The organism is Lentzea nigeriaca, assembly GCF_016907955.1.
Taxonomy (GTDB): Bacteria; Actinomycetota; Actinomycetes; order Mycobacteriales; family Pseudonocardiaceae; genus Lentzea; species Lentzea nigeriaca.
Map to the genome: position 1 here is coordinate 1380653 of NZ_JAFBCX010000001.1, position 113243 is coordinate 1493895.

General features: G+C 69.0%; 103 protein-coding genes, 1 tRNA gene and 1 pseudogene (2 of these 105 running past the window's edge). 60 read left to right on the forward strand and 45 right to left on the reverse strand.

The window, feature by feature from the left end; genetic code table 11:
* A protein-coding gene (locus JOD27_RS05590; RefSeq protein ID WP_204760967.1) for an FxsA family protein crosses the window boundary here: on the forward strand, positions 1–229 show its 3' portion. 230 nt of this gene lie to the left of the window's left edge; 229 of the gene's 459 nt are visible here — the last part of the coding sequence; its start codon lies beyond the left edge, outside the window; the stop codon is at positions 227–229.
* Complete coding sequence (locus tag JOD27_RS46435; protein ID WP_204760968.1) at positions 226–786, forward strand: GNAT family N-acetyltransferase; 561 nt, start codon at positions 226–228, stop codon at positions 784–786. The genes JOD27_RS05590 and JOD27_RS46435 overlap by 4 nt, the downstream gene beginning before the upstream one ends.
* Here JOD27_RS46435 and JOD27_RS05600 read toward each other — a convergent pair.
* Together JOD27_RS05600 and JOD27_RS05605 are read right to left on the reverse strand one after the other, a co-directional pair.
* The gene (locus JOD27_RS05600) at positions 783–1964 is read right to left on the reverse strand and encodes a WD40 repeat domain-containing protein (protein ID WP_204760969.1); all 1182 of its coding nucleotides are present in this window, start codon (positions 1962–1964) and stop codon (positions 783–785) included. The genes JOD27_RS46435 and JOD27_RS05600 overlap by 4 nt on opposite strands.
* Before the next feature lie 97 nt (positions 1965–2061).
* Entirely contained in the window at positions 2062–2457 is a 396-nt protein-coding gene (locus tag JOD27_RS05605; protein WP_204760970.1) for an SsgA family sporulation/cell division regulator, read from the reverse strand.
* Between the two features lie 101 nt (positions 2458–2558).
* On the opposite strand from JOD27_RS05605, the gene JOD27_RS05610 reads away from it, so the two are divergent.
* The 13 genes from JOD27_RS05610 to JOD27_RS05670 all read left to right on the forward strand — a co-directional run bounded on the left by JOD27_RS05610 (position 2559) and on the right by JOD27_RS05670 (position 18470).
* The gene (locus JOD27_RS05610) at positions 2559–3518 is read left to right on the forward strand and encodes a TIGR03885 family FMN-dependent LLM class oxidoreductase (RefSeq protein ID WP_204760971.1); all 960 of its coding nucleotides are present in this window, start codon (positions 2559–2561) and stop codon (positions 3516–3518) included.
* On the forward strand, positions 3515–5011 hold the full coding sequence (locus tag JOD27_RS05615) for an alpha-amylase family protein (RefSeq protein ID WP_204760972.1): 1497 nt from the start codon (positions 3515–3517) through the stop codon (positions 5009–5011). Before JOD27_RS05610 ends, JOD27_RS05615 begins: the two co-directional genes overlap by 4 nt.
* A 41-nt stretch (positions 5012–5052) precedes the next feature.
* On the forward strand, positions 5053–8553 hold the full coding sequence (locus JOD27_RS05620) for a P-loop NTPase fold protein (protein WP_204760973.1): 3501 nt from the start codon (positions 5053–5055) through the stop codon (positions 8551–8553).
* 70 nt (positions 8554–8623) lie between these two features.
* Positions 8624–9634, forward strand: a complete 1011-nt coding sequence (gene kdd / locus JOD27_RS05625) for an L-erythro-3,5-diaminohexanoate dehydrogenase (RefSeq protein ID WP_307829910.1) — start codon at positions 8624–8626, stop codon at positions 9632–9634.
* The gene (locus tag JOD27_RS05630) at positions 9627–11174 is read left to right on the forward strand and encodes an amidohydrolase (RefSeq protein ID WP_204761189.1); all 1548 of its coding nucleotides are present in this window, start codon (positions 9627–9629) and stop codon (positions 11172–11174) included. Before kdd ends, JOD27_RS05630 begins: the two co-directional genes overlap by 8 nt.
* A gap of 3 nt (positions 11175–11177) precedes the next feature.
* Entirely contained in the window at positions 11178–12746 is a 1569-nt protein-coding gene (gene kamD, locus JOD27_RS05635) for a lysine 5,6-aminomutase subunit alpha (RefSeq protein ID WP_204760974.1), read from the forward strand.
* On the forward strand, positions 12743–13495 hold the full coding sequence (kamE, locus tag JOD27_RS05640; RefSeq protein WP_204760975.1) for a lysine 5,6-aminomutase subunit beta: 753 nt from the start codon (positions 12743–12745) through the stop codon (positions 13493–13495). The genes kamD and kamE overlap by 4 nt, the downstream gene beginning before the upstream one ends.
* The gene (gene kal, locus JOD27_RS05645; protein WP_109641409.1) at positions 13492–13890 is read left to right on the forward strand and encodes a 3-aminobutyryl-CoA ammonia lyase; all 399 of its coding nucleotides are present in this window, start codon (positions 13492–13494) and stop codon (positions 13888–13890) included. The genes kamE and kal overlap by 4 nt, the downstream gene beginning before the upstream one ends.
* A gap of 58 nt (positions 13891–13948) precedes the next feature.
* Positions 13949–15358: a DUF4331 domain-containing protein gene (locus JOD27_RS05650; protein ID WP_204760976.1), complete on the forward strand. Its 1410-nt coding sequence runs from the start codon at positions 13949–13951 to the stop codon at positions 15356–15358.
* Between the two features lie 15 nt (positions 15359–15373).
* A complete protein-coding gene (locus JOD27_RS05655) occupies positions 15374–16405 on the forward strand; it encodes a tetratricopeptide repeat protein (RefSeq protein WP_204760977.1) in 1032 nt (343 codons plus the stop codon).
* Positions 16402–17718 carry a nickel/cobalt transporter gene (locus JOD27_RS05660; protein WP_239566333.1) on the forward strand — a complete coding sequence of 439 codons (1317 nt, stop codon included), beginning with the start codon at positions 16402–16404 and terminating at the stop codon, positions 17716–17718. The genes JOD27_RS05655 and JOD27_RS05660 overlap by 4 nt, the downstream gene beginning before the upstream one ends.
* A 17-nt stretch (positions 17719–17735) precedes the next feature.
* Entirely contained in the window at positions 17736–18041 is a 306-nt protein-coding gene (locus JOD27_RS05665) for a hypothetical protein (protein WP_204760978.1), read from the forward strand.
* 75 nt (positions 18042–18116) lie between these two features.
* Positions 18117–18470, forward strand: a complete 354-nt coding sequence (locus JOD27_RS05670; RefSeq protein WP_204760979.1) for a GntR family transcriptional regulator — start codon at positions 18117–18119, stop codon at positions 18468–18470.
* On the opposite strand, the gene JOD27_RS05675 is transcribed toward JOD27_RS05670, so the two are convergent.
* Positions 18456–19448, reverse strand: coding sequence for a methyltransferase (locus tag JOD27_RS05675; protein ID WP_204760980.1), 993 nt, complete (start codon positions 19446–19448; stop codon positions 18456–18458). The two genes, JOD27_RS05670 and JOD27_RS05675, sit on opposite strands and share 15 nt — an antisense overlap.
* Positions 19449–19567: 119 nt before the next feature.
* Here JOD27_RS05675 and JOD27_RS45840 point away from each other — a divergent pair, with 119 nt between their 5' ends.
* Positions 19568–20677, forward strand: coding sequence for a LuxR C-terminal-related transcriptional regulator (locus JOD27_RS45840; protein ID WP_204760981.1), 1110 nt, complete (start codon positions 19568–19570; stop codon positions 20675–20677).
* A 1-nt stretch (position 20678) separates the two neighbouring features.
* Here JOD27_RS45840 and JOD27_RS05685 read toward each other — a convergent pair whose 3' ends face one another.
* Positions 20679–21344 (reverse strand): GyrI-like domain-containing protein, encoded by a 666-nt coding sequence (locus JOD27_RS05685; RefSeq protein ID WP_204760982.1) that lies wholly within the window; start codon positions 21342–21344, stop codon positions 20679–20681.
* Between the two features lie 345 nt (positions 21345–21689).
* Here JOD27_RS05685 and JOD27_RS05690 point away from each other — a divergent pair, with 345 nt between their 5' ends.
* The 6 genes from JOD27_RS05690 (at position 21690) to rho (ending at position 33505) form a co-directional block, all read left to right on the forward strand.
* Complete coding sequence (locus JOD27_RS05690) at positions 21690–22856, forward strand: acyl-CoA dehydrogenase family protein (RefSeq protein ID WP_204760983.1); 1167 nt, start codon at positions 21690–21692, stop codon at positions 22854–22856.
* On the forward strand, positions 22853–24907 hold the full coding sequence (locus JOD27_RS05695; RefSeq protein ID WP_204760984.1) for an acetate--CoA ligase family protein: 2055 nt from the start codon (positions 22853–22855) through the stop codon (positions 24905–24907). The genes JOD27_RS05690 and JOD27_RS05695 overlap by 4 nt, the downstream gene beginning before the upstream one ends.
* A complete protein-coding gene (locus tag JOD27_RS05700) occupies positions 24904–26505 on the forward strand; it encodes a 5-guanidino-2-oxopentanoate decarboxylase (protein WP_204760985.1) in 1602 nt (533 codons plus the stop codon). The genes JOD27_RS05695 and JOD27_RS05700 overlap by 4 nt, the downstream gene beginning before the upstream one ends.
* A 50-nt stretch (positions 26506–26555) precedes the next feature.
* Positions 26556–31658: an NACHT domain-containing protein gene (locus tag JOD27_RS05705; RefSeq protein ID WP_204760986.1), complete on the forward strand. Its 5103-nt coding sequence runs from the start codon at positions 26556–26558 to the stop codon at positions 31656–31658.
* 10 nt (positions 31659–31668) lie between these two features.
* Complete coding sequence (locus JOD27_RS05710; RefSeq protein ID WP_204760987.1) at positions 31669–32232, forward strand: DUF4360 domain-containing protein; 564 nt, start codon at positions 31669–31671, stop codon at positions 32230–32232.
* A gap of 247 nt (positions 32233–32479) precedes the next feature.
* Entirely contained in the window at positions 32480–33505 is a 1026-nt protein-coding gene (gene rho, locus JOD27_RS05715; protein ID WP_307829914.1) for a transcription termination factor Rho, read from the forward strand.
* Here rho and JOD27_RS05720 read toward each other — a convergent pair.
* Positions 33486–34982, reverse strand: a complete 1497-nt coding sequence (locus JOD27_RS05720; protein ID WP_204760989.1) for an APC family permease — start codon at positions 34980–34982, stop codon at positions 33486–33488. The two genes, rho and JOD27_RS05720, sit on opposite strands and share 20 nt — an antisense overlap.
* 92 nt (positions 34983–35074) lie before the next feature.
* Here JOD27_RS05720 and JOD27_RS05725 point away from each other — a divergent pair, with 92 nt between their 5' ends.
* A complete protein-coding gene (locus tag JOD27_RS05725) occupies positions 35075–36205 on the forward strand; it encodes a Glu/Leu/Phe/Val dehydrogenase dimerization domain-containing protein (RefSeq protein WP_239566335.1) in 1131 nt (376 codons plus the stop codon).
* A 12-nt stretch (positions 36206–36217) separates the two neighbouring features.
* Here the strand turns inward: JOD27_RS05725 and JOD27_RS46440 are convergent, their stop codons facing one another.
* The 3 genes from JOD27_RS46440 to JOD27_RS05740 form a co-directional block, all read right to left on the reverse strand.
* Positions 36218–40174, reverse strand: coding sequence for a non-ribosomal peptide synthetase (locus JOD27_RS46440; protein ID WP_204760991.1), 3957 nt, complete (start codon positions 40172–40174; stop codon positions 36218–36220).
* Positions 40171–40659 carry an SET domain-containing protein-lysine N-methyltransferase gene (locus JOD27_RS05735; protein WP_204760992.1) on the reverse strand — a complete coding sequence of 163 codons (489 nt, stop codon included), beginning with the start codon at positions 40657–40659 and terminating at the stop codon, positions 40171–40173. Before JOD27_RS05735 ends, JOD27_RS46440 begins: the two co-directional genes overlap by 4 nt.
* 126 nt (positions 40660–40785) lie before the next feature.
* Positions 40786–42288, reverse strand: a complete 1503-nt coding sequence (locus tag JOD27_RS05740) for a helix-turn-helix domain-containing protein (protein WP_204760993.1) — start codon at positions 42286–42288, stop codon at positions 40786–40788.
* Positions 42289–42554: 266 nt separating this feature from the next.
* On the opposite strand from JOD27_RS05740, the gene JOD27_RS05745 reads away from it, so the two are divergent.
* Positions 42555–43157, forward strand: a complete 603-nt coding sequence (locus tag JOD27_RS05745) for a DUF1062 domain-containing protein (RefSeq protein WP_204760994.1) — start codon at positions 42555–42557, stop codon at positions 43155–43157.
* Here the strand turns inward: JOD27_RS05745 and JOD27_RS05750 are convergent.
* The 5 genes from JOD27_RS05750 to JOD27_RS05770 all read right to left on the reverse strand — a co-directional run bounded on the left by JOD27_RS05750 (position 43100) and on the right by JOD27_RS05770 (position 49523).
* Entirely contained in the window at positions 43100–43657 is a 558-nt protein-coding gene (locus tag JOD27_RS05750; RefSeq protein ID WP_204760995.1) for an EF-hand domain-containing protein, read from the reverse strand. The two genes, JOD27_RS05745 and JOD27_RS05750, sit on opposite strands and share 58 nt — an antisense overlap.
* Positions 43658–43674: 17 nt before the next feature.
* On the reverse strand, positions 43675–46071 hold the full coding sequence (locus tag JOD27_RS05755; RefSeq protein ID WP_204760996.1) for an ATP-binding cassette domain-containing protein: 2397 nt from the start codon (positions 46069–46071) through the stop codon (positions 43675–43677).
* Positions 46072–46124: 53 nt separating this feature from the next.
* Positions 46125–46841, reverse strand: a complete 717-nt coding sequence (locus tag JOD27_RS05760; RefSeq protein ID WP_307829915.1) for a GNAT family N-acetyltransferase — start codon at positions 46839–46841, stop codon at positions 46125–46127.
* A gap of 1 nt (position 46842) precedes the next feature.
* Positions 46843–47397 carry an EF-hand domain-containing protein gene (locus JOD27_RS05765; RefSeq protein WP_204760998.1) on the reverse strand — a complete coding sequence of 185 codons (555 nt, stop codon included), beginning with the start codon at positions 47395–47397 and terminating at the stop codon, positions 46843–46845.
* Between the two features lie 74 nt (positions 47398–47471).
* Positions 47472–49523, reverse strand: coding sequence for a COG1361 family protein (locus JOD27_RS05770; RefSeq protein ID WP_204760999.1), 2052 nt, complete (start codon positions 49521–49523; stop codon positions 47472–47474).
* A 263-nt stretch (positions 49524–49786) separates the two neighbouring features.
* Between JOD27_RS05770 and JOD27_RS05775 the strand changes: the two genes are divergently transcribed.
* The 3 genes from JOD27_RS05775 (at position 49787) to JOD27_RS05785 (ending at position 52126) form a co-directional block, all read left to right on the forward strand.
* Positions 49787–50566, forward strand: coding sequence for a bestrophin-like domain (locus JOD27_RS05775; protein WP_204761000.1), 780 nt, complete (start codon positions 49787–49789; stop codon positions 50564–50566).
* Between the two features lie 581 nt (positions 50567–51147).
* A complete protein-coding gene (locus tag JOD27_RS05780) occupies positions 51148–51945 on the forward strand; it encodes a helix-turn-helix domain-containing protein (RefSeq protein ID WP_204761001.1) in 798 nt (265 codons plus the stop codon).
* Between the two features lie 13 nt (positions 51946–51958).
* Positions 51959–52126, forward strand: coding sequence for a DUF397 domain-containing protein (locus tag JOD27_RS05785; protein WP_204761002.1), 168 nt, complete (start codon positions 51959–51961; stop codon positions 52124–52126).
* On the opposite strand, the gene JOD27_RS05790 is transcribed toward JOD27_RS05785, so the two are convergent.
* The gene (locus tag JOD27_RS05790) at positions 52104–52298 is read right to left on the reverse strand and encodes a PspC domain-containing protein (RefSeq protein WP_204761003.1); all 195 of its coding nucleotides are present in this window, start codon (positions 52296–52298) and stop codon (positions 52104–52106) included. The genes JOD27_RS05785 and JOD27_RS05790 overlap by 23 nt on opposite strands.
* A gap of 128 nt (positions 52299–52426) precedes the next feature.
* Here JOD27_RS05790 and JOD27_RS05795 point away from each other — a divergent pair, with 128 nt between their 5' ends.
* A complete protein-coding gene (locus tag JOD27_RS05795; RefSeq protein WP_204761004.1) occupies positions 52427–52687 on the forward strand; it encodes a hypothetical protein in 261 nt (86 codons plus the stop codon).
* Here JOD27_RS05795 and JOD27_RS05800 read toward each other — a convergent pair.
* Together JOD27_RS05800 and JOD27_RS05805 are read right to left on the reverse strand one after the other, a co-directional pair.
* Positions 52591–53196, reverse strand: a complete 606-nt coding sequence (locus tag JOD27_RS05800; RefSeq protein WP_204761005.1) for a TetR/AcrR family transcriptional regulator — start codon at positions 53194–53196, stop codon at positions 52591–52593. The two genes, JOD27_RS05795 and JOD27_RS05800, sit on opposite strands and share 97 nt — an antisense overlap.
* Before the next feature lie 27 nt (positions 53197–53223).
* On the reverse strand, positions 53224–54606 hold the full coding sequence (locus JOD27_RS05805) for a class I adenylate-forming enzyme family protein (RefSeq protein WP_204761006.1): 1383 nt from the start codon (positions 54604–54606) through the stop codon (positions 53224–53226).
* A gap of 36 nt (positions 54607–54642) precedes the next feature.
* Between JOD27_RS05805 and lnt the strand changes: the two genes are divergently transcribed.
* From lnt to JOD27_RS05835, 6 genes are read left to right on the forward strand one after another with little or no spacing between them, the layout of a single operon-like run.
* Positions 54643–56190, forward strand: coding sequence for an apolipoprotein N-acyltransferase (gene lnt, locus JOD27_RS05810; RefSeq protein ID WP_204761007.1), 1548 nt, complete (start codon positions 54643–54645; stop codon positions 56188–56190).
* Entirely contained in the window at positions 56174–56941 is a 768-nt protein-coding gene (locus JOD27_RS05815; protein WP_204761008.1) for a polyprenol monophosphomannose synthase, read from the forward strand. Before lnt ends, JOD27_RS05815 begins: the two co-directional genes overlap by 17 nt.
* A gap of 60 nt (positions 56942–57001) precedes the next feature.
* Complete coding sequence (locus tag JOD27_RS05820; protein ID WP_307829917.1) at positions 57002–57988, forward strand: aldo/keto reductase; 987 nt, start codon at positions 57002–57004, stop codon at positions 57986–57988.
* Between the two features lie 27 nt (positions 57989–58015).
* Positions 58016–58822: a MerR family transcriptional regulator gene (locus tag JOD27_RS05825; protein WP_204761010.1), complete on the forward strand. Its 807-nt coding sequence runs from the start codon at positions 58016–58018 to the stop codon at positions 58820–58822.
* A 9-nt stretch (positions 58823–58831) separates the two neighbouring features.
* Positions 58832–59128 carry a hypothetical protein gene (locus JOD27_RS05830; protein ID WP_204761011.1) on the forward strand — a complete coding sequence of 99 codons (297 nt, stop codon included), beginning with the start codon at positions 58832–58834 and terminating at the stop codon, positions 59126–59128.
* Positions 59125–59601, forward strand: coding sequence for a TspO/MBR family protein (locus JOD27_RS05835; RefSeq protein ID WP_204761012.1), 477 nt, complete (start codon positions 59125–59127; stop codon positions 59599–59601). Before JOD27_RS05830 ends, JOD27_RS05835 begins: the two co-directional genes overlap by 4 nt.
* Before the next feature lie 88 nt (positions 59602–59689).
* Here JOD27_RS05835 and JOD27_RS05840 read toward each other — a convergent pair whose 3' ends face one another.
* Together JOD27_RS05840 and JOD27_RS46445 are read right to left on the reverse strand one after the other, a co-directional pair.
* Entirely contained in the window at positions 59690–59974 is a 285-nt protein-coding gene (locus JOD27_RS05840) for a hypothetical protein (RefSeq protein ID WP_204761013.1), read from the reverse strand.
* A 51-nt stretch (positions 59975–60025) separates the two neighbouring features.
* Positions 60026–62596, reverse strand: coding sequence for an ATP-binding protein (locus JOD27_RS46445; protein WP_204761014.1), 2571 nt, complete (start codon positions 62594–62596; stop codon positions 60026–60028).
* A 123-nt stretch (positions 62597–62719) separates the two neighbouring features.
* Between JOD27_RS46445 and JOD27_RS05850 the strand changes: the two genes are divergently transcribed.
* The 3 genes from JOD27_RS05850 (at position 62720) to JOD27_RS05860 (ending at position 69482) form a co-directional block, all read left to right on the forward strand.
* Positions 62720–62802: transfer RNA gene (locus JOD27_RS05850), tRNA-Tyr, on the forward strand.
* An 82-nt stretch (positions 62803–62884) separates the two neighbouring features.
* Complete coding sequence (locus JOD27_RS05855) at positions 62885–63376, forward strand: Gmad2 immunoglobulin-like domain-containing protein (protein ID WP_204761015.1); 492 nt, start codon at positions 62885–62887, stop codon at positions 63374–63376.
* 640 nt (positions 63377–64016) lie between these two features.
* Entirely contained in the window at positions 64017–69482 is a 5466-nt protein-coding gene (locus tag JOD27_RS05860) for an ATP-binding protein (RefSeq protein ID WP_204761016.1), read from the forward strand.
* Positions 69483–69544: 62 nt separating this feature from the next.
* Here the strand turns inward: JOD27_RS05860 and JOD27_RS05865 are convergent, their stop codons facing one another.
* The 5 genes from JOD27_RS05865 to JOD27_RS05885 all read right to left on the reverse strand — a co-directional run bounded on the left by JOD27_RS05865 (position 69545) and on the right by JOD27_RS05885 (position 74625).
* Positions 69545–69841, reverse strand: a complete 297-nt coding sequence (locus JOD27_RS05865) for a YiaA/YiaB family inner membrane protein (protein ID WP_204761017.1) — start codon at positions 69839–69841, stop codon at positions 69545–69547.
* Positions 69842–69885: 44 nt separating this feature from the next.
* Positions 69886–70758 carry a 5'-nucleotidase gene (locus JOD27_RS05870; RefSeq protein WP_204761018.1) on the reverse strand — a complete coding sequence of 291 codons (873 nt, stop codon included), beginning with the start codon at positions 70756–70758 and terminating at the stop codon, positions 69886–69888.
* Positions 70759–70805: 47 nt separating this feature from the next.
* Positions 70806–72134, reverse strand: coding sequence for a glycosyl hydrolase family 18 protein (locus tag JOD27_RS05875; RefSeq protein ID WP_204761019.1), 1329 nt, complete (start codon positions 72132–72134; stop codon positions 70806–70808).
* Between the two features lie 114 nt (positions 72135–72248).
* A complete protein-coding gene (locus JOD27_RS05880; protein ID WP_204761020.1) occupies positions 72249–72986 on the reverse strand; it encodes an SDR family NAD(P)-dependent oxidoreductase in 738 nt (245 codons plus the stop codon).
* A gap of 4 nt (positions 72987–72990) precedes the next feature.
* A complete protein-coding gene (locus JOD27_RS05885) occupies positions 72991–74625 on the reverse strand; it encodes a serine/threonine-protein kinase (protein WP_307829918.1) in 1635 nt (544 codons plus the stop codon).
* A gap of 92 nt (positions 74626–74717) precedes the next feature.
* On the opposite strand from JOD27_RS05885, the gene JOD27_RS05890 reads away from it, so the two are divergent.
* The gene (locus tag JOD27_RS05890; protein WP_204761022.1) at positions 74718–75368 is read left to right on the forward strand and encodes a Clp protease N-terminal domain-containing protein; all 651 of its coding nucleotides are present in this window, start codon (positions 74718–74720) and stop codon (positions 75366–75368) included.
* On the opposite strand, the gene JOD27_RS05895 is transcribed toward JOD27_RS05890, so the two are convergent.
* A complete protein-coding gene (locus JOD27_RS05895) occupies positions 75322–76290 on the reverse strand; it encodes a helix-turn-helix transcriptional regulator (protein WP_204761023.1) in 969 nt (322 codons plus the stop codon). The two genes, JOD27_RS05890 and JOD27_RS05895, sit on opposite strands and share 47 nt — an antisense overlap.
* Positions 76291–76383: 93 nt before the next feature.
* On the opposite strand from JOD27_RS05895, the gene JOD27_RS05900 reads away from it, so the two are divergent.
* Both JOD27_RS05900 and JOD27_RS05905 read left to right on the forward strand, forming a co-directional pair.
* Positions 76384–76809, forward strand: a complete 426-nt coding sequence (locus tag JOD27_RS05900) for a VOC family protein (RefSeq protein WP_204761024.1) — start codon at positions 76384–76386, stop codon at positions 76807–76809.
* A gap of 18 nt (positions 76810–76827) precedes the next feature.
* Positions 76828–77334: a hypothetical protein gene (locus JOD27_RS05905; protein ID WP_204761025.1), complete on the forward strand. Its 507-nt coding sequence runs from the start codon at positions 76828–76830 to the stop codon at positions 77332–77334.
* Here the strand turns inward: JOD27_RS05905 and JOD27_RS05910 are convergent.
* Complete coding sequence (locus JOD27_RS05910; RefSeq protein WP_204761026.1) at positions 77300–78631, reverse strand: FAD-dependent oxidoreductase; 1332 nt, start codon at positions 78629–78631, stop codon at positions 77300–77302. The genes JOD27_RS05905 and JOD27_RS05910 overlap by 35 nt on opposite strands.
* Before the next feature lie 24 nt (positions 78632–78655).
* Positions 78656–79669 carry a helix-turn-helix transcriptional regulator gene (locus JOD27_RS05915; RefSeq protein ID WP_204761027.1) on the reverse strand — a complete coding sequence of 338 codons (1014 nt, stop codon included), beginning with the start codon at positions 79667–79669 and terminating at the stop codon, positions 78656–78658.
* Positions 79670–79757: 88 nt separating this feature from the next.
* On the opposite strand from JOD27_RS05915, the gene JOD27_RS05920 reads away from it, so the two are divergent.
* From JOD27_RS05920 to JOD27_RS05930, 3 genes are all read left to right on the forward strand, one after another.
* Positions 79758–80147: a cupin domain-containing protein gene (locus JOD27_RS05920; protein WP_204761028.1), complete on the forward strand. Its 390-nt coding sequence runs from the start codon at positions 79758–79760 to the stop codon at positions 80145–80147.
* Complete coding sequence (locus tag JOD27_RS05925; RefSeq protein ID WP_204761029.1) at positions 80144–80533, forward strand: DUF1304 family protein; 390 nt, start codon at positions 80144–80146, stop codon at positions 80531–80533. Before JOD27_RS05920 ends, JOD27_RS05925 begins: the two co-directional genes overlap by 4 nt.
* 88 nt (positions 80534–80621) lie before the next feature.
* Positions 80622–80999, forward strand: a complete 378-nt coding sequence (locus JOD27_RS05930) for a protein-tyrosine phosphatase family protein (RefSeq protein ID WP_307829920.1) — start codon at positions 80622–80624, stop codon at positions 80997–80999.
* 109 nt (positions 81000–81108) lie between these two features.
* On the opposite strand, the gene JOD27_RS05935 is transcribed toward JOD27_RS05930, so the two are convergent.
* A complete protein-coding gene (locus JOD27_RS05935; protein ID WP_204761030.1) occupies positions 81109–81777 on the reverse strand; it encodes an MOSC domain-containing protein in 669 nt (222 codons plus the stop codon).
* Between the two features lie 10 nt (positions 81778–81787).
* A complete protein-coding gene (locus JOD27_RS05940; protein WP_204761031.1) occupies positions 81788–82177 on the reverse strand; it encodes a MerR family transcriptional regulator in 390 nt (129 codons plus the stop codon).
* A gap of 61 nt (positions 82178–82238) precedes the next feature.
* Between JOD27_RS05940 and JOD27_RS05945 the strand changes: the two genes are divergently transcribed.
* A complete protein-coding gene (locus JOD27_RS05945) occupies positions 82239–83261 on the forward strand; it encodes an aldo/keto reductase (protein WP_204761193.1) in 1023 nt (340 codons plus the stop codon).
* Here JOD27_RS05945 and JOD27_RS05950 read toward each other — a convergent pair whose 3' ends face one another.
* From JOD27_RS05950 to JOD27_RS05960, 3 genes are read right to left on the reverse strand one after another with little or no spacing between them, the layout of a single operon-like run.
* On the reverse strand, positions 83262–84383 hold the full coding sequence (locus tag JOD27_RS05950) for a hypothetical protein (protein WP_307829921.1): 1122 nt from the start codon (positions 84381–84383) through the stop codon (positions 83262–83264).
* Positions 84380–85894: an alkaline phosphatase D family protein gene (locus tag JOD27_RS05955; RefSeq protein ID WP_204761032.1), complete on the reverse strand. Its 1515-nt coding sequence runs from the start codon at positions 85892–85894 to the stop codon at positions 84380–84382. Before JOD27_RS05955 ends, JOD27_RS05950 begins: the two co-directional genes overlap by 4 nt.
* An 11-nt stretch (positions 85895–85905) precedes the next feature.
* The gene (locus tag JOD27_RS05960; protein ID WP_204761033.1) at positions 85906–86424 is read right to left on the reverse strand and encodes an NAD(P)-binding protein; all 519 of its coding nucleotides are present in this window, start codon (positions 86422–86424) and stop codon (positions 85906–85908) included.
* 69 nt (positions 86425–86493) lie between these two features.
* On the opposite strand from JOD27_RS05960, the gene JOD27_RS05965 reads away from it, so the two are divergent.
* Positions 86494–86976, forward strand: coding sequence for a GbsR/MarR family transcriptional regulator (locus JOD27_RS05965; RefSeq protein WP_307829922.1), 483 nt, complete (start codon positions 86494–86496; stop codon positions 86974–86976).
* Here JOD27_RS05965 and JOD27_RS05970 read toward each other — a convergent pair.
* Positions 86933–87463 (reverse strand): TetR/AcrR family transcriptional regulator, encoded by a 531-nt coding sequence (locus JOD27_RS05970; protein ID WP_204761034.1) that lies wholly within the window; start codon positions 87461–87463, stop codon positions 86933–86935. The two genes, JOD27_RS05965 and JOD27_RS05970, sit on opposite strands and share 44 nt — an antisense overlap.
* Before the next feature lie 111 nt (positions 87464–87574).
* On the opposite strand from JOD27_RS05970, the gene JOD27_RS05975 reads away from it, so the two are divergent.
* Both JOD27_RS05975 and JOD27_RS05980 read left to right on the forward strand, forming a co-directional pair.
* The gene (locus JOD27_RS05975) at positions 87575–88525 is read left to right on the forward strand and encodes an SDR family NAD(P)-dependent oxidoreductase (RefSeq protein WP_204761035.1); all 951 of its coding nucleotides are present in this window, start codon (positions 87575–87577) and stop codon (positions 88523–88525) included.
* Positions 88522–89451, forward strand: coding sequence for an SDR family NAD(P)-dependent oxidoreductase (locus JOD27_RS05980; RefSeq protein ID WP_204761036.1), 930 nt, complete (start codon positions 88522–88524; stop codon positions 89449–89451). The genes JOD27_RS05975 and JOD27_RS05980 overlap by 4 nt, the downstream gene beginning before the upstream one ends.
* A gap of 499 nt (positions 89452–89950) precedes the next feature.
* On the opposite strand, the gene JOD27_RS05985 is transcribed toward JOD27_RS05980, so the two are convergent.
* On the reverse strand, positions 89951–90289 hold the full coding sequence (locus JOD27_RS05985) for an effector-associated constant component EACC1 (RefSeq protein ID WP_204761037.1): 339 nt from the start codon (positions 90287–90289) through the stop codon (positions 89951–89953).
* Positions 90290–90416: 127 nt separating this feature from the next.
* Between JOD27_RS05985 and JOD27_RS05990 the strand changes: the two genes are divergently transcribed.
* Complete coding sequence (locus tag JOD27_RS05990) at positions 90417–91451, forward strand: chitinase (RefSeq protein WP_204761038.1); 1035 nt, start codon at positions 90417–90419, stop codon at positions 91449–91451.
* Here JOD27_RS05990 and JOD27_RS05995 read toward each other — a convergent pair.
* The gene (locus tag JOD27_RS05995; protein WP_204761039.1) at positions 91448–91831 is read right to left on the reverse strand and encodes an SgcJ/EcaC family oxidoreductase; all 384 of its coding nucleotides are present in this window, start codon (positions 91829–91831) and stop codon (positions 91448–91450) included. The genes JOD27_RS05990 and JOD27_RS05995 overlap by 4 nt on opposite strands.
* Before the next feature lie 148 nt (positions 91832–91979).
* On the opposite strand from JOD27_RS05995, the gene JOD27_RS06000 reads away from it, so the two are divergent.
* Positions 91980–92957, forward strand: a complete 978-nt coding sequence (locus JOD27_RS06000) for a pentapeptide repeat-containing protein (protein WP_204761040.1) — start codon at positions 91980–91982, stop codon at positions 92955–92957.
* A gap of 19 nt (positions 92958–92976) precedes the next feature.
* Here JOD27_RS06000 and JOD27_RS06005 read toward each other — a convergent pair whose 3' ends face one another.
* Positions 92977–94248: an alpha/beta hydrolase family protein gene (locus JOD27_RS06005; protein ID WP_204761041.1), complete on the reverse strand. Its 1272-nt coding sequence runs from the start codon at positions 94246–94248 to the stop codon at positions 92977–92979.
* 97 nt (positions 94249–94345) lie between these two features.
* On the opposite strand from JOD27_RS06005, the gene JOD27_RS06010 reads away from it, so the two are divergent.
* Positions 94346–94921, forward strand: a complete 576-nt coding sequence (locus JOD27_RS06010; RefSeq protein WP_204761042.1) for an acetoacetate decarboxylase family protein — start codon at positions 94346–94348, stop codon at positions 94919–94921.
* On the opposite strand, the gene JOD27_RS06015 is transcribed toward JOD27_RS06010, so the two are convergent.
* The 3 genes from JOD27_RS06015 to adh are packed head-to-tail and all read right to left on the reverse strand — an operon-like array spanning position 94905 to position 97657.
* Positions 94905–95774 carry a DUF2199 domain-containing protein gene (locus JOD27_RS06015; protein ID WP_204761043.1) on the reverse strand — a complete coding sequence of 290 codons (870 nt, stop codon included), beginning with the start codon at positions 95772–95774 and terminating at the stop codon, positions 94905–94907. The two genes, JOD27_RS06010 and JOD27_RS06015, sit on opposite strands and share 17 nt — an antisense overlap.
* A gap of 9 nt (positions 95775–95783) precedes the next feature.
* A complete protein-coding gene (locus tag JOD27_RS06020) occupies positions 95784–96134 on the reverse strand; it encodes a DUF779 domain-containing protein (RefSeq protein WP_204761044.1) in 351 nt (116 codons plus the stop codon).
* Complete coding sequence (gene adh / locus JOD27_RS06025) at positions 96134–97657, reverse strand: aldehyde dehydrogenase (protein WP_204761045.1); 1524 nt, start codon at positions 97655–97657, stop codon at positions 96134–96136. The genes JOD27_RS06020 and adh overlap by 1 nt, the downstream gene beginning before the upstream one ends.
* A gap of 118 nt (positions 97658–97775) precedes the next feature.
* Between adh and JOD27_RS06030 the strand changes: the two genes are divergently transcribed.
* From JOD27_RS06030 to JOD27_RS06055, 6 genes are all read left to right on the forward strand, one after another.
* On the forward strand, positions 97776–98909 hold the full coding sequence (locus tag JOD27_RS06030) for a GAF domain-containing protein (RefSeq protein ID WP_307829923.1): 1134 nt from the start codon (positions 97776–97778) through the stop codon (positions 98907–98909).
* 23 nt (positions 98910–98932) lie between these two features.
* The gene (locus tag JOD27_RS06035) at positions 98933–99682 is read left to right on the forward strand and encodes a hypothetical protein (RefSeq protein ID WP_204761047.1); all 750 of its coding nucleotides are present in this window, start codon (positions 98933–98935) and stop codon (positions 99680–99682) included.
* Between the two features lie 28 nt (positions 99683–99710).
* A complete protein-coding gene (locus tag JOD27_RS06040; protein WP_204761048.1) occupies positions 99711–100574 on the forward strand; it encodes a PfkB family carbohydrate kinase in 864 nt (287 codons plus the stop codon).
* A 44-nt stretch (positions 100575–100618) separates the two neighbouring features.
* Positions 100619–101353, forward strand: coding sequence for a DUF4397 domain-containing protein (locus JOD27_RS06045; RefSeq protein WP_204761049.1), 735 nt, complete (start codon positions 100619–100621; stop codon positions 101351–101353).
* On the forward strand, positions 101353–101877 hold the full coding sequence (locus tag JOD27_RS06050; RefSeq protein ID WP_239566336.1) for a class F sortase: 525 nt from the start codon (positions 101353–101355) through the stop codon (positions 101875–101877). The genes JOD27_RS06045 and JOD27_RS06050 overlap by 1 nt, the downstream gene beginning before the upstream one ends.
* A 102-nt stretch (positions 101878–101979) precedes the next feature.
* On the forward strand, positions 101980–103542 hold the full coding sequence (locus JOD27_RS06055; RefSeq protein WP_204761050.1) for a hypothetical protein: 1563 nt from the start codon (positions 101980–101982) through the stop codon (positions 103540–103542).
* 21 nt (positions 103543–103563) lie between these two features.
* On the opposite strand, the pseudogene JOD27_RS44585 reads toward JOD27_RS06055, so the two are convergent.
* The 4 genes and pseudogenes from JOD27_RS44585 to JOD27_RS06070 form a co-directional block, all read right to left on the reverse strand.
* Positions 103564–103791, reverse strand: a pseudogene (locus JOD27_RS44585) (IS982 family transposase); the annotation flags it as partial.
* 265 nt (positions 103792–104056) lie between these two features.
* On the reverse strand, positions 104057–105760 hold the full coding sequence (locus tag JOD27_RS06060; protein ID WP_204761051.1) for a dihydroxy-acid dehydratase: 1704 nt from the start codon (positions 105758–105760) through the stop codon (positions 104057–104059).
* A gap of 8 nt (positions 105761–105768) precedes the next feature.
* Positions 105769–106170 carry a YybH family protein gene (locus JOD27_RS06065; protein WP_204761052.1) on the reverse strand — a complete coding sequence of 134 codons (402 nt, stop codon included), beginning with the start codon at positions 106168–106170 and terminating at the stop codon, positions 105769–105771.
* Positions 106171–106295: 125 nt separating this feature from the next.
* A complete protein-coding gene (locus tag JOD27_RS06070) occupies positions 106296–106475 on the reverse strand; it encodes a Rieske (2Fe-2S) protein (RefSeq protein WP_204761053.1) in 180 nt (59 codons plus the stop codon).
* Positions 106476–106641: 166 nt separating this feature from the next.
* Here JOD27_RS06070 and JOD27_RS06075 point away from each other — a divergent pair, with 166 nt between their 5' ends.
* Positions 106642–106959, forward strand: a complete 318-nt coding sequence (locus tag JOD27_RS06075; RefSeq protein WP_307829924.1) for a DUF6292 family protein — start codon at positions 106642–106644, stop codon at positions 106957–106959.
* Here JOD27_RS06075 and JOD27_RS06080 read toward each other — a convergent pair.
* The gene (locus JOD27_RS06080) at positions 106956–109115 is read right to left on the reverse strand and encodes an MMPL family transporter (protein WP_204761054.1); all 2160 of its coding nucleotides are present in this window, start codon (positions 109113–109115) and stop codon (positions 106956–106958) included. The genes JOD27_RS06075 and JOD27_RS06080 overlap by 4 nt on opposite strands.
* Positions 109116–109120: 5 nt before the next feature.
* A complete protein-coding gene (locus JOD27_RS06085; RefSeq protein ID WP_204761055.1) occupies positions 109121–109672 on the reverse strand; it encodes a TetR/AcrR family transcriptional regulator in 552 nt (183 codons plus the stop codon).
* A gap of 86 nt (positions 109673–109758) precedes the next feature.
* On the opposite strand from JOD27_RS06085, the gene JOD27_RS06090 reads away from it, so the two are divergent.
* Both JOD27_RS06090 and JOD27_RS06095 read left to right on the forward strand, forming a co-directional pair.
* Positions 109759–110346: a hypothetical protein gene (locus tag JOD27_RS06090; protein ID WP_204761056.1), complete on the forward strand. Its 588-nt coding sequence runs from the start codon at positions 109759–109761 to the stop codon at positions 110344–110346.
* A gap of 199 nt (positions 110347–110545) precedes the next feature.
* Positions 110546–110836, forward strand: a complete 291-nt coding sequence (locus tag JOD27_RS06095; protein ID WP_204761057.1) for a DUF1905 domain-containing protein — start codon at positions 110546–110548, stop codon at positions 110834–110836.
* Here the strand turns inward: JOD27_RS06095 and JOD27_RS06100 are convergent.
* Positions 110833–111966, reverse strand: coding sequence for an endonuclease/exonuclease/phosphatase family protein (locus JOD27_RS06100; protein ID WP_204761058.1), 1134 nt, complete (start codon positions 111964–111966; stop codon positions 110833–110835). The two genes, JOD27_RS06095 and JOD27_RS06100, sit on opposite strands and share 4 nt — an antisense overlap.
* A 190-nt stretch (positions 111967–112156) precedes the next feature.
* Between JOD27_RS06100 and JOD27_RS06105 the strand changes: the two genes are divergently transcribed.
* A protein-coding gene (locus JOD27_RS06105; protein WP_204761059.1) for an AfsR/SARP family transcriptional regulator crosses the window boundary here: on the forward strand, positions 112157–113243 show its 5' end (the start). The gene runs 1538 nt beyond the window's last position; 1087 of the gene's 2625 nt are visible here — the first part of the coding sequence; it begins with the start codon at positions 112157–112159; its stop codon lies beyond the right edge, outside the window.

Below are 113243 nucleotides of genomic sequence, written 5' to 3' on the forward strand. Positions count from 1 at the left end.
GGCGGCCGGTGCGTTGATCATGGTGCCGGGCTTCATCAGCGACGTGGCGGCGTTGTTCCTGCTGTTCCCGCCCACGCGCAGGCTCGTGAGCCGCCGGATCGCGCGCAAGGCCGAGGCGGCCGCGCTCAAGTTCGAGCACGAACGGCGCTTCGGGCCCGGTCAGGTCGTCGAGGGCGAAGTCGTCGACGTCGAGCCGGTGGTGATCACGGATCGGCGCGAGCTGACGTGATCCGCGCGTACCGGCCCGCTGACCTGGACGCGCTCTACGACATCTGCCTCGACACCGGCAACGGTGGCCTGGGCGCGCGGCACCTGTTCGACGACCCGCGCCTGCTCGGGCACGCCTACGTCGGTCCCTACGTGGCGTTCGAGCCCGACCTGGCGTTCGTCGTGGAAAACGACGAAGGTGTCTGCGGGTATGCGATCGCGGCCGCCGACAGCGTGGCGTTCGAAGAGCGCTGCGACCGCGACTGGTGGCCTGACCTGCGTGTTCGTTACCCGCTGACGGCGAACGCCAACCGGGTCGTGCAGAACATCCACCACCCGGCGCGCGTCGATCCGGTCCTGACGCTCGACTATCCGGCGCACATGCACGCCAACCTCCTGCCACGGGCGAAGGGCAAGGGGGTGGGCGGCAAGCTAGTTCGCGCCGTGCTCGAACGCCTTGAGAAGGGCGTTCATGTGCACGTGCGGCATCACAACACACACGCGATCGGCTTCTGGGAGCACCTCGGGTTCCGCGTGATCGACTCGGCCGACAAGCTCGTCCTGGGACTGCGCCTCTAACCCTGCTGCTTGCGGAACAGCCGGACCACGTTGTCCGCGCCGCCGGTGGCCAGCAGGCCGTCCGGCCCGGTGGCGATCGTGAACACCGATTCCGGCGCCCTGGGCAGCTCGGCGACGTGCTTGCCGTCCGGCACGCTCCACACCGAGGCACCGCCCTTGCCCGTGCTCATCACCAGGTGCTTGCCGTCGTGGGTGAACGCGGTCGCGTCGCCACCCGCCGGCGCGTCCTGCAAGGTGATGTCCTTGCCGTCCTTGAGATCACGCAGCCGAGTCGGCACCTTGCGCTTGTCGGCGCCGATGACACCTCCGCTCACCACGAGGTAGGTGCCGCCACGGGACGCGTCGAGGTCGCACGACGAGTGCTCGGTGGTGACGATCGTGTCGCCGTAGCTCTTGGCCTTGGCGTCGTACCGGCGGATCTCCTTGCCGGTGCTGACCGCGAGCATGGTGTTGTCGAGGAAGACGGCGCCGCACACGTCCTTGAGCGTGGCGACGGTCTTGCGGCTCCCGGCGTCGCGGATGTGCAGGACCTCGTCGCTGGACCAGATCGCGATGTACTCGCCGTCCGCGGAGTAGGACAACGCCTCGACCCAGTCGTCCGCTCCGGTGAACGTGTTCTTCACCGTCCAGGTGTCGGTGTCGACCGTGCGCATCTTGGTGTCCCAGCCGCCCACGGCGAGCCGGGAGCCGTCCGGGCTGAACGCGACGGCCTCGACGACGTCCTTGTCGACCTGGAACTCCTTGACCAGATCCCCCGACCGCGCGTCCCACACATGCACCTCGCCGCGGTAGTCACCGGCCGCGATCAGCTTCCCGTTGGGGGAGATCGACAAGCTCATGATCCTGCTGTCAGAGCCGGTCAGCACCGCTTGCTGCACCCACTCGACCCCCTTGGTGGCCGGCGGCGGCGCCTCTTCCGCGGTGACCGCGACGATCAACGGTGGAACTCCACCGACCACCAGCAGCGCCCCGCTCAGCAGGGCAACCCGCTTGGGTGACCGCCTGGGACCGCGCTCGGGATTGCCCCACGCCCACACGGCGAACCCCAGCGATCCCACCGCGGCCAGTGCGCCGACCACACTCGCGATCTTGTCGGCGGCGTCCAGCCCGGTCGCGAGCAGCCAGCTGACCGCGGTGCTCACCACCGCGACCACCACCAGGACACCGATGAACCGCATGCCGCCTCCCCTCCGACCTGATCTCGGAGGGTGGTGGAGAGTGGTTACGGCACACGGGATCTATCACCCGATGGCACTAGCTGGAGACCCGCGCGGGTCAGGCGAGCAGGTCCTTCAGCAGCAGCTCGAAGTCGACGACCTCCTGCCCGGCGGGCACGGCGGCGTAGGTCGAGTCGAGGAACCGGCTCAGCTCGTCGGCCGACAGGTGGAACACCGCGTGCGAGTCCTCGGTGAACAGCTCCAGCACCAGCACGTCCCCGTGGCCGGGCCGCAGCCGCACGTCCCCGATCCCCGCGGGCGACAGCAACCCGTCGGACAGCAGCTCACGGCCGACGACCCAGGTCGACTCCTGGTCTCGGGCCTGAAACCGCAGCGTGACGGCGTGCGGATCGTCTGAGCGATATTGAAGGTCGACGTTCATCGACTCGACAGTGCCGTCCGGCCGAATGAACTCAACGACGGTGACGGTCCCGATGCGCGTCTCGTTGAACATCGCCGTTCCTCCTCCGCTCCGAGGGTGCTGCCATCCACACGGATGCCGTTCGGGATCGGTTCAACGCATTCTCGAACTGCTCGCTGGGTACCTGAAGGCGCATGACCGTCTACGGCATCCACGCGTCGCACGAGCAGATCCACCCCACCGGCCTGCTCACCGCCGTGCGCAGGGCCGAGGAAGCCGGCTTCGCCGCCGCGATGAGCTCCGACCACTTCTCACCGTGGAGTTCGCGCCAGGGCCATTCCGGGTTCGCCTGGTCCTGGCTCGGTGCCGCGCTGCAGGCGACGACCCTGCCGTTCGGCGTGGTCACCGCCCCTGGTCAGCGCTACCACCCGGCGATCACCGCCCAGGCCATCGGCACTCTCGCGGCGATGTTCCCCGGCCGCTTCTGGGTCGCGCTCGGCACCGGTGAGGCCAGCAACGAGCACATCACCGGTGACGGCTGGCCGCGCAAGGACGTCCGCAACGCCCGGCTGCGCGAGTGCGTCGACGTGATCCGGGCGCTGCTCAACGGCGACGAGGTCAGTCACGACGGCCTGGTCCGCGTCGACCGCGCGAAACTCTGGACGCTCCCGACGCAGACACCGCTGCTGATCGGCGCCGCGGTGAGCCCGCAGACCGCCCGCTGGTGCGCAGAATGGGCAGACGGACTGATCACCGTCAACGCCCCGCCAGACCGGCTCCGCGAGGTGGCCGACGCCTACCGGGACGCGGGCGGCCGGGGCGAGCTGCACCTCCAGGTGCACCTGAGCTGGGCACCGGACGAGGACACCGCGCTCAAGATCGCGCACGAACAGTGGCGCACCAACGTGTTCCGTCCGCCGGTCTGCTGGGACCTCGAACTCGCCGAACACTTCGACGTCGTCGCCGAGCACGTCACGCCGGGGCAGGTCGCCGAGGTCGTCGACGTGTCGGCCGACCTCAAGTGGCACGTCGAGAAGCTGCACACCTACGCCTCACTTGGCTTCGAGCAGATCTACCTGCACCACGTGGGCCAGGACCTGATCCCGTTCGTCGACGCGTTCGGCGAGCACGTGCTGCCGGAGGTGACGAGATGATCCGCACGTCCGACGTCTGGTGGAAGAACGCCGTTCTGTACTGCCTCGACGTGGAAACGTTCTCCGACAAGGGTTTCCGCGGCTGCACCGAACGCATCGACCACCTCCACGCCATGGGCGTGACCTGCATCTGGCTGATGCCCTTCTACCCGACCCCCGAACGCGACGACGGCTACGACATCACCGACTTCTACTCGGTGGATCCGCGGCTGGGCTCGCTGGGCGACTTCGTGGAGTTCGTCCGCTCCGCCCGCGACCGGGGCATGCGGGTGATCGCCGACCTCGTCGTCAACCACACCTCCGACCAGCACCCGTGGTTCCACGACCCGGCGAAGCGCGACTGGTACGTCTGGGCCGACGAACCGCAGACCGACGGCCCGCAGGGGATCACCTTCCCGGACAAGGAGAACAGCCTCTGGCAGTACTCCGAGGAGGTCGGCAGGTACTACCTGCACCGCTTCTACAAGCACCAGCCCGACCTCAACGTCTCGAACCCCGAGGTGCGCGACGAGATCGCCCGGATCATGGGCTTCTGGATGGAGCTCGGCCTGAGCGGCTTCCGCGTCGACGCCGTCCCGTTCCTGCTGGAGCACAACGACGCCACGGACGCCATGTCGCTGCCCAACCCCCACGACTACCTGGCCGACCTGCGCGCGTTCCTGACCCGCCGCAACGGCGAGGCCGTGCTGCTCGGCGAGGTCAACCTGCCCTACAAGGACGCCATGGCCTACTTCGGTCACGGCGTGGGCGACGAGCTGACGATGTGCTTCGACTTCGTCGGCATGCAGGCGATGTACCTCGCGCTGGCCCGCCAGTCCGCCGGCCCGCTGATGAAGGCGCTGCAGGAACGCCCACAACCACCACGCGACGGCCATTGGGCGACGTTCGTGCGCAACCACGACGAGCTGACGCTCGACAAACTGCCGGAAGACGAACGTCAGGAGGTCTTCGACGCCTTCGGCCCGTCACCGGAGCAGCAGCTCTACGGCCGCGGCCTGCGCCTTCGCCTGCCGACGATGCTCGCCGACGACTACCGCCGCATCCGCATGGTCTACAGCCTGCTCTTCACCCTGCCCGGCACCCCCGTCCTGTTCTACGGCGAGGAGATCGGCCTGAACGAGGACCTCTCGCAGGAGGGCAGGCTCGCGGTGCGCGTTCCGATGGACTGGGAGGCGGTTGATCGGCAACGTCACGCGCCGGACTCGCTGCTGGGCTGGATGCGCCTGCTGATCGAGCGCTACCGCGAGTGCCCCGAACTGGCGTGGGGCGACTGCCAGGTGCTCGACGTCGGCGACCCGTGCGTTCTCGCCCATCGCGCGGACTGCGACGGCGGCACGGTCATCGCCGTGCACAACTTCGCCGGCCGCGCGGTCCCGATCGAACTCCAGGTGGACGGCTCGCTGACCGATGTCCTGACCGGTGACGGCTGCGACGTGAAGCTGGAGCTGGGCCCGTACGACTGCCGGTGGTTCCGACTGGTTTCCGAGCGATGACGTAGCGAATTCGCGGGCGTGTGCGACTAACGAGCATGCCGGTGCCCGACACGCCCACCTCGGACGACGAACTCGGCTTCGACCGGTTCGCCATCCCGCTGGCCAGGACCATCGCCGCCACCGACCGCTCCACCACGCCGTGGACCATCGGCGTCTACGGCGAGTGGGGCAGCGGCAAGACCACGTTCCTGAAGCTGGTCGAGAAGGCACTGGAACCGTCGGGTGTGCGGCCCATCTGGTTCAACGCCTGGAAGTACGCCCGCGACGACAACCTGTGGGCCGCCCTGATCGAGAAGATCGTGCGCGACGCCCGCAGATCGGTTCGCTGGTACCGGGTTCCTGACGTGCGCCTGCGGATCTGGCTGCGGTCGATCGACTTCGGCGCGGGCTTGTGGGAGCTCTTCCGCAAGCTCCTCGCCGTCGGCTTCAAGATCGCGATGCTCACGGTGCTGATCCTGATGGCGATCAGTCTGGTCCCGGTTGCCGGCAACCCGGTGACCGGATGGCTGGCCGACAGCTCGCTGCTCGCCGAGCCCTGGTCTCGCGCGCTGGTCGGGGTGATCGCCGCGCTCGGCACGAAACCGGAGGCACTGCTGAAGCTGTTCGACGTGAAGCTCGGTGCCGACCTCGGTGCGTTCCGCCGCCGCCAGCTACACCGTTCGCAGACGGCGCTGCTCGACGACTTCACCGCCGAGTTCCAGGGCGTGCTGGCCGTCGTCTACCGGAAGAAGCCCCTCGTCGTGATCATCGACGACCTCGACCGCTGCCTGCCGGAGCAGACGCTGCAGATCATCGAGACCGTCAAGCTCTTTCTCGACGAACCCGGCTGCGTCTTCCTGCTTGCGGTGGACAGGGACGTCATCGAGCACGCGATCCGGGTCAAGTACAAGGACCTGCCCTCGGTGGGCGAACTCGGGGAGACGTTCTTCGAGAAGATCGTCCAGCTGCCGTACTCGCTGCCACCGCCCGCAGATGGACGCGTCGAGTCGTACATCCGCAGCATTTCGTCGGACCCCGACGTGCTGTCCTGCCTGCCGATCCTGCGAGGCACGCCGCCCTACAACCCCAGACGGATCAAACGGAGTGTGCAGGCGTTCACGCTGTTGAAGGAACTGTTCGCGGCGGACCAGGAGCCCGTACCGCCGGTGCTCGCCAAGCTCGTCGTGCTCCAGGCTCAGTTCCGGCAGGTCTACCGGGCCGCGGTGAACGATCACTCACTGCTGGCTCGGCTGGAACAGGCATACCGGCAGCCGGACGGGAATGTCGACGGCGCGCTGAGCGCCCAGATCGATAGGTTCTCCACCTTGTATCCGGGCCTGGCATCGCTCTTCAACGTCCGGTTGGGCGATCGGGACACCTTCTCAGCGGTGGCTGTCGAGACCTACCTGTCGATCGTCGACACCGTGACCGCGACCGACGAACCGAGTCCACCGGTCCAGCGCACTGCCTTGGTCATCTGCATGCGCCGGGACTGGGACTGGGGCGAGCAAATCGCGAACGTGGTGCGCAGCACGGGACGACACGTCGTCGTGACCACCCCTGGGTACAACAGGGACGCGAGCTATGAACTCTCGATCATCGTGTGGTCCACCGCATCCGCCGAGGCGCTGTCCGCTGAGCGCGTTGTGACGGCAGCCACCATGAGCGGGGAACCGTTGGTAGTGGTGAAGGTGGACGGAGGCGAGCCGCCAGCGGAACTGGCCCGGCGTGGCTACCTGGACGTGGCAGGTCTGACGCCGACCGAAATGCGGGACGCGGTGCTGTCGCGCATTCCTTACGTGCCGCTCGGTTGGGGAGAATCTGGACCTCAGACGATCACCAATCTTCCGATGGTCCCAGGCGGCCTCGTACCGCGCGACGAGTTGCTCAACGGAGTTACAGCACCGATCACGGCGCTTGTCGGCATGCCGGGCAGCGGCAAGACCACGCTCGCACTGCAGTACGCCAGAAGCCGTCTTGCCGACTTCCGTGTCGTGTGGCTCATCCGAGCCGCTACCCGCCACGAGGACATCGCAGCGCTCGCCAAGCGACTCTCCGTCACCCCGGATCGCGCGATCGGCCAGCTCGCGTTGACGGGCCGGTACCTGCTGATCTATGACGGCTTCGGTGCCAACGCCATTGCGGCCATTCGGCACCCGGCCGACAACGGCATGATCATCGTCACTTCCCGCGACAGGGTTTGGGACGTCCACGCCGCGATGGTCGAGGTCGGGCCGTTCTCCAGAGCGGAATCGGTGGCGTTCCTCGGCGTGCCGGAAGCGGACGTACTCGCAGAGGCGCTCGGCGACCTGCCGTTGGCGCTCGCATGCGCCAAGGAGGACCTGTTCGGTTCTGGCCGGTCAGTCGACGACTACCTGCGCGCGCTCGCCGAGCAGGGGACCGCCGTCGTGCGGTACGACAACCTTTCGCTGTCGGCAGCCCTGTCAGACGCGTTCGAGCGCCTGGCAGAGATCGGCAGCAGATCACTCGCGGTTCTGCAGGCGATGGCGATGCTGGGTTCACCGCCGATTCCGCGCGAACTGGTCATGAGCATGGTTCGTGGCAAGGAGATGGAGTTCGATCGAGCTGTCACCGGTCTGGTGCGCATGTCACTGGTCGAGCTCGTGTCCGGTGACTTCGACGTGAATCCGGTGGTGCGGAGGTTCGCGCTGGAGTCACCGGAGGCGTTGAGGTACCTCAAGCCGGTGAATGAGCTGCCGGTGTCCGTGGACCAGCAACAGCTCGAACGCCTGCAGCCTCATTGGGAGGCGCTGGTCGCGCACGCACCTCCAGCGGTGGCTGCGGAACTGCTGCTCAGAATTGGACACGGCTGGCTCGCCGCGGGCTCCTGGGTGAAGGCGCGGGTGTGCGCCGAGAAGGCGCTGGAACTGGACCGGGACAACGCGGAGGTGGGCGAGTTGCGCGCCCTGGCGACTGGCTTCACGGTCCTGTTGCTGGGCTACCCGAGCGACGAGATGACCGCCTTCGCGAAGGTTCTGCGGGCGGGCTTCGGCAAAGAGCCTTTCGAGGTGGTCGGCGCGGATCCGATCAAGTACTTGATTACTTCGGTCATTCCGGTGGATTGCGTTGTGGCGATCGATGACGGAGCGCCGACGATGATGGTGAAGGAACATGCCTCTGTTGCGAGGTCGATAGGTGTACGGCACGCCGTGGCAGCAGGTCTCCACGAGGTGCCGTCGTTGGGTCTCCTGGCTGATGACTTCCCCAATGCGCCGACCGTTCGCGTGGATTCCGGCGAAAAGGTTCTCGAGCTGGCCGACCTCATCCAGCAACAGGTACGCGAGCCGTGGATCGAGGATGATCCAACTGAGTGCACGCAGTTTCGCGCGGTGCTCATGGCGTGCGAAGGCCAGACTCTTCAGTCCGTGAACATCAGCTTCGGGTTCTGGAAGGGAAGTGCGTCGGTGCTGGGCATGTTCACAGGGACTAGCAGCGGTACGACCATCGTGCTGTTCGAGGTGAGCAAACCTGTGTCGATCATGGCGGGCTCCAGGTTCGGTAGCACGCTCGGACGCGGGGTGGTGACCCGGATCGTCAAGTGATGCTTGCGGGATCTTAGCGGTTCACGTGAAGATATTGTCGAGACAGCGTCGTCGACCGAAGGATTTTCAGGTGAGCGCGTACGGACTGCACCGCGTCCTCGAGCCCGCGGGTGTGCTGCCCCAGCAGGCGTGGCGGCTGGACGCGGACCCCGTCCCCGCGGCCGACGAGGTGATCGTCGCCGTCGAGCGGCTCAACCTGGACGCGGCGTCGTTCCGGCAGCTCAGGGAGCAGCACGGCAGCGGCGCGGCGGTCCGGCAGGCGGTGCTCGACATCGTGGCCGAGCGCGGCAAGATGCAGAACCCGGTCACCGGCTCGGGCGGCATGCTGCTCGGCACGGTGCTCGAGGTCGGGCCGGAGTCGCCGCTGGGCCTCAAGGCGGGCGACCGGATCGCCACGCTGGTCAGCCTCACGCTCACGCCGTTGAAGATCAACGACGGCCTGCAGGACTGGGACGGCGAGGACGAGCAGGTGCCGTGCAGGGGGACAGCGGTGCTGTTCGGGCGGTCCATCGCGGCCGTGTTGCCCGATGACATGTCCAACGAGCTGGCGCTGTCCGTCCTCGACGTGTGTGGTGCACCGGCGCTCACCGACCGGGTCGTGCGGAGGCACCCCGGTGGATCCGTGCTGGTGCTCGGTGGTGGCGGCAAGTCCGGTTCGCTCTCTCTTGCGGCCGCGCGTCAGGCCGGTGCGTCGCGTCTGGTCGCGCTCGTGCCGACCGAGAAGGAAGCCGACCAGGTGCGCAAGTCGGGGTTGGCGGACGAGGTCGTGATCGCCGACGCGCGCAACCCGGTGGCCGTTGCCGAGGCGGTCGGCAAGCAGGTCGATGTCACGGTCGTGTGTGTGGACGTGCCGGGGTGCGAGCACGGTGCCATCCTCGCGACCGGGGACGGCGGCACCGTGATCTTCTTCTCGATGGCGACCTCGTTCAGTGCCGCCGCTTTGGGAGCGGAGGGTCTGGCGGCCGACGTGGAGATGCTGGTCGGCAACGGCTATGTGCCCGGTCACGCCGCGTTCGCGTTGGACCTGGTCCGGACCCAGCCGGGTGTGCGGGCGCTGTTCGAGCAACGGCAGACTGCGTGACGTGAGTACGCAACTTTTGGTCGGCGGCCGCATCTACGCACCGGATGCGACGGCCATGGCCGTCACGGACGGCGTCGTCGTGTGGATCGGACAGGACTCGGTGGGCCGTGCGCTGCACCCCGACGCCGAGGTCATCGAGCTGCACGGTGCCTTCGTCGCGCCCGCGTTCGTCGACGCCCATGTGCACGCCACGAGTGCCGGCCTGCTGCTGACCGGCCTCGACCTGACCCGCACGTCCTCTGTGGAGGAACTGCTCCAGCAGGTCCGCGACGCCGAGGGCCCGCTCGTGTGGGGGCACGGGTGGGACGAGACGCGCTGGCAGGAGAACCGCCCGCCCACGCGCCAGGAGATCGACGACGCCGCCGCGGGCAAGACGGTCTACCTGTCGCGCATCGACGTGCACTCGGCCCTCGTCTCGTCGGATCTGATCACCGACGAGGCCCGCACGGCCGACGGCTTCTCGGTCGACGGTCCTCTCTCGCGTGCCTCCCACCACCACGTGCGCGCCACGGCCAAAGCCGCCATCACGCCCGAACAACGTCAAGCTGCGCAACGAGCGTTCCTGCGCCACGCCGCGTCGATGGGCATCGCGTCGGTGCACGAGTGCGCGGGCCCGGACATCTCCGGCGAGGACGACCTTCGCGAGCTCCTCGCCCATACCGAGGGCCCTGAGGTCGTGGCCTACTGGGGTGCCCACGACCTGCCGTCGGTGCAGGTCCGCGGCCTGGCGGGTGACCACTTCGTCGACGGCGCTCTCGGCTCCCGCACCGCCGCGCTGACCGAGCCCTACGCCGACGCCGACACGTCCGGCGCGCTCTACCTGGACGGTCAGCAGATCGCCGACCACCTGATCAAGTGCACCGAACTGGGCGTGCAGGCGGGCTTCCACGTGATCGGCGACGCCGCCATGGCCGCCGTGATCGAGGGCTTCGAGATCGCCGAGAAGGCGCTCGGCACGCCCGCTCTCGCGAGTGCCCGGCACCGCCTCGAACACGTCGAGATGGTCACCGCCGAGCAGGCCCGGAAACTGGCCGGGTGGGGTGTCATCGCCTCGGTGCAGCCTCTCTTCGACGCGGAGTGGGGCGGTCCCACCGGGATGTACGCCCAGCGCCTCGGGGCGGAGCGCGGAGTGGGGCTCAACCCCTTTTCCCGCCTGGCCGCCGCGGGTGTCGTGCTGGCGTTCGGCTCCGACACCCCGGTGACCGCCATCGACCCCTGGGCTGCCGTGCGCGCCGCGGTGCACCACCGCACCGAGGGCTTCGGCGTTTCGCCTCGCGCTGCCTTCACCGCCCACACGCGCGGTGGGTGGCGTGCCGCGGGCGTGGACGACGGGCTGACCGGCACGTTGCAGCCCGGCGCGCCCGCGACCTACGCGGTGTGGGAGACCGGCGACCTCGTCGTCGCGGGCTCCGACTCGCGGGTACAGCGCTGGTCGCTCGACCCGCGTTCCGGTGTGCCCGGACTGCCTGATCTCACCGGTCCCGCGCCCGTCTGCGTGCGGACCGTGCTGAACGGCCGGACTATCTACGAGAGGAAGTGACTCATGGCGTTGCTCGACCTCGACCCCAAGGTCGTCGCCACCGCGCGCGCACTCGCGGCGCGGGCGGCCGAACCGGTGGTGTCCATCGCGAAGGCGCACACCACCGTTGCCGTCGAGCGCGCCACACTTCGCCTGGCCGGCATCACCGGCGCGGACTCCACCCACCGCGCCGGTGACGTGCCGTGGGTCAACCGCGTGATCGACACGGTCCGCGAGCAGTGCGGGCTCGAGCACGGCGTGGTGCTCCCGGCGTTCCACGCGCTCCGCGAGAACAACCTCGGCACCCTCACCGAACTCGCGGAAGCCACCGCGGCGGGCCAGATCCAGTTCAAGATCCCGGCCGGCAAAGAGCTGACCGCCGCGAAGAAGGCGGCCACGTCCGCCGTCGCCAAGGGCATCAGGACCGTCGACCGCAACCGGGCCCAGCGGGACAAGCTGATCACCAAGCTCGGCGACCCCGCCCAGCGCCCGTGGATCTACCTGATCGTCGCGACGGGCGACATCGACGAAGACGTTGTGCAGGCCCAGAACGCGGCGCGCGCAGGTGCAGACATCATCGCCGTGATCCGCTCGACCGGGCAGTCGCTCCTCGACTACGTGCCGGAAGGCGCCACGCACCACGGGTTCGCGGGCACCTACGCCACGCAGGAGAACTTCCGGATCATGCGGGCCGCGCTCGACGACGTGTCGAAGGAGGTCGGCCGGTACGTGCGGCTGACCAACTACGCCTCCGGCCTGTGCATGCCGGAAATCGCTGTCCTGGCCGGACTCCAGCGGCTCGACATGATGTTGAACGACTCGATGTACGGCATCCTGTTCCGCGACATCAACCCGATCCGCACGTTCGTCGACCAGCGCTTCTCCCGCCAGGTCCACGCCCGCGCGGGCATCATCATCAACACCGGCGAGGACAACTACCTCACCACCGCGGACGCGGTCGAGGCCGCGCACACGGTCACGGTGAGCCAGCTCCTCAACGAGCACTTCGCCCACGAGGCGGGACTGCCCGACCACCTGCTGGGCCTCGGCCACGCCTTCGAGATCAACCCGAAGGTGCCCGACTCGTTCCGCCTCGAACTCGCCCACGCGCTGCTCGCGCGCGAGCTCTTCCCCGACGCGCCGCTGAAGTGGATGCCGCCGACCAAGCACATGACCGGCGACGTCTTCAACGGCTACCTGCTGGACGGTTTCTTCAACCTCGCTGGTGTCCTGACAGGACAGTCCATTCTGCTCGTGGGCATGATGACGGAAGCCGTCGTGACGCCGTTCCTGTCCGACCGCGACCTCGCCTTGCAGAACGTCCGGTACGTGCTCAACGCGGCGGGCAGCCTCGCGGAGGACTTCCGTCCCGCACCGGACGGCCTCATCGTCAAGCGCGCGCACCAGGTGCTCGGCGAGGCCGTGGATCTCCTCGAGCGCATCGTGGACGACGGCCTGCTCAACGCGATCGCGGACGGCACGTTCGGCCTGATGAAGCGCCCCGCCGACCAGGGCAAGGGCGCGGACGGCGTCGTCGAGAAGGCCGACGGCTACTTCAACCCCGCGAGCGAGATGCTGGAGGCCGCGCGATGAGCGATCCCAAGAGGTACGTGCGGCCGTACGGTGACACCACCGGCGACGGCATGATCCAGACGTCGTTCACGCTGCCGATTCCCTTCGGCCCGAAGGCGGACGGCGCCGCGCAGCAGCTCGCGAACAAGATGGGCATGGACCCCGCGATGGTGGTTCACTCGCACCCGATCGGCGACGACTTCACGTTCTTCGTCGTCTACGGCTCGGTGAAGCACCTCGTGGACCTCGACGAGGTCAAGGTCGTCGAGCGCGAGTACCCGCTGCTGACCCCGGCCGAGGTCAACACCACGCTCAAGAAGGTGTTGCGGCGCAAGCTGGTCGTGGTCGGCGGCTGCATCGGCACGGACGCGCACACCGTCGGCATCGACGCGATCCTCAACATCAAGGGCTTCGCGGGCGAGAAGGGCCTGGAGTACTACCGTGAGCTGAAGGTCGTGAACCTCGGCGCGCAGGTGAGCGTGCCCGAGCTTGTTCGCCGCGCCCGCACCGAAAAAGCCGACGCCGTGCTGATCTCCCAGGTCGTCACCCAGCGGGACGCGCACATCCTGAACACGCAGGAGATGTCCGCGGCGTTCCGCGAGGCGATGGGGGACAAGCGCCCGCTGCTCGTGGCCGGCGGCCCGCGGTTCGATCCGCTGATGGCTGCGGAGCTGGGCGTGGATCGAGTGTTCTCCCGGGGCACCACTCCGGGTGAGGTCGCGAGCTACCTGGTGCACGCGATGCAGGAGAAGAAGGGGGTCGCCGCGTGAGCGGGGCTTTGGTCGAAGGCTTTTCGGTGACGCACCGGCGTTACGTTCCGCACTCGCACGCGCACTACGGCGGCAACCTCGTCGACGGCGCGTACGGGCTCGGCATGTTCGGTGACGTCGCCACCGAACTGCTCATCCACACGGACTCCGACGAGGGGTTGTTCGCGGGATACAGCTCCGTCGAGTTCGCGGCGCCGATCCAGGCCGGTGACGTCATCGAGGCCACGGCAACGTTGGTGCGCATCGGAAAGCGGTCGCGTGAGATCGAGTTCGAGGCGCGCGTGGTGTGCCGTTCGGCGCCCGATCGCGGGCCTTCGGCGGCGGACGTGCTCGCTGAGCCGATCGTCGTAACGCGCGCTCGCGGCACGGTCGTCGCTCCGAAATCCGCAGAATAAGTTCGAACCGGCAGGCGTCCTGCTTCCGAATCCCCGGCCGTGGGAAGGGAGCAGGACAATGCCAACTAGCAACAAGAAGCGATTACGGCGCGGTGCGATCGCCGCGGCCGTGGCCGCGGCAGCCGCTGCGATACCGGCGGCGGAGGCCTCCAGCCACCGCGAGGCACCACTGATCGCGGCGGACCCGGCGGTGGACAACACCGACGTCTACGCCTTCACCAGTCCCGACAAGCCCGACACCGTCACGCTCATCGCGAACTGGTTCGGGTTGCAGGAACCCAACGGTGGCCCCAACTTCTACCCGTGGGCCACGGATGCTCGTTACGACATCAACATCGACGCCGACGGCGACGCGGTGCCGGACAAGACGTTCCGGTTCACGTTCACCACCGACGACCGGCGCGGCAAGAACACCTTCCTCTACAACAACGGACCCGTCACCTCGATCAACGACGAGAACCTGTTGTTCCGGCAGAACTACGACCTGGAGCTCATCGAGCCGGGCAAGACCACCCAGCTGGTGAAGGGCGGACGGGCGGCGCCGTCCAACACCGGACCCGCGTCGTTCCCGAACTTCGCGGCGATCCGCGACCAGGCGACCGTGAAGATCCCGGGCGGGGGCCAGGTCTACACCGGACCGTCGGAGGACTCGTTCTTCCTGGATCTGCGGGTGTTCGACCTGCTCTACGGCGGAAACCTGAAGGAGGTCAACCAGGACACCCTGATGGGCTACAACGTCAACACCATCGCCCTTCAGGTGCCCAAGACGATGCTGGCGCTCAAGGGCGACCCGCAACGCAACCCCGTGATCGGCGTGTGGAGCGACACCGAGCGCCGCACGCTGAAGCTCGACCCCGGCAAGGCGACCCCGCAGGGACCGTTCGTGCAGGTGTCGCGGCTGGGCAACCCGCTGGTGAACGAGGTCGTGTCGTCGGCGGCCATCAAGGACGCGTTCAACGGGCTCGAACCCGTCGGTGACGCGAAGGTCCAGGCGTTGCTGGACCGGGTGAACGACCCGGAGCTGGCACGGCTGATCCAGGCGATCTACGGCATTCCGGCGCCGAAGACGCCACGGGCCGACCTGGTGGAGATCTTCCTGACCGGGATCACCACGAAGGCGGGCGGCCCGATCAAGGCCGATCTCAACTCGCAGCTGAACAACGCCGACGTGGACCCGAAGAAGTTCGCGCCTTCGGAGATGTTGCGGCTCAACATGTCCACGCCGGTCTCGAAGAACCCGCACCGGCTCGGCGTCCTCGGCGGTGACCTCCAGGGGTTCCCGAACGGCCGCAGGCTCGCCGACGACGTGGTGGACATCGAGATCCAGGCCGTCGTGGGCGCGGCGCAGACCGGCAAGCTCGTGCCGGCGCTCGCCAAGGGCGACCGGGTGAACGCCAACGACGTTCGCTTCGGTGACAAGTTCCCGTACGTCGGACTGCCGAGCAACCGGGCGGTCAACTCCAACTGAGTGAGGGTGCCTGACATGTGGAAACCCATTCCGCTGCTGGCAGCCGTGCTCGCCGTTGCCGCCTGCGCCTCCCCGCAGGCGGCAACACCCGCCGCCACGCAGACCTCTTCCTTGCAGCACAACGCCGAATCCTTGCAGGCCAAGCTCCGCCGAACCCCGCAGGACGCCGCCGCCTGGGCCCAGCTCGGTGCCACGCACGTCGAGCTCGCCCGCGTCACGTTCGACCCCCAGCACTACTCGCGTGCCGAACGCGCGCTGACCGAGTCGTTGCGCCTCAAGCCGGAGGGCAACGGTGAGGCGTTCATCGGCCGTGGCGCGCTGGCCAATGCGCGACACGACTTCGCTTCGGCACGCGACTGGGGGCAGCGCGCCGTGGTGGCACTTCCGGACTCCGCTCAGGCTCAGGGCGTTCTGGTCGACGCGCTGACGCAGCTCGGCGACGACGCCGGTGCTTCCGTTGCGCTGCAACGCATGCTGGACCTCCGGCCGGGCGTCGCCTCCTTCACCCGCGCCGCCTACCACTTCGAGCTGCACGGTCGTCTCGACGAGGCGCGTGGGGCGTTGGAACGGGCGCTGGAGTCCGCTTCTTCGCCGGAGGAGGCCGAGTTCTGCCGCTTCCACCTGGACGAGCTGAAGGGACGGACCGACGCGGAGGCGCTGGAGACCTACCGCGGACTTGTGGCGAAGGCGCCGTCGCCGGAGTACCTGGTGAAGTACGGCAGAGCTCTCGACAAGGCGGGCAAGCCGGAGGAAGCGAGGGCGCAGTACGACTTCGCGCTCCGGCAGCTGCGTGCTCTCGGCGGGGACGATCTCACGGCCGCGTTGATCGCCGCCGATCACGGTGACCCGGCGGAGGCGTTGGGGTTCGCCGAGAAGGAGTGGGCGAAGCGGCAGAGCGTCTTCACGGCGGACGCGATGGCGTGGGCTCTGCACGTCAACAAGCGGTTCGCGGAAGCGCTGCCGTACTCGGACAGGGCGGTCGCGCTCGGGTGGCGGGACCCGGAGGTCCTGCGGCACCGTGCGGCGATTCTGGGGAGTCTGCGATGAGGCTGTTCTTGTTGGTGTTGTTCGGGATGCTGCTGATGGGCGGAGTCGCGCAGGCACACCCGTTGAGCAACCTCAGCGTGAACCACTACGACGGCCTGCGGGTGTTTCCCGACCGGATCGAGCTGCGGTCCGTTGTGGACAGTGCGGAGATCCCCACCCTGCAGGACCGCGACTTCGTCGACGCGCGCAAGCGGTGCGCGGAGCGCGCGAAGTCGCTGGACGCCATGGCCGGCGAACGGAAGCTCCAGTTCGAGGTGCGCGACGCCGACGTCGTGCGCCCGCCGGGCGAGGCCGGTCTGCCGACCATGCGTCTGACGTGCGAATACACGGCTGTCCTGCCGGTGAGTGGCGAGGTCGAGGTGGCGTTCAGCGACTCCTACCTCGGCGGGAAACCGGGCTGGCGCGAGATCACCGTCGTCGGGGTCGACGTCGCGGTGTCGGGTGCGCCGGCGGAGTCGATCACGGACGAACTGCGGACGTACCCGCAGGACCTGCTGTCGTCGCCGCTGGACGTGCGGGCGGTGCGGTTCGTCGCAGAACCAGGTGAGGGAACCCTTGTCGCCGCGCCCGGAGCGTTGGGAGAGGCCACGAAGGCGGCCGTCGGCCTGGTGGGTGATCTCACCCCGGTGGTCGGGATCGGTGCGGTCCTGCTGTCTCTGGTGCTGGGCGCGTCACATGCCGCGCTGCCCGGCCACGGCAAGACCGTGATGGCCGCCTATCTGGCGGGTTCGAGGGGAACCCGCCGCGACGCACTCCTCGTGGGCGCCACGGTCACCATCACCCACACGGCGGGGGTCTTGGTGCTGGGGTTGCTGCTCAGCGTGTCCAGCGTGATCGCCGGCGAGTCGGTTCTGCGCTGGCTCGGCGTGGCGAGCGGTCTGCTGGTCGCGGTGATCGGAGGGGTGCTGCTCCGCTCGGCGGTGCGGTCCCGTGGTCGTGAGCGTGCCCAGAAAGGACACGTACACGACCACGGGCATGGTCACGGACACGGCCATGGTCATGGGCACCGCCGGGCGGGGCTCGTCGGGATGGGAGTGGCGGGCGGCCTGGTGCCGTCTCCCTCCGCCCTGGTGGTGCTGCTGGGCGCGATCGCGTTGGGCCGCACCTGGTTCGGCGTGGTCCTGGTGGTGGCGTACGGCCTCGGCATGGCGGCGACGCTGACTGCCGCCGGGCTGCTGCTGGTCTCGCTGCGGGACCGCTTCGGGCCGCGCCTGGCCCGCTTGCGCAGGTACGCGGACCTCACGCCGCTGGGCACGGCGGCGCTGGTGATGCTCGTCGGAGTCGGTCTGGCCACGCGTGCGCTGGCCGGTTAGTTCTCGGAGAGGAAGTCATGAAGAAGCTCATCGTTCTGGCGGCGCTCGCAGCGGCCGCGTGCTCGGCGGAACCCGCGGTTACCGCTCAGTTCGACGACGAACAGCAGTCCGACATCTCCTGCATGAAGCACCAGGAGCAGACACCGGGGGAGGAGTACTTCGACGAAGGTAATTGGGACACCGTCGTCTCGTTATCCATCTTGCGCTACTACACCTCCAACGGCACAAAGCCCTACTGCGACGGCAAAGCAGCGACCGACGCCGACCAGGGCTGGCGCAAGCTCTACGTGCAGATGGGGGCGGACCAGACCAATATTCGCTGAATCGACCGCAACCTCCGCCGCGTTCCTCCGTTGGTCAATACAGAGGTAGTTACATGCCGGGGAGGATGGGGCGCAGTGAAGATCGACCACCACGGGGACACACCTCCGTACGAACAGGTTCGGGTGCACTACGCGCACGCGATCTCGAACCGCGAACTGCCGGTGGGCGCCAAACTGCCCACCGTGCGCGCGCTGGCGAAAGACCTGGGCCTGGCGGTCAACACGGTGGCCCGCGCCTACCGCGAGCTGGAGGAGGCAGGCCTCGTCGAAACGAGGGGCCGCGCGGGCACCGTGGTGAGCGCGAACGGTGACAACAACCGTGAGCGAGTGCGTGTGGCGGCGGCCCAGTACGCGACGATGTCCGCGGAGCTGGGCCTCGCGCCACAGGAAGCCATGGACATCGTGCGGGCGGCGTTACTGCGGGCCTGACGCTTCTGCCGTGACGAGGCTGATCGGGCCGGCCAGGGGCACCTGCCCCGTGAAGGACCAGCCGGACTCGGCGAGCCACGCGGCACCTTCCTCGACGCTGTAGACGTCGCCGTCGTTGACGTGGATCGCGAACTCCCCGGCCATCAGCGCCGCCGGCAACGGCTGCGTGTGCGTCGGGTCGGTCCAGAAGTCCGCGATCAGCAGGCGCGCTCCCGGCTCGGCGGCCGCCCGGATCTTGCGCAGGATCGTCCTGTTGGTCTCGGGCGTGAAGTAGTGGATGACGTTGGCGAGCAGGAAAGCGTTGTGGCCTGGCGGGAGTTCGTCGGTCAGCAGGTCGCCGGAATGCACCCGGATCCGCTCGGAGCGCAGCCGTTGCGAGGCGAGGGCGGCCACCGCGGGCAACTCGAACACCGTCGCGGTGAGCGCGGGATCGGCGTCCGCGAGGGCGACGGACCACGAGCCCGTGCCGCCGCCGATGTCCAGCACCCGGCTGCCCGCCGGCAACCCGGCCACGTGGGGGAGCGCGCGGCAGGCACCGGCGGTGGCGGCCTCGATGCCCGCGGACACGAGGGGCACGAGCTCGTCGTCGATCACGGACATGTCCCGCGCCGACTTGCCGCGGCCCAGCGCTCCGGCCAGGTCGGTCCACGTCGGATAGCTGAGCTTGTCCCAGAACCTCAGCAGCGGTCTGAAGTCGGCGGGTGTGGCGCCGGACAGGAACGTCGCGGCCACCGGTGTGTTCGCGTACTGGTCGCCGTGCCGTTCCAGCAGTCCGAGCGCGACCATGGCGTCGGCGCTGATGCGTGCCGTCCGCCGGGGCAGACCCGTGCGGGCGGCGAGGCCGGCGAGGTCGGCCGGTCCTTCCCCGAGGGCCTCGAACAGGCCGAGCTCGTTGGCGGCGAAGAGATGCTTGCTGGCCATGAACCCCTGGGCGAGCTGGAAGATCCGGTCCGGGGTCACGTCTGATGTGGTCGTCATGGCCTGAGCGTGCGGGCGGGCGAAGGCGCCCACCATCCCAGAACGCTGGGTGATCGCCGCTGGCAGAGCCCAGATTTCTGGGGGTGTCGCGGCTGCGGCGCGGGCGTAGTCTCCGACCTGTGACGTCTCGAATGCGTGCCGAGATCGCGCGCATCGACGCGAGCCGGCTCAACTGGGTCGACTTCACCGCGGGCGTCGCGGAGGCGGTCCGGCCGCTCATCCCGTTCGACGCCTACTGCTGGCACACCGTCGACCCCGGCACGATCCTGTTCACCGGCAGCGTCAACCGCGACGTCGGCTGTTCCGGCTCCTGGCTCGCCCACTACGAGTACGTCGTCGACGACGTCAACAAGTGGTCGTTCCTCGCCAACAGCGGCCGCATCGCCGGTGCGACCAGCATCGACACCCACGGCGACCTCACCCGTTCTGCCAGGCACCGCTCACACCTGACCTACGGCTTCGGCGACGAGCTGCGCGTCTCGCTCGTGGCCGACGGCATCTACTGGGGAGCGGCGGCGTTCCTGCGGCACGCGGACCAGCCGTGGTTCACCGAGGCCGACGTGGCGGCGCTGTCCACCTTGTCCTCGGCCATCGCAACCGGGTTGCGGCGCACGATCGCCACGCAGCTGTCCGGTTCTCCCCGCGTGGACTGGGGACCGGGCGTCGTGGTGTTCGACGCCGACGGCAACCCCGAGTCGACCTCGGCGGCGGCAGAACGCTGGATCAGCGAACTCGTCGAGGACCCCGCACCCGATCACCCGAGCGAGTCGAAGATCGTGCGCTCGATCGCCGCCCGCGCCAGGGTCATCCCGCCGGGAACCGACCCGCTCGAACTGGCGGCCCGCGCCCGCGTCCGCACACGCGCCGGAACCTGGCTGCTCCTCTACGGCACCCGCCTCGGCACCGACGGCCGGACCGCAGTGATCATCCACCCGGCCACACCGCACGACGTCGCCCCCGTCGTGGCGCTGGCGTACGGGCTGACCGATCGTGAGGCGCTGGTCGCCATGCAGTGCATCCAGGGCCGTCCCACCAAGGAGATCTCCAAAGCGTTGTCGATGTCGCCGTACACCGTGCAGGACCACCTCAAGTCCATTTTCGACAAGACCGGCGTGCGGTCGCGCGGCGAGCTGGTGGGGCAGATCTTCCTCGACCACTACGCGACGCGGTGGGAGAAGCCGGCCACCGGGCCGCCGGGGCTGCTCGTGCGGGGCATCGAGACCACCTGAGTCACCCGTCGGCCAGGCGGATGTTCAGCTCCACCTGCCACCTGGTCTTCCTCCGCTCGGTCCGCGGATCGGTCAGGAACGCCTCGTACCGGCACGCGAAGTGATCGTCCCACCGGTCCAGCGCGAGGCCGTGGTCGCGCGCCCACTCCAGCAGCAGCTTGTTCGCCCGGCGCGCGTGGTTGACGTAGCTGAGGCTCGCGTACCGCCCGGCCGGTAGGACGCCGGGACGCACTCGATCGTCGCCGTCCCGTGGTCCCGGGACCACGAGGCCGACCTCCATGTCCATCGGGCCGTTCATGTCGATCACGTGCAGGCGGTGGAACAGATGGCCGGGGCCCCACGCGCCGAGTTCGTCCAACAACGCGTTGCGGACGGCGAGCATGCCCCGGAACGGGGTGGTGAGCCGGATGCCGAGGTAGTGGAGCTCCGGCTTGGAGACGATCTGCGGGCCGTCGACGATCTCCACGACCGGCACGCTAACACCGTCGGCCTTCGTCGCGTGCCGGATCCGGAACAGCACCGGCGAGAGGTCTCGCCCATCCCGGCGGGCGTGGTCACGGATCCACGCGCTGATCACCATGTCCAGCCGACGGCCGCCGTCCACACGCGCCGGTGCACCGCGCAAGGTCGCTCCGGCAGCCAGTGGCGTCGCCACCCAGTCGATCAAGCACAGCGGTGTTCAGACATACCCACGACCAATTAGAGGTCGTGCCTGTCCCGTGTCAGCATCCGACTTCGACGGGCGCCGGAACGAAAAACCGCGTCGGCGAGAGGCCCCGCCCACCCAGGGGGCAGACCGCCCACCTCCACACTATCCGCCGAAAGTGCGTGTCAACCCACCGTTCGGCGATCTGTGGACAACTCAGAGCAGACCTCCTCACGCCCGTCACGATTACGCTGGAAACCACCCGGCCGATCACCCGTTCGCGCACCTCCTGATACGTCTTGACACAGCTAGGCTGCCCGATGGATCGTGAATAACTGATTCATCAGTCAGTTTAGGAGTGACGAGATGGGGCGGACCGTCAGGGACGGCCTGCGGCTCACGGCCGAACAGCAGCAGTTCGTCGAACTCGCCAGGGAGTTCGCCGCCGGCGAGATCCGTCCACGAGCGCGCGCCGTCGACGAGGCGGACACCGAGTCGCCGCTCGACGTGTGGGACAAGGCCTCCGGGCTCGGGCTGACGTCGTTCATGATCGGAGAGAAGTTCGGGGGCGGCGGCGTCACCGACCTGCTCACCCAGGTGCTGGTGCAGCAGGAGCTGTGCCACGGCGACATCGGCATCGGCAACCTGATCACGTCCAACGGCTTCTTCAGCGCGCCCGTCGAGCACCTCGGCACACCCGAGCAGCAGGACCGGTTCCTCAGTCCGCTGGGGACCGATCGGCCACCGCTCACGGCCGTCGCGGTCACCGAGCCGGGCAGCGGATCCGACGCTGCGAGCATCCGGACGTCCGCCCGGCGGGACGGAGACTCGTATGTCCTCAACGGACAGAAGACCTGGATCTCCAACGCCCCTTATGCTTCGCAGTTCGTGATCTTCGCGACGGTGGATCCCGCGAAACGTTCCCGCGGGGTGACGGCGTTCGTCGTGCCGCGCGACACCCCTGGTCTCCGGGTCGGGCCGCCGTTCCAGAAGATGGGGCAGCGGGCGATCGTCAACGCCGAGGTGTTCCTCGACGACGTTCGGGTGCCGGTGGAGAACCGGCTCGGCGACGAAGGCCAGGGATTCGCCGGCCTGATGCGGACGTTCGACGCGTCGCGCATCCTCATCGGGGCCGCCACGACGGGCCTTGCGCGGGCTGCCTTGGACTTCGCGACCGACTACGCCCGTGAACGCGTGCAGTTCGGCGTGCCGATCATCCAGCACCAGGCCGTGGCGTTCCGGCTCGCGGACATGGCCACGCGCGTCGACATGTCCCATCTGCTGACCGTGCGCGCGGCGACGTTGTACGACGAGGGGCATGCCGTGGCGCAGGAGTCGGCCATGGCCAAGCTCGTCGGCTCAGAGAACGCCATGTGGTGCACGCATGCCGCCGTGCAGACGTTGGGCGGCTACGGCTACTCGCGCGAATACCCCGTCGAGCGCTGGATGCGCGACGCGAAGCTCGAAGAGATCGAGGAAGGCACCTCGGACATCCAGCGCCTCATCATCTCCCGCGGTCTCGGTGCGAGATGATCTTCTCCGATCCCGCGTCCGTCGCCGTGGTGGGCGCCAGCGACGATCCCGCCAAGTGGGGGCACTGGCTCGCGCGCGGCGCACTGATCGGTCGTGACCGCCGTGTCGTGCATCTGGTGAACCGCTTTGGCGGCCCGGTTCTCTCCGAGCCGACAGTGCGGTCGCTCTCCGAATTGCCCGAGGCGCCCGAACTGGTGGTGCTGGCAGTGCCCGCGGCACACGTGCCGGCTGTGGTGGACGAGGCGCTCGCCGTTGGTGTGCGCGGCTTCGTGGGTATCACCGCGGGCATCGACGACGGCGTGATCAGCCGGATCCGTGAGGCGGGGGCACGGCTTCTCGGGCCGAACTGCCTCGGTGTGTTCGACGCGGCGACGTCGTTGCACCTCGCCTGGGGACGGTTTCAGCCCGGCTCGCTGGGCGTGGTGTCGCAGAGCGGGCAGGTCGGCCTGGAGATCGCCGGGCTCGCGGCGGCGTCGGGTCTCGGGGTGTCGCGGTTCGTCTCGGTTGGCAACCAGGCGGACGTGACGGCCGCGGAAGCGTTGCTGGAACTGGTTTCCCACGACCTGACCACGGTCGTCGGGGTGTACCTGGAGAGCTTCGGGCCGGGGATCGTCGCGGCGATGTCGGAGCTGCGTGCGGCCGGGAAACCGGTGGTACTGCTGACGGTCGGGTCGTCGTCGGCCGCTCAGCAGGCCGCTCTGTCGCACACCGGGGCATTGACGTCCTCTTTGGACGTTGTGGATGCGGCCTGTCGTCGTGCCGGCGCGGTGCGGGTCTCGACGCCCGCTGCTGTGGTGGATCTGGCGGCGGTCGTGTCGTCCGGTGCGCCGCGGGGTCGCCGGGTCGGGATCATCTCGGACTCCGGCGGGCAGGGTGCGATCGCGGCGGACCTGGCTGCTGGTTTCGGTTTGTCGGTACCTGGCTTGTCCTCCGCGGACGGACTTCCCGCCGTCGCGTCGAATCCGGTCGACCTCGCGGGTGCGGGGGAGCGGGACCTGGAGAACTACGCCCGTGCGGTCGAGGTGCTCGCGCGTGGGGGCGATGTCGACACCGTCGTGTTGTCCGGGTACTTCGGCAGTTACGGAGCGGACACGCCCTCGCTGGAGGTCGCCGAGGTGGCGGTGGCGCACCGGATCTGTTCCCTGGCAAGGGAAACCGGTGTTCTCGTGGCGGTGCACAGCATGTGTGTGGACTCGGCGGCGGTCCGTGCATTACGTGCGGGGGGCGTGCCGGTGCAACACACGATCGAGCGTGTCGTGGCTGCGCTCGGTGACGCGGCACGGCTCGGTGCGCTTCCGCTCTCCTTCGCCGACTCTCCGACCGGACCGGAATTGTCGGTGCCGGCTGGGAGAATTGAACCAGGGGACCCCTATAGGGGGGACCCCTGCGCAAGCCTGCCGCACCGGCCCGGCTACCTCGCCGCCCGCGAGCTCCTCAGCTTCGTCAGGTTCCCCAGGGCCCACGCCGTGACGAGCGCCGCCGAGGTCAAGGCGACCACCCTCACCGGCCCGTATGTCCTCAAAGCCGACTGGCTGCCCCACAAGAGCGAGCACGGCGGCGTGCGGATCAACCTGACCGACCCGGCCACGGCGTTCGAGGAGATGGAGGCGAGGCTCGGCCCCGGCACCTACGTCCTCGAAGAGATGGACACGCGCGAGAACACCGTGGAACTGATCATCGGCGCGAAGCGGGACCACTCGTTCGGCCCAGTGATCCTCGTCGGCGCGGGCGGCATTCACGCGGAGTTGTTGAAGGACACCGCGATCGAGCTGGCCCCGGTGACTCCCGCCACTGCGAGGGACATGCTCGCCCGCCTCGTCTGCGCCCCGCTCCTGTCGGGCACACGCGGAGCGAAACCGGTGGACACAACGGAGTTGGCCGAGCTCATCGCCCAGATCTCCGCGACACTGGTCGCCAGACCGGACCTGTCCGAGATCGAGCTGAACCCGGTGCGCGTGGGCCCGGACGGCGTGCTGGCCGTCGACGCCCTGATCATCCCTTCGGGGGACAAGTTGAACGACACGAGCGGACAACGCGTGGCATGTGCATGACCCCACCTCGCCTCAGCGGCGGCGACGCGCTGGTGCGCGCCCTCGTCGCACACGGCACCGAGCTGGTGTTCGGCATCCCCGGCACCCACAACCTCGGCATCTACCGCCACCTGGCCGAGCACGGCGTCAAACACGTGACACCCCGCCACGAGCAGGGCGCGGGCTTCGCCGCCGACGGCTACGCCCGCGTCACCGGTAAGCCGGGCATCTGCCTCACCACGAGCGGCCCGGCCGTGCTCAACGCGATGACCGCGATCACCCAGTCGTACTCCGACTCGGTCCCTGTCCTCCTGATCTCCCCTGGCATGCCCCTGCGACACCCCGGCCGCGGCAACGGCACCCTCCACGAGGTCCGCCACCAGAGCGCCGCACTGGAAGCCGTGATCGGCTACTCGAACCGAGTCCACAGCGTCGCCGAAATCCCGCTGGCCGTGGCCCAGGCCTTCGCACACATGACCGCGGGCCGCCCCCGCCCGGCACACCTGGAAATCCCGCTGGACCTGATCGACGCCGTCGACAGGGCCAGCGACGTGCCACCGGTCCTCGTCGCCCACCCACCGGCCGACGCCGTCACGATCGCCGCAGCCGCCGGCCGCCTCAACACCGCCACCCGCCCAGGCCTGATCATCGGAGGCGGAGCCAGGGGCGCAGCCGAGGAGATCACGGTTCTGGCCGAACGCCTGGGCGCCCCGGTAGTCGCCACGGCCAACGGCAAAGGCACGTTCTCCGAGCACCACTACCTTTCGATCGGCGCGGGCGTGCACCACAAGGCAGTGGCGGAGTTCGTGGCCGAATGCGACGTCGTCCTCGCCATCGGCACCGAACTGGCCTCCACCGACCTCTGGAACGGCCCGCTGAGGTTCCCCGGCGACCTGATCCGCATCGACGTCGACCCGGCCCAGATGATCACCAACGCCCTCCCGGACTACTGCCTCGTCGGCGACGCCAATGCCACCGTCACCGCCCTGAACCAACGCCTGGGCAACGGCAAAGCGGGCCACGAAGCCACAAAACGAGCCGAACGCTGGCAAAGACTCTTCCGCAAACACGCCCGCACCCAAGGCGCCGCCTGGCTCCCCCTGGTTGAGGCCATGAACGAAGCCCTGTCCCCAGGCGCCATCATCGCCGGCGACAGCGCGATGGCCTGCTACTACGGCACGTTGTCCAACCTCCTCCTGGAAGGCCCGGCAAGCTTCCTGTACCCCACCGGCTTCGGCACTCTCGGCTACGGCCTCCCCGCCGCGATCGGCGCCAAGATGGGCGCACCAGACCGCCAGGTCGTCGCCCTGCACGGCGACGGCGGCGTGATGTTCACCCTCCCCGAACTGGCGACCGCGGCCCAGGAACGCCTGCCCCTGCCCGTGATCATCTGCGACAACGGCGGCTACGGCGAGATCCGCCGCGAGATGGCCGACCGCAGCGACCCCGTGCACGGCGTGAACCTGCCCGGCGTCGACTTCGCCATGGTCGCGAAGGGCCTCAACTGCCACGGCCTGACCGTGGACGACGAGGACAAGTTCGCCACAGCGCTGCGCAAGGCCTTCACCGCCGACCGCCCCACCGTGCTCCATGTGGTGGGCGACCTGGCGGGCGCATAAGTCCTCTATTTGGCACTAAACAGGCCACCAACCCGTGAGACCATTCCTCGATGGCCGACGACGACCTGTCCTTCTCCACCGGCGACGTCTCCGGCTCGGTCTTCCAGGCGAACAACATTCACGGCGACGTGTACGTCCACATGGGCAAGACGCCGAGGCCGACCTGTGTGACACCGCTGACGTGGGCCGAGGCGGAGCAACCGCCGCCGGAGATCCAGTCGTTGCTGTGGGCGCAGATCCACGCCGCGCACGAGAGCCCGTACCGATTACCGGACGCGCGCAAACCGTCGCTGGACACCGTCTATGTCCGCCAGGACCTCGGCAGCGCTGTCGAGGAGTCCGAACAACCTCGTCAAGGCGCCGTCCTGGACGACGACGGCAGGCTGATCGAGACGCCGGCCCGCCAGGTCGTACGCTTCACCGTCCGTCCGCCGTCCCGCACGGTCGGCGAGGCACTCGACGGGGACGCGCACCTCGTCGTCACGGGCGGTCCTGGCCTCGGCAAGTCCACGCTGACCCTCCGCCTGGCCGCGGACATCGCCCAGCACTGGACCGAGCGCGGCGAAACGGCGCCACTGTCCGAACCGGTCGTCCCGCTGCGCCTCCCCGCGCGCACCCTCGCCGCTCGCTCGGACGTCCCGTTCGCCCAGGCACTGGCCGACAGCACCGTCACCGAGTACGGCACGCTCCTGCGGCAACCGGTCGATACGGACCTGTTCGCCGGCCGCGCGCTCGGTTGCCGCTGGCTGCTCCTGGTGGACGGGCTGGACGAGGTCGCCGACGCCATCCAACGTCACCGCCTCCTCAACGCGCTCGCAGCGTGGGCGTCGGCCGGCGACCACCGGATCCTGCTGACCACCCGGCCGACAGAAGCCGGTGCTCTCGCCCCGTTGCACCGCATCAACGCGGTTCGTTACGAGCTGCAACCCTTCGACGCCGCCGCTCTGCACCGCTTCGCGGCCCACTGGTTTCCTGCCGACGACGCCGAGCGCTTCCTGCGCCAGATCCGCGAAGCCCACCTCGACGAACTGGTCCAGGTCCCGCTGCTGGCCACGATCGCCGCGATCATCTTCGGCGAGTACCGCGCACAACCTCTGCCGGGCAACGAGTACTCCCTCTACGAGACCTACCTCGGCCACATCCGCCGCGACCAGCCGGATCGCTTCGACCGGGTCCAGCTCCTCGAGCACCTGGCCCGCACCCGGCTGGAAACCGACTCGTCACTCCTCGCCGCCGCCCGCGGCTGGGTGATCGAGCGCGGCGCACCGGACTCCCCGTCGTGGCAGGACGAACTGACCGCCTACCTGCTCTCGGTCGGCCCGTTCGTCCTGCGCGGGGACGATCTCGCCTTCCTGCACCACAGCTTCGCGGAACACCTCGCTGCCACGTCCTGCGCCCGCGAGCTGCCGGCCGAGTTCTGTCCCAGCACCTTCGCCGACCTCCTGCACGCCGCCGACGCGGGCGAGTCAGGCCGTTTCGCCAGGGCCGTGCTGTTGCACCACGCCCGCCTGCATCCCGCTGAGGCAGATCGGCTCCTGCACTGGCTGCATCAGGGTACGGCCGACCAGCACCTCCTCGCGGCGTACCTGCTGGCCCATCACCTGCCCGCCTCGGCGGCCGGCACGGAGGCGTTCATGGCCACGGTCTGGGACTGGGCCATGACCACGCACTACGACGTCCCCGACATTCTCGCCGCGGCCTCTCGCGCCACCTGCTTCCCCGGTCTGGTGGAATGGTTGATCCGTCTGATGAACTGCGTCAGCGCGCCGTGGTGCTCACGAGCGGAGGCCGCGACGGCACTGGCGGTGCGCGTGCGCGGCTCGCACACCCCGGACGCGGTCGGCTTCCTGCACCACCTGATCGACGAACCGCAGGCCCAGGTGTCCGACCGGCTCATGGCCGCGGAAGCTTTGGAGCAGTGCGGAACCAGCGAGCGCGAAGTCGCTGAGCGCGGGCTGCGCGCGGTGCTCGCGGACCCCAACGCCGCCGGCTCGTCGATACGCGTCGCGGCGCTGCTCCTGGCCGCGTTCGGCGGAGAAGCACGGACGACTGCGATCGGAGTCCTGACCCGGATCTTGTCGGACGTGAACGCGGCGCCACGCCACGTCGTCGAGGCCGCCACCGGCCTGCTGGAGATCGGACCGGAGTTCGCGGACGTCTGCGCTGACCACTTTCTCGCGTTGTTGCGGAGTGCGGCGTCCACCTACTTCGTGTGGTCCGACGCCGCACTCGGCCTCGCCTCGATCAGCTCGCTCCATCTCGACGAGGCGGCTGCCGAACTGACCGCGCGCCTCACCGAACGGCGCCGTGAGGTCCACGCGCACGTCGCTGCGGCGAGGGCCTTGTGCGAACTGGGCCCGCAGCACATGCGGGCCGCAGGAGAGCTGATCGCCGCTCTCGCCGCCGGCGCGGTCCGCGACTTCGACCGCTCGGTCCTGCTCGGCCACCTGGCCACGCACGGGCCGCAGCGTGAGGTCGCGATCGCCGGCCTGCGAAAGATGATCTCCGAGCGTCATCAGAACTGGAACAACATCGCACGTGCGGCGGCGGCCATCGGCAAGATCGGGCCCGCTTTCCGGGACGAGGCAGCGGCAGCATTGCTCGGCTCCGGCGCACCACCCGGTTCACACGACCAGGTCACGGTCCTCAACGAACTCGTGGAACTCGGCGAGCCCTACCGAGCACAGGCGGTGCGTGTTCTGCACGATCTCCTCGCCGACCCAGGTGTGCACGTCGACGTCCGCTGTCGCGCCGCCGACACGCTCATCAGGTCAGGGCCGGACCACCACCCGCAGGTGATCGCACATCTGCGGCGCCTCGCGGTGCCGGAAGCCCATCGGGCGCTGGCCAGGACCGGTGCGCGTGACGAGGCGCTGGCCGCGCTCCTGGAGTGCGCCCGGTCACCGGAAGCCCCCGGAGACGTGATGATCGAACTGGCCAACACGGTGTCGGCTCAGGACGGCCCGCGGGCAGAGGAAGCGGCGGCCGTGCTGCGGGCAGCCGCGTGCGACTTGCGACGGCCGATGCGGATCCGGATCACCGCCGCGAACGGCCTCAGCGCGCTCGGCAGCCGTTTCGACCGGGAATCGGCGGAGCAACTGCGCCGGATCATCACCGGCGACACGATGATCACCGACTTCCCCTACATCGCTTCCTACCACGCTTCCAACGGACCCGGACCGCGGCGAGTGCTGGCCGAGGCGTTTCTGGAGATCCTGGCGGACGATCGGACCTCGGTCCAACGGGCGTGGAAAGCCGTGCTGGCGCTGGACAAGCTGGGCTTCGGCGGCGACCTGGAGGTACTGGCGGCGGTGGAACGCCTGGTGTCCTGCCCGGGCCTGCCTCGCGACGTGCGAGCCGAGGCGGCCGTGCTCCTGGCCTCTCGACGACCCGAACATCTCGACCTCGCCGCCGACCTGCTCGTGGCCGGGGCGGGGATCGTTCCGGTCGACACGTTGAGGAAACTCACCGTCGAGCTGCAGTCGTCAGGTGTGGACGTGGCAGGCAGATTCCGAGCTCAGCTGAGCAGCGCCGCGAGCAGGCCGACGGAGCTGATCTCCGCTGCCACCGCGCTCGGGGACGCGGCCACACTGCGTCGGCTGGCGGAAGACGACCTGCTGGCCGTCAGCGTGCGGCACTGGGCGCTCAATTGCCTGGTGTCCGTGGAAAAATCCGCCCCGGACCACCTGACCGACGACCTGTTGGCGCAGATTGGCGACGCTGACGCGCCGGTCGAGGAACAAGGCAAGGCGGCCAACCTGCTCGCTGAGGTCGATCAGCGCAACAGCGCTTCGTCGATCGCGGCCCTCTGGCGTCTGGCGGAGAACTCTGACGTTTGCCCGGAGGAGCGAGCGCATGTGCTGGAATGGCTGCGCCTGTTGCTGCGTCCGCCAACACGGCGCTATGAGCTGATGGCGACCGAGGTCCTGCGCAGTGCGGACGTGAGCGGAAAAGCGTGGCGAACCCTGATCACCACCCTGCCGCGCCCGGTGCGGACCGATCTGGAGCGAACCGCGCTGTACAACCGCGCGATCCCGATCGAGGACCGGATACCGTCCGCAGACCTGTGGGATGACTTGCCGTTGCGCGAAGAGGTTGTCGCGGAGCTCCGCGATGTCATTGCGGCACCGGAGACCACTCCGCGTGAACGCGCCAAGGCGTCGGTTGCACTCTTCGGGGTGTCGTGGGCCTTCCACGCCGAGGCGGTCGCGGCTCTCGAGCACACGCAGGGTCACGCCGCGCGGTCGGCTCTCGCGGAAATGGGCCTCGCGCACTGGTGGCGCGTGCATGACGAGGCGGTCGCCGAGGTCGAGGACGAGAGCCTGCCGTTCCGCGAGCGGTACGCCGCTGCTCGCCTGCTGGACGACATCAACGCCGAGCTCGGCGCCGGCGCGGAAAAGGTGCTGTGCACAGCGTCCTCGTCGAGGCAGCGCGTGGACGGCCAGCTGATCACCAAGAACCTGGACGCCGTCCGGAGAATGCGCGATGACGTGACGGAACCGGTCGCCGCACGCGTCCGGGCGGCGTGGGGCCTCAGGTTGTCCCGGCCCGGCGACCGAGCCGCAGGCGTCCAGGTGATCGAGAGCGTGGCCACCGACGCGAGCGCAAGGCCGGCGATGCGGATCACGGCGGCCGGGTTCCTCCAGAATTTCGGTGCGGAGGGAAGGAGACATGCGGCGAAAGCCGCCCGCGCGATGGCGGCCGACCCGACGCTTCCGGTGCTGGCACGAGCGAAGGCGGCCGCGCTCCTCCACCAGGTCGAGCGGTCGTCCCGGCGCGAGGTGCTGACCATCCTCAGTGGACTGGCCGATCAGGCGGATCCGCTGCGGCGGGTGCAGGTGCTGCGGCGCATCGGCAAGATCGACTCGATTCGGGTGGTGGCACCGTTGCAGGCGATGGGGATGGGCGAGCCGAGCCCCGTGGTGCGGATGCGCTGTGCGCGTGCCCTGGTGGAGTTGCGACGGGATCAGCGGGAGACGGGGTCGTTGATCGCACGCGCGGTGGCGTGGGACGAGGCCGTGCCGAAGCACATCAGGTGCCGGGCGGCGGGCGACCTCGCCCGTTGGAGTGAACTGATGAGGGAGGACGCGCGGGAACTGCTCGTCCGTTTGCGTGCTTGTCAGTCTGCGATAGGTTCTCCTGCAGCGATGTGAGGAGGCCTCGATGTTCGCCGTGGTGGCTCTGCTGGCTGCTTCGCTCGTCCCGCCTCCCGGCCCTGTCACCGTCGAGGTGGTGAGCGTCGGCGGCTCGGGTTGTCCCAAAGGGACGACGACCGTTGCCATGTCACAGGACAACGAGGCGTTCACGGTGACGTACGGCGACTTCGTGGTGCAGGGCAACGGCAACGAGGCCAAGAAGAGTTGCACGATCGCGGTCAAGCTCAACCACACGCCGGGGTACACGTACGGCATCGCGGCCACGGATCATCGAGGTTTCGGTCATCTGACGGACGGGGCGCGTGGTGTTGTGCGCACCAGCTACCACTTCCCGGGGTTTCCCACGCGCAATCGCATGCACACGTATCAGAGTCCGATGAGTGACGACTGGCAGGTCACGGACACGCCGGACAGCGTTGCGCACGGGCCGTGCAAGGATCGCAAGCCGTTGACGATCGAGGCCGAGCTCAAGGTCACCGGCAAGGGGAAGACCAGCTTCATGACGATGGACTCGACGGACAGCAGCGTGAGCACCACGTTCAAGCTCTCCTGGAAGAAGTGCGCGGAATAACACGCGCCGCTCTGGTGTTGTCTGCTACAGTCCGTTTGTAACCGGCGGTGCGCGCCAAGCGTACGTAAGTTCCGACGAGCTGCTGGACGATCTCTGATCCGCGGCGACGACCCCCAGCTTCCGACGCTGGCGGCCCCTACACCAGATGCACGGAGCATCTGCAGCGCTCTCCTCCAGCACGAGCACGGCTCGTGCAGCGGAGTCGATGAAGCGCATCTCGACCAACCCTCCTGAAAGGACAGACCCGATGCACATCGGTGTACTCGACATACGCAACAACAAGGCATTTCTCGTCGACGGGCCGCAGGTGTCGCAGCAGCTCGTGAAGCAGCACGACCTGCGGCGCGGCGACCAGATCAGCGGTGAGGCGGTGGACGGCAAGCTCGTCGGCGTCGACACCGTCAACGGGCGCAAGCCGCACAAGAGGCCCAAGTTCGGCGACCTGACCCCGCTCTACCCCAACGAAAGGCTGCGGCTGGAGCACGACCCCCACGAGCTGACCAGTCGCACGATCGACCTGGTCATGCCCGTCGGCAAGGGGCAGCGGGCGCTCATCGTGGCGCCTCCCAAGGCGGGCAAGACCATTGTGCTGCAGCAGATCGCGCAGGCCATCGCCAAGAACAACCCCGAATGCCACCTGATCGTCACGCTCGTCGGCGAACGGCCGGAGGAGGTCACGGACCTCACGGGCAGCATTCCCGGGGAGATCTTCGCCTCGACGTTCGACGAACATCCCAAGCAGCACGTCCAGACGGCCGAACTGGCTGTGGAGCGGGCGAAGAGGCTCGTCGAGGACGGGCAGGACGTCGTGATTCTGCTCGACTCGCTCACGCGGCTCGGGCGGGCCTACAACCTCGCCGCGCCGAGTGGCGGGCGGATCCTGAGTGGTGGCATCGACTCCGGTGCGCTCACGCCGCCCAAGCAGTTTCTCGGCGCTGCCAGGAACATCGAGGAGGGCGGCAGCCTCACGATCTTCGCCACCGCACTCGTCGAGACCGGGTCGCTGGCCGACACGGTCATCTTCGAGGAGCTCAAGAGCACCGGCAACGCGGAGCTGAAGCTCGACCGGAAGGCCGCCCAGAAGAGGATCTACCCCGCGGTCGACCTCCACCAGTCCAGCACGCGCAAGGCGGAACTGCTGGTGAGCCCGCAGGAACTCGCCATCACGGACTCGGTGCGCCGGGCCATGGCCGACCGGGAGATCGACGTGCTTCTCGAAGGGCTGCGCAAGACCCGGAGCAACGCGGAGTTCCTCATCCAGATGTCGAAATGAAGTCCCGTCGCAGTTCCCGGTCCAGTGCTCGCGTGGGAGCACCCAGCGCGTAGAACAGGAAACCGATGCCGATCACGATCAGCAACGGCACCACCTGCGACAACGTGTAGGCCACCCGCTCTCCCTCGAACGCGGCAGGCAGCGACAGCGGCCAGATCAGCACGACCACGGTGAACGCCACCAGGCCGGTCGTCAGAACCGTTGTCAGCAAAGCGAAAGGCGCGCGGAACGGCCGAGCGGCCCCAGGCAGGCGACGCCGCAGCACCAGCATCGACGGGAACGTCAGCAGGTAGCTGATGAACGTCGTCGAGATCACCAGGGCGAGCCCGGCGGTGAAGTACTTCTCGGAGTTGCCGCCCGACAGGTTCAACGCCGTCACCAGAACGACGGACGCCAACAGTCCGGAAAGGACGTTCACGCGCAGCGGTGTGCCGTGACGTGCGGACAGCCGGCCCAGGAAAGCAGGCCCGGCACCGTCGGCACACGCGACCGCCTGCGCTCTGTGCGCGCCGATCGCCCAGGAGACTCCTGAGGTCAGCACGCCGACGATCAACCCGGCGGCACACACCGTTCCGAGAACCGCGCCCGCGCCGGTCAGTGTCACGGTGCCATCGGGCGCCGCGGAACCGCCGTACACGGTCAGCACCTGCTTCGCGGCGTCGATGAACCCGCCAAGGCCCTGGATCCGGGACGCCGGAATCACCAGCAGGATCCCGAGAATCGGCCCGCCGTACAGCAGGAACGACGCGACGCCCGCCCGCAGGATCGCGAACGGCACGGTCTTCTGCGGATCGTTCATCTCCTCGGTCGCGGTGGAGGGCAGTTCGAACCCGACGTAGTTGAAGATCAGCACCGGCACCAGTGCGACGAACCCGGACCACGTGGGCACGAAATCGCTGCCGGACAACGGTTGTACACCGTTCTTCACCGCGTAGACGATCACGGACACGGTGAAGAAGCCGAGCAGGACGACTCGGGCGAACGCGCCCGCGATGGGCACCCACTTGCCGATCCGCAACGACGTGGCGACAGCGAGGACTCCCATCCAGATGAACGCCAGGCCCACGACGTGCTTGCCCGCCATGCCCAGCGGCAGGAAGAACTTCTCGAACGTCGTCACGGCGATGATCGCCAGCGTGCCGCCCATCCACAGCGGGTTGGAGAGCCAGTAGAGCACCTGGTTCACGCCCGCGGCGAGACGCCCGAACGCGAGCTTGGTCCACACGTACGGGCCGCCCTCGACCGGGAACGCCGTGCCCAGCTCGGTGGTCAGGAACCCGTACGGCAGGAAGAACACCACCGCCAGGATGACCATCCACACGAGACCTTGGGGCCCGTTGGCGGCGACGCTGCCGATCGTGTCCAGGCCGACGAGGGTGCACAGCAGGTAGAACGTCACGTCGGCCCGGCGGAGTGACTTGCGCAGGTGCTGGCGTTCGCCCAGCCAGTTGCCGCTGAGAGGCTGTACCTCGCTCACGGGCCCTCCAGATGGTTAACTGATCCGTCAGTCAGTTATTTGGACGGACCATGTGACCGCGGTCATACGCTGAAGTCAAGGGGGTGTGTTCGATGAGTTATCTCCAGGTCACCTGGACCGACCCGGTCACGCGGGCGCGTGGCTACCTCGTCATCGATCGCCTCGTGCGGGGCGTGAGCAGCGGCGGTCTGCGGATGCGGGCCGGCTGCACGCTCGACGAGGTGCGCGGCCTGGCGGAGGGCATGACGGCCAAGGAAGCCCTCAACTACGACCCGCGGGCGCGGTACGTGCCGCTCGGCGGCGCGAAGGGCGGCATCGACTTCGACCCGTACGACCCGCGCGCCAAAGATGTCCTGACTGCCTACCTGTTCGCCATGTCCCCGTACATCGAGCGGTTCTGGACGATGGGGGAGGACCTCGGGCTGAGGCAGTCCACGATCGACGAGGCCATCGGGAAGATCGGCCTGCAGTCGTCGATCCAGGCCGTGTACCCGCTGCTGGACGACGAGGAGAAGGCCCGCCGGCGACTCGCGGACGCGTTCGCGGTCACCGTCGACGGCGTGAGTCTCGACGAACTGGTCGGCGGCTACGGCGTCGCGGAAGCGGCACTGGCGGGCATCGAGCACCTCGGCCTCGCCAGCCCGACGGCGGTGATCCAGGGCTTCGGCTCGATGGGCGGCGCCACGGCCCGCTACCTGGCCAGGGCGGGCGTCAGGATCGTCGGACTCGTCGATGTCCACGGTGTCGTAGCCAACCCGGTCGGCCTCGACGTGGAAACCCTTCTGCTGTCCCGCGACGCGCAGGGCGGCATCGACCGCGCCAGGTTGCGGCCGGGAGACGTCGAGTTCGACCGCGACCGGTGGCTCGACATCGACGCGGACGTCCTGGTCCCGGCCGCCACGAGCTACGCGATCAACGCCGGCAACGCGCCCACCGTGAAGGCCAAGCTGATCGTCGAGGCCGCGAACATGCCGGTGACAGAAGAAGCAGAGGGGATCATCGACGCGCTGATCATCCCGGACGTCGTGGCGAACTCCGCCACGAACTCCTGGTGGTGGTGGACGCTTTTCGGTGACATCGAGGCCGACGCGGACTCCGCGTTCGCGAAGATCAGCACGAACATGCGCCGTCTCGTCGGTCAGATCATCGACGCCCCCTCGCCGCGGCAGGCCGCCGCGCAGATCGCGGCGGCCGCGGTGCGGGAGATCGAACGCAGGTTCTGAGCGCACGGCCGGTCACGCCTGCGCCTTGGTGGGAGCACCCTCGTACCGGGTGTGCGGCAGCAGGTGCTCCTGCTTCATGATCACGCTGTGGGTCGCGGCATACGTCCCTTCACCGATGTTCGCGCCGTACAACGGAACCGTGCCGTGAGCCAGCGTGGAGTTCGCGCCCACCACGACCTTGTCGGTCTTCAGGACGCGGTCCTCGAAGGTGTGCGCCTGGAACATGGCGTTCACGGTGGCGCCGTCGTCGAACTGGAGCATGTCCGGGTCGACGACCTGGGCGAACCCGTCGCCGAGCACCACGCGCTTGCCGATCTTCATGCCCATCCGCCGCAGGTACACCGCGAGCAGCAGCGTGCCTTCGAGCGGGGCGAGCGTGCCGCTCGCGATGAAACCCCAGGCGACGTAGAGGAAGTCCCACCGGCTGCACCAGCACGACCACAGCGGGTGGATGCCGGGCTTCACCTTGCCCAGCAGGAACCACTTCATCGCCAGCACCGTCAGGCCCGGCAGCAGCGCGACGCCCAGCGTCACCGCGGCGACGCCGACGGTCAGGAAGACGGTGGGCGGCAGGGTCTTCGCCGCGAGCGCGATGCCCCAGAACCACGCGATCGTGATCACCAGCGGGGCGACGGGCAGGGCGAACCGCAGCCATTCCCAGAACAGCCGGTTGATCCGCCGGATCAGCGAGGGCTCGTGGGTCAGCGACCGGTCGACCTCCACCACCTCGCGCTGCGGCAGCTCGAACGCCGGATGCCCGAACCACGAGCTGCCCTGCCGCACGACCTTCTCGTCGGCGACGGTGCTGATGCCGATCAGGATGTCCGACGGCAGCCGTTGCCCACCGGCGATGACCGCGTGGTTGCCGAAGAAGGTCCGCTCGCTGATGTGCAGCTCCGCCAGCGTGACCGCACCCCGCTGGATGCGTGGCCCGCCCAGGTAGATGCCGTCGGCGAAGAACGTGTCGGGTCCGATGTGGACCAGCTCGGGCACCACGTCGATGATCGTGCTGATCTCGCAGCCGCGGCCCACGTCCATGCCCGCCCAGCGCAGCCAGGTCGGCCAGTACAGGCCGCCGGACAGCCACTTGTTGGCGGAGTCGACCAGTCCGGCCTTCAGCCAGATCCGGATGTACGCGGGACTCCAGCGGCTGATCACCTTCTCCGTCACCCGGCCCAGCGCCCGCGCGACCCCTGCCTCCAACGCGACCGTGATCATCAGGGTCAGGCAGGTCAGTGCCGCGACCACACCGAAGAAGGACGGGTAGCTCAACGGGTTCGTGAGCACGACGAGCAGCGCGTCGAACGTGAGGCGGTAGTAGAGGACCACGCTGACCATCGTCAGGGTGGCGGGAAGGGCCAGCACCCACGCGAGCAGCGTCCTGGACAGCATCATCGCGATGCCGTGCAGGGTCGGGGAGAAGAGGCTGCCCTCCTGCACGGGTACCGGCGGCAGTGGTGCCGGTCCCACCGGCTGGGCCGGCACGCCGTTCCACATCTCACCGTCCGGAATGGACTTCCCGGCCGGCAGCGACGACAGCGCGGTGAGCCACGAGTCGCGTCCCATCCGGGAGCCGGGGCCGAGGCTGCCGCGGGTGTCCACGGTGGCGCCGTCGCCGATCCTGACCGGGCCGACGACGAGCTGGCCGTGCTCGAACTGGACGAGCCCGAGGTGCGCGTCCTGGCCGAGCGTCACGTCGTCGCCGATGTCCAGCAGGTCCCAGCCGCCCTGGGTCAGGTTGACGCCGCGGTGGATGTGCACGCGCTGGCCGATCCTGGCCCCGAGCGCGCGCAACGCCATGCACTGGAACTCCGTACCGGCGATGTTCTTCCACGGGATGATGCGCACGACGTTCTGCACGATCCACATGCGCACGCGGAGATCACCCCACGCGGGCGCGCGCGTCGGCTTGTACTGGCCGATCAGCATGCGTTTCATCGACACGGCGATGAAGACGGCGATCGGCGTCCAGAGCAGGCGCAGTGGCGCGAGCAGGAACGGCACGATCACCACGAGCGGCAGCAGCCCGACCAGACCCGCCGCCCACGGCAGGAGCTCGAAGGCGACCAGGTAGGCCACCGGCGCGAGGATGAGCAGTTCCAGCAGCAGCCACCACGACTGCTCCATGGTCACCGAGGCGGCGTCGCGCGCGGAGGCCACCAGGGGTTCCGGCGCCGGTGCCTGGCCGGTGGAACCGACGAGCTGTGCCAGCCCGTTGACGGTGCGCGCCTGGTAGACGTCGCGGACGGTGATGGCCGCGGTGATGGGGTTGGCCCGCAGCTTGGAGATGAGGATCGCCGCCTGCAGCGACGTGCCGCCGAGGTCGTCGAAGAAGTCGTCCTGCGCCGACAGGCTCTCGGTGGCCAGGTCGAACACCTCGCAGATCGCGACGGCGATCGACATCTCGACCGGGTTCATCCTGCCTGTGTCACCGCGACTGCGGCGGCGGCGCTCGGCCTGGGTGAGGATCGGCAGGTCGGCCCGGCGCAGCTTGCCGCCCGCGCTGCGCGGCAGCTCGTCGATCAGGCCGAACACCGCGGGCACCATGTAGGACGGAAGTTCCGCGCGCAGCCTGCTTCGCAGGCTCTCCACGTGCGGCGGACGGTTCCGGTCCTCCACGATCAGGTGTGCCGCGATCGCCTGGGACGGGCCCTCGCCCTGCACACAGCACGCCGCCTCGCGCACGCCGTCACAGCGGGCGAGGACGCTCTCGATCGCCTCCAGCTCGATCCGGTAGCCGCGAACCTTGACCTGAGAATCGATCCGGCCGTGGTAGAAGAGCGTCCCGTCCGGTTCCGCGTGCACGAGGTCGCCGGTGCGGTAGATCCGGCCGGCCAGCGGATGGTCGGGGAACTTCTCGGCGGTGAGCTCCGGCAGGTTGAGGTAGCCGATCGCGAGTCCCGTGCCGGACATGCACAACTCGCCCTGCTGTCCGGGAGCGACCGGTCTGAGCTGCTCGTCGAGCACCCACGCCCGCGCGCCGGGCACCGGACGGCCGATGGCGATCGGTTGTCCCGCCACGATGTCCTGGCGCAGGCAGGTGACCGTGCACTCGGTGGGGCCGTAGCCGTTGACCATCCGCCGTCCCCGCGACCACAGTTCGGCGACGTCGTCGGGCAACGCCTCACCGCCGACGTAGAGCAACCGCAGGTCGGGCAGCGCGGTCTGCGGGTCAGGGCAGGCGGCGGCTCGCAACAGGGTCGGCGGAGGGCAGAACACGGTGACCCGCTCGTTGCGCAGCCACGGCACCACGTCCGGGCCGAGCCGGACGGTCTCGTCGTCCATCACCACCACGGTCGCGCCGGAGGCGAGGGCCATCCAGATCTCCTCGACCGAGGAGTCGTACGCCGCCGACGAGCCCTGAGCCACCCGGTCTCCCGGACCGAGGCCGAACTCCATCAGGTCCGAACTGATCAGGTTGGCGATGCCGGCGTGTGCGACCATCACGCCTTTGGGCCGGCCGGTGGTGCCGGAGGTGTAGATCAGATAGGCCAGGCCTTCGGGCGCCGGCGGAGCGTCGACGACGGGCACCCTCGTCATCGGGTTGTCGATCCTGATCACGGCGCCGCGGTAGCCGATCCGCGCCGCCCGCTCGGCGCCCTCCGCGTTGGTGACCAACACCCGGGCGCCGGAGTCGGTGAGGATGTGCCGGACCTGGTCATCCGGGAACGCCGGGTCGAGGCACACGTGCGCGGACCCGGACCTCAGCACCGCGAGCTGCGACACGTAGAGCGCGACGGACGTGCGGGGCAGCATGATCGAAATGACGCGCCCGTGCCCGATCATCCGTTCGAAGACCCCTGCCACGGCCCTGGACTTGTGCTGCAGCTCCGCGTACGTGAGCCGGCTGCGCTGTGGACGGCCACTGGCAGGTGGGACGTCCACAGCTATGGCATCCGGCCATTGCTGGGCCGCACTGTCGAAGAAGTCGACGAGTGAGACCGTCGCGGTCCGGACCGTCGCCGTCACCGCGTTTCCGCGGACAGGTGGGCGGCGAGCCACGGGCGCAGCCGACGACGCTCCTCACCGGACAGGTGCCGGAAGCCCTGGACACGGCCGGAGCACCGGTCGCTGCCGCACCGGCAGGCGAAGGGCTCGGCCATGTCGAATTCTGTGGTGTTGTAGTTGAACGTGATGTCCTGTCCGAATTCGACTGGTTTCAGACTGATCACCGCACGCCCCCGGACGAAAACAGTCGGATCGCAGCTGTGGTTCATGAAGCGCCAGTAAAAACGGTCGAGGATTGCCTCGAAGTCATATTCGGCGGGAACGTCGACATGGGTGTCGCGGCCGACCTGCACCGTGTACCGCGTCGGGACGGTCGTCACCTCACCTTCGACGGTGAACAGCAGCTCCCCCTCCGTGATCGGGCGGTTCGCCACCAGACGGTACTCACCGTCGGCGCGGACGACAGCTACCGCGCTCAGTACACTGACGCGCTCTTCTACAATCATGTGGACTCCCGGACCGTCGATTTCCGCCTGGTTCTACGTGGGTAGTACGGAGTGGGGTTGCCAAAGGTTCACCTCGGTGAAGCGATTGACAATCCGGTGGAATTTCGTATTCGGATGGACATTGTGTCAAGAAAGTCCGATTGCGTCGTGGGCGCAGAGGGCCGCGTGCAGGGACGCCCGCACCCGAGGCGAGTCGAGGTCCGCGTCGAGCAGCTGGCTCACCCGCTTCAGCCGGTCGTACAGCGCCTGTCTGGACAGGTTCGTCGTCGCGGCCGCGTCCGTCTTGTTGCCTCCGCTGTCCACATAGGACCGCAAGGTGCTGATCAGGCCGGTGTGCTCCGGCCGCAGCAGCGGACCCAGCTCCCGTTCGACGTGAGCCTGTATCCGCGGGTCGTCGCGGAGGAGGTACATCAACCCGTGCAGCCCGAGGTCGCGCAGCTTCACGTACGGCGCGTCCCAGCGGCCACCACTCGCGGCCGCGGCCACCTGTTGTGCCTCCACCAACGCCTTGCGCGCATCCTGCTCCGATGTGACCGGCTCGCTCGCCGCGACGATCACCGGAGCCCGTCGCCGCACCGCCTCCGCCAGCCGGACCAGATGTCCGTGCACGTCGTCGTCCGGTCGCAGGGCCAGCAGAACGCCGAGCGAGCCCCCGTCGAGGGCCGCGTGCAGGCAGACCAGGTCCTGGAGGAGATCCCTGATCCGGTCCGCCAGGTCACCCGGTGACCGGGTGCGGATGACCACGGCCACCAGCACCGACTGGTCGACCGGTACCCCCAGCGCCCGTGCGCGGGCGGCGAACTCCGCGGACAGGAGTTCGCCGGTCGACAAGGCGGTCAACAGCGCGTGATGGGCCCGCGACCGCGAATCCTCATCCTTGTGCGCCAGCAGATCCCGTGCGATCACATCGGCGGCCCGCTCGGCGATGACCACCTGCGCGACGGCCGGTTCCGGACACCTGACCAGCAGCCGGCCCCACTCCATCGGTGCGGCGCCGACACTCGAGACGAGCCATCCCGTGCCGTCGTGACCGGTCTGTCCGGTCACGATGATCCGACGGGACAGCGACTCCCAGTCGTCGATCAGTTGCGGATCCGCGTCCGCTGGTGCGAACGCGATGACCTGATGCGCGGTGTTCTCCAGCACCACCGGACACTTGGCCATGGCCGCCGCGTGGGACACCACGGTCAGGGCGTCGGCACCTGCCCGTGCGAGCTCGGTGAAACGCCGGTGGATCTCCTCGCACCGGCGTGACTCGGCGAGCCGGCCTTCCGCCACGAGCGCGAGGACGGCCTCGGTCACCCGGGACACCTGGATCTCACGCCGCAACCGCACCAGCGGCAGTCCGAGCCGCTGTGCCGCGTGCACCACCGCGTCCGGCAGCGCGGTCGCGCACCCGACCACGACGCCCGCGACGCCGGTCGCGGCCGTGCCTTCGAGCCACCGCGCACCGTCCAGCGGCAGAGCGCCGTCCACGACGAGTTGGAGCTCACCTGGCCGCGGCCGGTCGGCCACGTGCACCCAGCACACGGCCCTGCCGAGGTTCCCGGCGCCGGCCAGCACCACCGGCTCGCCTCGCCGTACGTCCTCCAGGTCGAGGATCTGCTGGATGGTGGGCAACGTTGCCAAGCGGGAACTCCCGTGCTCTCCAGGTCGAGAACGATCAGCCTGGCCGGTGCGCGCCCGGCACGCCATCCGTCGACCGGAGGTGTGTCCCAGCCACCTGTCGTGGTCCGGTCACCCGATGTGCTCGAAAAATGTGTTGCCCGGCGACTTGCCGGTTGGCCATTGTGACGATCATGTGGTCCTGACCCAGCGAGCAGCTGACCCGCACCTGTGTGGACGGTGCGGGTTTTTCCGCACACCCACTGACTCCTGGGGAATCACCGAATCACATGAGTTCTTTTCGTCATGCCGAAAACAAGTCGCTCTGGGTCGTCCGCGAGCTCGGACTGCCCGCCGTCGTCAGGACCTGCGTCTCCTGCGGGCACGTCCGTCACCACGCGACCGGCAAGATCCGCGTCAACGCCAACGGCAAGCAGCTGGACGTCTGGCTGCTGATCGGCTGCGAGCGGTGCGACCGCACGTCGAAAATCCCCGTCCACGAACGGGTTCACGTCTCGTCGCTCGACCACGACCGGCTGGTGCGGTTCGAGGACAACGACGCGGCGATCGTCCGCGAGCTCGTCCACACCCAGCGCAAGCTCGACTGGACCGGCACGTGGGACCTGGACACCGACCTGCCGTTCTACGACGTCCAGCACGACACCGCGCCGCTGGACGTCCTCGTCAGGTTCGAGCTCCCGGCGCCGGTCCGGGTCGAGAAGCTGCTCACGAAAGGGCTCGGCCTGAGCCGGCCAGCGGTGAAACGGCTGGTCGACGAGGGCCGGATCCGGCTGCCGACGGCCCTCGACGCACGGGTCCGCGCGGACTTCTCGTTTCAGTCCAGCGGGCCGAACAGCCACGCGCCCGGACCGTCCGGGTCCTCCGAGAAGTAGAACGCCCTGATCGCGGCGAGCAGGTCGTCGGTGCTCACCAGGCCGTCACCGTCGTGATCGAGCCGGGCGTGCGCGGCCCGTGCGTCGGCGGGTCGGAGGTTCACGAGAGCCTCCGCCCACCGCACGTACTCGTCCACGCCGAGATGGCCGTCGCCGTTCTGGTCGGCGACGGCCATCAGTGTGTCGAGGAACGGCAGGTAGCTGTCGTCGAACGACTCCGGCCTCCCCAGCAGCCGCCGGGCGAACGCCGTCTTGTACTCGGTGAGGCTGATCCGGTCGTCGTCGTTGGTGTCGGTCACGGCGGCGAGGTGGTCCCACACGCCCAGCAGGTGCTCGTGCAGCCGCTTCGCGCGAAGATCGCCGTCGCTCAGCCCGAACGCCGCGGTCGTGCGCGCACCCGCCTGCTCGAAGTCCGAACGGTCGACGTACCCGTCCTGGTCGCTGTCGTAGGTCTCGAACCTGCGGGTGAGCTTGCGGTCCAGGAATGCCGTGATCTCCATACGCCCCTTGTACCCGGTCAGCGCTTCTTCCGGCGAGCCGGGGCACCCACGTAGTCGGCCAGGTGCTCGCCGGTCAGCGTCGACCGGTCGGCCACCAGGTCGGAGGGCGTGCCCTCGAACACGATCTTGCCGCCGTCGTGACCGGCGCCGGGGCCGAGGTCGATGATCCAGTCGGCGTGCGCCATCACGGCCTGGTGGTGCTCGATCACGATGACCGACTTGCCCGAGTCGACGAGCCGGTCGAGCAGACCGAGGAGCTGTTCGACGTCGGCCAGGTGCAGACCCGTGGTCGGCTCGTCGAGGACGTAGACGCCACCCTTGTCCGCCATGTGCGTGGCCAGCTTCAGCCGCTGGCGCTCACCACCGGACAAAGTGGTCAGCGGCTGCCCCAGCGACAGGTAGCCCAGGCCGACGTCGGCGAGCCGGGACAGGATCGCGTGGGCGGCCGGCGTACGGGCCTCGCCCGCGCCGAAGAACTCGACGGCCTCGGCGACCGGCATCGCGAGCACCTCGGCGATGTCCTTGCCGCCGAACTTGAACTCCAGCACGGCCTGGTCGAACCGCTTGCCCTCGCACACGTCGCACGGCGACTCGATCGTCGCCATGATCCCGAGGTCGGTGAACACCACACCCGCGCCGTTGCAGTTCGGGCAGGCGCCCTCGGAGTTGGCGCTGAACAACGCCGGCTTCACGCCGTTGGCCTTGGCGAACGCCTTGCGGATCGGCTCCAGCAGGCCGGTGTAGGTCGCGGGGTTGGACCGCCGCGAGCCCTTGATCGGCGTCTGGTCGACCACGATCGCACCGGCGTCCTTGGGCATCGACTGGTGGATCAGTGACGACTTGCCCGATCCCGCCACGCCCGTGACCACGGTCAGCACGCCGAGCGGGATGTCGACGTCCACGTCGCGCAGGTTGTTCGCCGAAGCCCCGCGGATCTCCAGCACGCCGGAAGCCTTGCGCACGGAGGACTTCAGCGACGCGCGGTCGTCCAGGTGCCGCCCGGTCACCGTGTCGCTCTTGCGCAGCTCGGCGAGCGTGCCCTCGAAGCAGATCGTGCCGCCGTTGCGCCCGGCACCGGGACCGAGGTCGACGATGTGGTCCGCGATCGCGATGGTCTCCGGCTTGTGCTCGACGACGAGCACCGTGTTTCCCTTGTCGCGCAAGCGGAGCAGCAGGTTGTTCATCCGCTCGATGTCGTGCGGGTGCAGCCCGATCGTCGGCTCGTCGAACACGTACGTCACGTCGGTCAGCGCCGACCCGAGGTGCCGGATCATCTTCACGCGCTGCGCCTCACCGCCGGACAGCGTCCCGGCGGGACGGTTCAGCGACAGGTAGCCGAGACCGATCTCCACGAACGAGTCGAGCGTGTGCGCGAGCTTTTCCAGCAGCGGCGCGACGGACTTCTCCTTCAGCGCGCGGACCCAGTCGGCGAGATCGGTGATCTGCATGTCGCACAGGTCCGCGATCGAGAGGCCCTTGATCTTCGACGACCTGGCGGCCTCGGTCAGCCGCGTGCCGTCGCACTCCGGGCACGTGCCGAACGTCGCCGCGCGGTCCACGAACGCCCGGATGTGCGGCTGCAGCGCCTCGCGGTCCTTGGACAGCATGGACTTCTGCAGCTTCGGGATCAGGCCCTCGTAGGTCAGGTTGATGCCGTTGACCTTGATCTTGACCGGGTCCCTGTACAGGAAGTCGTGCAGTTCCCTCTTGGTGTACTTGCGGATCGGCTTGGCCGGGTCGAAGAAACCCGACTGCGCGAACGTCTGCACGGTCCACTGGTTGTCGACGTTGTAGCCGGGCACCTTGATCGCGCCCTCGAGGATCGACTTCGACTCGTCGAAGACCTCGGTGAGGTCGATGTCGGAGACCTGGCCGCGGCCCTCGCAGCGCGGGCACATACCGCCGGTGATGGAGAACTCCCGGCGCTCCTTGACCTTCTGCCCGCCCTTCTCGATCGTCACGGCACCCGCGCCGGAGATCGAGGCGACGTTGAACGAGAAGGCCTGCGGGCCGCCGATGTGCGGCGTGCCGAGTCTGCTGAACAGGATCCGCAGCATCGCGTTCACGTCGGTCGCGGTGCCGACGGTCGAGCGCGGGTCGGCTCCCATCCGCTGCTGGTCGACGAGGATCGCCGTGGTGATGCCCTCCAGCAGGTACACCTCGGGACGCGGCAGCGTCGGCATGAAACCCTGGATGAACGCGCTGTAGGTCTCGTTGATCAGCCGTTGCGACTCCGCGGCGATCGTGCCGAACACGAGCGAGCTCTTGCCGGAACCGGAGACACCGGTGAAGACGGTCAGCCGCCGCTTCGGGATCTCGACGTCGACGTCGCGCAGGTTGTTCACCCGCGCGCCCTGCACGCGGATCAGATCGTGGGTGTCGGCCTCGTGCGCCGCGGCTGTTGTCCTGGTCATGGCGCAAAACCTAACTCCGCGCCCGCGCTCGTGCCTTCTTGATTCCTGATCGGTTATGGACGGATCCGGTAGTGGTAGGTGCAGACCTCGCGAAACCCTGTGCGCTCGTACAGCCGGAACGCCGAGCTGTTCGCCTTCTCCATCTGCAGATACATGTGGTTCGCCTCGCGCGCGGCCGCCCACGAGGCCAATGCCGCGAGCACGGACCGGGCGGCGCCCTGACCACGTGCGTGCGGCAACGTCGCCATCCCGAACACCCCGGCCCAACCCTGCTCGGCCACGGCCCGCCCGACTGCCACCACCTGCCCGTCGATCTCGGCGTACGCGTACGCGCTGGGGTGCTCGACGCGGCTGAGCAGGTCACGTTCCGCGCTCACGTCGCGCGTGGTCACCGCCTGCCACGCCGCCAGCCACTCGTCGGTGGGCCGCACTCTCACCTCGCCCGCGTCGGCGTGGGACTGGCGCAGCACCTCGGCGGTCGAGGCGATCTGCAGGGACATGGCGTGCCCCCGCTCATACCCCCGGAAGTCCAGCCGTGCGTCGAGATCGTCCGCGCACACGCCCGGCGTGATCTGGAACCGGGCCCCCGACCCGCGTTCGGCGCAGAACTTCTCGGCGCGCTCGATCCGGTCCTCCCGGTCGTGCGGCAGAACGGCGCTCACCCACCAGGCGTCGCCGGGGGAGTGCCGCAGCCACCAGCCGCCGGCCTCTTCGACGTGCGCGGCGGGCTGTGCCCGTGCCGCGTACTCCTGCAGCGTCTTCAGCAGCACGTCAGTCCAACGATCCCAGCAGCCAGTTGCCCGCCGCCGCGGCATCCTCGGAGAAGTAGAACTCCCGTATCGCGTCGAGCAGTGCCTGAACGGACATCAGCTCGTCGTCGTCGGACAGGATGTCGTGGATCATCCGCGCGTCCGCCTCGGAGAGGTTCATCAGCGCGCCTGTCCACATGACGTGCTCCTCGACGGTGAGCTTGCCGTCGCCGTCCTCGTCCACGATCGCCATCAGCGCGTCCAGGAACGGCACGTACCCCTCGTCGAACGATTCCGGCGTCTCCAACAGCCCGTTCGCGAACGCCTTCTTGTACTCGTCGAGGCTGATGCGCCCGTCGCGGTCCTGGTCGGTGACGGACGAGAGCTGCTCCCACAGCCCGTTCAGCGCGGCGTGGAGCCGGACGGCCTTCGGATCGGTGTCGGCCAGCCCGAACGTCTTGATGGTGCGCTCGCCGGCCTGTGTGAAGTCCTCGCGCCCTATGTACCCGTCGCCGTCGGCGTCGTACGTCCGGAACCGGCGAGCGAGCTTGCGGTCCAGGTAGGCGCTGATCTCCATGACGTCCTTCTACCGCATTTCGGCCTAGAGGAACACGCCCGTCTCGTTACCGGATTTGCAAACGTTTTCATGGTTTAACGTCTGGTCAAGCCTGAAAACGCGCTCGCGACGATCACCATGCCGATGACGCCAATTACCGCCGCAACACCTCCTGTCGCAGGTTTCGACAGCCGCTGAACGCGCGCGACCGGGTGCGGAGGCGCCGGATCGTCAGGAACGGGCGGCGTTGTGGACGGCTCCGGCGGCAGCGGCGCCGTGATCGATTCGATTCGAACAACAGCGCTTTCACTGATGACATGACTTGCTCCCGCGCCGGAAACCGTCAACCGGGAATCAACCGGCGCGATCGCCTGGCACGTGTACGTGAGGCGCTCTCTCGGCCGCAGAACGGGGAAGGTCCGGCGGCAGGGGGAGGGCTCTCCGGCGACCTCGACGTCGCTGATCGGCAGGTCGGACGGGTTGCCGATCGTGACGGTGACCGTGACCGGCTCGCCGTCCTCCGCCCGGTCCTTCGACCAGAGCGCGGTGATCGTGAGCCGCGGATGGATCACCCTGACCTGCACGGACGCGCTCGCCTCGACCTTCTTGCCGATCTTGTCCGTCGCGGTGACGGTGGAGGTCAGGGTGCCGGACTCGTCGCCTGCCACGGCCGCGCAGACCACGGTGACGGTGGCTCCGGGATCGAGTTGCCGTTGAACGGGATTGCAACCGTTGGTGGCCGTGCGCGCGTTGAGGTCGAACAACTTCGTGTCGCCGATGTTCGTGACAGTTGTTGAGAATTTAACTTCTTGTCCGGGAAGGGTCGTCATCGGCTCTGTTGCCGTCGTTGCGCGCAATGCCGGATGCAGCACGTCGACCTTTGCCGTCTTCCGGGTCGTCAACGGATCACCGGCGTGGCTGATGCCGTTCGCGGTGACCGTGGTCTCATAGTCGTCGTCGGCCGCTTGAGACGTGCACGTGCGCGCGGCTTTCGCGTGCGGGGCGATTGTGCCGATTTTCTGGCCGCACACCGAGACCTCCGCCGCCGGGGCGTCGCCGACGTTGATGACGGTCGCGGTTTGCGTGACGTTGTCCTTCGGGTGGGTGGCGGGTTGTTCCGGATCGACGGTCAGCGCCAGTTCGGGCAGCGGGAACGACCACGTGACGTTCTGGACGAGATAGGCGTCGTCGGCCCTGCGGAACGTCAGCTCGGCGCTTCTGGCACCCGGCCTGAGCGCGTCCTCGGGGACGGTGATCGTGCGGGCGTCGACGCTCATGTTGTTGGGAGTCGTGGCGCCCTGGGCCGACGAGGTGAACGCGTTGTTCCCGGCGATCGACGTGTCGTCGACCAGCATCTGGTCGCCGTCGGAGGCCCAGTCGCCTTCGTAGGCGGTGATGCTGACCTTCGTGATGCCGCCCGCCGCGTGCGTCGGGGCGATCGGGGTGCGCAGCGTCGGCAGCGTCGTGGGCAGGCGGACGTGACCGCCGTGCACCGAGACGTGACGTGTCGGGGCGTCCGGGAGTTTCCACACGACGGTCAACGACCAGCCGCCGAAGCAGTCGAAGCCTTGCGGCGCCCAGATGTTGCCGACGGTGATGTCATGGCCGGTCAGCCTTCGGGTGACGTCCGCTTCGGCACTGTAGAAGACGTTGTCGGTGGGGGAGAGGTCGTTCGGTTCGTCTCTGGAGAACCGGTCGGGGCTGACGCTCGTGCCGTTGAGCATGACCGGGTCTTCCGGCTGGCCTGGTGGTTGCTGCGCGTCATGACAGGTCGCGCTGCCGGCCCAGCCCAGCTTGGCGTAGACGATCGCGGCCCCTGTGGGGAGTGTGAGTTTCGCGTTGGAGGAGTTGAACGTCCGCGGATCGTCGTCGACGTCGGTCCACAACATGCGGTGGCCGTTGTTCTGCGCGGACGGGCCGTGGCCTCTGCGGTTCTGTGCGTCCACACAGGACTGTGGCGGATACTTCGGGTTCGGCCCGGCTTGCTCGGGTGTGGGGCATGTCAGCACGCTGTCGCCGATGATCGCGACATCTCCGCGCACCGCTGCGTTGAACTGGCTGTGCCAGACCTCGGCGGCGGCGACCGGTGGGCCGGGGGTGAGCAGCGGAACCAGCAGGACGACAGCGATGAGGATCGGTACGCGCATGCCACGCCTTCCCGGTCGGGTCGGCACAGGTTGGCACGCTTCCGATGGGTTGTCACCGGACGTGGTTCGCGGTGTCTTCACTCTCCGTTGAGGACGGTGCGAGTGCGGTTCTCCTATTCGTGTCCAACGGCCTTTTGTGAGCGTTCTCAAAGTGAACCAGCGGTGGAGATGATCAACGCGCGTTGCTCTTGATGGGCGGGTGAGACCGCCGAGAAGCGTGGTGTTGATGGTCAAACGGTCTCCGCTGTGGGGAGATGGAAACCATGTGGACCGCTCTTGTGATCGTCGTGGCGTCGGTGGCCGCCACCGTCGGCGCCTGCCTGCTGTTCGGCCGCTCGTACTCGCACGTGCAGGCCGACGATCGCGACGCGGACTCGCGCGGCTTCCTCGGCGCGGTGATCAGCGGCCTGTTCATCGTGGCGCTGGCGTTCTACGTGGTGATCGTGTGGGAGGAGAACGGCACCGCCGAGGACAACGCGGCCAGCGAGGCCGCCGCGGTGGCGGACGCGTACTGGCAGACCGGCGTGATGCCGCAGCCGCAACGTGATCACATCCGCTCGCTGCTGGTGTCGTACCCGAAACTGGTGGCGGACAAGGAATGGCCGCGGCTGGCGTTCGGCGAGCCCGACTCGGGGACGACTGACGTGGTGAACTCGTTGCACGCCGAGATCCTGAGCCTGCCTTCCACACCGGACCAGGTGAAGTCGGCGCGGGAGCGGGCGTTGGAGCGGTTGCGGGAGATCACCGACCTGCGGCGGGAACGGCTCGATCAGGCCGGTGGGCTCGACAGCACCGGGAGGTTGATGCTCATCGGCACGTTGGCCGGCGCTGTGGTGATGATCCTGTTTCCGTTGCTGATCGGGTTCACCGCTCGGGTGCGGCATGTTGTGCAGATGGGGGTCAGTGCCGCTGTGCTGGCGTCCGTGTGTGTGCTGTGTCTGGGGATGACGCATCCGTTCAGCGGGGTGTTGCGGGTGCAGCCGGAGGCGTTCACCTCCGTCACGGACGAACTGGCGGGCATCCCGGCGGAACATGATCGCTGAAGCCTCGGCAGCCTGCTGCGGTTGTCGTGATGGCTACCTCCTGGAGCAGACCGGGGGTTTCGTTCGCACAAGGTGAGTGCTGGTGCACCCATTGACCGCGAACGGACGTTCCCGCCTCACTTTCTGGTCGCACGTGCGCGAGTTCGCCGTGCCGACGTCGACGATCGAGTCAGCGACTGCCCGCCGTGCTGTGGGCGACTGGTCTGGAGCCGATGCTGCTTTGATCTTGATGTACGCGCTCTCACGGCGTGGGCAGTGCGAGTTGGCTGTACTTGGCGGCGAACGCAATCGTTTGCTGATCACCTTACCTACCACCAACTCCGTGACCACACCCGCGCGCGTCCCTGTGTGCCTCGAACCGGAGCCTGGGCGACGGCACCCGTGTCGGGACCGCTGACGCACTGCTGTACGAGAAGGCGGGCGGCGTCGGAACTCCCGGCTGTCACGAGCTGCTCGCCTGCTTCCGGATTTCGTAGAAGCCTTCTACATCTGATGCTTTCGGGTCATTTTGGGCCCGAAATGATGGAGCGCGGGGGAGCGGCGGGGCTACTTTCGCTGCCATGCCAAAGAGAGTGTCCACTGTGCTGGGACGCGAGTTCGGTGAGATCCTTCGTGCCCTGATCGCCCGGACCGGTCTGAAAGAGGCCGAGCTCGCGCGGCGGCTCGGCTGGGAGCACGCCAAGCTGTCGGATCTCGTCAACGGGAAGGGCGGAACTTCACTGGAGGAGTTCACCTTCCTGCTGGGGGTGTGCGGCGCGAAGCCGGACGAGCTCCAGTACCTGAAGGGGCTCTTCCTGGAGTCGCGGGAGAAGGGCTGGCTGCAACTCTACGAATCAGTGCTGCCGCCGCACGTCCGGACGCTGATCCAGCACGAGCGGATCGCCAAGGAGATCGTGCACTGGAGTTCGTTGTACCTGCCAGGTCTGCTGCAAATCGAGCCGTACGCGCGCGCTCTCGCTGAGGATTCTCCGTTCATCGGGGCCCAAGATGCGCCGAAGTGGGTCGCAGCGCGGATGGACCGGCGAAGTATCGTCGCAGGAGACAAGAAGTTCGTGTTCTACGTATACGAGCCACTGCTGTACTCGGAGGTCGGCAGCGCTGACGTGATGGCTCAGCAGTTGCACGAGCTGCTGCGCATGTTGGTACGGCCGTACATCAGTCTGAGGATTGTGCCTGCTGGCCGGGCGCTCACCGGTGACTTCAGCCTGTTGAAGTTCGAGAAGTACGAGCCGGTTGTGTACCAGGGCAGCCTGAATTCGGCGCTGTTTCTCGATGACAAGGCATCGATCGGGCTTTACAAGCAGGTGCTGCAGACGATGGACAGCGTTGCGCTGGGTAAGGAAGAATCGAGGGAGTTGATCACCAGCATCGTGTCCTGAGGAGGCGCCTCGGATGGTCGAGTGGCGTAAGAGCAGCTACAGCGCGACCGACTCGGACTGCGTAGAGATCGGCCACGGCGTCGGCATCCGTGACTCAAAGGCGCCCGCCGCCCACGTGCCGGTGAGCCCGGCAGCGTGGGAGGCGTTCCTGCGGTCTGTCAGTAACCGCGGTCGGGCATGATCACCCAGAGCACGAGGTAGACGACGAACTGCGGTCCCGGCAGAAGGCAGGACAACAGGAACAGAAGGCGCACGGTGCCCGCCCTCATGCCCCAGCGCTGGGCGAGCCCCGCGCACACACCCGCGATCATCCGGTTGGTCCTGGGCCTGCTCAAAGCAACTGTCGTGGTCATATACCCAGAATGCCCGCGATAGTCCATCTGTTGCATCGGGGGCGAACCCTGATTTCACCCGGATGAGTCACAGCACGTAACCCCGAGTCTCTGACCTGTGCCGTCACGGTTGTCCCGGGTCTTGGGGGATGCGCGCTGAACTCCTCGTCGGCACTGTGTTCATCGTGGTCTACGTGCCGCTGTCGTGGCACGCACGGCAGTGGCTTCGCACGAAGGAACGGCAGGGGACCGGCCGCGGCGACGAGGGCGAGGCGCTGCTGATCGCGCTGTGCGTCGTGGCGAACGGGGTGAGCTATCCGACGGACGCCGTGGAGAGCTGGTCGACGAACCTCAGACAGGTCGTGCGCATGGCGTCGACCGTCATGGCCTTCGAGCCGGCCAGCACCTGAAGCGCGAGGCCGTCGAGCATGCTGACCATCATGTTCGCCAGCTCGACCGGGTCGCCGGAGCTGTGGATGTCGCCGGAGGACTGGCCGTCGCGGAAGATGCTCGCCACGATGTCGCGCCACTCGCCGTAGAAGCGCTCGTTGAGCTCCTGCAGCTCGGGGTTGCGGATGGCCTCGACCCACAGCTCGGCCCAGACCTTCCACGCCTCGACGGTCTCGGCGCCCTCCGGCAGGTATGACTCGACGACCATGCGCAGGCGCGACAGCGGCGGTTCGTCGGACTCGAGGATCCAGCGGCGGCGTGCGACCGACTGTTCGAAGCAGTGCTCGAACGCGGCGTCGGTCAGCTCGCGCTTGGTCTCGAAGTAGTAGTGGACCGTGCCGCCGGAGACTCCCGCGTCCTTTGCCACGTCGGACACCCGGAGGTGGCGGAAGCCCTCGGCCGCGATCACCTTGCAGGTGGACGCGAGGATCTGCGCCTTGCGTTCGGCTTCCACGCTTGGACGGGGCATCCGTCACCTCCTGATTTACGGCAAACCTTACCGAAAGAGGGAACGAAGCTTGCGCTTGTCGACCTTTCCCACCTTGGTCAGAGGGAGTTGAGGCACGATCGTGACGCCCCTGGGCTCGTAAAGCTCACCCAGTTCGGCGACGACCGAATCTCGAATCTTGTCGACATCGACATCCTGTCCGTCGGTGACGAGGAACAGGTGCACCACCTCGCCGAGGGCTTCGTCCGGCTTCCCGACCGCCGCTGCCTGGCGGATGCCGGGAAGCGTGACGAGGAAGTCGTCGAGCAGGCGCGAGTACACGTTGTCCGAGGTGCGGCCGGTGACGATGACGTCCTTGCTGCGGTCGTTGAGGTAAAGGTAGCCGTCGTCGTCGATGTAACCCATGTCGCCGGTGTTAAACCAGCCGTCGCTCGTCTCGCGCAGCGGCGGTTCGCCCCAGTAGCCCTCCATGACGGACGGGCCGCGCACCCACACGTCGCCGGCGCGGATCTCGACCTCCAGCGCGGGGTTGGGCTTGCCGACCGTGCGCAGGGTTTCCGGGCGGTCGAGGTCGATCTGGGCTGCGGGCATGAGCGAGATGGCGTGGGCCTCGGTCATGCCGTAGCCCTGGTTGACGACGCGGCCCCACTTCTCGATCGCCTGCCGCAACCGCTTCGGGGCGAGCGGGGACCCGCCGACGATGACGGCACCGAACTGCGGGCCTGGGCAGTCCGGGTGGTCGAGGATCTCGTACATCATCGGTGGCACGAAGATCGTCGCGTTGATCTGTTCCTCGCGGGCCTGCCGCACGAAGGTGTCCGCGTCGAAGGTCGACGGGCCCAGCACGAGCTTCGACCCGGTGAGCAGGGCGATCTGCGTCGCCGAGGCGCCGCTGCCGTGGGTGATCAGGGTGTTGCAGAGCCAGTTCAACGGCGGCAGGCTCGCCCGCGGGTCCGCGGCGCCGGTCTTGTCGGGGCGGTGCACCGCGAGCTTCGGCAGTCCCGTGGTGCCACCGGTGTAGGCGACGGTGGCGTAGTCCGGGGCCGGGGTGCGTTCGACGGGGTCGCCGGGGAGGTCCTGGAGGTGCCAGCCGTCGATCCGTGTGCTGAACGTCGGATCGACCACGACGGCGGCGACCTCGGCGCGGGCGATGAGGGCGGCGAGCTCGGACGGGCCCGGCTCCGGCGGCACGAACACCAGGCGGCCGCCGAGCAGGTGAACGGCCAGGTTCAACAGGACGGCCTCGGGGGTGTTGCCGACGTACACCGCCACGCCGTCGCCGGGCCCGATGCCGCGCCGGGCGAGGCCGTCTGCCATGCGGAAGAGGAGGTCGCGGGCTTGGGAGCGGGTGAGCCTGGTGTCGCCACCGACCAGTGCCTCGCGCTCGCCGTCCGTGGAGAGCTGCTGCAGCACAAGATCCACGTAGGTCATACGTCCTGTGTACTCCGCGCCTCGTAGGCTGATCGGGTGGTTGCACCCTCCGTCGCGTCCGAATCGCCGGAATTGCCCGCCCGCAGGCAGCGTCTGAGCGGTCCGGTGCTGGTGCGCGCGGCCCTCGCCGTCGCCGGTGGTGTGCTGACCTACCTGAGCTTTCCGCCGCGGCCGCTGTGGTTTCTCGCGCCGGTCGGCTTCGCGTTGCTGGCCGCTGTGATCTTCAACCGGCGGGCGCGTGCGGGCTTCGGCTACGGCGTGCTGTTCGGGCTCGGGTTCATGGTGCCGCTGCTGCGGTGGACCGGGGAGTTCGTCGGGCTGATCGCGTGGCTGCCGCTGGCGCTGGCGTGCGCGTTGATGATCTCCATCGGCACGACCGCGATGGCCGCGATCTCGCGGGTGCCCGGCTGGCCGGTGTGGGCGGCGTGCCTGTGGGTGGCGGTCGAGGCGTTGCGCGCGGTGTTCCCGTTCGGCGGCTTCACCTGGGGCAAGATCGCGTTCGGGCAGCCGGAGGGCTGGTACCTGCCGCTCGCGTCGGTGGGCGGCGCTCCGCTCGTGTCGTTCGCGGTGGTGCTGACCGGGTTCGGGCTGTTCTGGCTCTGGCGGAACTGGAAGCTCGGCGTGCCGCTGGTCGTGGTGCCGCTGCTGATCGGGTTCGCGGTGCCGGTCGGCGTGGACGCCTCCGCCGGGACCGTCACCGTCGCCGCGATCCAGGGCAACGTGCCGCGCGCCGGGCTCGACTTCAACGCCCAGCGCCGCGCGGTGCTCGACAACCACGCCCGCCGGACCATGCAGCTGGCCGCCGACGTGGCCGCCGGCAAGGTGCAACAGCCGGACATCGTGATCTGGCCGGAGAACTCGTCCGACATCGACCCGTTCCGCAACGCCGACGCGGCCGCCGTGATCAACGCTGCCGCGGACGCGATCAAGGCGCCGATCGCGGTGGGCGCCGTGGTGGTCGATCGGGGCGACGGGCTGCCGCGCAACACGGTGGTGCTGTGGGAGCCGGGCAAGGGGGCGACCGACAGGTACACGAAGCGCAAGCTGCAGCCGTTCGGCGAGACGATGCCGTGGCGGTCGTTCTTCCGGCTGTTCACGTCCACCGTGGACCGTGCGGGCGTGTTCCAGCCTGGTTCGGACCCGGACGGTTTCGTCATGGGGCCCGCGAAGGTCGCGATTGACACGTGTTACGAAGTGGCGTTCGACTCAGTGGTCCGCGACTCCGTGACGACCGGCGCGACGATCATCGCGATCCCGACGAACAACGCCACGTTCGGCTTCACGGAGATGACCTACCAGCAGCTTTCCATGTCACGGGTGCGTGCCGTGGAGCACGGGCGGGTGGTGGTCGTGGCGGCCACTTCGGGGGTCAGCGCCCTCGTCCAGCCCGACGGTTCCGTCACTCGGAAGACTGGGCTTTTCGAGCCGGGAGCCCTGGTCGCGACAGTGCCGCTGCGGTCACAGACTACGCTGGCCACTTGGCTAGGAGCCTGGCCCGAGTGGGTGCTGACCGCTGCGGGCCTTGTGGCGTTGGCGTATGCCTTCACACGACGACGGAAGGACTCGAATGGCGCAGCAGCCTGACCAGGAACTCGGGCAGGTGCTGGTGGTGATCCCGACCTACAACGAGCGGGACAACATCGGAAAGATCGTCAAGAGACTGCACACGGCACTGCCCGACGTGCACGTGCTGGTGGTCGACGACGGCAGCCCCGATGGCACCGGCCAGCTCGCCGACGAGATGGCGGCCGCCGACGAGCGCGTCCACGTGATGCACCGCACCGAGAAGGCCGGCCTGGGTGCCGCGTACGTCGCGGGCTTCCAGTGGGCGCTGGAGCGCGACTACGGCGTTGTGTGCGAAATGGACGCTGACGGTTCGCACGCCCCGGAGCAGCTGCACCGGCTGCTGGACGCGCTGCCGCAGGCCGACCTCGTGCTCGGCTCGCGCTGGGTCCCCGGCGGTGAGGTCGTGAACTGGCCCGCGAAGCGCAAGTTCCTGTCGCTGGGCGGTTCGCTGTACTCGCGGCTCGCCCTGGGTGCTTCGATCCGCGACATGACGGGCGGCTACCGGGCGTTCCGCGCGGACACCCTGCGCAAGCTGAACCTCGTGTCGGTCGCGTCCGCCGGGTACTGCTTCCAGATCGACCTGCTGTGGCGGACGCTGGAGCTCGGCTTCCGTGTGCGCGAGGTGCCGATCACGTTCCTGGAGCGCGAGTTCGGCGAGTCGAAGATGAGCGGCAACATCGTCCGCGAGGCGCTGATCCGCGTGACGAAGTGGGGCCTGCGCCGCCGCGGCACGCAGCTCAAGGAGCTGTTCTCCGGCAAGAAGAAGTAGCACCGTCCACCTCGGACCGTCCACATGGGCGGTCCGAGGCGCATTCCTGGGGGGAATGAAGTGGAACAACGGACGCTGGCCGACGGCGGCTCAGGACTCGGCGTGAGCGCGCTGTGCCTGGGCACCATGTACTTCGGCACGACGGTCGACGAGGAGCGGGCGTTCGCCGTCCTCGACCGGTTCGCCGAGGCGGGCGGCACGTTCATCGACACCGCCAACACCTACTCGTTCTGGGTGGCCGGCGGCACCGGTGTGGAGAGCGAGGAGCTGCTGGGGCGGTGGCTCGCGTCCCGCGGGATCCGCGACCGGGTCGTGCTGGCCACCAAGGTAGGCGCGCTGCCCGACCCGCCGGGCGCGTCGTGGCCCGAGCACGCGGAAGGCTTGACCCGCGAGGTCGTGCGGGCGCAGGCGGAGGCGAGCCTGCGCCGTCTCGGCACCGACCACCTCGACGTGTACTACGCCCACATCGAGGACCGCCGCACGCCGCTGCACGACACCGTGGCCACGTTCGCGTCGCTGGTGACCGACGGCCTGGTCCGTGTGACGGGCCTCAGCAACCATGCGGCGTGGCGGGTCGCCCAGGCGCGGGAGATCGCGAGGGCCGAGGGGCTGCCGGGGTTCACCTGCGTCCAGCAACGCCACACCTACCTGCGGCCGCGGCCTGGTGCGGGCTTCGGCGCCAACCCGCACATCAGCGACGAGATGCTCGACTACGCCCTGTCCGAACCCGACCTGACGGTGCTCGGCTACTCGGTGCTGCTGTCCGGCGCCTACACCAGGCCCGACCGGCCGTTGCCCGAGCAGTACGACCACGAGGACAGCGGGCGGCGGCTCGCCGTGCTGGCCGACGTGGCCCGTGAGCTGGGCGCGACGCCGAACCAGGTGGTCCTCGCGTGGCTGATGGGCGGCGATCCGCCGGTGCTGCCGGTGCTCGGCGTCAGTTCCGTGAGCCAGCTCGACGAGTGCCTCGGCGCGCTCGACCTGGTGCTGGACGACGAACTGCGCCAGCGCCTCGACAACGCGCCCGCACCCATCCCCGCGAGCTGACTTCCGCGCACATACGATTCAAAATCGATGCGCTGGAGGTGGGCTGTGGAGTGGAGTGCCGGCGCGGTCGCGCGGATGCTCGGCATCTCGCCCACGACCCTGCGCACGTGGGACCGGCGGTACGGTCTCGGGCCCAGCACGCGGCACGAGGGCAAGCACCGCCGCTACAGCGAGGACGACGTCGAGCGGCTGAAGCGCATGGTCGAGCTGACCGGGTCCGGCGTGGCGCCCGCGTCGGCCGCCGCCTCGGTGATGCCGTCCGGCGACCTGGACTTCGAGGCCGCCGCCGACCTGCTCGACGCGGCACGGATGCGCCGGGTCGCCGTCGGCCTGATCGCCCGGCACGGCGTCGTGCACACCTGGGACGCGGTGCTGATGCCGTTCCTGGTCGCGCTGGGCGACCGGATCTCGTCGACCGCCTGCGGTGTCGAGGTCGAGCACGTGGCGAGCGGCAGCATCTCCGACGCGATGCGGGTGTCCGGGGTGGCGTTGGGGGAGCCGTCGGTGGTGCTGGCGTGCGCGCCGGACGAGCAGCACAGCCTGCCGTTGGACGTGCTGGCGGCCGCGCTCGCCGAGAAGGGATGCGTGTCCCGCAACCTCGGAGCCCGTGTGCCCGCCGTCGCGCTGGTGAGCGCGGCGAATCGGCTGGAGCCGCGGGTCGTGTTCGTGTGGGCGCACGTCCGGGTGTACGCGGAGCAGGTGCCGCTGGCGGACCTGGGAGACGTTCCGGTGCTGGTCGGAGGGCCGGGGTGGGACGGCATGCCGTTGCCGGAGGGCGTTGAGCGGGTGGCCACGCTCGGCGCTGCCGTTGAAACGATTTTGAATCGAATCTAGACTCTGGGTATGAGCCTCGCCGACCGCATGATCCGCCTGCTGTGGGCGGTCGGTGGCGAGGACGTGGCCGAGCGGGTCCTGACCGCTCACTGGCGCGTGCTGCCGTCCGACGATCCCGCGGGACGTGCCCTGCGCGGGCGGTTGGTCGAGGCGCTGCGGCGGGAGGTGCCCGGCCGGTCCGACGAGATCCGCCAGGCCGTGCTGGCCGACGAACTGTCCCTGCTCGACGACGCCGAACGCGCCGCGCCGAGCCGCGCCACGGTGCTCGCCATCATCAGCGCCCTGCCTGCCGGGAGTTCCTCATGACCGCGTTGCCGTTGCGCCATCACCCCGTGCGGGTGCTGTTGGTGTTCGTCGCGGCGGTGGTCGTGGCCGCCGTCGTCGGGTCGTTGTTCTCGGTGTCGGCGGGAGCCGAGTACCTGGCGCTGCGCCGGCCGTCGTGGGCACCGCCGTCCTGGCTGTTCGGTCCGGTGTGGACGGCGCTGTACGGGCTGATCGCGGTGTCCGGCTGGCTGGCGTGGCGGCACGGCGCCGCGCGGGGTGAGCTGACGCTGTTCGGGGTACAGCTCGTGCTGAACGCGGCGTGGACACCATTGTTCTTCGGCCTCGGCTGGTACGGGATCGCGTTCGCCGAGATCGTGGTGCTGTGGCTGACGATCGTCGCGCTGACCGTCGTGTTCTGGTGGCGAAGCAGGGCCGCCGCGCTGCTTCTCGTGCCTTACCTGGCGTGGGTGAGCTTCGCGGCGGCTCTCAACGTCTCGATCGCCACGCTCAATTGACTCGTCGATCGCAGAGCCCCACATGAACGGCGCTTCTGCCCACCTGACGTGGACAGAAGCGCCGTTCATCGTGTGCACGTCGCCACGCTCAACCGGCGGTGTTGGCCGGGATGAGCTCCCTGAGCACCTCCATGCCGGTGACCGACGGCGCCCCCGCCGGCTCCGGGCCGAGCACGCGGGCGAGGACGGGTCCGAGCACCTCGCGGAAGAAGCGGTCGGCGTGCTCCTTGGTCTCCCAGACGGCGATGACGCGGAACTCACCGTCGACCTGGCAGGCGTAGCGGGCCCTGAGGCCGTCGGGGACGCCCGAGTTCAGCGCCTGGTCGAGCTGTTCGAGGGACTTGGTGGGCGGGGTCGCGATGGTGAGCCACATGGTGTTCCTCCCTGGGTTGGCCGTGGCTCAAACCTAGGAAGTTCGCGCTGGTCAGCCATCCGCCGGAGTACTCGGTCGGGTACTCATCCACGCCGCGATCTGGCTGCGCGTGCTGAAGCCGAGCTTGGTCAGGATGTGCTGGACGTGGTTCTGCGCGGTGCGTTCGGAGATCACGAGCCGGTGGGCGATCTGGCGGTTGGTCAGGCCCTCAGCGACCAGGCACGCGACCTCGTGCTCGCGGCTGCTCAGCTCGGTCGTCGTGAAGGCCGTCATGCCGAGGTCGCGGATGGCGCGGTCGGCGGCGCGCTGCACGGCGTCGGCGTCCTTGCCCAGCGCGCGCAAGGCGGCGGCGAGGTGCCAGCGGGCGTCGGCCGCGAACGCCGGGGCGCCCGCCCTCGACGCCTCGTCGACGGCTCTGGCGAGGTCGGCCGCCGCTTCCGCCGGGCGGCCCAGCGCGAGGTACCCGCGACCGAGCGCCAGCGACACCGGGCCCATGTAGGCGACACCGTTGCCGGCCGCGTGCTCACCGCGGTACGCCTCCAGGTGGGGCAGGACCTGGGTGAGGTCGTCGAGCAGGCCCAGCCCTGACGTGACGAGCACGGCGTCGACCAGGCCGGGCACCACGAAGAACGCCGGCAGGTCCCACTCCGCGATCGGGCCGGTGCGGCGGTACCACTCTGCCGCCTCGTCCCGGAAACCCGCGCGCAGCAACAGGAACGCGCGCGTCACCTTCGACATCAGCTGGAAGCGCGGCGGCGGGGAGTGGAAGTGGCGGGCCAGCGCCAGACCGTCCTCGGAAACGCCGAGGTGGCACGCCAGCCCGCACTGCAACGCGAAGTACGCGCCGGAGGCCGGTTCGCGTTCGATCACCCGCATCCGGTCGTAGGCCCGCCGCCCGACCTCCTGGGCCTCGGCGAACCGGCCCTGCGCCTGGGCGAGGCAGGCCGTCACGACCTCCAGGTGCCAGCGGGGCACCTGACCGCCGACGCGCTCGCAGGCCAACGCCAGCGCGGGCAGTTCTTCCTGCGCGGCAGCGAGTTCGCCGCTCTCGATCAACGCGTGGATCCGCCACAGCGAGCCCCACATCGCCCCGCGTGGGCTGCGGGTGCGGTGGGCCAGGTCGATCATCTCGGTGGCGATCCCGAGCCGTTCCGCGCGGCCAGCCGGACCGGGGCAGGCCTCCTGCCTCGCGTGCAGGGCCTCGGCGAGCGCGCGGTCGTCGCCACAGCCGCGTGCGAGGTCGAGCGCCTCCCGGCTGAGCTCGTCGAGGCGGTGCTGTTCGCCGCGGTAGAACGCGAGGTGGCTGCGCTGGGCGAGCAGCCGGGCGCGGGTGGCGGGGCTGACCTCGTGGCGGAGTGCGTTGTCGCACAACGGGGTCGCCACCGCGTTCACACCGGATCCCGGTGCCGCCTCGAGCACCAGGGCCGCCTCGGCGATCTGCTCCGGTGTCGTGGCGAGCTCGGCGGCCCGCTGGGCGGCCTGCACGCACCCCGCGAGGTCGCCGGCGAAGTACGCGGCTCTGCCCAAAGCGACCTGGATCTCGCAAGTGTCCTCAATGGACGCCGCCTGGCGGTAGAGGCGCACGCCTTCTTCGTAGGCCAGGCGCCGGACCGCGTCCTCGGCGGCACGGATCGTCCACACCCGCGCTTCTTCCGTCGCGCCGCAAGCGGTCCAGTGCCGGGCGACGTCGGCGTAGCGTGTGCTGTCCGTCATCGCCTCGGCGATCCGGCGGTGGATCGTACGGCGCTCGGCCGTGGTCAGCGAGGCCTCGACGGCGTCACGGGTCAGCGCGTGCACGAACCGGTGCCCGGTGGCGTCGATCAACGTCGTCGCCTCGTCCAGCACGTCGAGAGGCTGACCGGACGCCGCGGCCGCGAGGTCGACGTCGAAGTCGCGGCCGATCAGCGCGGCGGTCTTGATCAGCTCCCGCGCCGGTGGGCTGAGCCGGTCGAGCCGGGCGGTCACGATGTCGCGGACGCTGCGGGGCGGCTGGTCCGGCCGCCACGTGCCATCGTCGACAGCGCGGGCGATCTCCGTGACGAACAAGGGATTTCCGCTGGTCAGCGACGTGACCTCGGCCGCGCGTTCAGGCCCGACGAGCTCTGCCACCTCGTCGGTGGACAGGCCGTGCAGGTCGATGCGGACCGCCGAGCGCATGAGGTCCGCGACGGCGGGACACGGGTCGCGGAACGTCGCGAAGATCAGCACGGAACGCAGCTGGGTGGCGAGGTGGGCGAGGACCAGCAGGGAGGCTTGATCGGCCCAGTGGACGTCCTCGACGATGATCACCAGGCCGGCGCGGTCCAGCGCGGCCGCGACCGCGTCGAACACCCGGAACCGGTCCTGCGGCACCTCGGCGTCGTGCGCCAGCACGAGATCGGGGTCGGAGCCGGTCGCCTTGAGGACCTGCCGCCACGGCCAGAACGCCGGTGCGCCTTCGGTTTCGACGCAATGCCCCCACACGACCTCACGGCCGAGCGCGAGCGCGTGCCCTGCCAGCTCCTGGGCCAGCCTGGTCTTGCCGATGCCGGGCTCGCCGCCGCACAGCACCAGCCCACCTGTCTCCGCCTCCAGCCGCGCACGCACCATCGCGAGTTCCCGGCCGCGTCCCACCACCCTCACGTCAGGGATTATCGCGCCCGAGCCGGAAGGTGTTTCGCGAAAATCGGTTGAGAGACCTCGTCTCCACCACCATGATATTGGTGTCTGCGCAGCTCAGAGGCGTAGAAAATGCATTTGCACAATGGTGGAGATGGGGCTGTGGAGCCCCGCCCGTCTGTAAAACGGGAGCCTCGGCAAAGGCGGTTCGACTCCGTCCTCCACCACCACCGCGTTGCGCCACCGGGGTGACCCCTGGCAACGACCGCCTTCCTCCTCGCGACTTACCAAGGGAAGGAAGGGGGAACAACGATGTCGATCGATGTTCAGCAGCCACGGGCCCTCGGCCTGGTGGGCAGCCACGTCCAGATCGCGGGCACCGCGGGCGGGGCGTTCGAGGCGCAGTTCAACTACCGGATCCACGAGGGGCACGACGAGGTCACCGGCGGGTTCACGGCAGGTGACGGCACCGGCGGCCACGGCCAGTTCCAGGTCAGCGTGGACGTGTCGGGTGCGTCGTTCGCGCTCGACCGGCTCTTCGTCGAGGTGTTCTGGGTGTCGCCCAAGGACGGCGCCGAGCTCGACAAGATCATCGTGCCCGTCGTGTACGGGCCGCGGATCGTGCCGGGGTACCGCGTCTACCAGGAGTACACGATCGGACCCGGCGACACCCTGTGGTCGATCGCCACGCAGTTCTACGGCTCCGGCAACCTCTACACGCGGCTGGTGCGCGCCAACCCGCACGTCATCACGGACCCGAACGTGATCCACCCCGGCGATGTGATCCGAGTTCCGCAAGCCTGATCGGGCGCCAACAACGCGATCTGGAGCGCCGCCACCGCCGTGCACGGCGTGGCGCCGTCGACGGGCCGGTGTGCTGATCGCTCTCACCGGACCCGTGGGCACCATGGCGCTCGACGCCATGAGTATGCCGCTTCCGCGATGCTCGTCCGAATGATCCTGCGGCCGCTGAACCAAACGAGAGAACCTCGAACGTCGCTCAAAGGGGACATCGGGGAAGGGCTCGAATTCCTGTGCAGGGAACCCGCGGTCCGGCTCTTCACCGCCTTGGGCCGGTGGGGGTGGATCAGTGGTGGCTCGCGGTCGTCAGCACCGCGTTGTGGGGCCTGACCTCGCCGATCGTGATCGGCAACGGCTGACGGCGCGGCAGCCCGCACAGCCGCTTTGGTGATCACGGCGCTACCGCTCGTGTTCGCCCTGGGATCGGGTGGTCGAAGGTGAGGCGGCGGCCGGGTCGTGAGTTGGGACACGGGCTCAAGTGATCCTGTGCCCGAGGACCTGGTTGCTTGTTGGTTTCATACAAACCACGCTGCTCAACTCGCTTCGATCTAGCGGTTTTCCTACCGGGTAGTAGACGAGAGTGTGTACATCGATTGAGCGGCGACTGCCGCTGAGGTTTGTACGTCCGCGAGGAGCCAAGTCGTTGTTCAGTCGTGTAGCGATCGTCAACCGCGGGGAAGCCGCAATGCGGCTGATCCACGCCGTCCGTGAGCTCGCCGCCGAGTCAGGGGAACGGATCGAGACCGTCGCCCTGTACACCGATGTCGACAAGTCTGCGCCCTTCGTCCGGGAAGCCGACCTGGCCTACAACCTCGGCCCGGCTGCCGACCGCCCGTACCTGAACCTCAAGGTGCTGGAGCAGGCTCTCGTCGAGACGAAGGCGGACGCGGCGTGGGTCGGGTGGGGCTTCGTCGCCGAGATCCCCGAGTTCGCCGAGCTGTGCGAGAAGGTCGGCGTCACGTTCGTCGGACCGTCGGCGGAGGCGATGCGCAAGCTCGGTGACAAGATCGGCTCGAAGCTGATCGCCGAGGAGGTCGGCGTTCCCGTCGCGCCGTGGAGCCGCGGTGCCGTCGAGAACCTCGAGCACGCGCTGAAGGTGGCCGAGGAGGTCACCTACCCGTTGATGCTGAAGGCGACCGCCGGTGGTGGTGGCCGCGGCATCCGCAAGATCACCTCGCCCGAGGAGCTGGAGGAGAACTTCGACCGCACCAGCATGGAGGCCGAGCGCGCGTTCGGTTCCGGCGTGATGTTCCTGGAGCGCCTCGTCACCGGCGCCCGCCACGTCGAGGTGCAGGTCATCGCCGACGGCCAGGGCACGGCGTGGGCGCTCGGCGTCCGCGACTGCTCGGTGCAGCGGCGCAACCAGAAGATCATCGAGGAGTCGGCGTCCTGCGTGCTGGAGCCTTCGCAGGTCGAGGACCTCAAGGCGTCGGCGGAGCGGCTCGCGAACGCCGTCGGCTACCGCGGCGCGTGCACCGTCGAGTTCCTCTACCACCCCGGCGAGAAGCTCTTCGCGTTCCTGGAGGTCAACACCCGCCTGCAGGTCGAGCACCCGATCACCGAGATCACCACGGGCTTCGACCTGGTGAAGGCCCAGCTGCACGTGGCGGGCGGCGGCAAGCTCGAAGGCGCCAAGCCGGTCGAGCTCGGCCACGCCGTCGAAGCCCGCCTGAACGCCGAGGACCCGGACCGCGACTTCGCGCCGTGCCCCGGCACGATCGTCCGGCTCGAACTGCCCGCGGGCCCCGGCATCCGCGTAGACACCGGTGTGGCCGAGGGCTCGCAGATCCCCGCCGACTTCGACTCGATGATCGCGAAGATCATCGCGTACGGCCGCGACCGCGACGAGGCGCTCGGCAAGCTGCGCCGCGCCATGGCCGAGACGACCGTGATCATCGAGGGCGGCACGACGAACAAGAGCTTCGTGCTGGACCTGCTCGACGAGCCGGCCGTGATCGACGGCTCCGCCGACACGTCGTGGATCGACCGCGTGCGCGCCGAGGGCGGCCTGATCTCGCACCGCCACTCCGCGATCGCCCTGGCGGCGGCCGGGATCGAGGTGTACGAGGACGAGGAGCAGATCAACCGCACCGAGCTGCTGGCGTCCGCGCACGGCGGCCAGCCGCGCACGAACCACGAGGGCGCGCGCAGGCTGGAGTTCGTGCTGCGCGGCCAGCCCTACGTCGTGCAGGTCGCTCGCGTCGGCGCCACCAAGTACCGCGTGGGTGTCGCCGCGGCGGACTCGGACAACGTGCTGACCGGTGACGTCGACGTCGAGCGCTTCGACCACCACGTCGGCCAGATCACCGTCAACGGCACGCGTTTCCGCGTCGTCACCGGCACGTCCGGCCCGGTCCACCAGGTCGAGGTCGACGGTGTCACCCACCGCGTCACCCGTGACGAGGGCGGTGTTCTCCGCTCGCCGATGCCCGCGCTGGTCGTCGCGACCCCGCTGGAGGTCGGCGCCGAGGTCGAGGCCGGGGCGCCGGTGCTGGTCCTCGAGGCGATGAAGATGGAGACGGTGCTGCGCGCGCCGTTCCGTGCGCGGCTGAAGGAGCTCAACGTCGTCGTCGGCACCCAGGTGCCCGCGGGTGGCGCGTTGCTGAAGCTGGAGGAGGTCGAGGACGCGGACGGCGCCGCCGTCGTCGAGAAGTCCGAGTCCACCGTCGAGCTGGAGCTGCCGGCCCCGCGCACCGGCGTCGCGCCGGAGGAGATCGCCGCCCGCGGTCTCGAGGACCTGCGGAACCTGTTGCTGGGCTTCGACACCACGGCCGCCGACACCGAGCGCGTGCTGTCGGACTACATGGGCGCGCGGCACGACCTGCTGGAGCGGCCGCTCGTCGAGGAGGCCAAGCTGCTCGGCATCTTCGCCGACCTGTGCGACCTCTCCCGCAACCGTCCCGCCGGCGAGGAGACCAAGCCGGAGAACCACATCCACTCTCCGCGCGAGCACTTCCACACCTACCTCAAGACGCTGGACGCGGACCGCGCCGCGCTGCCGGAGAGCTTCCGCGCCCGGCTGCGGAACGTGATCGGCCACTACGGCATCACCGAGCTGGAGCGCACGCCGGAGCTGGAGCAGGCCGTCTTCCGCATCTTCGTGGCGTTGCGCCGCGGTGTGTTCGACGCGGCCGTGGCGACGACCCTGCTGCGCCAGTGGGTGCAGGAGGCGCCGCCGGTCGAGTCCGAGCGCGTGCAGGTCGGCTTGGTGCTGGAGCACATCATCGCCGCGACGCAGGTCCGCTACCCGGCGGTGGCCGACCTCGCCCGCAGCGTCGTCTTCACCTGGTTCGCGCAGCCGCTGGTGCGCCGCAACCGCGCCCGCGTGCACAGCGAGGTCCGCAAGCACCTGATCCACCTCGACTCCCGTCCCGAGGCCGCCGACCGCGAGGAGCGGATCGCGGCGATGGTGGCGTCCGCCGAACCGCTGGTGCGCCTGCTCGGCCAGCGCATCGGCAAGCCCGGCGCGGACAACACCCCGTTGCTGGAGGTGCTGGCCCGCCGCTACTACACCAAGAAGGCGCTGGAGAACCCGCGCGTGTCGGGTGCGTTCTTCATCGCGGAGAACGCGCCGGAGAAGACCCGGCTGGTCTCGACCGCCGTGGAGTTCCCCGCGCTGTCGGACGCAGTCGGCCAGGTCGTCGCCCACGGCAACGGCAGCGCGGTCGTCGCGGACCTCTACGTCAACTGGGCCGACGGACCGTCCGATCAGGACGAGATGGCCGCGGGCCTCGGTGCCGCGCTGGCAGCGCACCAGCTGCCGCCGACGATCACCCGCATCACCACCACGGTGGCGGGCCGTCGTGGCGAGTCGATGCACCACCACTTCACCTTCCGCCCGTCGTCCAACGGGTTCGCCGAGGAGAGGCTGGTGCGCGGGCTGCACCCGCGCATCGCCGAACGCATGCAGCTGGAGCGGTTGCGGGAGTTCGACCTCACCCGCCTGCCCTCGCTGGACGAGGACGTCTACCTGTTCCGCGCGGTCGCGAGGGCCAACAAGTCCGACGAGCGCCTGGTGGCGCTGGGCCAGGTGCGCGACCTGACGCCGTTGCGTGACGACGACGGCCGGATCGTGGCGCTGCCCGCCGCCGAGGACGTGCTGGCGACCTGTCTGGACGGCATCCGCCGGGCCCGTGCGCAGGCCGGTGGCCGGACGCGCCTCGCCACCAACCGGGTCGTGCTGTACGCGTGGCCGCCGACCGATCTGTCCTCTTCGGACCTCGACGCGGTGGCCACCCGCGTGGGCCCGACGACGACCGGCCTGGACCTGGAGGAGGTCCTGTTCCTGGCGCGCCGCAAGGACACCACCACCGGCGAGCTGACCGACATCGGCGTCCGGATCGCGAACGACGCGGGCTCCGGGGTGTCGTTCTCGTTCGTGCAGCCGCCGACCGAGCCGATCCAGCCGCTCGACGACTACCGCCAGAACGTCCTGCGCGCCCAGTCGCGTGGCACGATCTACCCGTACGAGCTGGTCGACATGCTCGTCGGCGACGGTGGTTCGTTCGTGGAGCACGACCTCGTCGACGGCGCCCTCGTGCCGGTGGACCGCCCGCGCGGCCGCAACAAGGCGGGCATCGTCGTCGGCGTGGTGACCACGCCCAGCGCCGCTTACCCCGAGGGCATGAAGCGCGTGGTGCTGCTGGGCGACCCGACCAAGTCGCTGGGCGCGCTGGCCGAGCCCGAGTGCTCGCGGGTGATCCACGCCCTGGACCTGGCTTCGGAGCTTTCCGTTCCGCTGGAGTGGTTCTCGCTGTCGTCCGGCGCCAAGATCTCGATGAGCTCCGGCGTCGAGAACATGGACTGGGTCGCCGCCGCGCTGAAGCGGATCGTCGAGTTCACCCAGGCCGGTGGCGAGATCAACGTGGTGGTCAACGGCATCAACGTCGGCGCCCAGCCGTACTGGAACGCCGAGGCCACGATGCTCATGCACACCAAGGGCATCCTGGTCATGACCCCGGACTCGGCCATGGTGCTGACCGGCAAGCAGGCCCTGGACTTCTCCGGCGGCGTCTCGGCGGAGGACAACTACGGCATCGGCGGCTACGACCGCGTCATGGGCCCGAACGGCCAGGCGCAGTACTGGGCCCCGAACCTGCGTGCGGCGTTCGACGTGCTGATGGCGCACTACGAGCACAGCTACATCGCGCCGGGCGAGTCCGGCCCGCGCCGGGTGCCCACTTCGGACCCCTCCGACCGCGACGTCTCGTCGTACCCGCACGTGGTCGCCGACAGTCCTTTCGCGACGGTCGGTGAGATCTTCTCGTCGGAGGCGAACCCGGACCGCAAGAAGCCGTTCGACATCCGCACGGTGATGCGTGCTGTGAGCGACCAGGACCACGACGTCCTGGAGCGCTGGGCGGGCATGGCCGACGCCGACACCGCGGTCGTCCAGGACGTCCACCTCGGCGGCATCCCGGTGACGCTGCTGGGCATCGAGTCGCGCGGCGTGGCCCGCACCGGCTTCCCGCCCACCGACGGCCCGGACACCTACACCGCGGGCACGCTGTTCCCGAAGTCGTCGAAGAAGGCGGCCCGCGCCATCAACGCCGCCTCGGGCAACAGGCCGCTGGTCGTCCTCGCGAACCTGTCCGGTTTCGACGGCTCCCCGGAGTCGATGCGCCTCCTGCAGCTCGAGTACGGCGCCGAGATCGGCCGCGCGATCGTCAACTTCCGCGGCCCGATCGTGTTCTGCGTGATCTCGCGCTACCACGGCGGCGCGTTCGTGGTCTTCTCGAAGGCCCTGAACCCGTCCATGACGGTGCTCGCCGTCGAGGGTTCCTTCGCCTCGGTCATCGGCGGCGCTCCTGCCGCGGCCGTGGTGTTCGCCCGCGAAGTCGACGGGCGCACGGCCAACGACCCGCGCGTGAAGAAGCTGGAGGCCTCCGTGGCCGAGGCCTCGGGTGCCGAACGCGCGGCCCTGACCGCCGAGCTGGCGGCAATGCGGCAGTCCGTGCGGACGGAGAAGCTGAACGAGATGGCGGCGGAGTTCGACCGGGTGCACAGCGTGCAGCGCGCGGTCGAGGTCGGGTCGGTGGACGCGATCATCTCGGCTGCCGAGTTGCGGCCGGCGATCATCAAGGCGATCGAGGACGGCCTCGCGCGCTAGTGCTTGAATGGGAGGGCCCGGTCACGGTGTGGCCGGGCCTTTCTCTTCTGGCCGGATGACGGTCAGGCGGCGTCGATCTTGAACGGGTCGTGCTCGCTCAACAGCTTGTCCAGCCGCGCTCTGTCCACCCGGCTCGTGATGTAGGTGTCCTCCTGCCGATCCCTGATCACCTTGGCCAGTGTGAACGCCGACGTGACCGTGTAGAGCATCGCGATTCCCAGAAACGCGCGCACCCACCCGTCAACGGGCAGGAACACGACTCCGATGCCGACGGCGGTCAGCGAGAGCCCGAACGACAGGACCGCCTGCATGTAGAAGGCAGAGCTCGTCGGGGTGTGCGAGGGCGCGGAAGAAGTCATGATCCCGAGAGTCCTGGGTCACACCCGCGCTGTCATGAGTACAGCTACTCATTCGTGACACCGAACGGGATGTGCACGCACGGCACGGTCTGGATCAGGTGACCGCGCTGGTCGTCGAAGAAGATGTGCGGCTTGAGCACGTCGAGGATCGGCGCTTTCCGCAGGCCTCCCAGGAAGAACGCGTCGTTCACCGTCAGCCCCCACGCCTTGAGGCTGTTGATCGCGCGCTCGTGTGCCGGTGCCGAGCGGGCCGTGACCACCGAGACTCGGATGCGGTCCTCGGCCTGGCGCTGGATCCGGTTGATGCCCGCGAGGAAGTTCCTCAGCGGGCCGGGATCGAGTGGTGTCACCACGTTCGTGGCTTCGTGCTCCTGGAAACGGTCGAGGCCGCCGGTCTGGTAGATCCGTTCCGCCGCGTCGTCCGCCAGCACGCCGTCGAAGTCGAACGCGATCCGCAACGCCGGATCGTCGTCGTCGATGAAGGACGACGCCAGCACCTGGCCGGCGGGCATGCCCGCCAGGGTCGCCTTGCGGACGTCGTCCGAGTTGGCGGACAGGAACAGCGACATGTTCAGCGCGGGCATGAACTCGTGCGGCGCGCGGCCCTCGGTGAAGATCGCGCGGGTGATCGCCAGTCCGTGGTGGGCCGCGGAGCGGAGGATGCGCAGGCCGGTGTCGGGGGAGTTGCGGGACAGGACGATGACCTCGACCAGTGGCCCCAACGAGTTGAGCTGCAGCAGTCGCCGGATGAACGGGAACGCGACACCGGCGGCGAACGGCTCGTCGAGGTGCGCTTCCTGGTAGGCGCGGTAGGCCTGCTCGCCCTCGGAGTGGAAGACGGCGTCGGACGCGGAGAGGTCGAACAGCGCGCTCGACGCGATGCCCACGACCAGCAGGTTCTCAAGGCTGGGAGCCACGGCACCAGATCGTACGGTGATCCCGGCGCACCGGGATCACCGTCAGGTCAGTTGAAGTGCCACTGCTGGTTGGCGGTGCCGGCGCAGTCCCAGAGCTGGAGCCTGGTGCCGTCCGCCGAGCTGGGGCCGGTGGCGTCGAGGCATCTCCCCGAGGCCGCGTTGCGCAGCCGGCCGTTGGCCTCGGAGGTCCACTGCTGGTTCGCCGCACCGGTGCAGTCCCAGAGCTGCGTCACGGCGCCGTTGGCCGTGCCGGACGCGTCCAGGCACTTACCCAGAGCCCGCAGCGTCGTGCCGCCGCGGGTCCACTGCTGGGCGTTGGTGCCGTTGCACGTCCAGAGCTGCACGGCGGTGCCGTTGGCCGAGTTCGCGCCCGCCACGTCGACGCACTTGCCGCCGTAGCCGGTGATGGTGCCACCGGGCTGTGGGGTGCCACCGGACGCGGTCTCCCAGATGGCGTTGAGCAGGCTGGTGCTGTTCGTGGTGTCCTGGGAGAGCTCCCAGTTCATGATGCCGCCCGCGTTCGACAGCGCCCACGTCGTCTTGCGCCGGATCGTCGGCAGGCCGTTGTAGCAGTTGCCGTTGTAGCAGTCGCGGTTGGCGTTGGCCGGGTCCTGGCGCACGAGGTCGGCGTAGGAGAGGTAGGTCGGGCGGCTGTAGAACGGCACGCCCAGCACGGCCTTGCTCGCGGGCAGGCCGCGGCTCTTCCAGAAGTTGACGCTGTTGATCGACCAGTCGTAGTTCGCGTGCGGGCTGCCGCCGTCGTAGGCCATGATGTTCAGCCAGTCGACGATGCCGAACACCGCGGGCTGAACGCCGTTCGCGGTGCCGCCCTCGGAGACGACCGCCGCGGTGAGCAGCTTGCCGCGGCTGTGCAGCGCGTCGCCGAGCTGCCGCATCAGCAGCGTGAAGTTGTCGCCCTCGGCACCGGGATCCGGGTACTCCCAGTCGATGTCGACGCCGTCGAGGTCGTACTGGTTGACGACGTTGATCAGCGAGTTGACGAACGTCGTGCGGCCGTTCGCGCTGGCCGCCAGGAACTCGAAGTTGTCGTCGTTGCCGTTGTTCCAGCCGCCGACCGCGAGCGAGACCTTGACCCCGTTGGCGTGCGCGCCGCTGACGAGCTGCTGCAGCTTGCCGGGCTCGGGGATGCCCTGCAGCGTGCCGTTCGCGTTCGGCAGCGCGAACGAGTAGTTGATGTGCGTGAGCTTGTTGTAGGGGATCGAGCCGAAGTTGCCGGACCACGAAGGCTGGTAGCCGACGCTCTTGAAGCCGGGGGGATACGCGGCCTGGGCGGCAGGCGCGATGACCGTCGTTGTCGCGGCGGCAGCGGCCAGCGCGAGGCTGACGGCGCCGAGGCGGGAGCGGAGTGAACGCATTGCAGGGGTTGCCTTCCACTTTCGTCGTGCGCCCACCTCGACGTTAGTGGTCTAGACGGGTTGTCGGGAAGATCAACTGGCGACCGGAACTGGTTCCGGTCGCCGTTCAGGGAATCAACGCAGGTAGGACGCGCCGTTCACGTCGATGATCGTTCCGGCCGCCCACACGGCTTCCGGCTGTGCGAGCCACGCGACCGCCGCGGCGACCTCCTCGGGCTCGGCGACGCGGTTGAACGGGCTCTGCGCCCGGATCGCGTCGGCCTCAGGGCTCGCGAGGAAGTCCGCGACCATGTCGGTGCGGACGAAGCCCGGCGCGACACCGGCGACCGCGATGCCTTGTGGCGCAAGGGACAGCGCGAGCGACTGGGTCATCGCGTGCAACCCGGCCTTGGCCGCCCCGTACGCGGGCGCGTCGGGCTCACCGCGGTAGGCGCCCCTGGAGCCCACGTTGATGATCCGGCCGCCCTCGGTCATGTGCCGGACCGCGTGCCAGGTGAGGTCGGCGGGACCGAGCAGGTTGAGCTCGATGGTGCGGCGCCAGGCTTCCTGCCACTCGGCGAAGCTCGTCGTCGCGATCGGGTGGTTGAAGTAGACGCCGGCGTTGTTGACCAGGACGTCGAGGCCGCCGAGCTTCGCGACGGTCTCGGCGACGATCTGCTCGGCCTGGTTCGCGCCGAGGTCGCCCTGGACGGTCACGTGCCCCTCGCCGGGCAGGTTTTGGGCGACCTCAACGGCTTTGGCTTCGTCGTTGCGGAAGTGGACGGCGATCCGGTGGCCGTTGCGCGCGAGGGCGTGGGCGATGGCGGCGCCGATGCCGCGCGATGCTCCGGTGACGAGGGCGTGTCGGGTCATGGTCCTAGGGTGCCTGGTTGTCGATCATCCATTTGCCGTTTTGCTGCACCAGCGTGTACGTGTTGCGCTCGGTCATCGCGACGTTGGCACCCTGCATGTACTGCACCGTCACCGTCACGACGTTGTCGCCCTGCGGTGCGGGGTTCGACAGCTGGACACCCGTGTAGTCGCGCCAGAACGTCTGGTACTTCTCGAAAGTCAGGCCGCGGCCGGACTTGAACCTGTCGGTCAGCAACGACCAACCGGTCTGCAGGTCGCCGGGGATCAGGGCGTAGTACGCCTCGATCGCCTGCTGTGCGGTCTGCGGGCCCGCTGGCGGGTTCGGGGAGTTCGTCTGGGGGTTGGACTGGGGCTGCGTCTGAGGCTGGGTCTGCGCCGGGGTTTCGGTCGTGGTCTGGGACTGGGGCGGAGTCTGCGGCTGGGACTGCGACTGGGTCTGGCTCGTGGTCGGCGCGGTCGAGGCGCCCGAGGCCGACGGGTTGTTCCGGTTTCCCTTGGGCCACAACAGGAACGAGCCGACGCCCACAGCCAGCACGAGGATCACGATCGCGATGGGGACCAACGGGAACTTGCGCCGCTTCTCCTCGGGTTCCGGCTGGGCGGGAACCGGGGCGGGTGGCGGTTCCTCTTGTACGGCAACGGGTTCCGCGGCCGGAGCCACCACGGGCTCCGGCTCGGGCTCCGGTTCGGGCACGGGTTCCGGTTCTGGCTGTGCCTCCGGCCCGGGCCGCGCCTCCTGTTTGGCCTTCTCCTCCGGCAGTGCCTCGACCGGCAGCTCCACCGTGGCCGGGATGACCGCCGTCGCCTCGGACACCTCCGGCGACTCGTTCACCACGGCGGCCAGCAGGTGCACGGCCTCCTCCATGGTCGGCCGGCGCTCGGGTTCGTTGGCCAGCAACCGGAACAGCACCGGAGCCAGCAGCGGGCCGGCGTTGGCGGGCGGCATGAACGACCCGCTCGCCACGCGGTGCAGCATCGCGATGTGGTTGTCGGCGGCACCGAACGGCGGGGTGCCCTCGACGGCGTTGTACAGCGTGGCGCCGAGCGAGAAGACGTCGGAGGGGAAACCCGCCTCGTCGCCGCGGGCGACCTCGGGGGAGAAGAAGGCGGGCGTGCCGACGGTGCCCGTCGCGGTGGCGGTGCCGTCGTCTGTGGCGCGGGAGATGCCGAAGTCCGTGATCTTGACTTCCTGGTCGCCGATCAGGACGTTGCCGGGCTTCACGTCGCGGTGCTGGATGCCGTGGCGGTGCGCGGCGGCCAGAGCCGCGGCGGTGTAGCAGCCGATGCGGGCGACCTCGCGGGGCGGCAGCGACCCCTGCTCGGCGATGACGGCGGCGAGGCTGCGGGAGGGCAGATACTCCATGATCAGCCAGGGCTGCCCGTGCTCCTCCACGACGTCGTAGACGCGGATGGCGTTCGGGTGCTCGAGGCGCGCGGCCAGCCGGGCCTCGCGCATGGCTCTGGCGAGGGCGCGTTCGACCTTGGCTTCGTCGTGGCCGTCGAGCGCGAGCAGTTCCTTGGCCGCCACTGTGCGGTGCAGCTGCTCGTCGTAGGCCTGCCAGACGACCCCCATGGCGCCCTGACCGACCTTCGCCTGCAACCGGTAGCGGCTCCCGATGAGCCTGCTCTTCTCCTCCACGCGTGTGCTCCCGTCCCCTTTGATCACCCGCAGTGTGCCGGTTGCCGCGTTCGCCGTTGACTGTAACCCCATATGGGGGTATATATGGGGTTATGCCGAAAATCAACGTGTACCTGCCCGATGACCTGGCCGAAACGGTGAAGGACCTGAACATTCCGGTGTCGGCCATCTGCCAACGTGCGCTCGAGGTGTCCGTCAAGCGGATCACGTCGGTACGGGGGCTGACGGTCGCCGACCTCGACGGCGAACGGGGTTCGCAGCTCACCGAACGGATGCGCACCGTGCTCCGGCTCGCGGCCGAGTCGCCCGTGGTCACCACGGCGGAACTGGCGCAGGCACTCGTCGACGAGGGCGGCAACCTGGGCCTGGACGTGCTGCGCGCGATCGACATCGATCCGCGGACGCTGCGGTTCCCGTCCGGGCCCGCCGAGGGGACGGGGTTCGCCCAGGACGCGGTCAACGCGCTGGAGCTGGCCGTCGTCGAGGCCATGTCGCTGGGGCACAACTACGTGGGCTGCGAGCACCTGCTGCTCGGCATCATCGCCGAACCGGACGGCAGGGGCGGCGAGGTTCTCCGCGAGCTCGGCGCGGATCTCAAGGGCACCCGTCGGGCGGTGCAGACCGCGCTCGCCGGGATCGTGCACCTCAAGAAGCAGCAGCAGGCCACGCCGGACGCGGCCAAGGTGCTGCAAATGATCATGACTCGGCTGGACCGGCTGGAGAAGCACGTGGGTATCGGCTGACGAGTTCCGCGCCGATGCGGGCGAGGTGTTCCTTCACCGAGTCCGGTGACTCGACGGTGATCAGGCCGCCCCACCCGGCGACGTTGCGGGCGATGTCGAGCGGGCGCGGTGCGGTCAGCTCCACCCTGACGTTCTCCCCGGCGTCGCCGAGCACCGTGCAGTGGCGGCCGTGCATGTCCTGGAAGACCTTCAGGAACCGCGCGGGCACCAGCATGATCGCCGCGGTCTCCGAACGGCGTTGCTCGACCTCTGTGACGACCGAGTCCCACGCCTTCGTGAGCTCGAAGTCCGGTGGTCTGCTCGACGGAGTGCCGGTCAGCGTGGCGCCCAGGATCCGGTCGATCCGGAACGTCCGCCGGCCGTCAGGGGTGCCGGCGAGGAAGTACCAGATGCCGTCCTTGTCGACGAGTCCCCACGGGTCGACCACGCGTCCGGTGGGGGCGGAGCCGCGTTTCTGGTAGGTCAGGCGCACTCTGATCTGCTGCACGACGGCCTGTTGCAGCACCGACACCAGAACCGGTCTGTCCTTCGTGTCGTCGCCCCAGCCTGCGGAGTCGACGACGACCGCCGAGGCCGCGGCTTCCGCGTCGGCGCGGAACGTCTGCGGCAACGCGCGGACGAGCTTTCTCAGCGCCGACTTCACCTGGGGCGCAACGGAAGCAGCTGGTCCTGCGATCAGGAACAACGCCTGCGCCTCCGCCGCGGTCAGCCCGCTCAGGTCGGTGCGGGCGCCGCCGACGAGCGACCAGCCGCCGCCCCGGCCCGGTTGGGGGTACACGGGGACGCCCGCCGCGGACAGCGCTTCGAGGTCGCGGCGGGCGGTCGCCGTGGACACTTCCAGCTCTTCTGCCAGCTCGGCGGCGGTGATGCGGCCCCTGGCCTGCATCAGGAGCAACGTGGCTACCAGTCGGTCTGCGCGCATTTCTTGAGGTTCCTCGGAAAAGTGCTCACTGGATGAGCACTTTACGGCCGAGCCTGGATCGCGACACCGAAATTTTTCTGGGAGGGATCCGCGATGTTGCGAGGCATGTCGACCGTGACGTTCTACGCCGACGACGTGGAGGAGGCGCGTGCCTGGTACGCGGCGTTCCTCGGGATCGAGGCCTACTTCGAGGGACGCACGCCCGACGGGCAGCTGGGGTACGTCGAGTTCCGCGTCGGCGACTACCAGGCCGAGCTCGGGTTGTTGCAGAAGCGGCTCGAGGTGACACCGTCGGACGGACCGTCCGGGGCGATCCTGTACTGGGCCGTCGACGATCTCGAGGCGACGTTTGCCCGGCTGCACGAGCTCGGGGCGAAGACGCACGACGAGCCGCGGGTGCGGGGTGAGGGGTTCGTGACCGCGTCCGTCGTGGACCCGTTCGGGAACATCATCGGGATCATGACGAACGTCCACTACATGGAGGTTGCTGAGCAGAACCGGGACAAACGTCTCGGGTGACCCGCATATCCTGCGCAGATGACGCGCCTCGCCATCACCGGTCATCGTGGCCTTTCCCTCGAACTGGAGGGGGAGGTCGACCGGATGATCCGGGCCGCGGTGGCCGAGAACACTGCGGTTGGCGAGAACACTGCGGTCGCCGGGAACACTGGGGTGGTGGGCGTGTCGTGTCTGGCGGACGGGGCTGACGCCGTCTTCGCGCAGGCCGTGCTGGATGCCGGTGGTTCGCTCGTGGTCGTGTTACCCGCCGCGGAGTACCGCGCGTCGCTGCCGGAGGACTACCGGCCCGTGTTCGACGCGTTGCTCGCACGTGCCGGCAAGGTCGTGCGGCTGCCGTTCGTCACGCCCGACTCGCACGCGTACATGGAGGCGGGCAAGCGGATGGTCGACGAGTCCGACTCGCTGCTCGCGGTGTGGGACGGGCTGCCTGGGCGCGGGCCGGGTGGCACCGCCGACGTGGTCGCCTACGCGAGGTCGAAGGGCGTGCCGGTCACCGTTGTCTGGCCTGAGGGCGCGATCCGGTGAGGACTCGCCACAGCACTCGCCACAGCACTGCCGGGCGGACGAGCGTCGCCGGGTGGTCCACCATCTGCGAGACGCGGATGAAGGCGCGGTAGACCTGCGGGTTGCCGGGGATCACCTCGAAGAGGCGGCGGGCGTACCACTGCAGGAACCGCGTGGTGAGGGGCAGTTTCTTCTGGCTCCAGCCCAGGTCCGTCGTCGTCGCGGACATCCACGGGATCTGCGCGGCCTTGGCGACGGCGTGTTGGAAGACGAGCGGTTCCTTGGCCAGGTCGTGGTCCTGGAGCAGGTGTCGCAGCTCGGCGCAGTTCAGGGCGGCGAGGGTCATGCCGTGGCCGTGGACGGGGTTGAGCGAGACGACCGAGTCGCCGAGCGCGAGGAGGCCGCGTGGCCAGTTCGGGACCTTGTGGAACCGGTTCCAGCGGCTGCGCAGGTTGGCGGCGCGGTGGATCGGGGACGCAGGGGTGGCCGTCTTGATGATCTCGGCGATGTCCTGACACTCCAGCGTTGTGGCGTAGGCGAGGAAGCCGTCGTCGTCAGTCGGGGCGACGTCGCCGCCGGCGCCGAACAGCGTGACGAACCACAGTTGTCCGTCCACAGTGGATACCGCGCCGCCGCGTTTCGTGGTGGGGGCGTGGGTGATCTCGCAAGTGGTCTTCCAGTCGAGCGGGAGGTCGTCGTTCACGTGGTAGAGGCGTGAGGTGTAGGCGAGGTGGCCGTTCACGATCATCGGTGCCGGGCAGTGGACGCCGAGCTCCGCGAGCCACGAGACGAGCTTGCTGGTGCGACCGGACGCGTCGACCACGAGGTCCGCGTAGTCGGTGAACGGCTCGCCGGACCGCCTGCCGTGCACGCCGGTGACGGTGCCGCGGTCGTGCAGCAGGCCGTCGACCGTGACGCCGTCCACAAGGGACACGTTCGCAAGCTTGAGCACCCTGCGGCGGATGATCCGCTCGATCGTCACGCGGGTCGTCGACGGGACGGTCAGACCGATGGGGTCGCGGGGTGCCCAGCCCGCCGGGACGCGGCTGGCGAAGTCGCTTCCGAGGTCGGCCTGGACGGCGCCCGCTGCCCGCAGTTCCGCGCCGAGACTGGGAAAGAGCGCTTCGAGCACCTCGGCGCCGCGGGCGAGCAGGGCGTGGGGGTGATGGGCCTGCGGAGTGCCTGAGCGATGCCCGGCGTCTGCTGGGATCTGGTCGCGTTCCACGAGCACCACGTCGCCGTACGACTCGGACAACACCCTGGCCGCCAGCAGTCCCGCGAAGCCGGCGCCGATGACCAGGGCGCGGTCGGAGTACATGGCGCACATGCTGGCAGAGCCCAGCTACCGGATCGATCCCCCAAAAGTCCCTTGCGAGAGTTTCGCGACGAGTTCCGCGCGGCTGCGCACGCCGAACTTCGCGAAGACCGATTTGAGATGGTCCTGCACCGTGTACGGCGAGATCGTGAGCCGAGCGGCGATCTCCGAGGTCGACTGCCCGGCCAGCACCTCGTGGCAGATCTCCTGCTCGCGGGCGGTCACGCCGTGGGCCTTGAGCAGCAGCCCGGTCAGTTCCGCGCCGGACGCCCTGCTGATCGTCACCGCGGCCTCGAAGCCGTTGTCGGAGACAAGTTCGCTGGCTTCGAGGAGGATCCAGCCGCCGTGGGCGTCCCTGACCCGCGCACGGAACGTTCCGGCGCGCGCACCGGCCGCGGCGGCGCGCAGCATCACCGCGAACCGGCCCGGCGCGATCTCCTCCATCTCGTCGCGCCACTGGTTCGCGGAGGCGGTCGACGCGCGGATCGTGCCGTCCTGGGCGACCACGACGATGGCGGGCGTGCCGGCTCGCCGGGCCGCGGTCCTCGCCGCGACGCGGGTGGCTGACCCGAGCGCGGGCGCGACCGAGGCGACGAACTCCAGCTCACGGTCGGTGAAGTCGCTGGTGCGGACCATGCCCGCGGCGCCCCAGCACGTGCCGTCGGCCCGGAACAGCGCGCGCAGTTCGTGGCTGAGCCCGAGCGGGCGCCAGACCTCGTTGAGACGGGTCGAGCGCTGGTCCTCGAGCCTCGCGACGGTGTCGCCGCGCTGGGCGAGCGCCGCGAACGTGTGCGGCTCGCCGGGGGTGTACTCGCAGGTCGCGAGGAGCGGTTCGTACTGCTGGGGGATGCTGTTGACGCCGCTGGTCATCGAGCTGATCACGCCGGAGTCGGGGTCCATGGACGCCCAGCAGGTGAGCTCGCACGGGACCAGGCGGTCGACCAGTGCGATGGCGGCGGCGTGCAGCTGCGCGACATCCAGCCCGGCGCTCGCCAGGGCCGTGACGTCGCGTCGCACGCCCTGCGCACGGCCTTCCCACATGGTTGGGAGTATGCGCTCGCGACGCGTTCCCCGTGCATCCCAGTTTTCCGGGATGTGCCTGGTCGGCCGATGCTCTGATGCTTTCGGCATGATGAGCACTGCCGGCGAGGGCCCGGAACTGACCGTGCCTGACGCGACGATCACCGTTCGGATCTCGGGCAAGGACACCGACGGCGCCTACGAGCTGTTCGAGGTGGACGCGCCCCGCGGCGAGGCCGCGCCGCCGCACCGCACTCCGTGGCCGAAGGTCTACTACGTCCTGCACGGGCGCATGGCCGTGTTGCTCGACGGCGAGTTGCACGACCTGTCGCCGGGTGGCGCCATCGTCATCCCGGCCAACGCGCCGCACACGTTCACCGTGCACACGCCGTCGGTGCAGTTCCTGGCGTTCGCGGTGGGGGACGTGATGGGCGCGTTCTTCCGCGACCTGTCGGTGAACGGGTTCGAGGCGCTGGAACGTCACGGGGTGACCCTGTGAGCATCGTGGCCCAGGTCGCGGCCGGTGTCGCGGCGCTCGTGCACCTCGTCGTGTGGGTGTGGGAGGCGTTCTTGATCCACCGCGTGCACTACACGGTGTTCGGGCAACCCGCCGAGGACGTGCCGGCGATCCGGTTGTGGGCGTTCGGGGTGGGGTTCTACAACCTGTTCCTGGCGTGCGGCCTGATCGCCGGGCTCGTCGCCGTGAACTCCGGGCACGAGCTGGTCGGGCGCACGCTGGTGGTCTACGTGTCGTGGTTCATGCTGCTGAGCAGCGTCGTGCTGGCGGTGGCCGATCAGCTGGCGATGAGCAGGCCGCGCAACCAGGCGTGGGGAGGCGTTGCGGGGGAAGGGATCCCGCCGCTGGTCGCGCTGCTGTTCATGTAGGGGCCATGACAGAATTTCGGGCAGTTTCAGTGGATGCGACTGTTTGGGGGAACTGTTCGTGAGGACGATCGAGCTACCCGACGGAGCTGTGATCACAGGGCGCGGCCTGCGTCAGGGCAAGATCGTGGACCCGCATCCGGAGTACGGGGTGTACCTGCAGCCCCGGCCTGTCGACGTGCCGTGGCCGCACGACTGGATCGACTGGCCGGACTTCCGTCTTCCGCGTGACCACGACGCCGCGATCAGGTTGATCCGCGCCCTGCACGCCCGCGCCCTGTCCGGCGAACGCGTCGAGGTGGCCTGCAGCGGAGGCGTCGGACGCACCGGCACGGTCATCTCGTGCCTGGCCGTGCTGTCCGGCGTTCCGGCCGACGAGGCCGTCGCGTGGGCGCGCGCGAACTACCACCCGCGTGCGGTGGAAACACCGTGGCAGAAGCGGTGGGTGCGGCGCTTCCCGTCCAGCTAGCGGCGACCCGGAACGTCGGCGAGGTAGTTCACGCTCAGCAGGGCGCCCTCGCGGCACCACGATGCACCCGTCTGGCCGCGAATTCCCCCGGTGACGTTCCGTATCACCACTAGAGGTCCAGTTCGATCACCGTGCGCTTGTGCACCAGGTCGATCACGCCCGGCGGCACCGAGTCGCCCGCCGCCAGCAGCCGGGGCAGCAGCTCCGCCTCCGTGGTGATGGCGCGGAAGAACACCTCGACCGTCACGTCGTGCTCCGGCCGGCGCACGACGGTGATCTCGTCACCGGGCGCGATCAGCCCTGCCTCGATCACGCGGAAGTACGCGCCCGGCCGCGCCACCTGCGTGAACCGCTTCACCCAGCCGCGCTGCCCGAGGAAGCCCGCGAACGTCCGGCAGGGCACGCGCGCGGCGGAGACCTCCAGCAACGCGGTGCCGATCCGCCACTGCTCGCCGATGAGGGCGTGCGTGTGGTCGATGCCCTGCGTGGTCAGGTTCTCGCCGAACTGGCCGTTGCGCAGGCCGACGCCCAGCTCGCCCTGCCAGAAGTCCAGGTCTTCGCGGGCATAGCCGTAAACGGCCTGGTAGTCGCCGCCGTGGTGGTCCCAGTCGGCGATCACGTCGCCCTGGATGCCGCTGCCGGCGGACTTCTTCGGTCCAGGCGGCCGCACCTCCAGAGGGCCGTCGACGGGGCGCTTGTCGATGGCGGTCGCGCCCTTCTGGGCGTAGTCGACCTCGGTCGTCTTGGACGCGATGTTCAACGAGAGCACGACGGGCATGAGCCCGAGGTTATTGGCCGATCGCCCTGGAGGCGATCGAATTGACGTAGTCCTCGTACTTGCCCACCTTGTAGGTGATCAGGTCCATGCACTCCTGCAGCTGAGCCATCTGCTGGCGCACGCGCTCCTGGTGTTCCTTGAGGATGTCGAGGCGCTGCAGTTCGTTGCCGTCGCCCTGACGGACCAGTTCGGTGTAGCGGCGGATCTCCGGCACCGGCATCCCGGACATCCGCAGCATGATGCACATGCGCAGCCAGTCGACGTCCTGCTGGGTGTACACCCGGCGCCCGCCCGGTCCTCTGTGGACCTGGTTGGCGAGGATGCCCTCCTTCTCGTAGAACCGCAGCGCGTGCACGCTCAGCCCGGTGCGTTCGGCGACCTGCCCGATGCTCAAGCTCATGCACCGAGCATATGTTCTTGACCTAGAGACGACTCTAGTTCCTAGGTTTTCCGGCATGACAATGCGTTACCGCGTACTCGGGGGAACTGGCATCGAGGTCAGCCACCACTGCCTCGGCGCCATGATGTTCGGCCACGTCGCCAACTCTGACCACGACGAGGGCGTGCGGATCATCCACCGCGCACTCGACGCCGGCATCAACTTCGTCGACACCGCAGACATGTACTCGGCAGGGGAGTCCGAGGAGATCGTCGGCAAGGCGTTGCAGGGCCGCAGGGACGACGTCGTGCTGGCCACGAAGGTGCACTTCCCGCTCACCGAGGGCCGCAACCGCAGCGGCAACTCGCGTCGTTACATCGTGCGGGCGGTCGAGGACAGCCTGCGGCGGCTCGGCACCGACTGGATCGACCTGTACCAGGTGCACCGGCCGGACTACAGCACCGACGTCGAGGAGACGCTGTCGGTGCTGACGGATCTGGTGCGGGAGGGCAAGATCCGGGCGTTCGGCTGCTCGACGTTCCCCGCCGAGGAGATCGTCGAGGCGCACCACGTGGCGCTCAACCGCGGGCTGATGCGGTTCCGGACCGAGCAGCCTCCGTACTCGTTGCTGGCGCGCGGGATCGAGCGGTCGGTGCTGCCGGTGTGTCAGCGGCTCGGCATGGGTGTGCTGGTGTGGAGTCCGCTGGCCAGCGGGTTCCTGTCGGGCAAGCACCGGAAGGGCGCGTCGGCCGAGGCCTTCCGGGCGACGCTGACGCCGGACCGGTTCGACGAGTCGCTGCCGCGCAACGCGGCGAAGTTCGACGCCGTGGAGGAGTTGGCGAAGCTCGCCGACGAGATGGGGGTGTCGCTGCCCGCACTCGCGATCGCGTTCGTGACGACGCACTCGGCGATCACCGGGCCGCGCACGATGGAGCACCTGGAGTCGTTGCTGGAGGGAGCTTCGCTGGTGCTGACCGACGACGTGCTGGACCGGATCGACGAGATCGTGCCGCCCGGCGTCGACACCTACGACGCGAACGGGGTCTGGAAGCCCGCGTCGCTGCTGGACGTCCACCAGCGACGCAGGCCCCTGGACCAGCGCTGACTACCAGGCCTGGGTGGTCAGGCCAGTGCCGAGGTAGATCTGGTCGTACCCGTTCCCGTCGTTGTCGTCGGTGTAGACGACGGTGATGCGGCCCCACGGATCGACGCCGACGGCGGGTTCGTTCTGCCTGCCGGTGGCGTTGGAGACCGTGAGCTGCCGCGCGGGGCGGCCGGTGGTGGTGCCGTCGGGGTTGTAGACGTGCGTGTAGACGTCGTCCGCTTCCGCCGTGGTCACCGCGACGCCGAGCTGGTCGTCGATGCCGACCTGCGGGTCGGTGCCGGTCGTCTGGGCGACGGCCCCGCGGGGCGCCCCGGCCGCGGTGAAGGACTGCGTGTGGACACCGGACTGTTCCCACGCGACGGCGAAGTCGCCGTTGAAGTTCGCGGCCACGTCGGGGTGTTTTCCTTGCCCTGTCGTGGTTTGCGCCTGCTTCACGCCGCCGGACGGGGTGAGGATCTTGCGGGCGACGTTCGTGTCCGCCTCCCACACCACGATCGCGTTGCCCGCGGCGCCCATCGCGACCTGGGGCTTGGCATGCGTGCCGCCAGCGTTGTTGACCTGGGCCTCGTAGGTCTTGGACGAGATGGACGCGAACCCGCTCACGCGCACGGTGGGCGGGTTCGTGCCCTGCTTGTCCTCCCACGTGACGGCGAAGGCGCCGGTGTCCGGATCGGCTGCCACGCTGGGAAAGTACTGCTGGCCGTCAGCGCTCGCGTTGGCCGTGCCGGAGCCAGAGACGGTGCCGCTCGTGCTGACCGAGCGGACCGCGATGTTGTAGAAACCGTTGCCGTCCGGGTCTTCCGACCACACGACGACGGCGGTGCCGTTCTCGTGCAGTGCGACGTCGGGCTGCCAGTGGCGCCAGTTGCCGGTGCCGCCGGCGCTCAGCTTCTTCTCGTAGAGGGACGTTCCCTCCTTGTAGAGGCGGATCCAGACGTCGGAGTGGATCGGGTCCTCGGGGTTGCTGGTGTCGCGGTCGTCCTCCCACACGACGGCGGTGTAGCCGTTGCGGGTGGCCGAGGCGGACGCGTTGTCCTGGTCGCCGGTCGAGTCGCTGTTGACCGTGGACCACGTCATGGGCGCGGGGGCGAGCAGGAGGCTCGCGATCAGCAGTGTCTTCACGGCGCCTGCAATCCGGGGTTGGACGACTCGATGACGTAGCTGCCGACGGTCTTGACCGGGTAGTCGCGGACGGTGACCTTGTCGACAGCGCGGAAGTCGACGTTCATCTGGGCCGGCGTGGTGCGGGTGCGGACGTAGCCGCGCAGGTTCTTGAAGTACTTCACGTGCGGGTTCAGCGTCGGGTTGAGGCTGTTGTCGGCCGCGTTGCCGTCACCGCCGGACGTGATCGACGTGGTGACGAGCTCGGTGCCGATGATCCGGTTCTGCGTGCCGTAGTTCTGCATGAGGTTCGCGGCCCAGCTGCGGTGCACGTCGCCGGTGAGGACGACGGTGCCCTTGTTGGCGTTGGTGTCCCAGGCGTTCTGGATGCGGGTGCGGTTGGCGGTGTAGCCGTCCCACGCGTCCATGCTCTTCGCGCCGTCCGCGCTCGCGAGCCGTTGGGCGAAGAACACCTGCTGGCCCAGGAAGTCCCAGGTGCCGAGCTTCTGGCGCAGGCCGTCGATCAGCCACGTCTCCTGAGCGGTGCCGGTGATCGTGCGCGCCGGATCGTCGGCTTCCTGGCAGACCTTCGTGCCGTCGCCGCATGCCTGGTCGTCGCGGTACTGGCGGGTGTCGAGCATGTGGAACGTGGCGAGGCTGCCCCAGCGGACCCTGCGGTGCAGCAGCATGTTCTCCGCGCTCGGGGCCTGGGCGCTGCGCAGCGGCATGTGTTCGTAGTACGCCTTGTACGCGGCCGCGCGGCGGGCCCTGAAGTCACCGGCGGGGCTCGTGTCGTTGCGGACCAGGTTGGCGTAGTTGTTCTCTACTTCATGATCGTCCCAGACGACCAGCCAGGGCGCGGTGGCGTGCGCGGCCTGCAGGTCCGGGTCGGTCTTGTACTGGGCGTGGCGGACCCGGTAGTCGGCCAGGGTGCTGATCTCGGCGGCGGGCGCGAACTGGCGCACCCTCGTGGTCGACGCCGCGCCCTCGTAGATGTAGTCGCCGAGGTGCAGGATCAGGTCGGGGTGTTCCTCGGCCATCCGGCGGTAGGCCGTGAAGTAACCCTCCTCGTAGTGCGCGCACGAGGCGAAGAGCATGGTGAGTTCGGGAGAGGTGCCCAAGGCCGGTGCGGTGAGGGCGCGGCCGGCGGGGGAGATGTGACCGGCGGCGCGGAAGCGGTACCAGTACTCGCGGCCGGGTTCGAGGCCGGTCAGGGTGACGTGGACGGAGTGGGCGCTCGCCTGCGTTGTCGTGAACGTGCCGGTGCGGGTGATGCTCGTGAAGCGTTCGTCGGTGGCGACCTGCCATTCGACGGCGGTGTCGGTGTTCGGCATGCCGCCGAGACCGTCGGCGTTCAGGGGGTTCGGGGCGAGGCGGGTCCAGATGACGAACCCGTCGGCTGCCGGTTCGCCGGACGCGACGCCGAGGGTGAAGGGATAGCCGATGGCGTTGGCCAGCCGCGGGATGAGTGCTCCGGCGCTCGCTCCCGCGAGGCCGCCCACGATGAAGGTGCGTCTCCGTAACGTGGTCATGACCAGCAGGCTTACCGAACGCGGGTAAAGGTCCGCCTAACGGTGTACGGCTTCAAAGTGCTTTCCCACCACGAGAATGCCGCATGGTCGTCGTGGTGGATGTCGAACGCGTCGGCGAGGAGCTCGGCCGCGCACAGCGGGATCCCGGTGTCGCGCACGGCGCGGTAGAGCAGGGCCACGTGGTCGCGGGACCAGGATTCGAGGCGCAGGCCGGGTAATCGATCGGCAGCACAGCAGGGCTGGGCGCACACGACGATGTCGAACCACTCGTCGTCGTGGTCGTTGAAGGCGACCGTGACACCGAAGCGGTCGGGCTGCAGCGCGGTGACGGTGCTGTGGCGCGTCTCGTAGTGCAGCGGGTACGGCAGGGCGGCCAGCCGGCGGGCGGCGTGCAGGTCGGGTCCTCGCAGCGGCACGGGATCGTGGTGCGCGCCGTGGTCGAGGACGACGACTTCCCACGCGCTGCGGGTCAGCCGGAGCGCGGTCGCGAGGCCGGCTATTCCGGCGCCCACCACGAGTGCTGTGGCCATGTCAGCCCCTTCCCCCTAGGATTGAGGCTAGCGAACATTCAGAAATTTCTGAAGACAGATGGGTTCGGTGTGACGGGCGAGACAGATCGCGAACAGGAAGGCCGCAAGGAGGCTGCGGAGCACCTGGCGCTCACCCTGGTCGGGGCGGGCATGCAGCGGATGGCGGCGCGCGTGCTGGCGGCGTTCCTGTTCACCGACTCACCGTCGCTGACCGCGGGCGATCTGAGCGCTGAGCTGGGCGCGAGCGCGGGGTCCGTGTCCGGCGCGATCAAGATGGTCATGCAGATGGGGTTGATCGAACGGGCGCCGGCGCCGGGCAGCCGTCGCGAGCACTACCGGATGCGCGACAAGGCGTGGACCACGCTCTACGGCAGGCAGCACGCCCCGATCGACGACATCCTGTCCGCCGTCGCGCGCGGGGTGGAGGCCGTCGGGCCGGGGCCGGCGCGGGAGCGGCTCGCCTACATGCGGGACTTCTACGAGTTCCTGCTGAGCGAGGTGCCCACGCTCATCGAGCGCTTCGAGCAGCGCCGTGGAGAATCCCGCCCATGATCAGGTCGAGCATCCGCTTGGCCTGGGCCTGGTCGCCGTTCTGGCCGACGGCGACGAGCATCGTCATGACGTCGAGCGGCTCGACCGTCGCGCCGAGCGGGGTCAGCAGCTGTTCCAACGCCTGCGTCATCTTGGCGCGGCTGTGTTCGAACGGGTTCAGGCCGAGGGCGATGACGGCCTGCAGTGCGTCCTTGAGGTCGCGTTTCGTCGCCAGGTAGGCGATGAAACGGTCCATCCACTCCCGCAGCGCCGCCTCCGGGCCGAGGGCCTCGAGCAGCTCGGGCGCCGCGTCGCAGAGCTTCTCCAGCTCGGTGCGGTAGACGGCCTCGATCAGCGCCTCGCGCGTCGGGAAGTGCCGGTAGAGCGTGCCGATGCCGACGCCCGCCTTCTTGGCGATGGCGCCGAGCGTCACGTCCTTCTCGTGGGTGAAGGCATCCAACGCCACCTCGAGCAACAACCCGCGGTTGCGGACGGCGTCAGCACGCACTTTTCACTCCAATGGGTACGCCACTTGCTAACCGGAGGACCCTCCGTTTAGAGTGGAACTCGAACCGGAGGAACCTCCGTTTCAGTGTACGACACAGGTTGGGGAAATCGGATGAGTGAGCGCATCACCACCCCGTTCGGCTTCGAGACCACTGCTCTCGAGGTCGTCGAGGGCGTCGACCTCTCGGGCCGCCGCGCCGTGGTCACCGGTGGGGCGTCGGGCATCGGCGTCGAGACCGTGCGGGCTCTGGCCGCCGCGGGCGCCGAGGTCACCATCGCGGCGAGGAACGTCGAGGCGGGCCGGAAGGTCGCCGCGGAGCTGTCCGCCGCCACGGGCAACGAGCAGATCCTCGTCGCTCCGCTGGAACTGACGTCGCAGGATTCGGTGAAGGAGTTCGTCCGTTCCTGGGACGGCCCGCTGCACCTGCTGATCAACAACGCGGGTGTCATGGCCACCCCGCTCACCCGCACGCCGGAGGGCTGGGAGCTCCAGTTCGCCACGAACCACTTCGGCCACTTCACGCTGACGCTGGGCCTGTTCGACGCATTGCGGGCGGAGGGCGCCCGCGTGGTGAACGTCAGCTCGGCGGGCCACCTGGCGAGCCCGGTGGTGTTCGACGACATCCACTTCGAGCGCCGGGAGTACGACCGCTGGCAGGCGTACGGCCAGTCGAAGACCGCGAACATCCTGTTCGGCGTCGAGGCTGGCAAGCGCTGGGCCTCCGAGGGCGTCACGATGAACGCGCTGATGCCGGGCGGCATCCTGACGGCCCTGCAGCGGCACATCACGCCGGAAGAGCTGCAGGAGCGCATCCGGCTGCGCGGCGGCGACAAGGCGTTGCAGCTCAAGACTCCCGAGCAGGGCGCGGCCACCACGCTGGTGCTCGCCGTCTCGCCGCTGGTCGAGGGCCGCTCCGGCCTCTACTTCGAGGACTGCAACGAGGCCCTGCCGAACACCGGCGGCATGTCGGGCGGCCTCGCCGCCTACGCACACGATCCGGAGGCCGCGGCCCAGCTGTGGAAGGTCTCCGAAGAGACGCTCAAGATCGGGGAACAGGCTTGATCACCACCGGCTACGGCTTCGAGACCACGGCCCTGGACGTGGTCCGGGACGTCGATCTCTCCGGCCGCCGCGCCGTCGTCACCGGCGGCGCCTCCGGCATCGGCGTGGAGACCGTCCGCGCCCTCGCCACCGCGGGCGCCGAGGTCACCATCGCGGCCCGCGACATCGACGCGGCCCAGCGCGTGGCGACCTCGCTGACCATCGCCACCGGCAACAAGAAGATCTCGGTGGCCCGCCTCGACCTGGCGTCGCAGGCGTCTGTGAAGGCGTTCGCGCGCAACTGGGACGGCCCGCTGCACCTGCTGATCAACAACGCGGGCGTCATGGCCACGCCGTTGACCCGCACGCCGGAGGGCTGGGAGCTCCAGTTCGCCACCAACCACTTCGGCCACTTCGCCCTGACCACGGGTCTGTTCAACTCGCTGCGCGCCGAGGGCGCCCGCGTGGTGAACGTGAGCTCGTCCGCGCACCTGATGGGCGACGTCGTGTTCGACGACCTCCACTACGAACACCGCGACTACGACCGCTGGCAGGCCTACGGCCAGTCGAAAACGGCGAACATCCTGTTCGGCGTGGAGGCGGGCAAACGCTGGGCCTCCGAGCGCATCACGATGAACGCCCTCATGCCGGGCAGCATCGCGACCAACCTGCAGCGCCACCTGACCCAGGAGGAACTGCAGGAGCGCATCCGCCAGAGCGGCGCCGCCACGAAGCGCCGCGTGAAGACCCCGGAGCAGGGCGCCGCCACCACCCTGGTCGTGGCCACATCGCCACTGCTGGAAGGCCTGTCCGGCAAGTACTTCGAGGACTGCAACGAGGCCCTGCCGAACACCGGCGGCGTGATCTCCGGCGTAGCCCCCTACGCCCAGGACCCGGAATCCGCAGCCCAACTGTGGAAGGTCTCGGAAGAGACCCTCGCCCTCTGACCCGCGAAACGGCGCTGCCCCCGGCATCCATCCCGCGACGCACTGCTCCCCGGAGGCCGGACTGGCTCCAGCTCCGTCATCCGGGGAGCGCTGCGCAGCGGCTTCCGGTTGTCGCCTTGGCTCATTGGGGGTGGTCGCCACCAACCGTTCGAAGACTGCTCGGTCGTGAGCACACCGGCAGCACGCGTGCGGTGGCGACCGCACACTCCCGCAGCAGTACGCATCGACTGGTCGGATTGCCGGAAGAACGCCCGTGTCGAGAGCGATGACCACGAGCCGCCCCAGCCGCGAGGCGCCGCAGTTCGCGGTAGACGGGTGCGGATGTCGGCGGGATCGGGCACGACGACGCAGAGGTCGACCGGGATTGTGCTGAGAGCCGGGTCGGTGAGGACTGCTGCCAGGTCGTCGAGGTTGTGCCGGACGGCGGGCAGCGCGGCGAGGTCGGGGGTGCGGTAGGTGCTGGTGCGCGTAGGAGCTCGACGGAACGGGGAGGCGCACGTCAGCGCCCGAGGAGGTCGCGCAGGAGCTGGATCGCGTCCGGGCTGAGGGAGACCTCCCGGTTGTCCGGCGCCGTGACCTTCACCGTGACGCCGGTGTGGCGTTGGGCGAGCCACGCCGGGATTGATCTGGCGAGTGTGTCCAGGGCTGGAGCGGAGGCCACGACGGCGAGTTCCACGCCGGAGCCCATCGTGCCGTCCGGTGCCGTGGGCGTGACCGCTTTCAGGCGGCCGCGCGGCTGCGGTTCGTGCCGCAGCCACTCCCACAACGACTCGAGGCCGGTGCGGTGGCCGTCGACGGTGATCGTGACCGTCTCGGGTAACCCCCAGGCAGCGGGCATCTCCGTTCCCGGTGGATGTCGGGAGTGTCGTCGGTCGGCCACGTTCCGTTACGACGGCACTAGAGGTCTGGACCATTTCGTGCTTCAATGGCAATCGGGTCGCCGCCTGAACGCGAGAGGTGAGCGAATGTCTGCCCGTTCGGCGTTGACAGCCCTGCTTCTATTCCTGTCCGTCGTGCTCGTCCCGGCATCCGCGCAGGCGGCCGACACGTGCGCGCTCAAACCCCGCCCGGCGGGCAAGGTACTGCACGGCTACTGGGAGAACTGGGACGGTGCGTCCAACGGCGTTCACCCGCCGTTCGGCTGGACCCCGATCACCGACAGCCGCATCAGACAGCACGGCTACAACGTGATCAACGCGGCGTTCCCCGTGATCCGCTCGGATGGCACCGTGCTGTGGGAGGACGGCATGGACGCCGGTGTCAAGGTGGCCACGCCCGCCGAGATGTGCGCGGCGAAGGCGGCGGGCGCCACCATCCTGCTGTCGATCGGCGGCGCGGCGGCGGGGATCGACCTGAGCTCGGCCGCGGTGGCCAACCGGTTCGTCGCCACCGTCGTGCCGATTCTGAAGAAGTACAACTTCGACGGCATCGACATCGACATCGAGACCGGGCTCGTCGGCAGCGGCAACGTCAACCTGCTGTCGGTCTCGCAGGCCAACCTGATCCGCATCATCGACGGGGTTCTCGCCGCGATGCCGTCGGGCTTTGGCCTCACGATGGCGCCGGAGACCGCGTACGTGACGGGCGGCAGCATCGTCTACGGCTCCATCTGGGGCGCCTACCTGCCGATCATCAAGAAGTACGCGGACAACGGTCGGCTGTGGTGGCTGAACATGCAGTACTACAACGGGTCGATGTACGGGTGTTCCGGCGACAGCTACCAGGCCGGCACCGTGCAGGGCTTCGTCGCGCAGACCCAGTGCCTCAACAAGGGGCTGGTCGTGCAGGGCACCACGATCCGGGTGCCCTACGACAAGCAGGTGCCGGGCCTGCCCGCGCAGCCGGGCGCGGGCGGTGGCCACATGTCCCCGTCGCTGGTGAGCCAGGCCTGGGGCAGCTTCAACGGCCAGCTCAAGGGCCTGATGACCTGGTCGATCAACTGGGACGGCTCGAAGAACTGGACGTTCGGTGACAACGTGAAGCGCCTGCAGGGTCGCTAGAGCACGATGGTGTTCTGGCCGGCGGCGATCCGCCACTCGCCGTCCTCTTTGGACAGGACGTAGAGCGGGGAACCCTCCGCCAGGTCGAGGTGCTCGCCGTCGGGCGTGACGCGGCGCTGGCGGATCTTCACCGCGGCCACGTCCGGGCGGATGAACAGCACGTGCGATACCTCGTAGGTGGCGAGCGCCTCCTTCGTCGAGCCCGGCAGGACCTGGCGGGTGAAGGAGGCGATCTCGTCGCGTCCGAACAGGCGCTTGCCGTGGGCGGTGGTCCAGATCGCGTCCTCACGGAAGAGGTTGATGAAGTCCTCGGGGAGCTCGTTCTGCTGGGCGTGCTGAACGGTGGCGACGAGCTTTTCGATCTCGGTGGTGTCGGTCATGCCAAGATCGTCGTACCTCGACCAAGGTGGAGGTCAAGCCTCTGGTTGTTGCACATCGGGCCGTTCGAGCGATCTCCTGGGCATGGTGGTGTCTCGGCGACGGTTCCGGGGCCGCGTCCGGCGGCCCCGCGAGCGTGCGTCGCGCGGGATGACGGTGGCGGAGGTGGTCACCGCGCTCACCGCGCTCGGCGCGCTGGTCTTCACCGGGTTGTCGCTCAACGCCACGCGCGACCAGGTCGGCGCGGCCCAGCGGCAGAACGCGGTGGCCGAGCAGGGGCAGCTCACCGATCGCTACACGAGGTCCGTCGAGCAGCTCGACCGGACCGGGCCGGATCATCTGCAGGGGCGCCTCGGGGCCATCTACGCGCTGGAACGGCTCGCCAAGGACTCGCCGCGCGACCAGCCCACGATCGTCGAGGTGCTGTCCGCCTTCGTCCGTACGAACCGGGCACGCGCCTCTTCGGACAGTCACATGTCGAAGTGTCCGGAACCGACGGCGTTGCCGCCCGACGCGAAAGCCGCACTAACCGTGCTGGGCCGGCGCGACACCAGCCAGGACAGGGGAGCGAGGACCGACCTGACCTCCGCCTGCTTCAACGGCCTCGACCTGCGCAACCTCCCGTTGCACAACGTCGACCTGAGCTTCTCCGACCTCCACGACTCCGTCCTCAGCGGAACCGGCTACCGCAACCTGCGGCTGCGTCGCGCGAACCTGGAGAAGGCCGATCTGGGGCGGGCGGACCTGACCTCGATCGCGGATCTCACCGGAGCCAACCTGCGGGGTGCCGATCTGAGCGGGGCTCTGCTGCGCGAGGCCGACCTGGAGAAGGCCGACCTCTCGGGCGCGGTGCTCGCGCGGGCCGATCTGAGCCGGGCGCGGCTGGTGCTCACCGACTTCCGCGGTGCGAACCTCACCGACGCGCAGTGCATCGGCGCCGACCTGAGCAGCGCCGACCTGAGCGGTGCTGTCCTCGGCAGAACGCTGCTGCGGGACGCGAACCTGCGGGCAGCCGCCCTGCGTTCGGCCGACCTGCGGGGAGCGAACCTGGCCGGTGCGCAGCACAACGACGACACCGACGTCCGTGACGCGCTGACCGACGCCTCGACCGTCGAGAAGTGGTGGTGACGCCTCCGCCAGCACCGGGTCACGTGCGGGGTGCGACCCGGGACTCGTAGGAGTTGGGCCTGTAGCCGGGGTTGAAGAAGCAGCCCGTGCCGTACTTCTCGTCGTGGCCTGGGCAGCTGTGCGCGACCAGGTAGGGGTTGGCGCGCAGCCCGAGCTTCTCCCACTTCGCCAGCGCCTGCAACGCGGAGGCGTACTCGGCGTCGCTGAGCGCACTGTGCGTGGCCTCGTTCGTGAACGTCTGCACGAGGTTCCACCACCGCCCGGCCTTGAGCACGGTGTCGCGGTAGGCGGACTCGTGCTCCACGAACGCCGTCGGGTCGCCGATCGCGTGCATCGACAGCACCGGGATGTCGATCTTCCCGGTGAGGTCGCTGTCGTAGGCCAGGGCAGCCCGTGCCTCGGGGTCCGCGGAGAACCGTTCCACGCCCGCGTTGAGGGCCGCGTCGTCGTGCGAGCCCTGGTACCGCACTCCCGCGTTGCTCCACGGGTTCTGATCGCCCAGTCTGTTGTGGACGATGTCGCGGAACGTGAACGTCGCGAAGTTGAGATGGGAGTTCAGCGTCTCCTCGGGAATCTTCGTCACCGCGAGGATGTCATCCAGCTTCTGCTGCTGCTCGGGAGTGCGATTCCCCGCTGTGCCAAGACATTCCTCGATGCGGCCGCGCAGCCCGGCGGTCGTCGTCGTGGAACCCGGACGCAGGCCCTGCCACAGCGGGTACTGCACCTCGGTCGGGCGCGGGTGGTTGCCGCAGTAGTACTGGTAGACCACGCGCAGGTCGACGCGGTAGTCGTAGCCGCGCGAGCCGCCGGCCAGGACGCCGCTGGTGAGCAGGGCCGCGTCGTAGCCCCGGTAGAGCTCGATGGTCTTGGCCGCCACGTTGCCGCCCCACGACTGGCCGTGGAGGTAGACCTTGTGCGGCTTGAGCATCGCGCTGACCAGCTTGCGCAGGTTGTCGGTGTCCTCCGCGGCCATCCGCGTGCCGTAACCGCCTCGCCGGTAGGAGGTGCCCGCCCACGCGTAGCCCTCCTTGACCATGACGGCCCAGCGGTTCAGGTCGTCACGCGTGCGTTCGGGCGTGGGATCGCCCAGGTCAGGGCCGCCGTGCGAGTGCACGACCAGCGTCCTGTTCCACTTCTTCGGCACGGCGATCGTGTAGTACGCACCGTTGGCGTCTCTGCCCTCGTAGCAAGTGGTGCCAGTGGGGACGTTCTCCGGGCACGGCGCCGTGGGAGGCAATGGCGCGGGCGCGGCGACGCTCGCGGCGAGTGCGAATGCCAGCAGGACGTTCATGGCGGGAATCGTGGGCCCGGCTCCACCTGTGGTCCAGCTCACTCCGGCAAACTTGGGATACCCCTGACGTCGCGACGATCGCGGTACGGTCGTGGGCGTGCAGTATCCAGCCGAGCCGTGGCACATGCGGGGCTCTCTCGTGATGTCCGTGTTCAGGGTGCCGCACGAGCTGGTACCGCAGGCCCACCTGCCCGAGGGTGCACGAGTGATCACGTTGGCGGGCAACGCTTTCGTGGCCGTGGCGTTCGTGTCGTACGAGCCGGGCAGCGAGCTCATCTACGAGGAACTGCTCGTGGCGACCCCGGTGTGGGACCAGGGCCGGATGGCCGTGTCGGTGCCGCAGATCTGGGTCGACAGCGAGGCGTCGAAGCAGGGCGGTCGCGAACTCTGGGCCATCCCGAAGCAGCTCGCCCGGTTCGGCGAGGGCTCGTCGATCGCGGCCGTGGCGGTGACCGGTGGCGTGCCGCTGCCCGGCGCCTGGTCGACGGCGGGCTGGACCGCGCAGCGCCTGGACGGCCGCGACGTGCGCACCAGGATGCGCCTGTCCGGGCGGTACCGGCTGGTGCGGGCAGCGTGGCTGTTCCCGGTCGGCGGGCCGCTCGGCTACCTCACCGGCCGCACGCCGCTGGTCAGCTTCGCGACGCGGGACATGCGGCTCACCTTCGGTCAGTAGCCCCGACGTACTGGACGCTGTTGAGCACGTGCCGCGCCCACGCCCGGTCGGCGGGGAAGCGGTGGACGATCCGCACGGACAGCATGGTGCCGGGACGGACCACGTGCGCGTGGAACACCTGTTCCTCGTGGCCGTCGATGACCTCGCTGAGCCAGAACGCGTGCCGCAGCTCGTCGCCGCTGTGCTCGACGGAGTGCTCGGCGCTCGCCGGGTAGCCCTCCAGCACCGCGCCGAGGAAGTCGCTCACGCTGCCGCCCGAGCGGTCGGCGTAGATGTCGAGGCTCACCCGCCGGCCGGGGCTCGTGAAGTGCACCGTGCGGTTCTCGAGCGTCCAGCGCATGCCCGCGGTCCGCTCGATGGTCCAGACCTCGCCGAGCGTCTCCCGGACGGGGATCGGCAACGGCTGTCGGATGCGGCTCAGCACCTCGTCGCGGTCCCATTCCCGGTCCAGCAACGGGTGCGACGTGTAGTACGGCAGCTCGTCGGCGTTGAGGACCGCGGCTTCGACCGGGGTGCCGAGCAAGTCCCACGGCGCGATGAAGTTCGCGAACCTGCCGGACAGGTGCAGGTTCTTGTATTCGCTGTCGTTGTCCCACACGGCATGGGCGTACATCGCGTCGACTTTGCTGATCTGCATCCACGCGCCGTACACCAGCTCTGTTCCCCCGGTCAGCCGAACCGGGAGCAGGCAACGGATGTAGGAGTCGCCGTCCGGTCCGACGAGCAGTCCACCGGTCGGCGCACCGAGTCGCTCGGCGGGCACGCCGATCAGCTGCTCCGGGCGGTTCAACCGGTAGTCGATGCGGCCCGTAGAGGTGATCTCGGCTCCGCAGCATCCGCATTGGACGGTCATGCGGGAATGCTAGAGGTCCTCCGCGTCAAGGAGTCGTGAACGCACCAGAAACCGGATTCCAAGCGGGGCCTCCAGGGAGAAACCGCTGCCACGCCCAGGAACCACGTCGATCGTCAGGTGCGTGTGGCTCCAGTACTCGAACTGCGCCGCGGACATCCACACGGGAACGACGAACTCCTCGACCGCGAGATCACCGAGGTGGACGTCGGACTCCCCGGTGCGGAACTCCCCAGCGGGGTAGCACATCGGCGCGGAGCCGTCGCAGCAGCCGCCGGACTGGTGGAACATCAGCTCGCCGTGCGAAGCCCGGAGGCGGCGGAGCACAGCCGCCGCCTCTCGCGTCACCGCTACGCGGGGCATCAGAAGAAGCCCAGGGCGTTCTGGGAGTAGCTGACGAGCAGGTTCTTGGTCTGCTGGTAGTGATCGAGCATCACGCGGTGGTTCTCGCGGCCGATACCGGACTGCTTGTAGCCGCCGAACGCCGCGTGCGCCGGGTAGGCGTGGTAGTTGTTCACCCACACGCGGCCCGCCTGGATGTCGCGGCCCGCGCGGTAGGCGACGGAGCCGTCGCGGGACCAGACGCCGGCGCCGAGGCCGTAGAGGGTGTCGTTGGCGGTCTTCATGGCGTCGTCGTAGTCGGAGAACGACGTCACGGCGACGACCGGGCCGAAGATCTCCTCCTGGAAGATCCTCATCTTGTTGTCGCCCTCGAAGATCGTCGGCGTCACGTAGTAGCCGCCGGACAGCTCGCCGCCGAGGTCCGCGCGCTCGCCACCGGTGAGGACGCGGGCGCCCTCCTGCTTGCCGATGTCGATGTACGACAGGATCTTCTCCAGCTGGTCGTTGGACGCCTGCGCGCCGATCATCGTGTCGGTGTCGAGGGGGTGGCCCTGCTTGATGGCGCGGGTTCGTTCCACGGCGTCACCGAGGAACTGGTCGTACATCGAGCTCTGGAGCAACGCGCGCGATGGGCACGTGCATACCTCGCCCTGGTTCAGCGCGAACATCGTGAAGCCCTCGAGCGCCTTGTCGTAGAAGGCATCCCGCTGCGCGGCCACGTCGGAGAAGAACACGTTCGGCGACTTGCCGCCGAGCTCCAGCGTGACCGGGATGATGTTCTCGCTGGCGTACTGCATGATCAACCGGCCGGTGGTCGTCTCGCCGGTGAACGCCACCTTCGCCACGCGGCGAGAGGACGCCAGCGGTTTGCCCGCCTCGACGCCGAAGCCGTTGACCACGTTCACGACGCCCGGCGGCAGCAGGTCGGCGATCAGTTCCATCAGCACGTGGATCGACGCCGGCGTCTGCTCGGCGGGCTTCAGCACGACCGCGTTGCCCGCGGCCAGCGCCGGTGCGAGCTTCCACACTGCCATCAGCAGCGGGAAGTTCCACGGGATGATCTGGCCGACGACGCCGAGCGGCTCCTGGAAGTGGTACGCCACCAGGTCTTCGTCGATCTGCGAGATGCCGCCCTCCTGGGCGCGGATCACGCCCGCGAAGTAGCGGAAGTGGTCGACGGCGAGCGGCAGGTCCGCGGCGAGCGTCTCGCGGATCGCCTTGCCGTTCTCCCACGTCTCGGCGACCGCGAGCGCCTCGAGGTTGGCCTCGACGCGGTCGGCGATCTTGTTCAGCACGTTGGCGCGGTCGGCGGGGGAGGTCTTGCCCCACGCGCGGGCGGCGCCGTGGGCCGCGTCGAGCGCGCGTTCGACGTCCTCCGCGGTGCCGCGGGCGATCTCGGTGAACTCCTCGCCGGTGACCGGGGTGGGGTTGGCGAAGTACTCGCCCTTGGCGGGCGGCACGTACTCGCCTCCGATGAAGTGGTCGTACCGGTCGCGGTACGTCACCACGCTGCCGGGCTGTCCCGGAGCCGCGAATTTCGCCATGGGTCTCGCCTCCCGCATCGTTGCGAACTGGAGGCGACGCTAGGCAGTGCAACGTTTCACCAACGTTGCATCCGAAAGGAGTAACGCGAGGCGCCAGAAGGACCGTCATCCTGAACTGGTGACGGACGTCGGCGAAGCAACGCGGCCGGTGATCGCCGAGTCGTGGCGGCGGTCCCTCGCGGCGCGCGTCGACCCCGACCGGCACGAGGCGCCGGTCGTCTACGCGCCGGACGAGATCGCCGACCTGCGCGGCACCCATCCGCTCGCGTCCGCCGTGCCGCTGCTCGAGCACACCCTGTCGATGGACGACACGATCATGATCGTCACGGACACACGCGGGCACATCCTGTGGTGCGAGGGCGACAACGGCGTGCGGCACAAGGCCGAACGCGTCCACCTCACCGAAGGGTCGCGCTGGAGCGAGGACGCCATCGGCACCAATGCGATGGGCACGGCTCTTGCCACCGGCAGGCCCGTCACCGTGCACTCCCGCGAACACCTCGTGCGGACGTACCACGGCTGGACGTGCGCGGCCAGCCCGATCCGCGACCCCCACAGCGGGCTGCTGCTGGGCGTGGTCGACGTCAGCGGGCCGCTCAAGACCATGCACCCGGCCGTCGCGCAGCTCGTGTCCGCGGCCGCCCGGCTCGCCGAGCACCACCTGCGCCAGCACCTGGTGCCGCGCGGGCACGTGCTGACGCTGAACTTCCTCGGCGGGCTGCACGCGGACCTCGACGGGCGGCCGCTGATGCTGACGTTGCGGAACGCGGAGGTGCTGACGGCGCTCGCACTGCACCCCAAGGGACTCACCGCTGAACAACTCGCATTGCTGCTCTATGGTGAACGTGGGAACCCGACCACGATCCGCGCTGAGCTGCACAGGTTGCGCGCTCAGCTCGGAGGTGTGCTGCTGACCAGGCCGTACCGGCTGGATGCTGTCGTCCACGGCGACTTCCTGGACGTTCGCACGGCGCTGAGGTCAGGCGACGCGCGACAGGCCACCCGGCGCTACAGCGGCGAGCTGCTGCCCCGTTCGGACGCGCCGGTCGTGCGCGAGGAGCGGATGGACCTCGCCGCCGCGGTGCGCAGGGGTGTGCTGGACAGGGGAGACGTCGACGCCTTGCTGTCGTTCGCAGACTGCACTGCCACGGCGGAGGACGCCGAGGTGCTCGAACGGCTGCGCCTGATGCTTCCGGCCACCGATCCCCGTCACGCTCTCGTTTCCTCGCGCCTGCGAAGGGCGTTGGAATAGGCTTCCCTGCGGGGGAGGACGAAGTGAAGCAGTGCATCAACTGCATGACCCGGTTGTCGCGCAAAGAGGCCACCGAGGTCGCGTGGTGCGCCTTGTGCGCGCCCTGCCTGCAGGTCGTGTCGGACCAGATGAAGCTGGTGCACGACCGGCCCGGCGGCGCCGACGTGCAGATCTACCAGTGCGGCTGGTGCGGTGTCGCGCGCTCGTGCGGCGTCGGCTGGCGCACGCGGTGCCTGGTGTGCCTGGACGACAGGTCCGTGCCCGACCCGGCCGTGCAGAAGATCGCGCGCCGGCTCGAGCTCGACGGAACCTGGCGGGAGAACTCGGAGTTCATCGCCGCCACGACCGTGAAGATCCGGCTCGCGAAGTACTTCCAGCAGGGCTGGACCGTGCTCGCGACGGACGTGCACGGGCTGCCGTGGACCGGGTTCCGGTGGCTGACGAAGTCGCACGGGACGTGGGGGCGCAACGCCGAGACGGGTGAGGTCGTGCGGCTCCGGCACTCCCGCGGCGAGGAGAACCTGCTCTACCTGGTGCGGTACGGGAAAGTGCTCAAGTTCGGGCGCGGCAACGCCGAACGCGTCGGTGGGCACGTGGAGCTGGGCGCGGTCCCGGTGCTCGTGCTGACGGCGCCGAGGCAGGACGTCACCGTCGCCCGCGACCGCCTGAAGCGCTTGCACCGCACGGAGATGGTGTCGCAGCGCACGCCGGTGGACCTGTTCGCGGTGCTGCCGGACGGGGTCGACGTCACCGATCGCCATTCGCGCAGCTGAGTGCCGCCCGGCTGGGTACCCCACCGCGGTGGACGAGATCGTCGTGGTGGGACAGATAGCGCGTGACCTGGTCCTCGTCGTCGACGAGGTGCCGGGGCCCGGCGGTGCGGCACCGGTCCGCGAGCGCCGCGAGATGCTCGGCGGCAAGGGCGCGAACATCGCGGTCGGCCTGGCCCAGCTGGGCGCGCCGGTGCGGCTCGTGGGTGTGGTCGGGGACGACGACGTCGGTGAGCGGCTGATCGCGCGGGCGGCCGCGGACGGGATCGAGACCTCGTCCGTCGTGCGGCGGCGGGACTGCGCGACCGGGTTGATCGTGAACGTGGTGGCCGACGGGTGGCGCTACCTCGAAGACCTCCCGGACGGGGTACTGCTGAGGGAGACGGACATCGACGCGGACGTGGTCGCGGGCGCCGGGGCCGTCGTCCTGCAGCTGCAGCAACCGCCCGAGGTGGCGCTGAAGGCGGCACGGGCGGCGCGGGGACGGGTCGTTCTCGACGGGTCCCCGGAACGGCTGCGAGACGAACTGCTGGCGTGCGCGGACGTCGTCCGGGCCGATCACCAGGAGGCCGAGCTGCTGTCCGGCCGGAAGATCACGGGTGCGGACGACGCTGTGCGCGCGGCGCGTGAGGTGATGGGACACGGCCCTCGGTTCGTGGCGGTCGCCGTGGACGGTGTGGGCAACGTGTTCGTCTGGGACTCCGGTGACCTCGTGGTGCCGCTGGGGGACGTCGAGGTCGTCGACACGACCGGCGGCGGCGACGCGTTCGTGGCGGCGCTGACCTTCGCGCTCGGCCGTGGCGACGCCCCGGCGGAGGCCGCGCGGCTCGCCGTGAAGGCCTCGGGGGACACCGTGACGCGCCCCGGCGGACGGCCTGACCTCACCGGGTTGTGATCAGGCGCGTTATCGTTGTTGCGTCCGATGAGGGGAGGTCAGGGGTGCGAGTGCTCGCTGTCGTGCTGCTCCTGCTGTTCTCGGCCGTCCCCGCGCACGCCGCCACGGGCACGTACCTGCGCATCGGACACTTCTCGATGGACCAGGCCCGAGTGGACGTCACACTCGATGGGGTGAAGCTCGGCACCCTCGACTACTCCCAGCTGTACGAGTACCGCCGGGTAGAGCCGGGCGACCACGTCGTCGAGTTCCGCGCGGATCCCGGCTCACCGGTGCTGCGGTCGGTGCTCGTGCAGGCGGGCGCGGGCAAGGCGTACACGGTCGTCGACATCGCCTCGGCGATGAAGGTGCTGGAGGACGACGTCAGCCTGCCGCCCAACGGGCAGGCGCGCCTGCGCGTCCTCAACGCCGGTGACGCCGAAATGGACCTCCTGCGCGGCAGCGTGTTCGTGCACCGCAACGTCAAGGCGAACTCCACGACCGGCTACGCGGTGATGCTGCCCGGCTCGGACGCGCTGCAGGTCCTGCCGCGCGGCAAGGACTCGACGCGACTGGAGGTGACGCTCGAGTCCGGCGCGGTGTACACGCTGCTGGTGAGCGCGCGCCGCATCGAGCTGCGCACCGACGCCAAGGGCGCCGAGGTCGTGCCCGGCGGCGGCCAGGAGACGGGCTTCGGCGGCATGGCCGGTGGGTGGGACCCGATCACCGCGCTGGTCATCGCGCTCATCGTGGGCATCGCGATGTTCTCGGTACGCGGCAGGCTCTTCCGGTTCGGCTGATGAGCAAGGGCAAGCTCGTGATGGCCGCCGCCATCGTGGTCGCGTTGATCTACATCGTGAAGGATCCCGGCGCGGAGAAGGCGCCTGAGCCGGTGACCGTGCGGATCCCGTCGATCGGCGTCGAGACCTCCCTGGAAGCGCTGAAGGTCGACTCCGCCGGGGTGCTGGAGCCGCCGACCCGCGCGGACAAGGCGGGCTGGTACGCCAAGGGGGTCGCGCCAGGCGACGCCGGGCCCGCCGTGATCGCGGGCCACGTCGACTCGAAGACCGGGCCCGGCGTGTTCTTCCGGCTGCCCGAGCTGCGGCCCGGCGCCGAGGTGCTGGTCAAGCGCAAGGACGGCAGCGAGCTCACGTTCGTCGTGAACCACACGTACTCGACGGAGAAGACCGCGTTCCCGACCGCCGTCGTCTACGGGCCGACCCCGTTGTCCGAGCTGCGCCTGGTGACGTGCGGCGGCGACTTCGACCGTGTAGCCGGTAGCTACCGCAACAACGTCATCGTGGAAGCGGTGCTGAAGGTCTGAGGCGAAATTCCGGCGACCGGTCCTCGGCCCGGCTGATCCGGTTACGCTGCTCCAACTGCCGCCATCCACGTTGACGCGGCAGGAGCAGTGCAAGTGTCTCGTATGGCGAAAGTCCTTGCCACGCTGGCCCTTCTGGGCGGCCTGACCCCGGTGGCGCAGGCGGCACCGGCGTGCTGGCAGGAGTTCTGCGGCAAGTACCCACCCGCACCACAGCCGGGGCAGTGGTCGTCCGCCCACGTCTCCTACGGCACGAACGGCAAGCTGAAGTACGCCTCCGACAAGGACGGCAACCGCGTGCCGGACTTCAGCTACGTCGGCTACCACTACGGCGAGAAGCCGCTGCCGGTCGTGCCGGACGTGGTCACGATCAGTCCCGTCGCCGGTGACAACACGGCGCACCTCCAGCAGGCGATCGACCAGGTCGGCGCCCGCACGCCCGACGCCAACGGGCACCGCGGCGCGGTGCGGCTCGCGGCCGGGCGGTACGAGATCCGGGGCACCGTGCGGATCAGGCACAGCGGCGTGGTGCTGCGCGGATCCGGTGACACCACAACGCTGTTCGGCCGCGGCGACACTCCGCACCAGCGCACGGTCGTCGTGCTCGGCAGCGACGCGAAAACGCCGTGGACGACCGGGGCGAGCGTCGAGGTGACGACGCCGTTCGTGCAGGTCGGGTCGCTGAGCCTGGAGGTCGCGAACGCCGCGGAGTTCAAGGTGGGGCAGGAGGTCGTCGTGAGGCACCCGTCGTCGCAGAAGTGGATCGACGCGGTCGGCGGTGGCGGTGTGGTGCAGGACGCCAAGTGGACGCCGGGGTCGATGGACCTGCACTGGGTGCGCCGGATCAGGGCGATCGACGGACGCAGGCTCACGTTCGACGCGCCGATCTACAACCACCTGGACAGGTCGCTGACGGTGTCCGCGGTCGCGCCGGTGACCGCGCGGAACCTCGTCAGCGAGTCCGGTGTGGAGAGTCTGCGGGTCGACGTCGAGACCAAGGGTGGCGAGGACGAGAACCACGCGTGGAACGCGATCGGCGTGTTCGGCGCGGACAACAGCTGGGTGCGGGGCGTGAAGACCCGCTACTTCGGCTACGCGGGTGTCGTCACCGAACGGTCGGTGCGCATCACCGTGAAGGACGCGCGGGCCACGGACCCGGTCGCGATCCGCACCGGCGGCCGCATGTACAACTTCGCCGCGAACACCGATTCGCACCTGATCCTGTTCACCGGCCTGCACGCGGCCAAGGCGCGGCACGCGTTCGTCAGCAACGGCGCCAACACGACGGCGGGCGTGGTGTGGCATCGGGCCACTGTGGACGGTGGGGACGCCGAGGCGCACCGGCGGTGGAGCCAGGGACTGCTGTTCGACAACATCCGCGAGGTCGGCAGCGGCGGCAACCAGGCCAAGCTGATCAACCGCGGCGACTACGGCACCTCGCACGGCTGGGGAGCCGCGCACTCGGTGGTGTGGGACTACAACAAGGAGATGGTCGTCCAGAAGCCGCCGACCGCGCAGAACTACGCCGTGTCCAACGAGGGCACGCGGCGGTCGCAGCCGTACTTCCCGGGGCCGTGGGGCAGCATCGAGATCAAGACCGGGCCGCTGGTGCCGGAATCGCTGTACGAGGCGCAGGTCGTCGACCGGCTCGCTGTGGCACACGACTAGATGATGATTCCTGGACCTTAAGTGCTCGTAGGCGATCAGTGAGCGCTTGACGGGTGCGTCGATGACCCAGTTGTGCCAGATCGCGGCGGCGAGGGCGAGCATGCGCTGGGCGACGCGGGCGAGCGCGCCGTGCGGGGTGCGTGCGCCGTGTTGTTCCAGGGAGAGTTGTCGTTCGGCGGTGTTGATGATCGATTCGATGCGTTGCCGGATCATCGACCGGTTGCCGTGACGGCGTTTCTCATCGCGGCGGCCTCCAGCGTCTCAGGGCCGCCTGCCGCTCAAGATCCAAACGGAGTCAGTCGTCTAGTAGAGCGTCGCGGCTTGGTTGTGCTCCGTTGAGTCGGGCTGGGGGCTGGGCGGTCTGGTGCTCATCACCGAAAGCCGGATGGTCGCGCTCTCATGCACGTCGCTGCCGAGTTGGCGGTAGAGAAATGCTGACGCAAACGTTTGCTGATCATCCCAACTGCTGCCAACCGTGCAGTTAGCAGCCATGAGAGCGCGATCTTCATGATCGCTAGTGGGATTCGCGGCTGACGTCGCTGCCGCTGGAGCCGACCAGGAAGTCCAGGTCGGCTCCGGTGTCGGCGCCCTGCACGTGGTCGATGTAGAGCCGTTCCCAGCCGCGTTTCGGTGCCGCGAACGCCTCCGTCATCGCGGCGCTGGGGGTCCGGGAGAGGAAGTCCGGCGCCTCGACGTCGATCCGCCGGTTCTCCACGTCCAGCACGATGACGTCGCCGGTGCGGACCAGGCCGAGCGGTCCACCGGCCGCCGCTTCCGGTGCCACGTGCAGCACGACCGTGCCGTACGCGGTGCCGCTCATGCGCCCGTCGCAGATGCGGACCATGTCGCGCACGCCCTGCTCCAGCACCTTCTTGGGCAGCGGCATGTTCGACACCTCCGGCATGCCCGGATACCCGCGCGGGCCGCAGCCGCGCAGCACCAGCACCGAGTCGGCGTCCACGTCGAGGTCCGGGTCGTCGATGCGGGCGTGGAAGTCCTCGATGCTGTCGAACACCACGGCCTTTCCGCGGTGCCGCAACAGGTTCGGTGACGCGGCCGCCGGTTTGACCAACGCACCCAGCGGGGCGAGGTTGCCGCGCAGCACGGCGATCCCGCCCTCCGCGATGATGGGTTCGGAGCGGCTGCGGATCACCTCCGGGTCCCAGATCGGGGCGTCGTCGAGGTAGTCGACGAGCGGCTGCCCGGTGACCGTCAGTGCGGTCGGGTCCAGCAGGTCGCGGACTTCCCGCAGCACGGCCGGCAGCCCGCCCGCGCGGTGGAAGTCCTCCATCAGGAACCGGCCGGCGGGCTGGAGGTCCACCAGCAGCGGCACACCGGAGCCGATGCGGTCGAAGTCGTCGAGCGTCAGGTCGACACCCAGGCGCCCGGCGATGGCGAGCAGGTGCACCACGGCGTTGGTCGAACCGCCGATCGCGGCCAGCGCCACGATCGCGTTGTGGAAGTTGGCCTTCGTCATGAACGTGCTGGGGCGCCGGTCCTTCGCCACCAGCTCGACGGCCAGGCGGCCGGTGCCGTGCGAGGCCTCCAGCAGCCGGCTGTCCGGCGCGGGAGTGCCCGCCACGCCGGGGACGACGGTGCCGAGCGCCTCGGCGACGAGAGCCATCGTCGAGGCGGTGCCCATGGTGTTGCAGTGGCCGCGGCTGCGGATCATCGCGGACTCGGAGCGGGTGAACGCCTCCTGCGACAACGTCCCGGCGCGGACTTCCTCCGACAGCCGCCAGACGTCCGTGCCGCAGCCCAGCGGCACACCGCGGAACGTGCCGGTCAGCATCGGCCCGCCGGGCACCACGACCGCCGGGATGTCGACGGACGCGGCGGCCATCAGCAGGGCGGGAATCGTCTTGTCGCAGCCGCCGAGCAGCACCACGCCGTCGACGGGGTTGGCGCGCAGCATCTCCTCGGCCGCCATCGCCGCCATGTTGCGCCACAGCATCGCGGTCGGGCGGACGTTGGTCTCACCCAGCGACACCACGGGCAGGTTGAGGGGGATGCCGCCCGCCTCGTGCACGCCGTTCGACACCGACGCGGCGACCTCGTCGAGGTGCGCGTTGCACGGGGTGAGGTCGGAGGCGGTGTTGGCGATCGCGATCTGCGGTCTGCTGAAGGCGTCGTCCGGGGTGCCGCGGCGCATCCAGGCTCGGTGGATGTAGGCGTTGCGGTCGTCTCCCGCGTACCACTGCTCGCTGCGTAGCCCCACTGCGCCTCCTAGCGGTCCTCCTCGACCATATAGGGACTTCCGTGCCTGTGGACGATCTTCCAGTCGCCGTTCTCGCGGCGGAAGACCGTGGTGACGCGCAACGCGTACGTGGACACGCTGCCGTCGGCCTGGACCACCGACGACCGTTCGATCGCGCAGGCGTAGCCGAGGTCGCCGGACGTCTCCGCGGCCACGATCTCGACCTCGCCCGCCCTGCTGCCGCGCCACGACCCGGCGAGCAGGTCGAAGGTGCGTTCCAGCTCGGCCCAGCCGGTGCCGGTGTACATGGCGCCGTACAGGGTGAGCGGTTCGGTGTGCGACCACATCTGCTTGCGCGGCCCGGAGTCGCCGTCGTGCATGGTGCGGATGTCGCGTTCGAGCAGCGGCAGCACGTCGTCCTGGTAGCTCATCGCTGGCGGCCCTTCCGTGCGGCGGGTCCGGACAGCATGACTCTCCGAACCCGTCCGCGCGCGGTCAGGCCACGACGACGTCCTCACCCTTGATCTTCGTCTTGATCTGCGGCAACGGCAGATGATCAGGTTGTTGTCGCCTCGCTGCACAGCCAGACCTGGTGCGTGCATTTGGCGTCGAACGCCGTGCACGTGCCCTTCGCCGGCTGGGCGACGACCACGGACGTCTCGTCGTCGAAGTGCACGACGACACCGCCGTTGAGCGGCACGTCGGTCTTCTTCGTGAGGCGACGGGCACCGGACAAAACCGGAAATTTCGACGCGTGAACGGCAGGTCTGGATCGGAACAGTGGGTGGAATCGCCCCTAACGGGGTAAACGGCCGATACGTCAAGCAGTCGGCGCTGTTGCACCGTTGGGGCGAAAGGGCGGCGACGTGATGATGACCGCGGTACGGGAGTACGCACTCCGGGTGTCTGCGGAACTCGGCTTGAGCGGCGAGTCGTCGTGCGTGGACGGAGAGCGGCCGCTGCGGCTCTACGTCGCGGTGGACGGCCAGTTGCCAGGGCATCCCGGTCACGATGTGGCGCTGCTCTGGACGGACGGCCACGGCTGGGAGATCGCGGTGGAGGAACCCGGCGGTGCCGAGCTGACCGTCGTGGCCAGGTTGCGCGGAGCCGTCGAGCCGCCGCCGCGCACGGTCGCGCGGTGGGCGGGGAAGCTGCTGTCAGGTCAGTGGCCGGTCCCCGGTGAACGGAAGGACCGGCCACTGCTGAAACAAGCGGGCTAACCGACGGAGACCGGTTCCGGCTTCTTCTTCTCCTGCGGCAGCTCGTCGAGTGCGGTGCCCTCGACGTCGAGCTCCGGCAGCCAGCGCAGCCACTTCGGCAGCCACCAGGCGCGCTCGCCGATCAGTGCCAGCGCGGCGGGCACGAGCACCATGCGGACCACGAACGCGTCCACGAAGATGCCGGCGGCCAGGGCGAAGGCGATCGACTTCACCGTCGCCTCGCCCGCGGGGACGAAGCCCGCGAACACCGAGAACATGATCAGCGCGGCGGCCACCACGACCGGGGCCGCCTGGCGGAAGCCCGTGGTGATGGCCTCGATCGGCTTGGCGCCGCGGTGGTGCGCCTCGTGCATCCGGGACACCAGGAAGATCTGGTAGTCCATGGCCAGGCCGAACAGGATGCCGATCACGAGGATCGGCGTGAGGCTGATCAGCGGGCCGGTGCTGTCGAGGTTCACCGCGTCGGCGAGCCAGCCCCACTGGAACACCGCCACGGTGGCACCGAGCGACGCGCCGATGGTCAGCAGGAAGCCGAGCACGCCCACGAGCGGCACGAGCAGCGAGCGGAACACCAGGACCAGCAGGACGAGCGCCAGGCCCACGACGACGGCCAGGTAGATCGGCAGCGCGCGGTCCAGCGACGTGGCCACGTCGACGCTCACCGCGGTGGCACCGGTGACGTAGGCCCTGCCGCCCTCCACTGTGGACAGCTCGGCTCGCAGGTCGCCGACGAGCTGTTCGGTGGCGGTGCTGTCCGGGCCGGACTTCGGGATCACGGTGACCAGCGCGGCGGACCCGTCCGGGCTCGGTTGCGCGGGCGTCACCAGGGCGACGTCGGACATCTTCGCGATCGGCTCCGCGGCCTTGGTGGCGGTCGCGGCGGCGCCGTTGCCCTCGACGAGCACGATGATCGGGCCGTTGAAGCCCTCGCCGAAGCCCTCCGCGAGGATCCGGTCGGCGCGCTCCTGAGTGGAGCCCGCCGGCGGCTTCTGGATCAGCGTGGTGTCCATGGAGGCCACCGGGATCGCGACGATGCCGAGCGCCACGATCGAGAGCAGCAGCGCGACGACGCGGTTGCGCGTGACGACACCCGCCCAGCCGCGGATGACGCCGCGGTCGGTGGGTTCGGGGGCGGCGGCGGACCGTTCCTTGCGGGTGAGCACGCGGCGGCCGAGCATGCCCAGCACGGCGGGCACCAGCGTGACGGCGATCAGCACCGCGACGACGATGGTGGCGGCGGCCGCGACACCCATCTGAGTGAGGAACGGGATGCCCGCGATCGCGAGGCCCACCAACGCGATGACGACGGTGAGACCGGCGGTGACGACGGCGGAACCGGCGGTGCCGACCGCGGTCGCGACGGCGTGGCCCACGTCGGAGCCGCGGCGCAGCTCCTGGCGGTAGCGGTTGATGATGAACAACGCGTAGTCGATGCCGACCGCGAGGCCCAGCATCGAGGCGAGGATGGGCGTGGTCGACTGCAGGTCCATGAACCCGGTCGCGATGGTGATGCCGAGCGCGCCGATGCCGACACCGATCGCGGCGGTCAGCAGGTTCATGCCCGCGGTGACGAGCGAGCCGTAGGTCAGGGCGAGCACGACGAGCGCCAGCACGACGCCGATGGCCTCGGTCGGGCCGCCGACGTGCGGGGTCTCCTGCATCGCGGTGCCGGTGACCTCGACGGTCAGCCCGGCGGCCCGTGCCTTGTCGACGGCCTTGAGCAGCTCGGACCGCTGCTCTGCGGTGACCTCGCCGGGCTTCACGTCGTAGGTGACGGTGCTGTAGCCGACGTTGACGTCGCGGTTCACACTCGGGGCCGCCGGGTCGAGCGGGTTGGTCGCCGAACGGACGCCCTTGAGCGCGGCCTCGTCGGCCGCCAGCTCGCTGATCGCCTTGACGTGCTGCGGCAGCTTCTGGCCCTCTGGCGCCTTCAGGACGACACGAGCGGACGCCGTCTGGCCAGAGCCGAACTTCTGCTGGATGCGCTCGAGCGCGGTCGTCGACTCCTGGCCGGGGATGGACATCGAGTTGGACGTCTCACCGCCGAGCGTGAACGCGCCGGCACCGGCGCCGATCAGCACGAGCAGCCAGATCAGGACGACCGGGAGCCGGCGCCGGTGGGCACCCATTCCCAGTCTGTAGAGCAGTTTCGCCATGATGATCAGGCCTCCCGGTGCCCGAGTGCGTCGTAACAGGTAGCGAGGATCAAGGGACGCCACGTGGTCTTGTCACCCTCCTGGTTGGCCAGGAGCGTGAGCACGGCCATGGCGGTGAGTGCGCCGACGATCCGGATCGCGCGTGGCAGCTCGCGCTCGGGGTCGATGACGAACATCTCGTTGAGCAGCAGTTCGTCCTGCGCCTGCTGAGAGTCCTCACCCGGCGCGGTCATCGAGCGGAACAGCAGCGCGACCAGGCCAGGCCGGTCGAGCGCGACGTCGGTGAGCAGCTCCAGCGCCCGCCGCTCGCGGGCAGGCCCGGCCGGCAGAGGGCTGACGAGTTCCAGCACCTGCCTGCTCAGCACGTGGCTCTGCTGCCACGCCGCCTCGAAGAGGGCTTCCTTGCTGGGGAAGTGGTGCAGCAGACCGGCTTTGGACAGGCCGACGGCGTCGGCGAGCGACTTCAACGAGGTCTGCTCGAACCCGTGCCGCGCGAAGAGTGCGGCGGCGGCGTCGAGGAGCTTCTCGTCGACGCCGGTCCTGGGCTGTCGTGGCATGCAGCCGACTTTACGACGTTTACCGACCAGATCGGTAGGTAAACCGACCGAAATGGTCGGTGGCGTTGGTCACGCACAATGTCGTGGTGATCGAGATGAACGCCGTCGTCGCCGCGCACCACCTGGTCGGCTTCCCGGACTGGCCCACCGGTCCGTACTCCGACGGTGACGTCGTGCTGTCGGGCCGGATGTCACGGGAGGAAATCGGCACCGCGCTCGCCGCGATCGCGCAGTACAACAACGGCCAGGAGGTCGGGCCGGACGGGCCGGCGTTGCTCGGTGGGTTGCTGGAGCAGGAAGCCATCATCATGTCCGGCGGCCTGCTGGTGAGGGACACGCGCACCGGCGTGGTGGTCGAACCGGGGTGCTGTCAGGGGTTCGAGGACTGGCGGGACTGGCGCGGCGTCCTCGACGGCCGGCACCCGTGGCTCGGGCACTCGCCGGACCCGAAGGTGGAGATCGGCGACGGCCTCGTGCGGGTGTGGCCGGACGACCGCCGGACGGACGGCCCGGCGTGCGAGATCCCGCTCGCCGAGCTGCCGGGCCACCTCGCCGCGGTCCGACAGGACCTGCTCGGGTTCCTGGAGCTCGTGCGGAAGTGGGCGCCGTACGGAATGGGGGAAGCGCTCGCCGAGAGGTTCGACGAGCACTTCCACATCAGCGCGCCGCTGTGACCGCGCGGGTGATGGCTGACCACACCACGTGCCCGACCGCGATGCACACGACCCACACGACGGCCACCGGCACCCTGGGGCTGCAGGTGCGCGAACACCGCGTAGTGCGTGAGGTGGACGGCGAGCGAGGCGCCGGCCAGCAGGGCAGACCGGTGAGCGATGCCGGACACACCACCTGTTTGCGCCCCATAATGCGAGCATGTTCGTCTTCGACGCCGAATTGTGGCTCTGGGATGCCCGACGCATGGACACGTGGACTTTCGTGACGCTGCCGGAGGACGTCTCGGACCAGATCAGCGAACTCGCCACGCCCGGCGCCGGTTTCGGTTCCGTGAAGGTTCGCGTGGGACTGGGCGCCTCGTCGTGGTCGACGTCGGTGTTCCCGGACAAGCAGTCCGGCTGCTACGTGCTGCCGATCAAGGCGGCCGTGCGGAAGAAGAACGACGTGGGGCCGGGCGACGTCGTGGAGGTCACCGTCGAAGTCGTTTAGGCGGACCAGTCGATGTCGGCGTAGATCGCGGCGTGGTCGCTCGCCGCGTGCACCTCGTCGGTCATGGTTTCGTAGACCTCCCAACGGTTTTTGGTCCGCGGACCGCGCCACACGCCCTTGCGGAAGACGCCACCGCCGATCGCCTTGGCGAACAGCTCCGGGGTGAGCAGGATGTAGTCGATCTTGCCCTTCTCGTTGACGCCGCGATAGGTGCCGAAGCGGTGGTCCCACTCGAAGTCGGCGTGCTCGCTGATGTCGCGCAGGCCGGTGCGCTGGAACAACGGGCGCAGCGCCTCGCTCTCGGCGGTGTCGTTGAGGTCGCCGACGACCGCGATGTGCTCGTGGCCCTCGTCGCGCAGGCGGTTCACGATGCGGGCGATGCGGACGGCCTGGCGGAAGCGGCGGCGGGCGCCGATCGGGTCGCCGGGAGCGCCGTAGCCCTTGGACTTCAGGTGGTTCACGAGCACCACGACCTCGGGCCCGGCCGGCGTGCGCACGTGGTACTCGGCGCAGTCGCGGGAGAAGATCACGCCCGAGTTGTCCTTGGCGTACACGTGGGTCCGGATGGTGACGACCTCGTGGGCGTCGCGGGTCAGCAGGCCGACGTTGATGCCGCGCTCGTCGTTGCCGTCGATGAGGTGGACCTCGTCGTACGGGGTCCAGCCGACGCTTTTGAGCATGCTGGCGGAGAACATGTGCAGCAGCTCGCGTGACTCGGCCTCGACCACGCCGAGGACGTGGGCCCCGACGTCGCGCATCACCTGGGCGGTGTGGCGGGTGGCGAGCTCGCTGATGGGTTCGGTGGTGAGCTCGACCCAGCCGACCCAGGACTCGCGACCGCTTGCCACGACTGAGGTTTCGCCGGTCTTGTGGCGGGCGAGGAACCGGCCGCGGATGCGGCGCAGGATCGCGTACCTGCTGCGGTCGCTGCGGAGCAACTCGAGCGTCGCCAGGTGTTCTTTGAGTTCTTCCTTGACTTCCGGCGTGTAGGTGTCGCAGGCGATGAGCTCGTTGAACCGGGCGTGGGCAGCCAGCACCGGGGCCGCGTGCCTGGTCGCTCCGCGGCCCATCACCTTGGGGCGCTCGAACATGTTCTCCACGTTGAACGACCCGATTCGCGTGATGCTCATCGATTTCAGGGTCGCATGTGGATATACGGCCGCGCCCTGGTCTGGTCGGGTGATCTTTCGGTCAGGTGGTGGAGGGCCCCGTGTGGCTGGGCTGCCGGACGTCTGATGACTGGGGCCCTCCTGCCATCGGCAAGGTTGCCTCTTTGGTCGGCAACGAACCTAGGATTAACCTTGAATCCGCTGCTGAGGGGTGATCTTGGAGTTCGGGCTGCTCGGTGCCGTGGAGGTGCGCGACCGCGGTGCGCTGGTCGACGTGGGCCACGTCCGGCAACAGTCGGTGCTGGTCGCGCTGCTGGTCGAGGAGGGACGGCCGGTCCCCGTGGACCGGTTGCTCGACCGCGTCTGGGGCGAGCGGGCGCCGCTGAGGGCCCGCGAGACCCTCTACGGGTACGTGTCGAAGCTCCGCAAGCTGCTCGGACTCGACATCGAACGTTCACCCGCCGGCTATCGCCTGAACGTGGCCGCGGCCCAGGTCGACCTGTTGCGGTTCCGTGCACTCGTGCGGCTGGGCGCGCTCGACGATGCGCTGGCCTTGTGGCGCGGTGACGCGGTGGAAGGGCTCGAGTCGCCGTGGTTCGACGCGTTGCGGGAAAGCCTGCACGCCGAACGTTTCGCCGCTGAACTGGACCGCAACGACGCGGCGCTCGCGCAGGGGCGTCACGCCGCGCTGCTGCCCGTGTTGCGGCGCATGGCGGACGAACGGCCGCACGACGAACGCCTTGCCGCGCAACTGATGCTGGCGCTGCACCTGTCGGGCAACGACGCTGAGGCGTTGCGGCAGTACGAAACCGTGCGCCGAGAGCTCGCCGACGAGCTCGGCGCGGATCCGAGCAAACCGCTGCAGGACGTGCACCAGCGGATCCTCGCTGGAGACGCAGGCCGCGCGGAGTCCCTGCCGCTGCAGCTGCCCGCGCCGCAGCCGTGGTTCACCGGCCGCGAGGAGGAACTGGCCGCGCTGGACCCGTCGGGAACCGTCGTGATCACCGTGATCGGCGGCACGGGAGGCATCGGCAAGACCGCGCTGGCGCTGCACTGGGCGCACCGGCACGCCGACGACTTCCCGGACGGCCAGCTGTACGTGAACCTGCGCGGCTTCGACCCCGCCGCCGAGCCGACGCCGCCGGAGACGGTGCTGCGGGAGTTCCTGGAAGCGCTGGGGGAGGAGATGATTCCCGAGGGACTGGACGCGCGGGCCGCACGGTATCGCAGCCTGATGGCGGGCAGGCGGATGCTCGTCGTGCTCGACAACGCCCGGTCCACCGAGCAGGTCATGCCGT

What these genes read in the sequence shown, in the direction of transcription:
- JOD27_RS05600 (WP_204760969.1), bottom strand. Translation starts at nt 1,964, where the DNA reads ATGCGGTTCATCGGTGTCCTGGTGGTGGTCGCGGTGGTGAGCACCGCG.
- JOD27_RS05605 (WP_204760970.1), bottom strand. Translation starts at nt 2,457, where the DNA reads ATGTTCAACGAGACGCGCATCGGGACCGTCACCGTCGTTGAGTTCATT.
- JOD27_RS05610 (WP_204760971.1), top strand. Translation starts at nt 2,559, where the DNA reads ATGACCGTCTACGGCATCCACGCGTCGCACGAGCAGATCCACCCCACC.
- JOD27_RS05615 (WP_204760972.1), top strand. Translation starts at nt 3,515, where the DNA reads ATGATCCGCACGTCCGACGTCTGGTGGAAGAACGCCGTTCTGTACTGC.
- kamD (WP_204760974.1), top strand. Translation starts at nt 11,178, where the DNA reads ATGGCGTTGCTCGACCTCGACCCCAAGGTCGTCGCCACCGCGCGCGCA.
- kamE (WP_204760975.1), top strand. Translation starts at nt 12,743, where the DNA reads ATGAGCGATCCCAAGAGGTACGTGCGGCCGTACGGTGACACCACCGGC.
- JOD27_RS05650 (WP_204760976.1), top strand. Translation starts at nt 13,949, where the DNA reads ATGCCAACTAGCAACAAGAAGCGATTACGGCGCGGTGCGATCGCCGCG.
- JOD27_RS05655 (WP_204760977.1), top strand. Translation starts at nt 15,374, where the DNA reads ATGTGGAAACCCATTCCGCTGCTGGCAGCCGTGCTCGCCGTTGCCGCC.
- JOD27_RS05660 (WP_239566333.1), top strand. Translation starts at nt 16,402, where the DNA reads ATGAGGCTGTTCTTGTTGGTGTTGTTCGGGATGCTGCTGATGGGCGGA.
- JOD27_RS05665 (WP_204760978.1), top strand. Translation starts at nt 17,736, where the DNA reads ATGAAGAAGCTCATCGTTCTGGCGGCGCTCGCAGCGGCCGCGTGCTCG.
- JOD27_RS05675 (WP_204760980.1), bottom strand. Translation starts at nt 19,448, where the DNA reads ATGACGACCACATCAGACGTGACCCCGGACCGGATCTTCCAGCTCGCC.
- JOD27_RS05690 (WP_204760983.1), top strand. Translation starts at nt 21,690, where the DNA reads ATGGGGCGGACCGTCAGGGACGGCCTGCGGCTCACGGCCGAACAGCAG.
- JOD27_RS05695 (WP_204760984.1), top strand. Translation starts at nt 22,853, where the DNA reads ATGATCTTCTCCGATCCCGCGTCCGTCGCCGTGGTGGGCGCCAGCGAC.
- JOD27_RS05700 (WP_204760985.1), top strand. Translation starts at nt 24,904, where the DNA reads ATGACCCCACCTCGCCTCAGCGGCGGCGACGCGCTGGTGCGCGCCCTC.
- JOD27_RS05705 (WP_204760986.1), top strand. Translation starts at nt 26,556, where the DNA reads ATGGCCGACGACGACCTGTCCTTCTCCACCGGCGACGTCTCCGGCTCG.
- JOD27_RS05710 (WP_204760987.1), top strand. Translation starts at nt 31,669, where the DNA reads ATGTTCGCCGTGGTGGCTCTGCTGGCTGCTTCGCTCGTCCCGCCTCCC.
- rho (WP_307829914.1), top strand. Translation starts at nt 32,480, where the DNA reads ATGCACATCGGTGTACTCGACATACGCAACAACAAGGCATTTCTCGTC.
- JOD27_RS05725 (WP_239566335.1), top strand. Translation starts at nt 35,075, where the DNA reads ATGAGTTATCTCCAGGTCACCTGGACCGACCCGGTCACGCGGGCGCGT.
- JOD27_RS05735 (WP_204760992.1), bottom strand. Translation starts at nt 40,659, where the DNA reads ATGATTGTAGAAGAGCGCGTCAGTGTACTGAGCGCGGTAGCTGTCGTC.
- JOD27_RS05745 (WP_204760994.1), top strand. Translation starts at nt 42,555, where the DNA reads ATGAGTTCTTTTCGTCATGCCGAAAACAAGTCGCTCTGGGTCGTCCGC.
- JOD27_RS05750 (WP_204760995.1), bottom strand. Translation starts at nt 43,657, where the DNA reads ATGGAGATCACGGCATTCCTGGACCGCAAGCTCACCCGCAGGTTCGAG.
- JOD27_RS05755 (WP_204760996.1), bottom strand. Translation starts at nt 46,071, where the DNA reads ATGACCAGGACAACAGCCGCGGCGCACGAGGCCGACACCCACGATCTG.
- JOD27_RS05765 (WP_204760998.1), bottom strand. Translation starts at nt 47,397, where the DNA reads ATGGAGATCAGCGCCTACCTGGACCGCAAGCTCGCTCGCCGGTTCCGG.
- JOD27_RS05770 (WP_204760999.1), bottom strand. Translation starts at nt 49,523, where the DNA reads ATGCGCGTACCGATCCTCATCGCTGTCGTCCTGCTGGTTCCGCTGCTC.
- JOD27_RS05775 (WP_204761000.1), top strand. Translation starts at nt 49,787, where the DNA reads ATGTGGACCGCTCTTGTGATCGTCGTGGCGTCGGTGGCCGCCACCGTC.
- JOD27_RS05785 (WP_204761002.1), top strand. Translation starts at nt 51,959, where the DNA reads ATGGTCGAGTGGCGTAAGAGCAGCTACAGCGCGACCGACTCGGACTGC.
- JOD27_RS05790 (WP_204761003.1), bottom strand. Translation starts at nt 52,298, where the DNA reads ATGACCACGACAGTTGCTTTGAGCAGGCCCAGGACCAACCGGATGATC.
- JOD27_RS05795 (WP_204761004.1), top strand. Translation starts at nt 52,427, where the DNA reads ATGCGCGCTGAACTCCTCGTCGGCACTGTGTTCATCGTGGTCTACGTG.
- JOD27_RS05800 (WP_204761005.1), bottom strand. Translation starts at nt 53,196, where the DNA reads ATGCCCCGTCCAAGCGTGGAAGCCGAACGCAAGGCGCAGATCCTCGCG.
- JOD27_RS05805 (WP_204761006.1), bottom strand. Translation starts at nt 54,606, where the DNA reads ATGACCTACGTGGATCTTGTGCTGCAGCAGCTCTCCACGGACGGCGAG.
- JOD27_RS05815 (WP_204761008.1), top strand. Translation starts at nt 56,174, where the DNA reads ATGGCGCAGCAGCCTGACCAGGAACTCGGGCAGGTGCTGGTGGTGATC.
- JOD27_RS05825 (WP_204761010.1), top strand. Translation starts at nt 58,016, where the DNA reads ATGCGCTGGAGGTGGGCTGTGGAGTGGAGTGCCGGCGCGGTCGCGCGG.
- JOD27_RS05830 (WP_204761011.1), top strand. Translation starts at nt 58,832, where the DNA reads ATGAGCCTCGCCGACCGCATGATCCGCCTGCTGTGGGCGGTCGGTGGC.
- JOD27_RS05835 (WP_204761012.1), top strand. Translation starts at nt 59,125, where the DNA reads ATGACCGCGTTGCCGTTGCGCCATCACCCCGTGCGGGTGCTGTTGGTG.
- JOD27_RS05840 (WP_204761013.1), bottom strand. Translation starts at nt 59,974, where the DNA reads ATGTGGCTCACCATCGCGACCCCGCCCACCAAGTCCCTCGAACAGCTC.
- JOD27_RS05855 (WP_204761015.1), top strand. Translation starts at nt 62,885, where the DNA reads ATGTCGATCGATGTTCAGCAGCCACGGGCCCTCGGCCTGGTGGGCAGC.
- JOD27_RS05865 (WP_204761017.1), bottom strand. Translation starts at nt 69,841, where the DNA reads ATGACTTCTTCCGCGCCCTCGCACACCCCGACGAGCTCTGCCTTCTAC.
- JOD27_RS05875 (WP_204761019.1), bottom strand. Translation starts at nt 72,134, where the DNA reads ATGCGTTCACTCCGCTCCCGCCTCGGCGCCGTCAGCCTCGCGCTGGCC.
- JOD27_RS05880 (WP_204761020.1), bottom strand. Translation starts at nt 72,986, where the DNA reads ATGACCCGACACGCCCTCGTCACCGGAGCATCGCGCGGCATCGGCGCC.
- JOD27_RS05890 (WP_204761022.1), top strand. Translation starts at nt 74,718, where the DNA reads ATGCCGAAAATCAACGTGTACCTGCCCGATGACCTGGCCGAAACGGTG.
- JOD27_RS05895 (WP_204761023.1), bottom strand. Translation starts at nt 76,290, where the DNA reads ATGCGCGCAGACCGACTGGTAGCCACGTTGCTCCTGATGCAGGCCAGG.
- JOD27_RS05900 (WP_204761024.1), top strand. Translation starts at nt 76,384, where the DNA reads ATGTTGCGAGGCATGTCGACCGTGACGTTCTACGCCGACGACGTGGAG.
- JOD27_RS05905 (WP_204761025.1), top strand. Translation starts at nt 76,828, where the DNA reads ATGACGCGCCTCGCCATCACCGGTCATCGTGGCCTTTCCCTCGAACTG.
- JOD27_RS05910 (WP_204761026.1), bottom strand. Translation starts at nt 78,631, where the DNA reads ATGTACTCCGACCGCGCCCTGGTCATCGGCGCCGGCTTCGCGGGACTG.
- JOD27_RS05915 (WP_204761027.1), bottom strand. Translation starts at nt 79,669, where the DNA reads ATGTGGGAAGGCCGTGCGCAGGGCGTGCGACGCGACGTCACGGCCCTG.
- JOD27_RS05920 (WP_204761028.1), top strand. Translation starts at nt 79,758, where the DNA reads ATGATGAGCACTGCCGGCGAGGGCCCGGAACTGACCGTGCCTGACGCG.
- JOD27_RS05935 (WP_204761030.1), bottom strand. Translation starts at nt 81,777, where the DNA reads ATGCCCGTCGTGCTCTCGTTGAACATCGCGTCCAAGACGACCGAGGTC.
- JOD27_RS05940 (WP_204761031.1), bottom strand. Translation starts at nt 82,177, where the DNA reads ATGAGCTTGAGCATCGGGCAGGTCGCCGAACGCACCGGGCTGAGCGTG.
- JOD27_RS05945 (WP_204761193.1), top strand. Translation starts at nt 82,239, where the DNA reads ATGCGTTACCGCGTACTCGGGGGAACTGGCATCGAGGTCAGCCACCAC.
- JOD27_RS05955 (WP_204761032.1), bottom strand. Translation starts at nt 85,894, where the DNA reads ATGACCACGTTACGGAGACGCACCTTCATCGTGGGCGGCCTCGCGGGA.
- JOD27_RS05960 (WP_204761033.1), bottom strand. Translation starts at nt 86,424, where the DNA reads ATGGCCACAGCACTCGTGGTGGGCGCCGGAATAGCCGGCCTCGCGACC.
- JOD27_RS05975 (WP_204761035.1), top strand. Translation starts at nt 87,575, where the DNA reads ATGAGTGAGCGCATCACCACCCCGTTCGGCTTCGAGACCACTGCTCTC.
- JOD27_RS05985 (WP_204761037.1), bottom strand. Translation starts at nt 90,289, where the DNA reads ATGCCCGCTGCCTGGGGGTTACCCGAGACGGTCACGATCACCGTCGAC.
- JOD27_RS05990 (WP_204761038.1), top strand. Translation starts at nt 90,417, where the DNA reads ATGTCTGCCCGTTCGGCGTTGACAGCCCTGCTTCTATTCCTGTCCGTC.
- JOD27_RS05995 (WP_204761039.1), bottom strand. Translation starts at nt 91,831, where the DNA reads ATGACCGACACCACCGAGATCGAAAAGCTCGTCGCCACCGTTCAGCAC.
- JOD27_RS06000 (WP_204761040.1), top strand. Translation starts at nt 91,980, where the DNA reads ATGACGGTGGCGGAGGTGGTCACCGCGCTCACCGCGCTCGGCGCGCTG.
- JOD27_RS06005 (WP_204761041.1), bottom strand. Translation starts at nt 94,248, where the DNA reads ATGAACGTCCTGCTGGCATTCGCACTCGCCGCGAGCGTCGCCGCGCCC.
- JOD27_RS06015 (WP_204761043.1), bottom strand. Translation starts at nt 95,774, where the DNA reads ATGACCGTCCAATGCGGATGCTGCGGAGCCGAGATCACCTCTACGGGC.
- JOD27_RS06020 (WP_204761044.1), bottom strand. Translation starts at nt 96,134, where the DNA reads ATGCCCCGCGTAGCGGTGACGCGAGAGGCGGCGGCTGTGCTCCGCCGC.
- adh (WP_204761045.1), bottom strand. Translation starts at nt 97,657, where the DNA reads ATGGCGAAATTCGCGGCTCCGGGACAGCCCGGCAGCGTGGTGACGTAC.
- JOD27_RS06050 (WP_239566336.1), top strand. Translation starts at nt 101,353, where the DNA reads ATGAGCAAGGGCAAGCTCGTGATGGCCGCCGCCATCGTGGTCGCGTTG.
- JOD27_RS06055 (WP_204761050.1), top strand. Translation starts at nt 101,980, where the DNA reads ATGGCGAAAGTCCTTGCCACGCTGGCCCTTCTGGGCGGCCTGACCCCG.
- JOD27_RS06065 (WP_204761052.1), bottom strand. Translation starts at nt 106,170, where the DNA reads ATGAGCTACCAGGACGACGTGCTGCCGCTGCTCGAACGCGACATCCGC.
- JOD27_RS06080 (WP_204761054.1), bottom strand. Translation starts at nt 109,115, where the DNA reads ATGGCGAAACTGCTCTACAGACTGGGAATGGGTGCCCACCGGCGCCGG.
- JOD27_RS06085 (WP_204761055.1), bottom strand. Translation starts at nt 109,672, where the DNA reads ATGCCACGACAGCCCAGGACCGGCGTCGACGAGAAGCTCCTCGACGCC.
- JOD27_RS06095 (WP_204761057.1), top strand. Translation starts at nt 110,546, where the DNA reads ATGTTCGTCTTCGACGCCGAATTGTGGCTCTGGGATGCCCGACGCATG.
- JOD27_RS06100 (WP_204761058.1), bottom strand. Translation starts at nt 111,966, where the DNA reads ATGAGCATCACGCGAATCGGGTCGTTCAACGTGGAGAACATGTTCGAG.